The sequence below is a fragment of the Tunturiibacter psychrotolerans genome (assembly GCF_051013365.1).
Lineage (GTDB): Bacteria > Acidobacteriota > Terriglobia > Terriglobales > Acidobacteriaceae > Edaphobacter > Edaphobacter psychrotolerans_A.
Genome location: NZ_CP132941.1, coordinates 1379654 through 1494996, shown reverse-complemented (window position 1 = coordinate 1494996; position 115343 = coordinate 1379654). Strand labels below are relative to the sequence as shown.

Sequence of the window (115343 nt, the reverse complement as noted above, 5' to 3'; positions counted from 1 at the left end):
TATCCAGCAAGCGTCCACGGAGCGCCACAAAATCCGATAATTCCCAGCGTGTCCCCATCGGCACGCGGCGCGGAAAAGTGCGTGGCAACTTTTTCAATCGCTCGCGCAACGTACTCCAGCTCTTCCACGCGATCAGTCCGCAGCGCCTTTACATGCTCCAGCGTCCTCACAGGCGTGTGCACCACTGGTCCTTCACCAGCAACAAACTCGAAGTCCAGACCCATCGGCGTAAATGGCAGCAGCAAATCAGCAAAGATGATCGCAGCGTCCACATCCAACCGCTCTGCTGCCGTAATCGTCACCTCCGCCGCAATCTCAGACGTCCGGCAGATCTCCAGCAGGGAATGGTGCTTGCGCACCGCCATATACTCCGGCATATAGCGCCCCGCCTGCCGCAAAAACCACACCGGTGTTTTGTCGACTGGCTGCCGCAGGCAGGCCCGCACAAAACGGCTCGCTCCCGTCTCTCCGCCAACAGCCGTCACTGCGGCACTTTCCACGATCGCATCACTCAAAAGGCTCGTCCTCTATAACCTTTTAAGCCTAGCACTCATGCGCGCCTGCGCGAACCGGCGCCCGTCGGAACTGTTTCGTGACACGCGAAAAATTCATGCCAAATTAGCGCCCGAGTACCGCACAAGAACCTTCGCTCAGGCCTCCAGCCGAAACGTAAACTCTTCAATAACAGGGTTTGTTAGAACCTCGCGTGCAATCCGCTCCACCTCGGCCTGCGCGGCGTTCTGTTCCAGTCCATCCTCCAAAGTCAGCAGAAAATATTTCCCCTGCCGTACATCGGCAACGCCGCGATATTCCATTCGCCGCAATGCATCTGCAACTGTCTGCCCTTGGGCATCCAGCACCGTTCGTTTCAGCGTTACATAGACATGAGCCTTCATCTTGTCTGATTATAGACAAGGTGCGGCTTTCGCCCTCAATCGAGGTAGCGAACCTCCACCAGGCAGCTGGGCCACCGAACCGCGAAGTCAGCCAAGCCTACACTTTCGATTGGACAAGAGAAGAGACACCAGCCTTTATGACGAATTACCTGGAACTCCCCGTCGGGCCTAACAGTCCGGAAGTCATCAACGCAGTCATCGAGATCCCCTACGAGGGTGTCAACAAGTACGAGTACGACAAAGAGCTCCACGTCTTCCGTCTCGACCGCAACCTCTACTCCCCCGTCCACTACCCCGGCGACTACGGCTTCATCCCCAGCACCTTAGGCGACGACGGCGACCCCCTCGACTGCCTCGTACTCGTCGACACCCCCAGCTTCTCCGGCTGCGTCATGCAGGTCCGTCCCATCGGCGTTCTCGAGATGCTCGACCAGGGCCTAGGCGACGAAAAAGTCCTCTGCGTCGGCCAGGACAATCCCCGCTACAAGGACGTCTGGAACTTCTCCGAGATCTATCCCCACATGCTCCGCGAGATCACGCACTTCTTCGCCATCTACAAGGACCTCGAAGGCAAGCGCGTCGAAGTCAAAGGCTGGCGCGATGCCTCCTTCGCCCGCAACAAAGTTCTCGAAGCCCAACAGCGCTTCATCGAAAACAAGACCAACCCCATCCCCAAGCCCGTACCAAAAAAGTCCTAGCCATCATCACCGCATCACCGAAGGGGTCGCCGCAAGGCGGCCCTTTCGCATTCCCCGAGCCACAAAATAAACCACCGGCCCTGCCGCTGCCACAATCGCCGCAAACCCCAGCGAAGGCAGCCCAGCCACCCGCTCCCCTCGCGCCGCCCACAACGCAAACGCAATCAACGCCACCGGCCCAACACCCATCCCCACCGCACCCCACACACCACCCGGCACCTTGAACGGCCTAGCCAACCCCGGCTCCTTCACCCGCAACACCACCAGCGCCACAAACTCCAGCACCAGCGCCCCTCCATACAACACCAGGTCAATCGAGATCAGCCTCTCAAACGACAGCCTCAACGCCAGCGCCCACCCCACCGAACACAGCACCACGCTCACCCAGGGCACCCCCCGAGCATTCGTCTTCGCCACCACCTTTGGCAGCATCCCCTCCTCGGCCAACGCATAAGGCACCCGCGTATAGCTCATCACCAGCGCGTTGAACATCCCAAACCCATTGATCGTCCCACCCAGCACCACGCAAAGCGCCAGCCACGGCCCCACCAACTCCCTCGCCGCATCCGTCCACGCCCCCGTCGAAAACCTCTCCGCCGGAATCCCCGCCATCGCCATCGCCGCCAGCGGCAGAACATACGTCACCGCCACCAGCCCTACCGCCGCCAGCATCGCCCTCGGATAATTCTTCTGCGGCTGCTCCACCTCCTGCGCGACCGTCGAAGCGTTATCCCACCCCATGTAGTTCCACAGCGTCACCGACACCGCCCCCGCAAAGTCCGCCCCCGTCCTGGGAACTCCGAGCACCGCCATCGTACCCAAACCACGCCCCCCCACCAGCCCCTTCCAGACCCCCACCGCCGTCAGCACCACAAACGGCGACAGCAGCAGGCAGAACATCCCCACCGAACCCTCGCCCACCGCCCTCGCGCCCCACAGATTCCACACCATACAAAGCACCACCACCGCCAGCGCCCAAAGCGTCCCCCGATACCCGGCCGTCCACGCCGGCTCAATCCTCCCCAGGTACAGCACAAAGATCACCGGATAGATCGCCATATCGAACACACTCGCCGCCAGGCTCAGCCACGCCTCCTGAAACCCCCAAAATCTACCCAGCGCCCGCCGCACCCAGCAGTAGTACCCACCCTCCATCGGTATCGCCGACGCCAGCTCCCCCACCATCAAACTCGTCGGCAGACTCCACACCACCGGCACCACCACCAGCAGCACCAGCGCCCACCCATACCCCGCCATGCCGAGTATGTCTTCCAGCCCATACGGCCCACCCGAAACCATAAAGTACGTCGCCGCAATCAGAGGCAGCAGCCGTATCTTCCCCCCACCCGCCATCGTTCTTCCCAAACCCACCCGCCCCAGCGCCATTCAGTCTTTATATAGCGAGTCCCGCCCACCACGAAGCCAAAGCCATCAACACCCACGACCCTCTATTCTTTCCGTCTGCAAATCGTCGCGGGTCTTTAGATCGCTTAAGTCTTTTTGGTTGTCATCCCCGAAGGGGATCTGCGGTTGCTTTCGCCTTGCTCAGAGCGAGATTCACCGCGTCATCTTGCAGCACCTTGTCTTCCTCCCCCAGCCTCAAGCTATAATTGCCACAGCCGGGCATCGCGTACCCATGATGCTCACCGCAACACAGACGGAGAGTTGGCCGAGTGGCTGAAGGCGGCGGTTTGCTAAACCGTTATAGGGCGAAAGCTCTATCGGGGGTTCGAATCCCCCATTCTCCGCCATATCCTCCTCTAAGAAGTTTCGAGACATCCTAAGGCTAAACGAGAAGATGTTCAGGTACCAGCACTGATAAAGGTGCTACGCCGAAGTGATTCGTTACTTCCGAGAAGCCGACTTCCCAGTATTAATCCGTTGTCGGTGGGTGAATTGGCGACGATGTGCTCATTAAAGTGGCTGCCGTCGAAATCGGAGCTTCGCTGAAGCATGCCGCGTTTACCGACACTTACAATGAACCTTAAATCGTCAATTCGACTGGCAATCTCAAATGCACATTCCATCCGAAGCTTCCACATGTGTCTTACTTGTAGCAACTAAACAGAATTTGCGGAGATTGACTCGATGAAATGGCCTCTACGGGCTGTTGTCTTAGGAAGTAGGTTGGTCCGTACCTGTCTTATTGCGCTGATGATCGCATCTGCCGTCTGGTGTTCTACGCTGTTCGCCCAGAATCCGTCAGTGCAGGAACCGACGGACTTAAAAGTGGAGTTGCGCTCTTCAACCGGAACGAATCGCTTTCAGTTGGGCGAGGTGATTCCAGTGCAGGTTCTGATTTCGAGTAGCACCCCCGATCGCTACCTAGAGCCGTGCACGATGTTTTGGGAGAGCTGCTTCGGTTACCCTCGGTGCCGGTTCCAAGCCCACTGGTCCTTCGACATCAGCCCCGGCACGGGATGGACAGATATTGGTTGGCACGGCTGTAGCTCGATGAGCGGTCCTACCTTTGAGGTCAAGAGCTCCGATCTCACCATGGAGCCGAAACAGTATCCTTACACACTGACCAAGCGATTCCGTTTTAACACACCGGGCAGGTACACCGTGCGGTTGTCGCTCACAGTGGGTCTCGACGACGAAACCAACCAGCTCCGAACGCCGGAGACAACTGCGGCGAAGCACGATTCTGTGAGCAAGACGGCCGAAATGGTTCTGGAAATTGTTCCAGCTTCAGATGCATGGGAGCACACCGTACTTCAGCAAGGACTGGCCGCGTGGACCGCGACGCCTCCGAGATACACCAATCCGCCCTCGCCTGAGTATTTGAAGTACCAGCAGGAGAAGGATGCTTTTTGCAATCTGGGCACGTCGGAAGCTGCGATCGCGTTTGTGAATCTTTTGAGTAAGGGAATCGATACCAGAGACTGCCTCGAGATCAATGCGAATAAAGAGGCCGCTGAGACGGAGATGCGCCGTTTGCTGGTGGATCCGAATGTAGCGGTACGCGCGATCTACTTTGCGGAATATGCCAAGCTGCTTAGCAAACATGAAGGGAAGCCAGCTCTACCCCCAGCGGTGCTGCCCAAGGTTGTGAACGAGGTGCGCGATACGCTGTTTTCATCGCTGCCGAAGAAGGCTCCTGACGCAGAGATTGTTTCCTTTGAAACGGTACTTAGGAATCCAATGTCCGGTTACTGGGTTGTGCCGGGTTCGGCATACGACCTGCGCGAGCTTTATGCTCCCAATATCATTGCCATGGTGGCGGCAGTCTATGATCGCCTTTCACAGGAAACCCGGGAAGCACTGCTGGACAGCGAGTGGGACCATGTGCGATCACCACTGATGCTGCCTGTGGTTCGGCGCGAGGCCGAGAGGGGCGATGGCCATGCGTTATTGCGGTGGCAGGAACTTGACCATGCCGCCGCGACGGCCTTTATGCGCGTGGAGGTGCTTCGTCCGGCACCTAGGTTCTCGTCGTTGTTTATACGTCTTCCAGACGAGTCACTGCCTGGCCAGGAACACCAGATGGCCACAAACTTTGCCGCGCTCCGCGACCCGCAACAACTGATCGCGGAAGCTACGTTGCTGCATCGCTATGCAACACGTGCGACATTGCCTGCTTTGCTCCCGTTTATCGATCAGCACCTCGCCGCTTGGCCGTGCGAGGTCCAGATTCCCGTCCTGGCCTATCTTCTGAAGGTCTCGCCGAACGATGCGCGTACCAGTCTGGAGCAGGTGCTTAAAACGGTGCGGCCGCTCTACTGTCCCCGAGGAGAGTTTCTCCCGAGCCTCGGGTATATGCAGACAGGCCCGGTACTCGACATTCTGGCAGCCAAACAGGTTGAAGATGGAACGCCACTGAGTGACGATGCGGCGGAGTATTTGAGGAGGGATGGAAGCGCTTCCATGAAACCCGTGGTGTGGGAGCAGCTTTCACGCTGGCACAAGAAATATGCGGAGAGCGGAGCGGAGCTGCGTATGGGAAATGGAACAGGAACACAAGATGACCACTGGCTCTACACCCTTGATTCGAGACTGCGCGAGGCGTATGTCAATGCGCATGGCTGGACGCTTTCGCCTGAAGATGTGCGCAAACTGTCGGAGTTGCTGGGTGCTAAGAAGACGGAGGGCCTTGCATGCACCTTCAGCTGTAGCAGCCAGTTAAGCGTTGGACCCGAACCGGGGAACTACTACGTCTACGGACGTGTGAGCGATCCGATATACCCGCCCCAAAGTCGCATCGACTATCTGATGCCAACGGAGCCGTTTGTATACCAAGTCAACCAGTACGGATGCCGAGACTTGAAGAATCTCGAACAGAAACTCTTACAGTTCCCCGCAGGCTCGAAGTTCAGCTTTGCGCACACCGGGAGCGGGCGGGATGTGGGAGATTGGGCAGCGATCAGCGCATTTCTGCACAGCCATGGCTATGTGGCTGGTAACTAGCTAAGGCGGTCAAAGAACAGTCGGCCGGTGTTCAGCATTCCGCGAACTCCTGTTTCTCGATTGATGAATTCAGGGCTTAGCACTCATTGAGATCCATGCGAATTATCGGTACCGAGAAACGCAGTTACCGGAAGTTGGCCGGGTGCCCCACCCTTTATCTAAACGACGAATCTCGGGTGCTTCATCCTTCGCGCTTTTGCGAAGGGCGGAATGTAAACTGCCAATAGCGCGAACCGCTCTGCGGCCTAGCTAAAATGGTCTCCCGATATTTCGGAAATACTTTTGCGCCCCACGCAAACTGATACGTCCGGGACCCCTCAGAGATACAACGCGAAGCCGTAAAACTGCCTCTCACGCCCTGAACGAACTTCGCGGCCACCCCGCAACATCGGAGAACACATGAAAAAATCTACGCAATGGATATGTTGCGCAATGCTGGGCATTGCTGCCACTCTTCTGCCAGTCAAAGCAAAAGCAGTCACGGATGACGACAAGAAGTTTCTCGCGACGGCGGCTCAATCCGACCAGAACGAGATAGCCCTCAGCCAGCTTGCAGAACAGAAAGCCACCAATCCCGCAGTCAAGGCGTTCGCTGAAAAGATGGTCAAAGAACACACCCAGATGACCGCCAGCATGAAGCCCTTCGCCGACTCTTGGGGCCTCACTGCTCCAACCGGCCCCGACTCCGACCACCAGAAAGAACTGGATAAGCTCAACGGTCTCTCCGGAAATGACTTCGACAAGGAATACATGGACCAGATGGTGACCGATCACTCCAAAGCCCTGAGTGCCTTCACCAGCGAAGCCAAGGACACCAAAGACGTAAAGTTCCGAGCCGCAGTCCTCAAAGGCAAGACCGCCGTCGCAGCCCATAAGAACATGGCCTACGACCTCAAAAAGAAGCTCTAACAAGGAAGCAACCACCACCAGACGACCATCCTTCGCATCTTTGCGAAGGATGGGACTAAGAAATCCCGCTACCGCATACCCATCACAGTTCCCAAAACGGGAAGCCCGAATAATAAACCCCAAAACCCTGTCACATTTTTCCCACCCAAAAAAGTGACTGCTAAAACACCACACCAGCCACGCAAAACACCACGCTCACACCACCAAAACACCACGTCGAAAACACCCACTTTTCTCAAAAACCCCAACAAAACACCACAAACCCACCGCCCCAAAAAATAATATTTAATACTCCGCCTTCTCGCCTGCCGCAGGGACTGAGGTTGGAACCCCTGGGGTCCCCGCATAAGTGATGAGCAGCACGGTGGGTTCGTCCCCCGACTCCCCTCGATGCACATCGTCCACTGACTCCCCTACCGCTTGTCCCTGATGAACGACCTGAGTCTTGCCACTAGCCTTGTCATGTAGGGTAAGAGTGCCTGAAAGCACGTAGACGACATTTGGAAATGGATGCGTGTGCCATGGCAGGGCAGTGTGTGGTGCGATGGTCAGCTTAATCGTCGTGAGTTGTGGCTGACCCGTCGGGTAGTGTGTGTACGGCTTGCCGTTCCAAGATTCGGTCGTTTGCAACAGGATCTCGCGTTTACCGCTTGCGACGCTATTCGCGCCGTTCTGAGCGAACACGGTCGTCAGAGACGCTCCAGTGACGATAGCTGCGATGCCGATGCTGTGATATTTAGAAGTCATGTCAATTGTCTCCATTTGGGTTCGCGGTCTGCGCCGACCTCGACAGGATAATGCTATTTTCCGGTGTAAGAAACGCGCCAGACGCTGCGAGAGCCGTCATCTGTAACGTAGAGAGCGCCATCGTGACCCACGGCTACTCCTACCGGCCTTCCCCAGACCTGTCCATCCGCGGTGACAAACCCGGTAAGAAAATCCTCATACTCGCCGGTGGCTCTGCCGTCCTTCATAGGAATCCGGATCACCTCGTAGCCCCCGCGATTCGCACGATTCCACGACCCGTGTTCAGATGCGAATCCGTCACCGTCGTACTGGGATGGGAACATGGATTGACTGGTAGGGTAAAACGTCATTCCGAGCGATGCCATATGAGGTTGAACTAGTACGTCTGGCGTAATGACTTTGGATTTGAGTTCAGGATGAGTGCCCATAAGTCGTGGGTCCTGATGGCCCCCCATATAGAACCAGGGCCAACCATAGAAGCCGCCTTCTTTCACTGAAGTCACATAGTCCGGAACGAGATTGTTCCCCAGCGCATCACGCTCATTTGTCGAACACCAGAGTTGACCCGTAATAGAGTTGATCGCCTCGCCCACACAGTTACGAATGCCGTAGGCGTACACCTCGACAAATTTCCCCTCAGGGGTGTATTCCAGAACATCCGCTCGATGGAACTCTCCGGGATGCGTGTCAGGATCGTCTGCATTCGATCCGCTTCCCACAGAAACCAACATATGCTTGCCGCTGGCAGAGAAGACAACGTCTCGTGTCCAGTGACCACCGCCACGCAATTGAGCATAGCCGGGAAGATCGGGCACGATTGTTTCAGGCGTGGAGGCAGCCTTAAGATCACCTGACTTGTAAGCGAACCTGACGACGGTCGTGGCATTTCCAACGTAAATCCATTTAGGATTCGCACCAGCGGGATAAAACGCAATGCCAAAGGGATGATCGAGGCCCGTAGCGTAGGTGCTGATCGTAGCTGCTTTACCGGCGTTGGTAACGCCCCGCAACACAAGTATGGATCCAGCCTGTGAGTCCGCGACGAACAGATCGCCATTAGGCGCAGCATGGATGATACGAGGCATCACGAACGTACCGGAGGTAGGCGCGTGAATCTCTTTCTTGTTTTCGGATCGCTGCATAGGCGTGGCTGCATCCCCACCTGCATAGAGTTGGACCGTAAAACCAGCCGGGGCAATAGGCCACGCGCCCTCAGGCCTTGGTACGAGGGTAGGACCGTTGTCCACAGACTCAGACGGCTTCGGCTCTGGCAGGTCTGCCACGGTGATCTTTCGCCGGACGCCCGGTTTTTGCTGCGTGTAGTCGGCGAAGGCAGCCTGGCCGGTGATCGTCTGCTGGGCGTTAAGCGCAGAATTAAGAAGAGCAGTGAAGGCGAGAGGGGCTAATGCGTGAAACTTTACGAAGCGTGAACGTCTCATAATTCTCATCTCCAGGTTCGTATTATGGCTACAGTCGATCGTGCAGCGGGTTCAGCAAGTCGCCCCAAAGCCCTTGGGCCACCTTAACCACGTAGACTTGCGGGAGGATGGCTTACCGCAGCCAACTTGTCGTACGCGGCCTGAGGAAGTTCAACACCCGCAGCAGCAATATTCTCCTCCAAATGCTTGACCGAGGAGGTTCCGGGGATTGGCAGGATCACTTTCGACCGTTTGAGGAGCCAGGCCAATGCGACCTGTAAAGGAGTTGCATCAAGATCCTTTGCAACTTTCTTGATTGCATCATGTGCCTCCTTCGCTTGACCGAGTGGGGCCCACGGAAGAAAGGCAATCTTGTTCTGTTCGCAATAATCAACAATAAAGTCTGACTCCCGATCAGCGAAACTGTAACGGTTCTGCACAGAGACAATTGGTACGATTCTGCGGGCTCTCTCCACGTGTTCGCGAGTCACATTCGACAGCGCAACATGGCGGATCTTACCCTGCTCGCGCAGCCTGGCGAGCGTTTCAACCGACGCCTCGAAGGACACTGCATTATCCGGAGCGTGTAGTTGGTACACGTCGATACGATCCAGTCGCAGCCGCTTCAGACTGCCCTCAAGTGCTTCGATAAGATGTTTCGGGCTGGCATTGTGCGTCCATTGGCCGGGGCCCGGACGTTCCCATCCGCCTTTGGTCGCGATCACCAATCCAGCGGGATAAGGGTAGAGTGCTTCTGCGATCAACTCTTCGGATGTGCCAGGCCCGTAAGAGTCGGCCGTGTCGATCAGGTTCACTCCGAGTTCAATCGCGCGTCGCAAGGTCGCAAGAGCTGCTGCCTTGTCTGCGGGAGGTCCCCACACGCCTGCCCCTGTGATGCGCATCGCACCATAACCCATTCGGTTCACCGTGAGATCACCACCGATTGTGAACGTGTCTGCTGCTGCGGCTGTAAGGGTCTGCTGGTTGTTCATATGACTGCTCCTTTTTTGTGTTGAGAATTTGGAATGGATGAAATGCCCGATGCCCGCACTCAAGCGGGCACTGGCGCATCTTGCTCGATCAGATTTTGAGCCTTGAGATCAGCCCAAAACTCAGAAGGGATTTTGGTTTGCACCGAGGTGTAATCCGCAAGAATTTGTTGCTCACTGCTGGCACCTACAACCAGGGCTGCGGCTACATCAGGCGCGGCAGAGAATTGAAGCGCAGCAGTTCGAAGGTCGACCCCGTGGTCACTGGCAACCTCGCGAAGTCTCGTGCGTTTTTCAAGAAATGCCGACGGAATCAGGTATGACTCTTTCCCATAGTTGTAACGTGGACTACCTGATATAAACCCCGCATTCAGTGATGACCCAATTACGAAAGACACATTCTTGGCTCTGGCCGCCGGAAACAATTGATCCAGTGCGTTCTTGTGGTCGATCAGAGAATACTGCGAGGCAAGAAGACATACATCCGGATCCGCGACTTCAAGCAGTCGCATAATTGGTTCAGGAGTATTGACGCCGATTCCCCAGCCTTTGATCAATCCCTCTTCCCGCATACGAGTCAGTTCAGGAAATGCACCCTTTCGCGCGATTTCGAACTGCTCTTGCCACGGTGTCGGAAGATTTTTATTGTCCGATGAGATGTCATGAACGAAGGCGATGTCCAGGCCGTCTATACCTAGCCTTTGCAAACTGTCTTCAATGGAACGTCGCACGCCAGACGCTGTGTAATCGTAGACCACATCGTTAGGCGAAGGAGAAAACGGGAAAAACTCCCTGTTCTTCGCAGTCTTCGATGCCTTCAGCAGCTTACCGACCTTCGAGGAGAGGACGAATTCACTTCGATTCTTGTTGTGAAGGAAGTTGCCGTATCGACGCTCTGCCAAGCCGAGTCCGTACCACGGAGCCATGTCATAGTAGCGAACCCCAGCATTCCATGCGGCTTCGATGGTGGCATACGCATCTTCGTCGGTGACGACTGCAAATTCATTCCCAAGTGGAACCCCTCCTATTCCGAACCTGAAGGGCGGCTTGTAGTGCTCCTTATTGTCCCCGCCGATGGCCTCCTCCATGCTGTCGCTCATCTCTAATGTGATTGCGGCTGAAGCTGTCCAGGGTAGAAGTGCTGTTGCGACCGCTGCGGCCGATCCTTTGGCAGCGCTACTCAAGAAGTCTCTTCTCGTATTCATCGAAATCTCCTCGCTATCGGTTGTAGGTAGTGTGAGTCCAGAAATCGTCAGGCAGATTTACAACGATCGGCTCTGGTGTACTTCGCACCACTACCCATCGAAATGGATTCTTTCTAGAAGGGTTGAACTCCTGATGTGGCAACCAACTCGGCACATGCAGAAAGTCGCCCGCTCCAACGGTGACCGAGTGCTCCCCGAAGTTGCCCCAGCGCACATTAGCCTTTCCCTCAAGCACGTAAACGACAGTGTCCTGTTTGCCGTGGTGGTGGATGCCTGTCTTTCCGGAAGGCTCGACCACAAATATGCCTGCCCAAAGCGACGACTCAATGCCATTCATTGCCGCAATAGCCGACATCCGTAGCGATCCTGAAGTCTGCTGTGTTTCGCTGCTCAGTCCAGCGGGATGCACAACGCTGATCATCGGATCCGAATCCGATTGAGCTCCCATCCGAATAGCGACCTTTCTCTGCATTGCAAACGAGTCAGTTATCGAGCGAGTGAACGAATCATTGAGTTTGCTTCCCATGTGAGCTCCAGCTGGCATGTGACTGCCAAGACAAAATGTAATGTACTGTACAGTACATTACAAATAAGATGCACTCAGGAATGAGTTCGACGCACCATTAGTCCAAAAAAGTCGCCCATACTCGTCTCTAAAGCACGTCTTTGAGGGCACTACCACTGACTAGATTGTTGCGGTAGCTGCCGGCGGTGCAGATCCAATTAAAGAGCCTCCTGTTCAAGGGGGGGGACACTTTTTGTCGTTTACTTCAATCCCACCAAACTTGCGAGAGAGCTGGAAAGAAAACTGCGACGATCCAATGAAGTCTCCTTGGGAATTACCTAACTTTAGTCCGAACATTTTGAGTTGATCACTTACAACATTGATCTTCGGCTTAGTGCAAGGATGGTGGTCACAGAGATTCCGACGGCCACGGTAGTGCAGTATATTTATGAAACACTATGTACTGTACAGTACATTACAATTGTATTTTGCGACAAGCCTGCAAAGTATCGCAAGCCGAGTGCTATGAAGGAAAAGGTCGCATAAGATACTGCTAGTACAGGGGATTCAAGCTGAAGATTGCACTACATATTTTTTGATGCGATCAAGACTTGAGAGGGGAGAAATGAATGCCTAACAAACGGTCGCGAGGAGAGGTCCGAAACGGCAAACTTCAAAAAGTCGCAGCGGACCTGTTTCTAAAGCGCGGCTATGAGGGCGTCACTATCGACAGGATTGTCGAGGTGGCTGGTGGTTCGAAGAGTACGGTGTATAGCGAATTCGGTGGGAAATGTGGGTTATTTATCAGCAGCATCGAGAACCTGTGCCGCGAGTCGAATGAGCCGCTAGCGAAGATTGACTACACAGGGTTGGACCTTGAAGCGAGTCTGAAGAAACTCTCCTTTCACATCCTGAAACTCATCACCGCGAAACGGTCGGTAGACCTTCACCGTCTCGCTATAGGCGAAGCCGCAAATTGTCCCGAAGTAGGCGAGGCATGGTACACACACGGTCCCGCCAAAACAGCCTCATTTATACGATCTCTGTTGGAAAGTCGACACAAAGAGCTGCGAAAGACGGCCATTCCAATTGATCGGATCGCCGTGATCCTTCACGACTCGTTGACGGGAGACATCTTATACCGTCTGTTAGCGGGGGTCGGTAAGCAGGAAAATGACGCCGAGCTTAAGCGGTTGGCTGGTGCCTCCGTCGACCTCATTCTCGGGAACGTTCTTTGCGATTAGACTCAATAGCCTTCACCCCAATTTCAGCAGCAAACATTCGAAATGGACATGGTAATAGCTCGAGGTAGAAGGTTACGACCTCCGGCATGAAGTCATAAAACGCGCTACTCATCACTTCCCCTGACTCCCAGATTGCCGTGGCTCATAGCAAAGCGCCACGGTCTCTTAAATTTGATCAGATCAGATAACCCGAGACTGTCACAAACAGCGTACCCGTCGAGCCTGTCGGGCTGTACGTCGTAACGGAGACAGCGGTGCCAGGATCAACGTACAAACGCACAGCCTGCAGTGCGACATAAGTGTCGTACCCATTCGAGGGCTGTCCGTACGCAAAGGTTAGCGGGACGAACAGCTGAACGCTCTTCCCTCCGCAGGTGAAGTTGACGAACGCCTCCAGCTGACTCCCCAGCGGCGTCACATCCACTTGAACACTCACAGTTTCTACGACCAGGTGCTTCCCAGCCGGAACTGTGACAGACGGAGATCCGGTCTCGCCGAAGGGATTGGCCGGCAATCCGGGCACATCCAGAACAGAACTGATCGCTGCAGCCTTCTTCATAAGCGCCTCCCAAAACAAAACTGTATTCGGGGCCCGGACGCACCACCATACCAAACCTCCCTCTTGCTGAAAACCGCCAGATAAAATCTGGGCGGTATACTTGTGCGTCGAACTCCGCCGACGACAAAAGTGAGGCGAGCTGATGGCGCAGTCGAACTCTGATTCGCACAAAATCGAGCCAACTGCTAAGCGCTACGGCCTTGCGGTTATCTCCGTTGTCCTCGCCGTTATGCCAGCGCTTGTGCTGCAACACTTCAAATTTCGTGATGTCGAACTTCCGCTGCTGTTATTCGCAATCGCTCTAACCGCATGGCATGCCGGGGTGGGTCCGTCCGTACTGGCCATCGTGCTCGCGAGCCTTTGCTTCGATTACTTCTTCGCGCCTCCCCTTTTCTCTTTTGCCGCAACTCCGGCTGACATTCCGGCAATTGTTGTCCTAATCTCCTTCGCCGTATTAATTGCCCGCTTCAGTGCCGTACGACGCCGAATCGAACGAGATCTCCTGCAAACTCAAGACAAACTCCAGGCCGAAGTCGTCGAGCGGACCCAACAGGCCAGTCTGCTGAATCTCACCCACGACAGCATCTTCGTCCGCGACATGAGCCATGTCATCACTTACTGGAATCGAGGTGCCGAGGAACTGTATGGTTGGCCGTCCTCCGAGGCCGTTGCAAAACGCTCTCACGATCTCCTCCAGACCGCCTTCCCGCTCCCGATCGAAAACATCACCGCAGAGCTACTGCAAACCGGGCGGTGGGAAGGCGAAGTCAGGCGCGTAAAGGCCGATGGAACCGCGGTGATCGTGGCGAGCCGATGGTCGTTGCGACGTGACCAGGACAATCAACCTGTCGCCATCATGGAGACCAATAACGACATCACAGACCGCAAACGTCGTGAAGAGGAGATTCGTGGTCTCAATCAGCAGCTCGAGAAGCGGTCCGCGGATTTGCAGACCAGCAATAAAGAACTGGAAGCCTTCGCTTACTCTGTCTCCCACGATCTACGCGCCCCCCTCCGTCACATGGCCGGATATGCAGAGTTACTTCAGAAGAACGCAGCTTCCGCACTGGACGAGAAGGGGCTGCGATACCTGCGGATGATTCTGGACTCCGCAAAGAAGATGGGCAATCTGATCGACGACCTGCTGGCGTTCTCGCGAATAGGACGCACAGAAGCGCAGAAAACATCAGTCAATTTAGAGCAGCTGGTGAAGGAAGCCCTCAGTGAGGTACAGCCGGAGACGGGCGGTCGCAGCATCGTTTGGAAGATCGAAGCACTTCCCATCTGTTATGGAGACCGTTCCATGCTCAGGCTCGTTCTCGTCAACTTGCTCTCAAATGCTGTGAAGTTTACTCGCCCTCAACCGAAACCGGAGATCGAGGTAGGGTGCCTCGACGGAAATAGTGATGAAGTCGTGGTATTCGTAAGAGACAACGGCGCCGGGTTTGATATGAAATACGTAGATAAGTTGTTTGGTGTGTTTCAGCGCTTGCATCATGTGGATTCGTTTGAAGGTACTGGCATAGGTCTTGCAACGGTTCAGCGCATCATTCACCGTCACGGAGGCAAGGTGCGGGCAGAAGGTGCAATCGATCAGGGCGCGACCTTCTATTTCTCGGTACCAAAAATCTAAATCAGGAAGATGACATGCAAAAACTGGGACGTATCTTGATGGTCGAAGACGACTCCAAAGATGTCGAGCTTACCTTGACCGCTCTGGAGGAATACAACCTCGCCAATGAAGTGGTGGTCACTCGAGACGGCGAAGAGGCTCTCGATTATCTCAACTGCCGAGGCAAATTTTCAGCGCGTTCCCGTGAAAATCCCGCGGTCATTCTACTGGACCTGAAGCTGCCCAAAGTAGACGGACTCGAGGTGTTGAAGCAAGTTAAGGCCGACGAGAACTTGAGATATATTCCTGTCGTCGTGCTTACCTCTTCCCACGAGGAGAAAGATCTGGTGACCAGCTATAAACTTGGCGTCAACGCTTACGTCGTAAAGCCCGTCGACTTTCATCAGTTCGTCAACGCCATCAAAGAACTTGGGGCCTTCTGGGCGGTCATCAACGTTCCACCCCCCGAGAGCGTAAATAAGTGAGCGCTTATCCCTGCCTACGAATCCTCTCCCTGGAGGACGACCCTAACGATACAGAACTAATTCAGGCGGCACTCGAGGCAGAGGGCCTGGCCTGCAAGATGATAAGGGTCGATACTCAGGCCGCGTTCCGCGCCTACCTGGAAAAGGGAGAAATCGATCTGATCCTTGCCGACTACACGCTTCCTTCCTTCGATGGACTTTCGGCGTTGAGGCTGGCGATGAGTACCTTGCCTGAGGTGCCGTTCATCTTTGTCTCCGGGACGCTTGGTGAAGAGGTCGCCATCGAAGCGCTGCAGATCGGCGCCACGGACTATGTTCTCAAAACCAGGCTGTCGAGGCTCGCACCATCCGTGCTTCGTGCCCTGCGTGAAGCAAGCGGCAGAGCCGAACGCAGGCAGGCACTGAAAGCGTTGCGCCGGAGCGAAACTTTCTTGGCAGAGGCACAGCGTCTGAGCCGAACCGGTAGTTTTGGCGAGAATCTGTCGACCGGAGAAGTCTATTGGTCCGCAGAAACCTATCGAATCTTCGAATGCGATCCGGCGATCACTCCAACCGTCGACTTGGTGATTTCGCGAACCCATCCGGCCGATCGCGACCGGCTCCACCACGTCTTCGAACATGCCTCAGCCGACCAGGGCGACTTTGACATTGAGCATCGTCTCATTGCGGACGATGGTTCGGTCAAGTACGTCCGTGTCGTCGCACGCATCGTCAGAGGCGACGAACCGGAAGGTTTGCAAATCATCGGGGCCGTCACGGACGTCACGGACGCTAAACGAGCCGAGGACGCATTGCGACGGAGCGAAGCTTATCTTGCAGACGCGCAAAGCCTGACTCGCACCGGCAGTTGGGCCTACGACGTGGCCCTCGGAAAGGGAATTCACTGGTCACGAGAGAACTTTCGACTATTGGGCTTCGATCCTGAAGGAGGAGTGCCACCGCACGAAGACTTCTTGCAAAGAATTCATCCGGAGGATCGAGAAAATTACATCAAAATCTTTGACGGAGCCATCGCGCAGCAGCAGCCAAACCTTGACTTCGAATACCGGGTCGTTCTCCCAAGTGGAGAGACGAAACACATCCACTCCGTCGGCCATCCTGTCTTCGACGCATCCGGGAACTTCTCCGAGTACGTCGGTACGGCCGTGGACGTGACCGAACAGCATGAGGCAAGAGCCGCGCTTGAGTCAGCTTTTCAGGAGATACAAGCGCTCAAAGATCGACTCTACAAAGAGAACATCGCGCTCCGCGAAGAAATCGTCCGAACATCGATGTTCGAGGAGATCGTAGGCGAATCACCAGCTCTGCGGACCGTGCTAGCACGCGTCACCAAGGTAGCGCCGACCGACTCTACCGTGATGATTACCGGCGAGACGGGTACCGGCAAAGAGCTGATCGCCCGCGCGATTCACAAACGCTCCCGTCGTGCAGCCGGCGCCTTTGTGAGTGTCAACTGTGCTGCAATCCCCGCCTCTCTTATCTCGTCGGAGTTATTCGGCCATGAGAAGGGAGCCTTTACCGGCGCCACGCAACGCCGTCTCGGCCGCTTTGAGTTAGCCGAAGGAGGCACACTCTTTCTCGACGAAATCGGGGAGCTTCCCCCCGAGACGCAGATCGCTCTCCTGCGGGTTCTGCAGGAGCGTGAGTTTGAGCGTGTCGGGGGCACCAAGGTCATCACTGCGAACGTGCGCGTCATTGCCGCAACCAACCGCGATTTGCAAACCGCCATCGACGCCGGCACATTTCGCGAAGACCTGTACTACCGCTTCAACGTCTTTCCCATCGCCATGCCGGCCCTGCGCGAGAGAAGGGAAGACATCCCTCTCCTCGTCGAGTACTTTATCGATCGCTACTCGAGTAAGACCGGTAAAAAAATTCACAGCGTCGAGAAATCGACACTCGACCGACTAAAGCAATACGCATGGCCCGGCAATATTCGCGAGCTGCAAAACATTGTCGAACGTTCCGTGATCCTCTGTGAGTCAGAGACCTTCGTCGTTGATGAAAGCTGGCTCACCGGACGGTTTGATCCACCCGATCGAACCGGTCCAACGCTCCTCAAGATCCCGCCTTCTGAAGAGAAGAAAGCGATCGAGGCCGCGCTCGCCGACGCCCAGGGCCGCGTGTCGGGCCCGACAGGGGCTGCAGCCAGGCTCGGCATTCCAGCCTCAACCCTCGACTCCAAAATCAAAGCACTCAACATCAATAAGCACCTGTTCCGAACGAACTAAGAGCCCCAACTTCACCGCCAGCTTTCACGAATTTCGTGAATTCCCGAAGTTCGTGAGCAGCAAGAGTCTAAATTCCCCTATCCATCAGCCACTTACGAATGGCCGCGCGATTGCACAATAGTCCGCAATGTTCAAGATTCGAAGATCCCAGGACAAGGATGTCGTGACCTTCGTTTTAAGTGGCCGAATCGAGGAGGAGCAATTATCGGAGTTGCAGAAACTCCTCAAAATCGAGTCTGGTGCCGATCCAACACCCATAGCGTTTGATTTAGGAGATGTGAAGCTAGTCGACCGGGAAGCCATAAAGTTCTTTGCCGCCTGTGAAGCTCACGGAATCCTCCTAAAAAACTGCCCATCGTACGTCCGCGAGTGGATTGAAACAGGGAGGGGGAGAAGCAATGAACCTTAGCGTCGAGCAAACCATGTCTGTTCCAACCTTGGAAACCGCTTCCGCCCGCGATGTGGTCTCGTCGATCAAGCAGCTAATTCAAAGCCTATTCTGTCTTCTCGATCACAACTACCTCGCCCGCGAAAAACAACAGAGTGAGCAAGCGCACATCGCACGCAAGTCACGCGACACCTTAAACCAGAGCTTCCCCGGTGCCTCCATGCTGCTAGACGAATCTCTTGAAACAAATTCTGTAGATCCTTCCGATAAATGCTCTTTTGCGTCCACCACCATCGAGCAATCGCTCTCCGGAGTTTTGAGGCAGTTCTCGCCCGCAGGGGTACGTTGTGAAATCTCCGTGACAGGAAAGCCGAAGTCATTACAACCGGCGATCCTGGAGCAGATCACTTCGATCGGCCGGGAAGCGCTGGTCAATGCGTTGCAGCATTCCGACGCGACCCTCATCGAAGCCGAAGTGGAGTACTCACCTCGCAGATTGCGACTCATCGTCCGTGACAACGGCCGCGGAATCGACCCACACATAACGCGCTCGGGAAAGCACTCGAACTGGGGCCTTCTCGGAATGCGTGAGCAAGCCGCAAAAATCGGCGCGCAGCTCAGAATATGGACCAGGTCCGGAGCTGGCACCGAAGTGGAAGTCTCAGTTCCCAATCACATCGTAGCCAACGCCTGCGCCTGACATTCGATACCCGCCAGGCCATCAGGTCTTCGTCTTTCATTTGCTTGCCGGAAGTCCTGCCGCAATCTCAAACCGTGTGACGTTCCAGATCTCTTTGCAATAATCCCGAATCGATCGATCCGAAGAGAACTGGCCCATGCGCGCAGCGTTATAGATCGACATCTTCGACCATGCCTCCTGGTCCCGATACGTCTTGCAGACTCGATCCTGGCAGTCGACGTAGGACTGATAGTCCGCGAATAAAAGATACGGATCGCTGTTGAGCAGACCATCCACCAGCGGACGGAAGAGGCTGCCATCGCCGCGTGAGAACCTGCCGGATGCGATACCGTCAATCACCTCGCGCAGCGCCGCATTTGACTCGTAGATCTGGTGAGGGTGATAGCCGGCAGCCTTCCTAGCCGCAACCTCCGCCGCGGTCAGTCCGAAGAGGAAGAAGTTTTCGTGGCCCACGGCATCACGTATCTCAATGTTGGCGCCGTCGAGAGTCCCGATCGTAAGAGCTCCATTCATCGCGAACTTCATGTTGCCCGTGCCCGAGGCCTCTTTGCCGGCGGTCGAGATCTGCTCACTCAAATCTGCCGCAGGATAGACCAGCTGACCGAAGGTGACATTGTAATCAGGAAGAAAAACCACCTTTAGATGTTGGTTCACCTCGGGATCGCTGTTGATTACCTCAGCGACCGAGGTAATCAGCTTGATAATCAACTTCGCCATGAAGTAACCCGGCGCAGCCTTTCCGCCGAACAGGAACGTCCGAGGTGAGATCTCCAGCGTAGGATCTTTCTTCAGACGATAGTACTGCGTCAGGATATAAAGAACGTTCAGATGTTGCCGCTTGTACTCGTGAATCCGCTTCACCTGCGCATCGAACATCGAGCTGGGATCAACCGAGACCCCAGTCTTTTCCGCAATGTACTGCGCGAGTCGAACCTTCACCGCATGCTGCACTCCTTGCCACTCGGAGCGGAAGGCAGAGTCCTCTGCATAACGCTCCAGCTGCGAAAGCTGGTCCAGGTCACCGATCCAGTCGTGCCCGATCTTGCTCGTCATCAGCTCTGACTGCTCAGGATTGGCGACGGCGAGCCAGCGTCGAGGCGTCACTCCGTTGGTTACGTTGATAAACTTCTCTGGCCACAGTTCATAGAAGTCACGAAGCACGTCGCTCTTCAGCAGGTCCGTATGCAATTTCGCAACGCCGTTGATGTGCGAGCTTCCCACACACGCAAGATAGGCCATGCGAACATATCTCTCTCCATGTTCGTCGATGATCGACATCCGGGCCACTCGCGCCTCGTCGTTCGGGAACCTCGCGCGTACAAGACCGAGAAAGCGTGCATTAATCTCATAGATAATCTCGAGATGGCGAGGGAGCAGCGACTGAAACATCGGCAGCGGCCACCGTTCGAGCGCCTCCGGTAGAAGCGTGTGATTGGTGTAGTTGAAGGTGTGAGACGTGATCTCCCACGCCTTATCCCAAACGAGACCGTGGATATCTATCAGCAGCCGCATCAGTTCGGCGACTCCAATCGACGGATGGGTGTCGTTCAACTGCACCGCACACTGCTCATGAAAATTCTCAATGGACTGGCCGGCACTCTCATGCCGCCGAATCATGTCCTGCAAGGAACAGGAGGTGAAAAAGTATTGTTGCTGCAGGCGAAGTTCCTTGCCGCGGATCTCTTCGTCATTCGGATAAAGTACCTTGGAGATGTTTTCGGCAAAGACCTTAGCGCCGACCGCGCCCTCATAGTCGCCGCTGTTAAAGCGGTCGAAGTAGAACGATTCGTTAGCTTCGGACCTCCACAGTCGAAGCGTGTTCGCGACTCCCGAGCGATATCCCACAATCGGCGTGTCAAACGGAACTCCCTTGACGACCTCATCGGGCGTCCATAGCACCTTGTACTCCCCAAAGGAATCGGACCACGATTGGGTGTGGCCGCCGAAGCCCACCTCAACGCATGCCTGCGGACGCCGAATCTCCCACGGATTCCCGTACCGTAACCAATAATCGGTCAACTCCACCTGCCAGCCGTCACGAATCGCCTGGTGAAACATGCCGAACTCATAACGAATGCCATAACCCATCGCAGGCACGCCCAGCGTCGCCAACGAGTCGAGATAGCACGCTGCAAGCCGCCCGAGGCCGCCGTTTCCCAGCCCAGGCTCGCTCTCCTGACCAATTAAATGGTTAAGGTCGAGGTTGAGCTCTCCTGCAGCCTGCCGGATCACATCGTCGATTCCCAGGTTGAGGATGTTGTTTGCAAGATACGGGCCCATCAGAAACTCGGCCGAAAGATAGTAGACCGTCCGCACATTGTGCTTCGCATAGTCTTCCTTCGTCGTAAGCCATCGAGCCAGGATTCGGTCCCGCACCGTATAAGCGAGAGCCATGTAGTGATCCATGTCGGTCGCGACCTCGACCCGCTTGCCAACGACATAGAAGAGATTGTCCAGAATCCCTTGCTTTAGAGCCGCAACCGTGTTGCTGGTCCGCTCGTCATCCACTATCAGATCATGCTCTTTGGATATCTGCTTCAGCATGGCGCGCCTCGTTCCTGTTGGGTGGAGAAGTGCGAATCGTGAAATCGAGCCCCGGCAGAATACTTTAGCTGTGAAGACGATCCTAGAGAGGCTTTTTACAGACAGCAATAAAATCTCGCGAAAACTTTACCTCATTCTTAACTAAGAAGATTTTCTCAGAACCTGCCTGAAAACGCGTCTCAGTGCGACGTGCGTCCCCATGCGAATGGATCTGCATCACATATACTGAGTACTGGCATGAGCGAAGAAAATCTCAAACAACGGCTTGCTTACTTTCAGCAAAGGCTTGAAGAAGCCAAACGCAGACACTCCGCGAAAGAGCCGCACCCGCGGAGCTTCGATGCGGGCTACACCACGGAAACCTTCAAGACCTGGGGCGAATCGATCGCGCTTATAAACGAACGACTTGCAGCCATCAACGATCAGCTGAAAGCCGAAGCCCGAAAGTCCAATCCAGCTCGCGAAGACCTTTGAGCAAAGCCGCTCGCTTGGAGCAGCGACCGCAAGTCAAGACCTGCGGTAAGTTCCGGTGAGCCAAGGCAACTCTTCCTCGAAAGCAATCATCCATCAACAAAAGACACAAACCTTCCCCGAGGAGACCATCATGGCCGAGCAAGCCTCTGCACCACATCCCCATCGACCGAAGATGGATGGATCATCTGACTCAATTTGTTTGAACTGCCTGGCGACCGTCGCTGTACAGCACGATGCCGATCAGCTTGACATTTCGTTGCACCACGTCTGTCTTCCTGCCTTCTCCCCCAGACGGAATGCCCCTTTACAGCAGACCGCTTGAATCCATACATGGGAGTCTCGCTCGTACCAGGCGATTCCCGATTCCACTCTGCAAAAAATAAAGTTGAAATCCGTGGCGTATTTTTCGCACCCTAAAATGTGACGGCTAAATCACCACGTTTACCACGCGTCTCACCACAACTTCACCATCAAAACACCACAGCGTGCCCACGGTTTTCTCAGAAATACCCCCGAAAAAACGCCCATATGGTGCCCCCAAAAAATTATTTCACCGCCTCAGCAACCGAGCCGGGGACGTGCGACGGCAAACCCTCTGCATGGTCCCTCTGATGGAAGCTTCTGCCTCGCTTCTCAGGACCGAACCAGAAGATCAGCAGCAGGGAAACGATCACCAGCGTCTCGAAAGAACACAACGCCCACGGATAACCGAACCTGCTCCGCAGCAGATTCTGCAACGGCAACACCGGTGAAGCAAACAGCACGCCAAGCTGATACACAAACCCAGGAAACAGCCCACGAATCGCATCCGGCGCCAACTCGTTTAAGTGAGCCGGAATCACTCCAAACGCGCCCTGCACCCCGCTCTGCATCAGGTACGATCCAACCACAATCGCCAGCACCGACCCACCGAATGCCCACATCGGCATCGCCAGCAGACACACCCCCAGTGCAGCGATCACGGCAAATCGTCGTCCAATTCGTTCCGACATTGCCCCCACAACAACCGCTCCAATAATCGCCCCGACGTTGTAAATCACTGGAATTCCCAGCGTAGCTTTCATCCCCAGCACCGTTGCGCCATTCATCCAAGGCAACGTCTTCAGGAAGTCAGGATAAAGATCCTGAGTCCCATGAGAGAGGCATGTGATTGCAGTCATCAGCAGCAGAAGATATCCAAAGACGCCCATATGTTGAAACAGTGTGCCGAAGATCTTCCCGAGTGACGGCGTCCGATGCATTTGCCACGCAGCCGATTCAGGCGCGAATGCGGCCAGCGCCACAATAACGACAGTCACTCCAGCCCCAACAAAGAACATCATCTGCCAGCCAAACGCCGGAGCAATGGTCTGCATTCCGATCGCTGCCATCAAATATCCGAAAGGATAACCTCCTTGCATCAGCCCAGAAAGAACACCGCGCCTGTGCCGAGGTGCACTCTCCATCGCATAAGAAGCGCCAATCCCCCAATACCCGCCCATCCCCAGACCGTATAGCAATCGCATCGACAGAAAGATCCAGTACGTTGGCGCTAGACCGCTCAGCACAGTCACGGTCGAAAAATAAAGAACGCACGCAATGAGCGGTTTCTTTCGCCCAAATCTATCGGCCAGAGCCCCGAAAAATAGAGCCCCTATCGGTCGCATAGCCAGAGTAAGTGTCATGCTCCACACAATCGCTGCCTTCCCCACATGAAACTTTCCCATCAACTCCGAGATAAGAAAGACAACGACAAAAAAATCGAAGGCGTCGAGAACCCAACCGAGGATGCCGGCCGCCACGGCAAACCTCCATCCTGGAGCTCCATCTTCGGAAGTTGCGGCAGCGGCTTCGGTCTCTTCAAAGTTCATAAAAGAGGTCTCTCTTCCCAGTTCTGATTCTTGCAGAAAATACTATAGTGCGTCGGTTTGGCGCGTTTAGACCGACAAGATCGCTTTCATCGGAAAGCCACTTGCCACAGCGGTGCACGCACGTACGTCGGCACGCTGTACTTACCGTCGAAATCACTAACTCGTAACGCGTCTACATATTCCTTGACGAAGACATGGCATCGCAGGAGACAATGACGGGAATCCGAACGCTCAGCGGGATGAAGATTACTCAACGCGGTGACATTCAGAGGTCAAATTCCCCGCGATAGAGTCGGACGAAAAAGTAACTCCTCGGCCTCCCGCATCCCACCAGATATATTGCAAAGCCGCATATCGGGCACCTGAGCCCGACATTACGTTCGCAAAGATCAGCGAATGTCCACCGACGGGAACAATTGCAAGACTGTTGCCTCCCCCGTTCACGTATTCCACCGAAAAGGCGTCCCCAGGCAGGCCCATCTTGCTTCCCTGGGCGTCACACTGGTACCTCACCGTCTTCCGCGAGATCGGTTCCGAACCGTTCAAGTGAATCGTAAGATCGCTTGCCGATCCAACAACGGTCCAGGATAGAGCAGCTAAGCCGGCCGCGACCTTCAACGATGGTGCGTTCATAGATTGCCTCCTCAGTCTGGATGAACTCGAAAGTGCACCCATCATAACCTTCAAGAGCCATCAGCCTTACGAAGGCCTGTGACTTTCATGGGTTGGCCGGATTCGAAGTGACTCGCAAGACGTTTTCGCGCCGATGGAGGCTGCTCCAACAGATTGAGAAAGAGAAACCTGCGGAGGTGATGTCTCCCGTCACCTCTCGCAGGCATCACCAGCCGAAGAGCTCAACTGGCTGGAACTCAAGATCGATCTGTCTGCACTGCTCTGAAAAGAAGCAGTTCATGCCTGCAAGATTTGTCGGCTGGGAGAGTTGTTTCGTATAGCCATCGTCTCTCCCATCGCATATCCGGGCACGCACGTCACGTAGTGATGGTCGTGCCACACTCGTTTCAATCATTCCCGGAAATTGTTTGAGATTCTTTTTTAATTGATCCGGCTGTCGCCTATGCGGCTCATATAGAACGTCTTAAAAGACTGCTTCGCGCGATGTACCAACACTCTCAGATAATCACGGGTGATACCAAACTCGTTGCACACTTCATCCTTGTCGCGCTCCTCAAGAAGCACGGATTGCAGTAGCCTACGATCTCGGTCAGTCATTTCCTTCAAAATTTGGTGAACGATCCGTTGCGCATCTTTTGTCTCAAGAAGGCTGAGCGCACTCGGATCATGATTCACTAACGTCGCTTCCGCGTCGCTGTCGAGAAACGACTCGGTTTTGTTCTTGGACCGGTAATGCTCCAACAACACATGGTTGCAAACCGAATTTACAAATGCTCCCAGGCGATCGGGTTCTCTGAGACCATTCGCCGAGCGAACCAGTACCAACACTCGTACAAATGTCTCCTGCCTGACATCTTCGATCGCTTCTCTGGAGCTCAATCGAGAACGCAGCTTCAGTTGGATCAGTTCTCCGAAGTAGCGGACAAAGTGCTCCTCGGTGCGGGCGTCTCCGGATCGAAGTCTCTCAAGATACGCCGCATCGAACGCAAAAAATTGCAAGTTCTCTCTCCCCAGGCGGCTATACTGCGCCCAAGTTTACACTGTAGGAAGAGCTTGTTACGAACCCTCACCGCAATCGTGCGTTACCTCTTTCCCGAACGTTAGTACCTCACTCGAAGGCCTCTTGTCCCGAGAGATGCCGGGTCGTATAACACGGGGAGCCGCCATTTTTGTCGGCTTCCGCCCGTATTTGCGTACTCCCGCCCCTCAGACCTGTCAGGTCCGAGGGGTGGCGGCATTCAACAGCGAAACCAGTGAACCAAGACAGAGAAGCGTCGAAAAATAGGACAAAGAGATTCCAGCCAGGATGACACTCAGATTGTGATCTGAAAACGAGAGACGTTTCACAATCTCCGAAATTCCGTGGACTGGGGCGGAATGATGTCCACACCTCAAAGCCGCTCGGGCTCGCAGCCGATCAGCCGATCGCCAGACAGATTCGGCGTTCCTTCCAATCGGCTGGTACGATAGTCCTCTCAAGAGGAGGCTGCCTATGTCTGCCACATCCACTCTGCCCGCGTCCCCGTCCCTGTCCGCCGAACGCCAGCTCCGTGAGGTCCATCACTGGGTCAACGGCGAGACTATGCGTGGAACTTCGGGACAGTTCGGAGACGTGTACAACCCGGCGACCGGTCGGGTGCAGGCGAAGGTCGCTCTCGCAACCAGTGCTGAGGTAGACCTCGCTGTAGCCGCGGCGGCTCGGGCATTTCCGGCATGGTCCGCCCAGCCGGCACTCCGCAGAGCCCGCGTCCTCTTCCGGTTTCGCGAAATCTTCGAGCGGCGCCTCGACGAAGTGGCCGCGTTACTCACCAGCGAGCACGGCAAGGTCTTTTCGGATGCAAAAGGCGAGGCAACCCGAGGCCTCGAAGTGGTCGAGTTCGCGACCGGCATCCCTCAGCTGCTCAAGGGTGAATACACCGAGCAGGTAGGCTCCGATATCGACAGCTGGTCCATGCGGCAACCTCTCGGCGTCGTAGCGGGGATCACTCCCTTCAACTTCCCGGCCATGGTCCCCATGTGGATGTTCCCCATAGCCCTGGCATGCGGCAACACCTTCGTCCTCAAGCCCAGCGAGCGCGACCCGAGCGCATCGCTCCTCCTCGCGGAGATGCTCAAAGAAGCGGGGCTGCCGGACGGCGTCTTCAATGTCGTCCACGGCGACAAAACAGCGGTCGACGCTCTGCTCTCCCACCCCACCGTACAGGCGATAAGTTTCGTCGGCTCGACCCCCATCGCCGAATACGTCTACCGCGAAGGAACGAAGCACGGCAAACGCGTCCAAGCCCTCGGCGGTGCTAAAAATCACATGATCGTCATGCCCGACGCGGACCTCGACCAAGCCGCCGACGCGCTTGTCGGCGCAGCCTATGGATCGGCAGGCGAGCGATGCATGGCGATCTCGGTTGCGGTCACGGTAGGAAACGCTACTGCAGACAAGCTAATCGACAAAATCGAACATCGCATCGAAGGCCTACAGATGGGCGATGGCATGAAAGAAGGCGCAGAGCTTGGCCCACTTGTTACGAAGGCGCATCTGGATCGCGTAACCGGCTACTTGCAACACGGTCAGACCGAGGGTGCAGAACTCCGCGTCGACGGCCGTGAGAACGCCCTCGCAAAGGGCGAAGGCTTTTTCCTTGGCGCTTGTCTCTTCGATAACGTAAAGCCGGAGATGAAGATCTATCGTGAAGAGATCTTTGGGCCGGTATTAGGTATCGTACGAGCCAGCGACTTTGAAACTGCGCTGCAACTGATCAACGATCACGAGTACGGCAACGGCACTTCCATCTTCACACGCGATGGGGACACCGCACGAGACTTCGCGCACCGCGTCCAGGCCGGCATGGTCGGTATCAACGTCCCCATTCCTGTGCCGATGGCCTTCCACAGCTTCGGCGGATGGAAGCGTTCTTTGTTCGGCGATCACGCAATGTACGGACCCGAGGGCGTACGTTTCTATACCCGTCTGAAGACGATCACGGCTCGCTGGCCGACAGGAATTCGCAAGGGAGTAGACACCTCGATGCCGACTCTGGGATAAGTTCTCCTGTCCCTACTGCCCAACAGCAGCATCTGCCATCCCGAGATGCTTATCGAGCACTGAAATCCCGTGGTCAATTTGCTCCTTGGTCACAATCAGCGGCGGAGCAATCACGAAATGCGAGACCCAGGCCTGGATCGTAACTCCATCGGCCAGTGTCTTCGCGGCGATCTGATCCACCAGCAGCGGCTTTCCGGAAACCTTGTCTGAATACGTGTTGAAAGGCTCTTTCGTAGTCTGATCTTTAACCAGATCGACCGCCCAGAAAAGCCCCTTTCCACGAACGTCCCCGATGCTGGCATGTTTCGCCTTCAACTCTCTAAGCTTGCCTTCGACATAAGGCGCAAGCTCCCGCGCCCTTTCGACAAGTCCAAGACGCTGCATCTCACGAATCGTAGCGACTGCCGGCGCAAGCGTAAGCGGATGAGCCTCATACGTATGACCATGGGCGAAGTAATGATCCTGAAAGTACTCAGCGATCTTTTCACTGGTTGCGCAAAGCCCCAAAGGAACATAGGCCGAAGTAATTCCCTTTGCCGTCACCAGAATATCCGGGACAACTCCCCAGTGATTCATCGCAAACCACTCGCCAGTCCGTCCCCACCCCGTCATCACCTCATCCGCAATCAATAAAACTCCGTACTCATCGCAGATCCGGCGAAGCTTAGGCATGTACTCTTCCGGAGGAACGATCACTCCATTGGTCCCAACGATCGGTTCCACGAGAACAGCCGCCACATCCGATTCGTTGCGAATCATATGCTCGATGTAGTCAGCGCAGGCGATACCGCAGCCCGGATACGTGTGTTTGATCGGACATTTGTAACAGTGAACCTCCGGCGCGAAAAGAATCCCCGGCCCTTTGCCACCAGGTTCCATGGCCCACCGTCGCGGATCTCCCGTAGCCGCGATAGAGCCGGCAGTCGAACCATGATAGGAGCGGTACCGCGCGATGATCTTTGATTTGCCCGTGTACATGCGAGCAATCTTGAAGGCCGCCTCATTCGCTTCGGTACCAGACGTGGTAAAGAAAAACTTATTGATTCCCTTGGGAAGAACTTCCAGAAGAATCTGCGACAGCTCCGCGCGTGCCGTAGTCGCGTACCCCGGCATCGCATAGCTCAACTGCTGAGCCTGACGAGCAATCGCATCCACAACAGCCTGATTCTTGTGTCCGAGGTTCGAGCACATCAACTGCGACGAAAAATCCAGGTACCGCTTTCCCGATCCGTCGACGATATAGCATCCCTCAGCATCGACGATATGCATCGGGTTCCAGCCCTTTTGAAATCGCCACGTGCCGTAATTATGCTGGCGCGTAAGATCGACAACCTGTTGGCTGGTAAGCGGCTGTGACTTATTGGAGCTCTGAGGCTCGACTACATCGATGGGGCTCATAAGTGCAATCCTATTCTTATAGCGTTGGGTCTGTCACGGCATCGGGCGAGCGCAAAATAGCTGGCCGATATCGCAGCATGAGGACGTAGTAGCTGACCGCCGAGACAAAAAAGCCGACGAACCAAGCGTAGTCGTAAAGAGATTTCAAAGAGGGAATTGCGAGCCCGATCAACGCCACGACGACACCCGCGACCAGCGCAACGATTGCCCTGGGATTCACGCCGCGCGTGTATTCGTAGGGGCCTCCGCGTCGATACAGGGAGATCGTATCCAGCCGCGTCCCCCGAATCAAAAAATAATCCGCCACCATAATGCCTGCAACAGGCCCCAACAGTCCTGAATAGCCGATGAGCCACCCAAAGATATAGCTGCCAAAGCTGCTCATCAGCTTCCATGGCATCATCGCGAGACCCAAAAAGCCCGTAATCAATCCACCTGTACGAAAACTAATCAACCCAGGAGCAAGGTTCGAAAAGTCATTGGAAGGCGAAACCACATTCGCGCCAATATTCACATTCAACGTCGCAATTAACAAAGCAACCAGCGCGAGCAACGCAGCAAGCGGTTGATGGAAACGTCCAAGCAAAGTGATCGGCGACCAGACCGGCTCTCCAAAGATAACCTCTGACGCTGAAGTACAAGCGATCCCGATGAAAGAGTAAAGCACCATCGCGACGGGCAGACCAAATGCCTGTCCGACGATCTGAGAATCCTGCGACTTCGCATAACGCGTAAAGTCCGGAATATTCAGTGACAGCGTCGCCCAATATCCCACCATTGCCGTCAACGACGGAAAGAAGAAGTGAAGAAAACTGCCCGTCGTGTGAAACCGGCTCGGGGCCGACAGCATCGGTCCAAATCCGCCCGCTTTATGCAGCATCCAAAAGAGAAGCGTCAGCGACATCACAAGCATGAAGGGCGCAGAAAAGCTCTGCAGAAATCGGATTGATTCAACACCTCGCCAAACCACATACATATTCAAGAGCCAGAATCCAAGAAAGCTAGCCCACAGCACAGAAGGTGCATGCGCCGTTGCAGGCCACAGCACCGCAATCATCGCGGCAATCGCCTGCCCGCCAAGCCACGACTGAATCCCAAACCATCCACAAGCCACGATAGCCCGCAACATTGCAGGCAGATTCGCTCCACGCGTGCCAAAGCTCGCCCGCACAAACACAGGGAAGGGAATGCCATACTTTGCCCCTGCGTGCGCATTCAAAAGCATCGGCACCAGCACGATCAGATTCCCCAAAAGGATCGTCAGAATTGCCTGCTTCCAATTCATGCCGCCAGCAATCAACGAAGACGCGAGCATGTACGTCGTCACTTCCATCGACATGGAAAACCACAGTGCGATGTAGTTGTAAGTTCCCCAGGTACGTTGCGCAGCGACAGTGGGAGCAAGATCGTTGTTATAGAGCCGCGAGTCATGTTCCGCAGCCAGCATCGCGGAAGTCTGATCAACGACTCCAGACGTGATCGAGCTCACTGCCATGCCCCTCCCCTGGCCTCTCGTCGCAGATATTGACCACGACCAACCGCGGCAACATATCGTCCCCCATCGGCAACGAGCTCCCCACGCGAATAAACCTGCCGCGCATTGCCATTAACCTTCCACCCTTCGAACATCGAAAAATCGCATCGCATGTTGTGTGTCGCTGCGGATATAACATGCTCGGCATCAGGATCCCACAGCACAATATCCGCATCCGAACCTGCAGCAATCGTTCCTTTCTTCGGATACATTCCGAAAATCCGCGCCGGCGCAGTGGATGTAATCTCGACGAACCGCTGTAACGAAATCTTCCCCGCATTCACACCGAAGTGATACAGCAGTTGCATCCGATTCTCCACCCCCGGGCCACCATTCGGAATCTTGCTGAAGTCATCCTTCCCCAGTTGCTTCTGGTCGGCAAAGCAGAACGGACAGTGATCGGTCGAAACCACCTGCAAGTTATCTGTAACCAGTCCATCCCAAAGCTTCGGTTGATTTTTCTTTTGCCGCAGTGGTGGAGTGAAGACATACTTTGCCTCCTCAAAGCTCTTCCCGGGCATCTGGTCTTCAATCGACAGCAATAGATACTGAGGACACGTCTCTGCGAATGCCGGCACGCCACGATCCCGCGCCTCCCGAACTTGGTTCAGCGCGTCTTCGCTCGAGAGATGCACAATATAGACGGGCACGCCAGCCATCTCAGCCAGCGCAATCGACCGGTGCACCGCCTCAGCTTCTGCCTTCGTCGGCCTCGTCAGCGCATGATAGACCGGCGCCGTCTTACCCTCCGCAAGCGCCTGCTGCACAATCACATCAATCGCGCTTCCATTCTCGGCATGCATGCACACTAATGCACCGTTCTTTGCCGTCTGCTGCAATGCCTTGAAGATCGTTCCATCATCCACCATCAGTACGTTCGGATAAGCCATAAAAAGCTTGAAGCTGGCGACACCCTCCCGCACCATATCATCCATATCGTGCAGCCCCTGCTTGCCATTATCGGAGCCAAGATCGGTCACGATCATGTGCAGACCATAGTCAATGCAAGCCTTGCCGTCAGCCTTTGCCTTCCAGATATCCAGCGCATCCCGCATGCGCGTTCCCTTGGCCTGGATCGCGAAATCCACGATCGTGGTTGTCCCACCGATCGCAGCCGCACGCGTGCCGGTGAGGAAGTCGTCCGCAGAGACAGTCCCCCCAAACGGCATATCCATATGAGTGTGCGCGTCGATTCCGCCGGGCAAAACAAAAAGGCCCGCCGCATTCACAATCGTGTGCCCCGCAGGATCGATGTTGGCACGTACCTCCAACACAGTGCTGCCATCAATCAGGACATCAGCTTTTTCAACGCGGTCAGCCGTGACAACGGTGCCATCCTGAATCAGAGTTCCCATCTTTGCTCCAAACTATTTGAGCGCTACAGTTGCATGAACAAAATGACGCCCCACCCTCAAAGACAGAAGTTGCTCACGTATTGGTACTCATAACTTCGCGCGCACCCGACGGGACCAGGTCCTTTGCGACACGTTCCTCCCAGCTTTCAGCCGGCAGATCTTTATCAATGCGCTCCATCGTGATGCAGTTCTCAACCGGACAAACAAGCGAGCAAAGATTGCACCCCACGCAGTGGTCCTCATCCACACGTGGGATTCGTTCAAGCGGGGTGATCGCAGAGATCGTTCTAGCACTCCCCGTATCGAGTTTTGGAATCGGCGTGGTCGAAATCTTTCGCGCAGCTTCAACCTCAACCATCGCTGGCGTTCGCGTCGTATCGGGCACTGGAGACGTCCGGTCAAGATGGATGCACTGATGCGCCCCATCCCAGCAAGCCGTATAACAAAGCTGGCACCCAATGCATAAATCCTCGTGGATACGAGCAACGATCTGATAGTTGAGATTGAGCTGCTTCCACTCGCGAACATTCGGAAGCGACAACCCGCGGAAATCTTCGAGAGTAGCAAACCCCTTCTCTGCCATCCAATTCAGAAGTCCGTCCTGCATATCTTCGACGATTCGGTAGCCGTAGTGCATCGCAGCGGTGCAAACCTGCACCGTGCTGCAGCCCAGCAAAATAAACTCCGCTGCATCACGCCAGCCTCCAATCCCGCCAATCCCCGAAAGCGGAAGCACGCTCCCAGCATCTGCCTGAATCTGCTGAACCATGTTGAGCGCAATCGGTTTCACCGCGGGCCCGCAGTAGCCGCCATGCGAGCTTTTACCATCCACATTCGGGTTCGGCTGAAATGTATCGAGATCAATGCCCGTAATCGAGTTGATGGTATTGATGGCCGACAGCGCATCTGCCCCGCCGCGTTTGGCAGCACGTGCAGGAATCCGGATATCCGAAATATTCGGAGTCAGTTTAACGATCACCGGCGTACGTGCCTTTTCCTTAACCCATGCCGTAATCTGCTCGCAGTACTCCGGCACCTGTCCCACCGCGGAACCCATGCCACGCTCACTCATTCCATGGGGACATCCAAAGTTAAGCTCAAGGCCGTCCGCACCTACATCCTCCGCGCGCTGTACGATCTCGTGCCAACTCTCGCGCTTACTCTCAACCATTAGCGATGCAATCACCACGTGTTTCGGATACCGCCGCTTCACCTCCGCGATCTCCCGCAGATTCACTTCGATCGGACGATCCGAGATGAGCTCAATGTTATTGAAGCCCATCATGCGCCGCCCCTCCCAATCGATTGATGAGTAGCGCGAGCTCACATTCGTAATCGGCTCCCCAATCGTCTTCCAAACGGCCCCTCCCCAACCTGCATCGAAGGCCCGCATGATCTGCTCTCCGCAGTTCGTCGGCGGTGCAGACGCCAGCCAAAAAGGATTAAGGCACGGAATGCCGCAGAAGGTAGTTTCCAGTGTCGGTTTAGACGGTGACATGTTGCGCCTCCAACCATGCAGCGATGCCGACCCCTGCGCGCTTTCCATCTGCAACTGCGTCTACCACCTCGCGTCCGCCGTTCGTGCAGTCCCCACCCGCAAAATATTTCGGGTTGGAGGTCTGTCCCGTCGCTCTATCAATCACAATCCGACCACGTTCAACTTGAATCTTTTCGGACTTACTCGAAGAGTCAGAAAGAAAGCCTGAGTGCGTAGCCTGTCCAATCGATAAAACAATCAGGTCAGCTTCGAGAACGAACTCCGATCCATCACGAGGCACAATAGAACCATCCTCCGTCGACTCAAGCTTCGTCAACTCGATCCCTTCCACAGCTCTACTGCCACGAATGCCCATTGGTTGAACATGCCACAAAAACTTCACACCCTCGTTCTTCGCGTGCTCGAACTCAAACGTGAACGCGGACATCTGTTCAGGTCCTCTTCTGTAGAGGATATGCACATCAGTAGCCCCAAGCCGAACGGCTGCAATCGCTGCATCAATTGCAGTGTTGCCGGCTCCTACCACGACCACCCGATTGGGTACTGCCGTCAGCGAGCCGGACTTATATCCAGCAATCAGATCGAGTGCATTCGTCACTCCGGAGAGCCCTTCTCCAGCAACTCCCAGTTGATGAATTGCGCCCAGTCCGATGCCTAAGAAAACCGCATCGTGCTTCCTCTCAAGCTCGGCAAGTCCCGCAGCATCGATTCTAGTCTCGAAGTGAAAGTCCACCCCCAGCTGTGCAAGCATCTCAATCTCACGCAGGCTCTCCACCAATGGCAACTTGTACTCTGCAACTCCGTACGTGTTTAAACCCCCGGGTAACGGTCGCGCATCGTAGAGATCGGCACGAATGCCACGACGCCGAAGCTCAGCGGCGCAAGCCAGTGAAGCCGGTCCCGCGCCAATCAGCCCAACCGACAGCCCAGTCTCAGCTCCAGGCTCAAACGGCAGCGGAGCGCCGCTTTCGTACAGCGCATCCATCGCAAAACGCTGGAGGCGTGCGATCTGAATCGGTTGTTTGTTGTAGCGATGCATCACGCAGGCGCCCTCGCAAAGCACCTCCACCGGACACGCCCGAGAGCAGCTCGCCCCCAGAATATTCGCATCCAGAATCGTGCGCGCAGAGCCCGAAAGATTCCCGCTGGCGATCTTCTTGATAAATCGCGGCACATCAATATGTGTCGGGCATGCATTCGTGCACGGCGCATCGAAGCAATACAAGCAGCGATTGGCCTCAGGCACAGCAGCCTGCCGGTCGAGTGGCGGATGCAGATCGCCAAAGCGTTCTGCCAGCTCTGGCGCAGCCACGATCTGCCCAGGAAAAGGAACGCGTTCGCTCATCAAAGTCCGATCATCCCATCAGGCTCAACAAGATCATAGCCGCGGAAACATCCATTGAATGTGGGCAATTGCATCATGGAAGACATTATGACCCTCCTAGACCGCGCATCTTTTATCAGGAGTGACTATTATGCACTATCTCGCCAAACCCACCGCCAACCCGAGAAGTCCAAGATCACTTTGGATCAGGAAACAGGGCGAATCGATCTTCAGCTTCAATCATGATCCTTGTTCGCTTAACCATCTCAAGGTCTTTCTCGCAAGCCGATCGAATGCCTGCACAGCCAACGTCAAATCTTCGACCCTCGTATCTTCCGCCTTATTGTGGCTCAGCCCGGCAAGCGATTGAGTAAACATCATGACAGTCGGAATCCCAGCGCGCGCAACCTCCGCCGCATCGTGCAGCGGACCGGAAGGCAGTCGATGAGACACGCTAGCAGTCTCCCGGACTGCGTCCTCACAAAACTCAACAAGCTGTGGATCAAACGGGATCGGTTCAATGCTCCAAATCCTGGACCAATCGACAGTGCAGCCTTCTTCCCTCGCAAAACGCTCACTCGCATTTCGAGCGTCACGCAGCATCGAAGCCAGCACCTTCTCATCAAGGTCACGCATATCAAGCGTAGTCTCGCAACGTCCAACCACAGCCGTCACAATCCCCGGAAAAGTCTTCACGCTTCCCATCGTCGCGACCGCATCAGGATGTTTCCGCGCGATTGGACGAATCTCAAGCGCCAGCTTCGCCGCAGCCGCCAGTGCATCTCGTCGTACACCCATCGGGGTCGATCCCGAGTGAGCCTCCTGCCCATGGAACGTAATGGCATGGCGTTCCACTCCCTTGGTCCCCAGCACTACTCCTAACGGCAGACTCATTCCCTCGAGCACCGGCCCTTGCTCGATATGCAACTCCAGATACGCACCAGCGTTCCTGCGCTCTTCGGCCGCGTTCCCAATCTGCTCTACTTCAATCGCACAATTGCGAAGAGCATCTTCAAGCCGCACGCCATCGCGGTCCGTCCGGTTGCGATCGGCCTCAATCGTATGAGTCCCTGCAAATGCGGAAGACCCGAAGAGGCTACGGCCGAATCGCGCACCTTCTTCATCCGCCCAGTCGACCAGCCGAATCGTGATCGGCGGCCGTCCGCTAAAGTCTTCTGCCAGGCCACGCACTACCTCTAGTGCAGCAAGCACGCCAAGGCATCCATCCAACCAACCCCCATTTGGCACAGAGTCAAGATGACTCCCAAGAATAAGAGCTCGATCCGAATCGCCCCGAAGTGTAGTCCAGGAATTTCCCGCAGCGTCATAATGATGTTCCACCGGAAGCCCCTTCAGCTTCTCCTGAAACCACTCGCGTGCCTTGAGCCAGACCGGAGTCCACGCCACTCGCTGAGCGCCATCAGCGTTACCCGTCAACGCACGAAGTTCCTTAAGATCAGAGATGACTCGAAGCGGATCAACAGGCACTCATCTTCTCCTGAAAAAATAAGGTTATACCTGTCGCAGGTTTGTTGTGAATTTGAATGCCCATCAACTTCGAGTCCAAAGCACAATTACAACTTTCATTCCTCTTTATCCGGAAGCCGTTAAAATAGTTTAGAACTGTTGGCCTTTCTTCCATCCAATAACCCCGCTCATTCGGTGAGCAAATTCGGGAGCAGCATTTGTCCGTTCGCCTATCCATTCTCAAAACCTGCGTCTTTGCCGTTCTCCTCGCTCTCTTGGTCCAGAGCGTTCAAGCCGAATCTCCCCAAAGCTCAGAAGGCGACAAAGTCGTAAAAATCGCCGCTCCCCCGAACTCACCCAAGCAACAGAAAAAACACTACGTCGTTCTGGTCTCGCTCGACGGTTTCCGCTACGACTATCCACAAAAGTTCGGCGCCCCACATATCGCCGAACTGGCGCGCACCGGGGCAACCGCACCAGAGGGCATGCTACCGTCCTACCCCTCCATCACCTTTCCGAACCACTTCACCCTCGTCACCGGTCTCTACCCCGAGCACCACGGAATCGTAGGCAATGTGTTTTACGATCCCGTTCGTGGCGAGACATATTCCTACCGAGACCCGAAGAACACCACCGACGGAAGCTGGTACAACGGCACTCCTCTATGGTCACTCGCCGAACAGCAGGGAATGCGCGCCGCATCCTTCTTCTGGCCGGGCTCCGAAGCAAAAATCGCCGGCGAACGGCCCGACGAATATCTTCACTTCGACGACGCCTTCGACGACCAGAAGCGTATCGATCAGGTAATCGCCTGGCTCAAACTCCCCCCATCGGAACGTCCGCACTTCATCACCCTCTACTACAGCAACACCGACCACGCTGGGCACCTATATGGCCCCGACTCCCCTCAAGAGCAGGAGCAGGTCCATCATGTCGATCAACTCATGGGCGACCTAAAAGCCAAACTCGACGCCACGCATCTCCCTATCGATCTCATCATCCTCGCCGACCACGGCATGATAAAGACAGATGGCGACTGGATCACTCTTGACCAATACGCCGATCTATCCCACTTCAAATCCGAAGGCACTCTCCTCTATCCGGAGACCGAAGCGGATGCACAGAAAGCATACGAGAGCTTCCGCGCACATCCAGACCCGCGTTTCACAGCCTATCGCCGAGCCGAAGTCCCAGCCTATCTCCACTTCAACGAAAACCCACGCGAAGGTGATCCAGTCATTGTGCCCAACGGCCCCTACAACATTCGCATCCACGACAGTGCCCGCAAGCCACCGACAGGCGAACACGGCTACGACGTAACCCGCATGCCCGAGATGAAGGCGATCTTCGTCGCAAATGGCCCCGACATCCGCTCAGGAGCGAAACTCGCAAGTTTCCAAAACGTCGATGTCTACGATTTCATCGCAAAGCTGCTCGGACTCAAGCCCGCGGCAAACGACGGGGAGTGGAAGCCGTTGCGCCGCGCCCTAAAATAACCTTCAAGATTTTCGTCGCCGAATGGAACGTTCCGCCAAAACAAATGCACCTCCTCCTCCGACACCGCGGCATGTGCTAATTTGGAAATGAAACATCCTGGGTGCCCGCGAGGGCATAAAAGGGAAGCCGGTGTAAGTCCGGCATGGTCCCGCCACTGTAATCAGGAAAAGACTCTTCACTAGCCACTCGATTTTTATCGGGGAAGGCGAAGAGTCAGGAGCCGCTCAACAGCAGCTTCGCCTGTAAATCAGGAGACCTACCCAGGAGAAGTCGTGATTTTACCCCGCGTGGAAACGGGGGCGATCGCTCACTCATCCTGAGCTTAGCCTGATTACCACGCCATCTGTTGAGGCGTAAATGCTGCAATTGAAATCAAGCTCTCCCGTCCTCAAAACGTTTCAGTATCTCTTGGCGTTCGCATTCCTCTTCACGATCACATCTCTCCTGCATGCAGCAACCGGCGGCAGCATCTCCGGCGCAATCACAGACCGAAGCGGCGCTATTGTCATCGGAGCAACCCTCAAGCTGGTCAACACCGCCCAGCATACGACCTACAGCGCAGTCTCCGACAAACAAGGCTTCTACACCTTCCCCAATCTTCCCGTAGGCCACTACGACCTGGACATCACCGCGGCAGGCTTTAACACGCAGCGAAAGATCGACCTGGCCATAGACGCCGACTCCGCTCTGCGCATCAACGCCTCCCTCGAAATCGGTACCCGCTCCGACGTCGTAACCGTCACCAGCGAGGCCGCCGTTCAAGTCGAAACCACCGCAACTCACCTCGGCGAAGTAGTCTCCTACGACCAGATGACCGCGATCCCCCTGAACGGTCGCAGCTACACCGATCTGCTCGCCATCCAACCCGGCGTTGCTCCCGTCTCCACCCTCCTGCCCAACTCCGTCATCATGGCCGGAGTCACCGGCAGCATCGATCCCTCAGGCGACGAAAATCCCGGCAACCTCTCCATCAACGGCCAACGCGAATCCTCCAACGGATTCATGGTCAACGGAATCAATGTGGTGGAGCCCATGAACGGGGGCACCGCCGTCATCCCCAACCTCGACTCCATCGAAGAGTTCCGCGTCCTCACCACCAACTTCGATCCCGAATACGGCAACTACAACGGCGGCATCATCACCGTCGTCAGCAAATCCGGAACCAACCACCTTCACGGCAAAGCCTTCGAGTTCTTCCGCAACACCAACCTCGACGCGAAGGGATTCTTCGATCAAACCCGCGCCGCCTACAAACAAAATCAATTCGGCGGAGCCATCGGCGGCCCCATCAAGCACGACAAGATCTTCTTCTTCACCGACTATCAGGGCACCCGGACCACACAAGGCGTCTCCACCGGAAACATCTCCGTCCCTTCGCTCGCCCAACGCACCGGCAGCTTCGACGACCTCACCGGCTTCGTCAGTGGCCCCTATCTCGCATCCCTGCTGAGCCAGCAACTAGGCCGCCCTGTTACCGCGGGCGAACCCTACACCAGCGTCTTTCCTGACGGCAACATCCCTCAGACCGCATGGTCCGCTCCCGCAAAAAGTCTCCTCCAGTACATCCCTTCGCCGAATGTAGGAAACAATCAGTTCTCCTCCTCCGCCTTCTCGCAAACAGTTAGAGACGACAAGGGCTCAGTACGCATCGACGGCAACAGCCGCTTCGGCCAGCTCTCCGCCTACTACTTTATCGACGACTACAACCTCGATAACCCCTACCCCGGCTCAGTCGCCGGCGCAAGCATCCCCGGCTTCGACGCCCTCTTCATCGGCAGAGCGCAACTCTTCTCCGTTAGCGATACAAAAGTCATCGGCGCAAACACAGTCAACGAACTCCACATCGGCTACCTCCGCAACGCCAACGTCATCGGCCAGCCAAAAGGCGGCCTCGGCGTCAGCCTCGCATCTCAGGGGTTCACAGACCCCGCCAACGGAGGCATCTTCGTTCAGGCCCCGCAGTTTGAAGGTGTCGAGAACATCACCTTCCCAACCTTCGTCATGGGCGTCCCCATCACCAACGAAACCCAGGTCAATAACACCTACTATCTCAGCGACGGCCTCTCGCGCTCCGTCGGCGCGCACACTCTCAAACTCGGCGTTCAATTTCACATCGATCAGGTCAACGAGCATCCCAACGCAACCTTCAACGGTACCTTCAACAACAACGGCACCGAAACCGGAGACCCCTACGCCGACTTCCTCCTTGGTACGCCCAGCAACTTCACTCAATCCTCCGGCCAACCCTTCTACCTGCGCAACCACTATCTAGGCCTCTACGTGCAAGACAGCTGGCGCGTCCGCCCCGATCTCACTATCAACGCAGGCTTCCGCTGGGACGTCATCGCCCCCTGGTCGGAAAAATACAATCAACTCCAAACCTACATTCCCGGAGCACAATCAACCCTCTACCCCGGAGCTCCCGAAGGCTTCGTCGTAGCCGGGGACCCCGGAATCCCAAGCACCATCGCCCCCACCAGCTACAAAAACTTCGCCCCGCGCATCGGCTTCGCCTACTCTCCAAAGATCGACCATGGCTTTTGGAGCAAAGTCTTCGGCGCAAACGGCCAATCAAGCATCCGCGCCAGCTACGGCCTCTTCTACACCGCCTTCCCCGGCCTCACCGCGGGAATCATGTACGCCGTACCGCCCTTCGGCTTCAACTACCTCAGCCCCGGCCCACCATTACTCGCAACTCCCTTCGTCACCGCCGCCACCGGAGTCAATAACGGCCAGCGCTTTCCCTTCCCATTCCCCTCGCACTCAGTCTCCCGCACCAACCCCGACACCTCAGTCAACTGGGCCAACTTCACTCCCATCGCCGCCGATCCATTCTTCTACTACCGCAACCGCGCTCCCTATACCAGCAACTACATGTTCTCCCTCCAGCGCCAGCTCACCGGGCACACCTTGCTCACCGTAAGCTACGTCGGCAATCAGGGCCACCGCATCCTCACCCTCATCTCCGCCAACCCCGGAGACCCCGCACTCTGCCTCAGCCTCCCCGGCTGCGGCCCCTTCGGCGAAGACTCCACCTACACCAACAGCGCTGGTGAAACAGTGCAGGGAACTCGCGTAGGTCAGGGCCCCAACTACGGCGAAAACACCGCTGACAAATCCGCCGCCAGCTCCAACTACAACGCCCTTGAAACCACCCTCCGCTACCAGCACCACGGCTCGCAGTTCCTCTTCAGCTACACCTACGCCAAATCCATCGACCAGGGTTCAAGCCTCGGCGAACAACTCAACCCCATCGACCCCCGCCAAAGCCGCACCATCTCCGCCTGGGACCTCAAGCACAACTTCGTAGCCAGCTACTCCTGGGCACTCCCTGTCGCCACTCTCTTCCACAAGAGCAACCGCCTCACCGAAGAGTGGAGCCTCTCCGGCACCACCCGCTTCGCCTCTGGCTTCCCCGTCACGCTATTCGACAACTCCGACAACTCCCTCCTCGGTACTCTAGGCAACGGCGCCAACAACTATCTCCTCGACACCCCGCAATACCTCCCCGGCAATCTAAAGATCAACACCAACGGCCGCAACGGAAGACCAGCCTTCAACACCGCTCTCTTCCCTGAAGAAAACCTAGGCCAGCTGGGCGATGCAAAACGCCGCATCTTCTACGGCCCCGGCATCAACAACTTCGACATGGCCGTCCAGAAAGGTCTCCGCTTCGCAGAATCAAAATCCCTCGACTTCCGCCTCGAGTCCTTCAACACCTTCAACCACACTCAGTTCTACGGTCCCGCCGCCGTCGACGGGCAAGTCGAAGACACGGAGAACTTCGGAAAGATCGTCAGCGCCGCAGCCCCACGTCTCGTCCAGCTAGCAGCCAAGTTCTCCTTCTAGCGCAGAGCCGCTCGTCTCCAGCAGGTAAACTGTTCGCACTGCCGCACCAGTCGAACACCCTGCACCAGGAGACAAGCAGTTCATGCAGAACAGAAAGTGTCTCAAGCCCCTAGCCACACTCTTCGCAGTCCTGCTATCAACCGCCCTCCTTCACGCAGCAGAAACCGCCGAATCCGCCCGCTGGAAACAGGAAGCTGCAAACGTCACCATCACCCGCGACGACTGGGGCATCGCCCACATTCACGGCAAGACCGACGCCGATGCCGTCTTCGGCATGGAGTACGCCCAGGCCGAAGACGACTTCAATCGCATCGAGACCAACTACATCAACGCCACGGGCCGACTCGCCGAAGCCGAAGGTGAATCCCGCATCTATCAAGATCTGCGCATGAAGCTCTTCATCAACCCCATCGAGCTGAAGAAACAGTACGCGGCCAGCCCCGCCTGGCTAAAAACTCTCATGAGCGCCTTCGCCGACGGCCTCAACTTTTACCTTTACAAACACCCCGACGTAAAGCCTCGAGTCATCCAGCACTTCGAGCCGTGGATGGCTCTCTCCTTCACCGAAGGCAGCATCGGCGGCGACATCGAACGAATAGACCTCCTCCAGCTCCAATCCTTTTATTCGCATCCCGCTGCCATCCACGCCTCCACCCGCACAACCACTCACGAAGAGCTAGCTTACATCCACGACAGCGATCCCCCCGAGCCCACCGGCTCCAACGGCATGGCCATATCGCCCTCCAACACACGCGACCACCACGCCCTCCTCCTCATCAATCCCCACACCTCCTTCTTCTTCCGCTCCGAACTCCAGATGTCCAGCGACCAGGGCCTCGATGCCTACGGAGCCGTCACCTGGGGCCAGTTCTTCATCTATCAAGGCTTCAACGAGCGAGCAGGCTGGATGCACACCTCCAGCGGAGTCGACGCCGTCGACGAGTATCTTGAAACCGTCCAGAAGAAAGACAATCGCCTCTTCTACAAATACGGCAACGACCTCCGTCCCCTCACCACAGAGCAGATCACCATCCCCTACAAAACCGACCACGGCATAGCCGAAAAGAAGTTCACCATCTACCGCACCCATCACGGCCCCATCATCCGTGAAGCCGATGGCAAATGGATCAGCATCCGCCTCATGCAGGAACCCATCAAGGCGCTCACACAGTCCTACATCCGCACCAAGGCAAAAGACTACAAATCCTTCCGCCAAACTCTCGAGCTCAAAGCAAACTCCTCCAACAACACCATCTTCGCCGACGCCGACGGCGACATCGCCTACTTTCACGGCAACTTCATCCCCCGCCGCGACACCGCCTTCGACTTCACCAAACCCGTAGACGGCAGCAACCCCGCCACCGACTGGAAGGGCCTCCTCGCCGTCGACGAACTACCCCAACTCCTCAACCCAAAGAGCGGCTGGCTCTACAACAGCAACAACTGGCCCTGGTCCGGCGCCGGCATCAGCAGCCTCCGCCAAGTCGACTATCCCGTCTACGTCGAAACCGGCACCGAAACCGCCCGCGGCCAGCACGCCATCCGCGTGCTGCAAGATAAAAAAGACTTCACCCTCGACTCCCTCATCGCCGCCGCCTACGACAGCTATCTCCCCTGGTTCGACCAAACCCTCCCCGTACTCCTCAGGGCCTACGACGTGCTCCCATCCTCCGACCCCCTCAAAACCAAACTCGCCGATCCCATCCAACAGCTCCGCACGTGGAACCATCGCTGGGCCATCGACTCCGTCCCAACCTCCCTCGCCATATTCTGGGGCGAAGACATTCGCCGCAGCACCACATTAGAAGCCAAAAAGGAAGGCCTCCGCGCCGAGGACTACATCGCCACGAAAGCCTCCTCCACACAGCTTCTGCAATCCCTCTCCGCCGCCGCCGACAAACTGGCCAACGACTTCGGCACTTGGAACACTCCATGGGGCAACGTCAACCGCTTCCAGCGCCTCACGGGCGATATCGTCCAACCCTTTAACGACGCCGCCCCCAGCATCCCAGTAGGCTTTACGTCCTCCTTCTGGGGCTCACTCGCCTCCTTCGGAGCCCACCCCTACCCCGGAACGAAGAAGTGGTACGGCACCAGCGGCAACAGCTTCGTTGCCGTCGTCGAGTTCGGCGACAAAGTTCACGCCAAGGCTGTCACCGCAGGCGGTGAAAGCGGCAATCCCTCCTCTCCTCACTTCAATGACCAGGCGAAACGCTACAGCACAGGCGACCTCCGCGATGTCTACTTCTATCCCTCCGATCTCAAAGGACACATCGAGCGCCAGTACCATCCCGGAGATCAAAGCTCCCATTGATCTCCGAGCTGTGCCCGTAAGCCCCAACCATACGGCCTCGGGTTCTGAGTCGTGTAGAATCCTCGAGACCACCACCATCATGATTAAGCTGGCTAAAATCCCAAATCTTACTGAGCTTACCTACCGGAGCATTAAGCAGAGTGTGCTGAATGGGACGTTAGGGGAACTATCCCGGCTCACCGAAGAATCCCTCGCCACCCAACTCGGAATCAGCAAATCTCCCGTACGCGAAGCACTCAATCGATTAGAAGCGGAAGGCCTCGTCCGGATCGAAGCGCGGCGCGGTGCCTACGTTCGTCAGTTCTCCGCGAAAGAGATCAAAGACCTCTACGAGCTCCGCGAAGTTCTCGAGACGCACGCCATCGACGCTGCCCACATCACGCCGAAGTTGCTCAGCGATCTGTCAGCCAGCATCAACCGCACCAAAAAGTTTCTCAAGAATGGCAACAAGCTCGAGCACATCGAAGAGGACATGCGGTTTCACAACCTGATCACCGCGGCCACCGGCAACCAGGAACTCTGCCGCGTCCTCGACAACGTCCAGCAAAAAGCCCTTCTCTGCCGTTCCAAGTCCTACGAGCTTTCGGCCTCAACGGCTCCCGTCGCTCACACGAAGATCTATCAGGCTCTCAAAAAGGACTCCAAGCGCGAGGCACGCCTAGCGATGCGCGACCACATCGTCTTCGTTCGCGAACGCTTACTGGCTACCTTTAAAACATCGAGTTGAGTTTCTAACAAGACCCACAGCACACCACACGACCACTTCGAGGAGGCGCACTCCTCTGAAGATCGATGTGGTGTCCCGCTGTAGCAGAAACCCGCGATGTCGTCGGAACAGAACGGCCTGAAGAATTCAGGCAATCTGTTGCGTCGTGCTTTCTAAGTGGTTGATTCGAAAACCACGCCGCGTGAATCCTCACCATCCATCAGCGTTTTTAGGAAACGCCACGAAGCCGAGCATGCGGTCAGTACCTCCTCAATCCCAACTTTTTGCTTGCATGTTAGTACAGTTGTCTATACCATTTTGCCTTCAAGCGAAATCATCATTTTCCGAACGTCTAAATCGGTATCGAAAGTTTTCTGCTCGCGGTTTTTCGCAGGATTTCGCGACAACCGCAATGTCCGAGGGAATGGTCATCAAATAAGACGCAAAGGATTGAAGTCACTGCGCAACGACACACTGCAGTGCTACTCAACCTCAGGCGCAAACACCCACATAAATCTGAGCGACAGTCGAGGTCGCTTGAAAGAAAAATGAAATTGGAGGCCACCAATGAAAACACGCATCGCTTTATGCAGTTTCTTCATGTTCCTGATCTGTACCTTTGCCCATGGGCAGGACATCAGCGCTAAGATCACAGGAACCGTTACCGACGCCTCAGGCGCTGTCGTCGCAGGCGCGCAGGTCACAGCCCGCGAGATATCCAGAGGCACCACCTATGACACCCGAACCAGTGCCTCCGGCTCCTACTATCTTTCGCCCCTCCCTGTAGGTCAGTACACGCTCAAGATCACAGCTCAGGGATTCTCTTCGGCAGAGCGTCCAGCGATCACGCTCGACCAGGCGCAGACCGCCCGTATCGACATCGCCTTGACCGTTGGACAAGCCTCGCAGACCATCGAAGTCACAGGCGCGCCGCCTCTCCTGCAAACCGATGACAGCTATCTCGGCACCGTTCTCGATGCTCGCGCCAACGTCACCCTCCCGCTCGCGACACGCAACTACAACCAGCTCACCCTGCTCTCGCCCGGCGCCGTTACCTTGAACCCCAGCTCCTTTACCGGTCCGCAGGCCAGCTTCCAGGTCGGTCGCCCCTACATCAACGGCAACCGCGAGCAGACCAACAACTACATCCTCGATGGCATGGATAACAACCAGATCGACAACAACGACGTAGCCTTCGCCCCCAGCGTCGACGCCATCCAGGAGTTCAACCTCATCTCCCAGAACGCACCATCCTCCTACGGCAACTACCTCGGCGGCATCGTCAGCGTTACCATCAAATCCGGAACCAACCAGTTCCATGGCGACGCCTTCGAATTCATCCGCAACGACGTATTCAACGCCAACACCTGGGCCAACGGCCTCCTCAAGACCGCCACCACCAGCGCAGCTCCCACACCGAAGCTTCGCTGGAACGAGTTCGGCGGCTCCATCGGTGGTCCCATTGTTAAGGACAAGCTCTTTTTCTTTGCCGACTACCAAGGCTCCCGCTTCGACCAGCCCGCAACTTCGGCACTATTTACCGTTCTCACAACGGCCGAGCGGAAGGGCGACTTCTCCGCTCTCTGCACAGCTGGCTTCAATGCTCAGGGAGTCTGCAACAACCTCGCGCAGCAGCTCTACGATCCCCACTCCGCGACAACAGATCCCACCAAGCGCTTGCCCTTCCTGAACAACCAGATCACAAGCAACATCAGCGCCGCTGCTTCTAATATCCTCAACTCGCCGCTCTATCCCCAACCCATCAACTCCCTCCTCACGAACAATCAGATCAACCTCACCCACAGCTCGACCAATTCGGACCAGGGCGACCTCAAGATCGACTGGGTAGCCACCCAGAAAGATCACATCTACGGCCGCTACTCCCAGCAGAACATCACCAATCCCACCACCAACAGCCTCCCGCTGCAGGGCAACTCGCTCAGCACCTATCCGCTCTATAACGGTGTCATCGACTACTCCCACACCTTCAACGCAACGCTCCTTAATAACCTGCGCTTCGGCGGAAGCTACTTCCCCGTCACCTTCAGCAACACCAACCCCACAGGTCAGAATCTTCCTGCAACCTTCGGCATCGCCGGAGCTGCACCAGGACAGACCTTCCTGCCCCAGATGCTCTTCGCCGGAGCCTTCAACGCCTCCGACTTCGGCAACGATAACCTCGTCCAGCAGTTCCACGACACCGTCGTCCAGGTCGAAGACACCGTTACCGTCATCCACGGCAAGCACACCTTCAACCTCGGCTTCGAGTTCTTCCGCTACATCACCAACATCCTCTACGTCGGCAACTCCGGTCTCGCCGGCCAGATCACCTTCAACGGTTCTTTCACCGGCAACCCCGGCGTCGTGGTCCAGGGCGCAAATGGTACCACCACCCCCAGCGGCTTCGCCGAAGCTGACTTCCTCCTCGGCCTGCCCCAAAACGTGGCCGTCGGAACAGGCACCGGTCACAGCCTGCGTAACAACCTCTACTCCGGATTCGCTCAAGACGACTGGCATGCTCTCCCCAACCTCACCCTCAACCTCGGTCTCCGCTACGAGGTCATCAATCCTCGCGCCGACGCCCACGACGAGGCAGTCAACTACGGCCTCTTCACTGGCGACGTACAAATCGCCGGCATGAACGGCAACTCCTCCGCGCTCTATAACCAGTACAACGGCCCCACCAACTTCCAGCCTCGCGTCGGCTTCTCCTGGCAGCCCAATGGCGACAAAGCCATGGTCGTCCGCGGAGCCTACGGCATCTCGAACTTCAGCGAAACCACCGGCACCGGCAACCTGCTCTTCCAGAACCCGCCCTTCGCCGTCCAGCCCAACGTAACCTACGCCGGCGGCACCTTACCGCTCCCGGGTTCCACACTCGATAACGGCTTCTCCACCCTGTCCGCCCCCGGCTGTACCGCGGCCTTGGCCATCGCACAGTCACCCCTCTGCTTCGCCAACGCTGGCATCCACGCCTTCGACCCCAACAACACCCGCCCTGCCGTCTCCCAGCAGTACAACCTCACCATTCAGCGGCAGATCGGCAACTCCTCTACCTTCTCCATCGGCTACGTTGGCCAGAAGACCGATCACCTTATGGCCATCTCGCTCATCAACCAGAAGGTCCTCGAGGCCAACGGCAACATCGCACCGAGCCCTTACCTCAATCCCACCCTCCAGTCCCTCGTCGGTCAGGCGCGTCTCACCTCGTCCGTCGGTTACTCCAACTACAACGCTCTCCAGACCAGCTTCCAGCAGCGCCTCAGCCACGGTCTCGAGTTCCAGGCCAACTACACCTTCGCCAAGTGTCTCGGCAACACCTCCGGCTTCTTCGCCCAGTACGGAGACTCCAACGCCTCCTTTACCCAGGCCGGCAACAACCACTTCTTCTTCCAGAACACCTACAACCCCGCAGCCGACTACGGACGTTGCGACCAGAACGTCACCAACTCCTTCAACGGCTTCGTCACCTATGACCTGCCCTTCGGCCGCGGACGGCAGTTCGGCTCCAACATCCCCCGTGCTGCGGATCTCGTCATCGGCGGCTGGCAGGCGAACACCATCCTCCAGTTCCACGATGGCTTCCCCTTCACCGCACAGGCGACCGACAACTCCGGCACCACCTCCGGCTTCGCTCGTGCCGACTGCAACGGTCAACCCAGGAACACGCCATACCAGCGGTCTACTCTCGCTGGCAACCCCGGCTACACCTGGTTCGATCCCAGCTCCGTCTCCCAACCCACCAGCGGCTTCGGCAACTGTTCGGTTGGCAGCTTCACCGGACCCGGTCTCCAGGCCGTCGACTTCAGCGTCTCCAAGAGCTTCCACATCGTTGAAAGCCAGAGCCTGCAGTTCCGCGCCGAAGCCATCAACGCTCTCAACCACCCCATCCTGAACGCTCCTAACTCCTCCATCGGGCCCACCTTTGGTCTCGTCAACGCTTCACAGGGAGAACGTAATCTTCAATTCGCATTGAAGTACATGTTCTAACCCTCACCGAAACGTTTCCCTTGGGGGAGAGCGCATCAACACCTTGCGCTCTCCTCTCCTTTATTTAAAGGAGTAACCAGTCTGAGTCCCAAAAAGGGTCTCTTTCAATCGTCTGACCAATCCCCAAACCCGCCTTTGGCTTTCCTCAATACTCCCCGAATTGAGCCCCAAACGGCACAATCCACTCCTCGCTCCCATTGAGAGTCCCCTGGAAAATATCAAACTGGTACGACCAACACTGCAGGACTGTCTCCACAGAGTCTTCGGAGTCACCCCCGCGCCAAAAACTTTCTTGACAAGCAATAGTTCAATCCAGCAGAATCCTCAGCCGGGGAAGACTAGCATCATTTCCTCTACTCAAACGTTTGAAGTAAATGCACCACGAGCTTCACTTGCATCAAAATAGGACGATTTTTCCATAAAACAGCAAAATGCATTTCCTAGTTTGTTGAGCAGAATTCAACGAAACTCTGCCAGCCAAGCACTGCAACGAGAAATCGACTTAAACGATTTACAAACCAAGCACCGAAGGGCAGGACACTATGATCTACGATTCGAAATCCCAGATGAACCGCATAGGCCAGTGCGGACGCAGAAGATCTCGGGGATGGAGTAAGCCGGCTTATCTCTTGGCACTCCTTGTCCTCTTTACCTCAGCAGCCATCGCGCAGCTGACCACCGCCGACATCCTCGGCACTGTTACCGACGCCACCGGCGCCGTCGTTCCCAACGCCACCGTCGTCCTCACCAACAACGGCACAAACGAGAAGCGCACTACGGTCTCCAACGCATCCGGCGACTACAGCTTCAACCTCCTGCCCGTCGGACACTACTCCGTCTCGGTCAAAGCCGCCGGATTCCAGGCTTCTATCACCAGAGACCTCGACGTACTCGCTGGTGACCGCGCCCGCAACGACGTTCACCTGCTCACAGGTTCACAGGACACCGTTGTCGAAGTCACCGCCAGCACCCCACTCCTTCAGGCTGATAACGCCACGGTGAGCTCGACTGTGACGGCAAAGGCTGTGCAGGATCTGCCCCTCAATGGTCGTAACTTTGTCCAGCTCGTGGCACTGACTCCGGGTGCGAACCCTGGTGCAGGTAACTCACTCTCGAGCGGCGGCCGACCAGATGATCGCCGTACTAACGCCGCTGGCCTCTCGGTCAACGGACAAGACGAAGTCCTCAACAACTGGATCGTAGATGGCGTTGACGACAACGAACGCATCATCGGCACCATCGGCGTGAAACCAAACGTCGAAGGCATTCAGGAAATCACCGTCGAAACCAACAGCTACGCCCCCGAAGCTGGACGCACCGCAGGCGGCGTCATCAACATCGTCACCAAGTCCGGTACGAACAGATTCCACGGGTCGGCTTACGAGTACTTCCGCAACGACATCTTCGACGGTCGTAACTTCTTCCAGACCACCGGTCCCAAACCCGAACTCCGCCAGAACCAGTACGGCGCCAGCATCAACGGTCCTATCATCAAGGACCGCACCTTCTTCACCTTCGACTACGAAGGCTTTAGGCAGGTTCGCGGCACCACCGATACTGGCACCGTTCCTACCCAGCAGGAATACAACGATGTCAACGGTGTCAACGGAGGTTCGCTCGCTGACCTCTTCTCGAGAACAAACAACGGAACGGTGGCAGCTGGTGGCGTGTCCGCCGTCAATCCCATCCTGCTCAACTATCTAAGGCTCTATCCTGCGCCCACCAATCCTGGTGCGGCACCCGGCGCGGCAAACTTTACCATCAGCCCGAACATCACCCAGACCTCCAACACCTACGATGCCCGCGTAGATCACAAGCTCAACGACAAGAATCAGATCTTCGGCCGTTTTACCTACAACAGTGTCGACACCTTCAACCCGCCCGCATTCGGAACAGTAAACGGAGTACAGATCAGCGGTGGCCGGTACAACTTCGACGGTCCCGCAACTAACATCGCTCAGCAGTACCTGATCGGCTATACCCACATCTTCACCCCTGCGCTCCTCATGGACCTCCGCGCTGGGTTTACCCGCATCAACAACCTGTCTCTCCCGCTCAACTATGGCATCGGAATCGACCAGAAGATTGGCTTTCCTGCCAGCATGACCAGCTTCAGCCCGTTCGCAGACTCCCTCACACCGGTCTCCATCGGACCCTTTGGCGACATCGGCGACGGTGCGTACGTTCCACTGCAGGACATCGACAACACCTTCCAGTACAGCGGCAACGTCAGCTGGACAAAGGGCGGACACAACTTCAAGTTCGGTGCCGTCTTGATTCGCCGTCAGGCGCGCAACGTTCAGAGCGCCTCAGCAGTCGGAGCCTACAGCTTCAATCTGCCGAGCGACACCATCAACAGCAGCGGTCAGGGGCAGACTCAGGACAACCAGATTGCCTCTGCTCTCCTCGGAGCCTTCAACAACCAGCAGCGCAACTTCAACCTCTCTCCTCCTGACTACCGCAGCTGGGAGCCAGGCTTCTTTGCGCAGGATAGCTGGAAGCTGAACCCGAGAGTAACGGTCATCTACGGGGTACGTTACGACGTCTACACTCCGTTCACTGAAGCACATGACCACATCTCCAACTATGACTTCCTCGAAGCGATCTCCAATCCGGCTGCAGCCACCTCCAGCGCATTGAAGATTGCAGGCGTCAACGGTGTCAGCTCTACCGCAGGCATCCCAACTCAATACAACAACGTTGCCCCTCGTGTCGGTTTCTCCTACTCACCACAGCCAGGAACCGTCCTCCGTGGCGGCTACGGGCTTAGCTACTTCCCCGGCAACTACACCTCGAACGGCGATCTTAAGAACGCTCCGTTTACCTCGGTGTATAACCCCGCCTGCCAGGCCGATATCGCTGTTCAACTCGAAGCCTCTCAGGGTGCGACTGCCGGTCAGAATCCATCCTGCTCCAGCGTCGGACAGCCTGGGTCGATCTCGGGCTCGGTAGCTATCCCCCCACCTGCGCCTCCTACTGCAGGCCAACTTGCTAACCTCGCGACACTTCCCGGACTTGGGTTCGTTGCCGAAGCTCCTCACTTCAAGAACGCTCTCATCCAGCAGTTCAATCTGCAGATCGAGCAGCAAATTGGAGCCAACGTCTTCACCATCGGCTACGTCGGCAACCTCGGACAGCATCTGCCAGAGTCCATCAACAACATCAACCAGCCTCATCCATTCAACCCGTTGCAGCCCCTCGGAAGCCCCACCAACCCCACTGGTGCAGCACGTCCGCTCGATGCAGCCTTTATCAACGCTTACAATGCGGTCAATCCGTTGAACCCGACGACAAGCTCGAATCTGGGCGGTATCAGCTACCTGGATAGCGGCGGCATCTCCAACTACAACGGTCTGCAGACCTCCTTCCAGCGCCGCTTTACCAAGGGCCTAGCTTTTGATGCGAACTACACCTGGGCAAAGGCGTTGACCGACATCAGCAGCTACTCTCAGCAGGGCGACCAAGGCTGGAGCAACGCGGATCCGTTCAATATCCGGGCAACCGAATATGGCAAAGCCGATACGAATATCCAGAACCGCTTCGCTCTATCCCTCAACTACGAACTGCAGTACGGAAAGAACTTCACCGGTGCTAAGAAAGTGTTGCTCTCTGGCTGGCAGGGAAACATCATCTCTGTCTGGCAGAGCGGTAAGGTCTTCTCGATCGTCGAAAGCGGCTCCAACGCCGACAACCCGATCGACTGCGACTATACGGGAGTTTGCAAAGCGCGCGGATTCAGCAACCGTGCCGTGCCGCAAAACTCCGGTGGCTCAGACCGTCCTGACACCATCTCAGATCCGCGCTCAATTGGTAACAAGAACAACGCGCATTACTTCAATACGGCGGCCTTTGCTCCTCAAGCACTGGGGACCATCGGCAACACCCAACGCAACTCCTTGTTCGGACCTCACTTCCGTGATGTGGATCTCTCTGTCTTCAAGAACTTCCCCATCGCTGAAAAAGCTACCATTCAATTCCGTGTGGAGTCGTTCAACATCTCTAACACCCCTAACTTCTTCATCGCCAACAACAACAGCAGCAATCAGCAGTTCGGAAACTCGAACTTCGGCACAATCACACAAACCGACCCGGGTTACAACCCTCGCGAATACCAGTTTGTTCTCAAGGTGCTGTTCTAACTAACACGCCTCTCAACCCTACCCGTCGGCGAAGAGAAACCCTCTTCGCCGACGGGTAACTTTTGCCCCCACTCTCAATCTGCAAAAGAAATTACTTAAACCGATCTAAAAATAAACCTCAAAAACGTGTCACATTTTTCGAACCCAAAAAACTCGTATCCAAAACACCACGTTCACCACGCATCCCACCACAACTTCACCACCAAAACACCACATCTCTGACCAGGTTTTCCCCGAAACCCCCTTCAAATTCCGAGTCTTCTCCATCCCTTATTTTTTTAAGCCACAGCGACCTCAAAACAATCCACCCGGAGACTACCTGACATGAATCGCCGAAGTTTTCTCACCCAAACCTCTGCGTGGGCCGCTGCAGCCGCGCTTCCCAAGTTTTCGGAAGCCTCCATCCTCCCCACTCTCAACGCCGTCGCAGAGCAGACTCCCGCCGCAGGCGAAGTCAAGTTCCCCAAGGACTTCCTCTGGGGCACCGCCACCGCCGCCTATCAGGTCGAAGGTGCCTGGAATGTTGACGGTAGAGGAGAAACAGTCTGGGATCGCTTCAGCCACTCTCTCGGCAACGTGAAAGGCGCATACACCGGCGACGTAGCCTGCGACGACTACCATCGCTACCCCGAAGACATCGCCTTCATGAAACAGATGAACATGCGCAGCTATCGTTACTCCATCGCGTGGTCACGCATTCAACCCACCGGCGAAGGCGCCATCAACCAGAAGGGAATCGACTACTACAAGCGCCTCACCGACACAGTTCTCAAGGCCGGCCTGCGCCCACTCGTCACCCTCTACCACTGGGATCTCCCCCAGCCCCTCGAAGACAAAGGTGGCTGGCCCAACCGCGACACCGCCGCCCGTTTCGCCGACTACGCCGAGATAGCAGTCAAGGCGCTAGGCGATCGCATCAACACATGGGCCATCTTCAACGAGCCCTGGGTCTTCACCTACCTCGGCTACGGAAGCGGCGTTCACGCTCCTGGAAAACAGGATTTCGACCTCTTCCTCAAAGCGTCACACACCGTCAACCTCGCTCAGGGCGACGCCTTCCGCGCCATCAAAGCCATCGCTCCGAAGTCAAAAGTCGGCACGGCCTTCAGCATGTCTTCCACTACGCCTGCGACTTCCTCACCCGAAGACGCAGCCGCAGCCAAACGCTTCGACGCATTCAATAACGTCTGGTTCCTCGAGACCGCCTTACGCGGCCACTATCCCGAAGCCTTCGTCCACGGCGTTCCGCTCGAGACCATGGGCTTCCAGAGCGGCGACGACAAGCGCATGACCGCGCCACTCGACTACATCGGAGTCAACTACTACTTCCGCCAAATCGTCGCTAACCTCCCCACCCCTGCTCCCACGAAACCCTCCTACGACGCGATGGGCTTCAACCACTACAACGGAAAAGAAGGTTCCCTTACCGACTTTGGCTGGGAGGTCTATCCACGCGGCATGTACGAGATCGTTCAGCGCGTCTCCAAGGACTACGAACTCCCCATCGAGATCACTGAAAACGGCTGTTCCTACGGAGACTATCCCGACGCCAGCGGTCGCGTCGCCGACGTTCGCCGCATTCACTACTACCGCGAACACCTTCGCGAACTCGCCCGCGCCATTCAGGACGGCGCCGATGTTCGTGGCTATCACTCCTGGTCCATCCTCGACAACTTCGAGTGGTCCGAAGGCTACACGCAACGCTTCGGCATGGTCTTCGTGGACTTCCCCACGCAGCGCCGCTTCATGAAGGACTCAGCCAAGTGGTACGCTCGCGTTGCCTCCACGAACACCGTTGAAGCCACCGCTGCAACAACGTAGCCAGCCTCCGGCGAGGCACAGAGGGTAAGCGATAATACCTCTGTGCCCCCGTCCGATCGATCTCCCTCCGAAGAGTACAAACAACGCCAGCAAGCCCGCGAGCAGCGCGTCGCGCACTTCGAAAAACTCCATCGTCGCTTTGGAAACCTCCGACTCCTCATAGTCACTGCAACTCTGATTGCTGCCTGGTTCTCTCTCCACAATGACACCTTTTCACCCTGGTGGCTGCTAACCGGCCCCGCGCTATTCCTTGCGATAGCCATCCTTCACGCAAGCGTCCTTCGCAGGCGTGACTGCGCCGAGCGCGCCGTCGACTTCTATCGCAAGGGTCTCGCCCGCATCGAAGACCGCTGGGCCGGCACTGGCCCGACCGGCGACCGCATCGACACGCGCACCAGCCTCTACGCCACAGACCTCGACATCTTCGGCCCCGGCAGTCTCTTCGAACTCCTCTCCTTAGCCCGCACCCGCATGGGCGAAGATACCCTCGCCAACTGGCTCCTCGCCCCATCCCCGGTCGCCGACATCAAGCAGCGCCACACCGCCCTCTCCGAGCTCCGCACGCGCCTCGATCTTCGCGAAGACGTCGCCGTCCTCGGAGAAGATCTCAAAGTCGGCATCCACACAGAAGCCCTCACGCACTGGGCCGAAGCACCGAATGAACTCAAGCACCACGCTCTCCGCTGGTTTTCTCTCGCTCTCTCCCTCGCATCGATAGCATCAGCCATCTACTGGGCCGAGCGTGGAGAAAAAACTCCCTTCTTCCTCATCCTCGCTCTCGCATGCATCATCACCGCCTCGCTTCGCAAGCAAACCGCCGAAGTCCTTCAATCCACCGAGCACGCCCTCAAAGACCTCCAACTTCTCTCATCCCTCCTGGCCCGCCTCGAACGCGAAACCTTCGAATCCCCCCGCCTGCAAACCCTCAAAAGCGATCTCTCCTCTCATCACCTTGCTGGCTCTCAAGCCATCGCAGGCCTACGCACCATCGTGGAGTACATCAACGCGCTCGAAAACCCCATCATGCGCGCCCTCAACGTGCCTCTGCTCTACGCCGTTCAGGTCGCCTACGCCGCCGAGGCCTGGCGAAGCTCCCACGGATCTGCCGTCCGCACCTGGCTCACCGCCATCGGCGAAGCAGAAGCCCTCCTCTCCCTCTCCGCCTACACCTACGAGCATCCCGCCGATCCCTTCCCTGAGTTTGTCAAAGGCCCGCCCTGTTTCACAGCCGAACAACTCGGCCACCCCCTCATCCCCGCCGCAAAGTGTGTCCGCAACGACGTCAGTATCTGTGGCGAAACTCGCGTCCTCCTCATCAGCGGCTCCAACATGTCCGGCAAAAGCACTCTCATGCGCGCCGTAGGCATCAACACCGTCCTCGCCATGGCCGGTGCCCCCGTCCGCGCCAAAAGATTGCAACTTACGCCGCTACAAATAGGCGCGAGCATCCTCATCAATGACTCTCTTCAAGAGGGCAGCTCCCGTTTCTATGCCGAGATCACGCGTCTCCGCCAGATCTGCGACCTCGCCGAAAATCATCCTCCCGTCCTCTTCTTACTCGACGAACTCCTCCAGGGCACAAACTCAAAGGACCGCCTCATCGGAGCCCAGGGAGTAGTTCACGCCTTACTCGACGCTGGCGCCATCGGCCTCATCAGCACCCACGACCTCGCCCTCACCAACATCAGCGAGCACCGCGACGCCCGCCTCCACAACGTCCATCTCCAGGACGAGATTGAAGACGGCAAGATGAAATTCGACTTCAAGCTGCAGGAAGGCGTCGTCACCAAAAGCAACGGCATCGAACTCATGCGCCTCATAGGCCTCAAAGTTTGATTCTCGTAAGACCGGTACACAAGTCACGAAGTGACCGCCTCCCGCGCAGGGAGCCCGTCCGGCAGGACAGCGCCTTTAAATCGTGCAAACCCACGCGTTGACGAACTGAACACCCATTCAGTATCCTTCTCGCGTCGGAGCAAAGCTCTTTTCATCGCACGATCTAGTGAAGTCCGCATCGTTCTCTCGATCAAAGGCAAACGCGGCAGCGACTCACAACGCCAGGCCGCTTCGAAGAGTCAAATCCCACGACGCACAAGGATAAGGTAGAGAACACATGCGCATACTGACCTACATTCGGCAGGTACTCGACGCCGAAGAGAGCGTGCACATCGAGAACAACGCCGTCGCGCTCGAAAACAGCAAGCTCGTCATGGACACCATGGACGAGTATGGCGTCGAAGAAGCTCTGCACCTACGCGAGAGCGGCATCGAAGCCGAGATCGTCGCCGTCGCCGTCGGCCCTGCCCGCGTTCAGGACGCCCTCCGCACCGCCCTCGCCATGGGAGCCGACCGCGCCATCCACGTCGAAACCGACACCCGGCTCGACGCCATCGCCCTCAGCAAAGTCCTCGCCCAGCTCGCCACGCAGGAGCAGGCAACCCTCATTCTCTCCGGCGGCCAACAAGCCGACTGGGACTCGCACGCCCTCGCCGCCGCCACCGCCGAACGCCTCAACTGGCCCCAAGTCACCTGGACCAGCGCCCTCGAACTCAAAGGCGCCACCCTCACCGGCAAGCACGACGCCGACGAAGGCAGCGAATCCTTCACTCTCGAACTCCCCGCCGTCGTCACCACCCAGCAGGGTCTCAACGAGCCGCGCTATCCCACACTTCCCAACATTATGAAGTCCAAGAAAAAAGAGCTACGCAAAGAGTCTCTCGACCAGTTCGCAGTCACACCAAAGCTCAACTTCGTCAGCGCCGAAATCCAGGTCAAAAATCGCCTCAATAAAATCCTCGACGGCAAAGACGCACCCGCCGCCGCCGCGCAACTCGTAGATCTTCTCCGCAACGAAGCAAGGGTGATCGCATGATTCTCATCGTCGTGGAGTACGCCAACGGCAAAGTAAGCAAGAGCACCTGGGAGATGATCACCGCCGCCCGCGAATCCGGCCGCGAAGCCCCCCTCACCGCACTCGTCCTCGGCAGCAACATCGCCGCCATCGCCGCCGAAGTCGCCCGCGCCGTCGATCAGGTCCTCGTCGCAGACCTCCCCGCGCTCGCCCAATACGACCCCGAGCTTTGGTCCGCCGCCGTAGCGCAGATCGCGACCGAAGGCGAAGCAAACCTCGTCCTCATCGGCGGCAGCCGCAGCGGCCGCGAGTACAGCCCCCGCGTCGCCATCAAACTCGACGCCCCTTTGCTCGAAGACGTCATCACCCTCAAAGCCGCCGGCGAATCCATCACCGCCCAGCGCTACACCTTCCTCGCACGCGTCACCGAAACCATAGAATCCAACGCGCCCATCGCCGTAGTCACCATCAAACCCGGAGTCTTCAACCCCGCAACGCCGAAGACCGAGGCAGCAGAGCAGTTTGACGTCGATCTCAACTTACCCACGCCCCGCCTCAAAGTCACTGGCAAGACCGCCGAACGCAGCTCACGCATCTCGCTGTCCGAAGCCGAAATCGTCGTCTCCGGCGGCCGCGGCGTCGGCAGCGCCGAAGGCTTCACCCAATACGTCGAAGCCCTCGCCGACCAACTGGGAGCCGCCGTCGGCGCAACTCGCGCCATCGTCGACGCAGGCTGGCGCCCCTACTCCGAACAAGTCGGCCAGACCGGCAAAACCGTCCAGCCCAAGACCTACATCGCCATCGGAATCTCCGGTGCAGTCCAGCACCTCTCCGGCATGAACAAAAGCAAAACCATCGTCGCCATCAACCGCGACGCCGAAGCTCCCATCTTCAAAATCGCCGACTACGGCATCATCGGCGACGTCACCCAACTAGTCCCCGCCATCCTCACCGAACTGAAAAAATAGCACGTAGCATCTATTCAACCGACTGCAAATGAGTCGTCAACCGGCCGCAAAGAATCGTCATCTCGACCGAAGCGACAGACAGCATCACCCTCTGTCGCGCAGCGAAAAGACCCCCGCATTTGCTCTTGTCTGTTCCAGCTCCGTCGAATAGCGTTAGCTGAAGCAGAATTACGGAAACCTGAACAACGAACGCGAGCGGTGCCGGCCCCATGCTTCCATTCCCTCAGAAGATCGCCTTCCTTCTCTTCGCCGCCGTCACTCTCACGCTGGGTTTCTGGGGATTCTATCGCCTCTATCTCCGCATCCGCCGCGGCACCTCAGACCCCGAAGCCCGCTTCAACCATCTCCCCCGCCGCTTCTTCTACGCCCTCATCACCACGCTCACCCAGCAGCGCACCTTCAAAAAGCGCCCCACAATCGGGCTCTTCCACTCCTTCATCTTCTACGGCTTCGTCTTCTACGGCTTGGTCAACCTGGTCGACGCCGCCGAAGGCTTCCTCCCTATATCTTCCGGCCAGATAAGTTTCTCCTTCAGCCCTCCTGCCCTCAATCAAGCGTTCCTCTACACCCTCATCACCGTCCTCACAACCTACAGCTTCCTCGCCGACGTACTAAGCTTCCTCGTCCTCCTCGGCGTCGTCGCACTCGTCATCCGCCGCTTCGCCTTACCCAGCCGCGCCGATTTCCGCTTCAACCTCCGAACCCTCCTCCACAAAGACGTCCAACAGGAAAAGATCACCCGCGACTCCCTCATCGTCTCCGCCTTCATCCTCTTCCACGTAGGCAGCCGCGCAATCGGAGCCGGAGCCCGCATCGCAGCCGAAGGCCCCTCGTACCACGAGCCCTTCGCGACACTACTCTCCCACCTCTTCACTCCCGCCAACGCCGAAGCCTTCCGCATCTTCGGCTACTGGGGAGCACTCGGCTCCGTCCTGGCCTTCCTCGCCTACTTCCCCTACACCAAACACATCCACATCTTCATGGCTCCGGCAAAGTACTTCGTCGAGCGCGAACTCACCTCCGGTGTTCTCCCTCCCGTAGCCCTCAACCTCGAAGCTGACAACGAAAGCGAAGACGAAGCCAACGCCAAAACCATCGGAGCTGCAAGACTCGAAGATCTCGCCTGGCCGCGCCTCCTCGACGCCTACGCCTGCATCCAGTGCAACCGCTGTCAGGACGTCTGCCCCGCGACAGCCACCGGCAAATCCTTAAGCCCCGCTGCGCTCGAGATCAACAAGCGCATGGAGCTTAACGACCTCGCCGCTGCACAAAGTCCATTCTCGTTCACCGCCGCCCCCTTTGAAAAAGACGCTCCAAGCCCTCACCCGCTCCTCAAATTCGCACTCACTCCCGAAGCCGCCTGGGCCTGTACCACCTGCGGAGCCTGCATGGAGGTCTGCCCCACGCAAAACGAGCAGATGCTCGACATCATAGACATCCGTCGCAACCAGGTCATGATCGAAGGAGAGTTCCCCAGCCAGCTCCAATCCGCCTTCCGCGGCATGGAGCGCGCCCAGAACCCTTGGGGCATCAACCACGAGCAGCGTCTCGCCTGGGCCGATGGCCTCAACGTCAAAACCACCGACGAAAATCCCAACCCCGACGTCCTCTACTGGGTAGGCTGCGCCGCCAGCTACGACCCCCAGGCCCAGAAAACCGCCCGCGCCTTTGTCGAACTCCTCACCCACGCTGAGGTCAACTTCGCCGTCCTCGGAAAAAAAGAGTGTTGCACCGGCGACAGTGCCCGTCGCGCCGGTAACGAGTACCTCTACCGCCAACTAGCCGACAAAAACGTCTCCACGCTTAACACCGTCCAGCCCAAACTCATCGTCGCCAGCTGCCCTCACTGCATGAACTCCATCGGCCACGAGTACAAACAGATCGGCGGCGACTACAAAGTCCTCCACCACACCGAGTACCTCGAAACCCTAGTCGCCAACAAGCAGCTCACCCCCACGCCGAGCGAAGCGACAATCACCTACCACGACCCCTGCTACCTAGGCCGCCACAACGGCGTCTACGAAGCCCCCCGCAATCTCCTGAACATCCTCTCGAACAACACCCCCGAACTCCCCCGCAACAAGGAAAATTCCTTCTGCTGCGGAGCCGGCGGCGCCCAGTTCTGGAAAGAGGAGGAGGAAGGGAACGAGCGCATCTCCGACAACCGCTTCCGCGAGGCCCAGCAAACCCTCGCCCCTGCCGTAGGAGAAAAAGTCCTCGCCGTAGGCTGTCCCTTCTGCAAGAGCATGCTGGGCAGCACTCCCACCAAAGCCGACTCCGAAGACATCATCATCAAAGACGTAGCCGAGCTCCTCCTCGAAGGCGTCCGCCGCAGCAAAGGCCTCACTGCCACCCCGCAAAAGAGCGAACCCAGCACATCACCCATCTCGCAATCAGTGCCCGAAACCACAGCCGCCGCCCTTACCGCAGCACCGTCTCCCACAAAAGAGATTCTCCCCGTCGAACTCCCCCAAGCCGCCGCACCCACTGCAACCCCCGAACGAAAGAAGTGGCAACCCAAAGCCGCCACCGCTGGCCAGCCCGCCGAAAATCCTCCCGCAACGATTCTGCCCACCGGCCAACCCCCAGCGACTCAGACCACCGCAGCCCCTCCAACTACCGAACGCAAGAAGTGGCAACCCAAAACATCGACGCCCCCACCTGAACAAACGACCACCCCAACCCCGGTCTCCGAAATCCCCCCAATCGAACAGTCAGCCGTCACGCCTGACCTCGCCCCCGCGCCGAACCTCAGCCCGTCCCCCGCAGCGCCTACCTCCGAACGCAAAAAGTGGCAACCAAAATCAACGCCCCCGGTAGCCGCTCCACAAACCCCATCCCCCTCACCCGAGGAATCCACCGCTCCCACGGACCCATCCCCCGCACGAAAAAAGTGGACCCCAAAGAAACCCAGCTAGCCTACCGACCCGCCTTCACCCACTCCGCCACCCTCCGCAGCATCTCCTTCGCCTGCGGCAAAAACGGAAACTCATTCGCCGAAGCCGCGAACCCATGGTTCATCCCCTCGGCAAACACCTCCGTCACCTCCACCCCAGCCTCCGCCATCCTCTTCGCATAGGCCTGGCCTTCATCCCGAAGCACGTCATACTCTGCGGTCACCACAAAGGCCCTGGGCAATCCAGCGAGCGACTCCGCCAGCAGCGGAGACGCGCAAAAGTCCTTCCCCTCACTCTTATCATTCAGATAGTGATCCCAAAACCAGATCATCGCCAACCGGGTAAGTCCATTCCCCTCCGCATTTTCCAGATAAGAAGCCGTAGGCGGATCATAGTAAGCCGCAGCCGGATAGAGCAGAATCTGCCCCGCCAGCCCGGTCACGCCCTTATCCCGCAGCAACAAAGCCACCACCGTCGCCAGCGTCCCCCCAGCACTATCGCCCCCTACCATCACCCGCGACGCATCCCCACCCATCTCCCCTGCATGCTCGAGCACCCACTCGGTCGCCGCCAGGCAATCCTCGAGTCCCGCCGGAAATTTATGCTCCGGCGCCAACCGATAGTCCACCGAAACCACCAGCACACCTGCCTCTTTCGCAAGCGCCCTGCAGTAAGGATCATGCGTCTCCAGATTCCCAGCCACCCACCCGCCACCATGAAAGAACACCACCACCGGAGCCGGCCCATCCCCGCCGGCAGAATAAGCCCTCACCCGGATCTTCCGCCCCTCCGCGGCGATCATTCCCTCTTCCACCCACACGTCGGCATACTCCGGCATCGGCACAAACCGCGCCATCATCTCCACCCGATGCACTCTGGCCTCCTCCGGCGTCAGTTCGTGCGCTGGCGGATGGCCCAACGCCTTCGCCTCATCCAAAAGCATCTGCAATCGGGGATCGAGCGGCATAGAAGCAATATACCCGGAGCCTGCCAACAGACGCACTTACCCGCCCAAGGAAGAAATCCTCAGAAGCAGGAAAGCGCAGCTAAAGCGAAGTCAAACTCAGCCGATAAGGTCGGAAAGCTTAGTTCTGGTAGCTGAGCAGTTCCAGTCTCACCGGATCGACGCCCGTATTCACCATCCGCAGCTGTCTCGCCGCGGCAAGCGACAGATCAATCACCCTGCCCGGGAAGAACGCCCCCCGGTCGGTGATCGTCACAATCACGGAGCGCTGGTTCCGCAGATCGGTCACCTTCACCTTGCTGCCGAACGGAAGCGTCTTATGCGCCGCCGTCATCTCGTTCATATCGAAGATTCGGCCGCTGGCTGTCCGGCGCCCCTGCCACATGTCGCCATACCAACTCGCCAGTCCGCTCTTGATCCTCGTCAATACCGTAGCCTTTGGCATCCGCACCGTCGTCACGATCTCAGAGGTCGTGACCTCATGCATCACCGGCACCGCTTCCGCCGCTCGCGCGGTTGCCGGAATGGCACTGTCCGTCGCAAAGGCTGACAGAACGACCATCGCCGCCAAAGTAAAAGCGGTTCTGGCCCTTCCCGTCATGGTTGCTATACGTTCATTTCCAAATCTCGGTTCCATCCCTTAAGTATAAGAAATTCAAGGCTTAAAGGGTATTTTTAATACACAAAAATGGCCCTCGGTTCATCACACCGAAGCCGCCTTGTCAACCATTTTTCGGGTTGCCTCAAGCCCCAAAAAAAGTGCAAAATAATTCCCATTTTGGCAACTCTAGGTTACCAAAGGAGTTACCAAGGGGCCATGTGCCGTCCGCATCCAGAAGCTCCCGTTGGCGCAGACCGATTTCGCTTGTCGAGTTGGACTTGCTTTCAAAGAAGTCCGGGCACATACTTTCGGCGGGATGGAATTGCCTCCGGCGACGGTCGCATTTTTCCTGAAGTTGCAGCGGGCCGATGTGCTTCTGTTCTACGTAGCTTCATTTGGGATCAGGGAACACTACGAGAAACAAATCCAGCGGGAAAAGGAAATCCTATGAGATGTGGTTTGCAAATCGTACTTGCCGGTGCACTTTTGTTGGCGTCCCCAATCATCGCTCTTGGCGATAACGTGAGGACAGACTACAACCATCAAATTGACTTCAGCCAGTACCACACGTATTCCTGGGGAAAAGTCACGACCAAGATCCCTTTCTATACCGACCGTATTAAGCAGGAGGTCAACCTACAGCTCCAGGCCAAGGGCTGGCGACTCATGGAGTCGGGCGGTGCAGTCACCGTCTTTGCGTCCGATAGCCTGCATAACCAGCAGGAGACACAGACCATGTACGACGGCTTTGGCGGCGGTTGGGGTGGTGGCTGGGGCTGGGGCGGCTGGGGTTGGGGCGGAGGATGGGCCGATCCTGGGCTCGGCCAAACCACCACGACCACGACCAACCAACAGACAACCAACCTCGTCATCGACATCTTCGAGAGCAACTCGAAGAACCTCCTGTGGAGGGGACTCGCCACAGCGGATCTTTCGAGCAACGCGTCCAGGAACGCAAAGTCCATGGACAACGATATCTCTAAGATGTTCAAAGGCTTTCCGCCGAAGCCGACCAAGTAAACCAGCCGCCCTATTCAACGCTCCCATAGCATTTATGGGAGCGTTGATGTTTCGCGTCACCCGAAGAGCATCAGACGCGGCGCTATTTTGCAGAAAAATTCCAGCCACCACTAGCCCCTATTGCCCGCCCGGCCGGTGACAGGCAGCGCAGTTCACGGATTGCTGATAAGCTTCTCGCTCCCCCCGGAATCCACCGAATCACGAAAGGAAGTTTATGAAGATGAGATATCTGGCAGTGCTGCCAATTCTTGCCGTACTTCTGGCGCCCCTAAGTTCGGCACAAGTTCCGGTCTTCAAATTCGACAAGGCCAAAAGCGAGATCGGCTTCAACGTGAAGGCCTCGGTCCCCATATCCGGTAAATTCGACAAGTGGGACGCCACGATGATCTTCACCTCCCCCGACGTCAAAACCGGCGTCCTGGACATCAAGGCCCAGGCAGCCAGCGTCGACACCGGAAGCGGCATGAAGGACGGCAAGTTGAAGAGCAAAGACTTCTTCGACGCCGAGAATAACCCCTACATCACCTTCCATTCAGACAAAATCGTTCAGACCAGTCCGAACACCTTCGACATCCCCGGCACCTTCACCATCCGCGGAGTCACCAAACCTCAAACCCTGTCTCTGACCGTCTCAGGGATAGGGACAGGCGAAGGCGATATCAAGGGAATACTGGCCTTTGACCGCAAAGACTACGGGATGAACAGCGGAATCCCCTTCATCAAAATCGCCGACCGAGTCGAGGTGGAGGTCAACCTCCATGGCAAGCGCATCAGCGGCCCGCCGATGAACGTCAAGCCATAACGTAAACGGTCGTTTCACTTTGGCCGCGAGGACTGAGTCGGAAACTCAGCCCTCGTGGTCGCCGTCACTTCCTGGCTTCAACTCTGGTCAATTGTGTAGCAACCGAGACCCAGCGCCCATCTTGCTTCTCCCAGACATCCAGCCAGTTGTAGGTCCCGCTATTGTCTTTCCCCTTGTAAGAGCTCACCTCATCATCGAAGCCCTGCACAAAGGCCACATCGCCGACCACGCGAACATGAACGTCGTGGAGCTTGAAGCTTTTCACGACCAGCGCCCCCGACCTCACATCGTCGAGGAAACCCGACTTCGTGCCCATGGTCCCGCTGTCACTTTGTATGGTCCAGTCCGCCCCAACCAACCTATCGAGCGTCCTGAGATCCCTGTGAATCATCGCCTCGCCCAGGGCGGCTTCAGCGTCGTTAATTGTGGTTTCGGCGGTGGGCACCTCCATCGCGGCGGCCGCGATACCTGCCAGCAGAATGCTCATTGCAAATAAGCTAATCGTTCGCTTCATAGGTATTCCTCCTTTGGACATCTCGTTTCGTACTCCACAAACCAAGCCCGAATCGGCCCCCGTCCCTTTGAAGGCGTCTCCTATTTGTTCTTCTGCTGTTGCCGGTAGTACCGGCGCGCCTTCTCCCTGTTCCCACAGTCCTTCATGTCGCACCAGCGCCTGCGCTTCCCTCGGCTTTCGTCGAGAAAGAGCCATCCGCAAAGCCCGCCTCCACACATGCCGATCCGAGCCGACCTCCGAGAGCAAAACAAAGACAACGCCTCGCCCGCCAGAACCGCCCGCAACTGCTGCGAAGCGAACTGCGAATCAGGCCGCCAATGCACTCTGCCGCCTCCACTCACCACCATCGGCTTAGGTGCGTTCGCCTCTTCGCGAATCGCCACTAGATCGTGCTCCGCAACCGTCTCCCCCAGGGCAAGGGTCAGTCCGACATGGTAGATCTCCTCCCGAAGCTCCCAAACCTCATCGATAGGCGACGGAGAATCCACCAGTTCGCCGTACAGCTCAGGCTCGATCAATCCAACCTGAACCGTCCATCGGACAAACGACTCCCAATCCTTAAGTAGTTCGTCAGGCCGTTCGGCGAGGTGCTCCCCCGCCGTATTGCAAAAGTCGAGTGCAAGGTGGCCCCCAACCTGAGAAGCGACAAGCTTCGCAGGTGCAGCTTTGACACCAACATCGCTCTGGCGATCCTTCATCAGAAAACCCGCTCCCTATTGACCGTCCACCTCGAGGCGATGTCTTTATACTATCTAACCGGTTAGATAGTCAAGCCACTCGATAACAAATATTTACGCGCTCAGAGTCGCGAACCATCTTTCATCGCGACCTGCGGGAGCGCCAACCAAAGGGGTATACAAGTCACGAAGTGACCGCCGCCCGCGCAGGGCGCACTTTACATTAAAAAAGCGAGAGTCAAACCTCGAACCCCAAAGACTCTGTCAAGCCCCAAAATCGTATAACCAACTTCCATTCAAATACATACGCTTGGCGCATGAGTTACAGACGAGTCACTAGAATGGATACATAGACAAATAAGCCCCGGCTCCAAGCGCCGGGGCTTATTTCTATTGGCAACGTACTACTCTGCGGCTAACTAATTGATAATAAGTATTTTAGGCGCAAGTCATCTGTTTTCTATATTTTGCAGGCAATACCCCTCTGCAAGTTACTGAATAGAAGTAGTTTACCTCCAAAATACCACCCAGGGGGGGAGGGGGGTACCCAAGGGGATAGAACCCGGAGATTCAAAAAAGGAGCTAAGCAAACACCAGGCACTGTGGCCGCGACAACGGAAAACTCTTACCCGAGTCCGTCAGCTTACCCGTCTTCGGGTCACGAGCGAGCACCGAAATATTGTCCGACTCCTGATTGGCTATCAGAAGCCAATGCCCACTCGGGTCGAGCGTAAGATGGCGGGGAACCTTCCCCCCGCACGGCATCCGGTTCAATAGAGTCAGCTTTCCATCGGAGGGTGAGATGGCAAACGTGACCACGATATCGTCGAAGCGGTCCGTCGCATAGGCAAACTTGCCCTCGCGGTCGATCACAATATCGTCCCCGTTCGTCTCGCCCTGGAAGTCGGCAGGCTTCATCACGATCTCCTGCACAGTCTCGAGCGCTCCCCGCTCCGAGTCCCACCGCAGCACCACCACCGAGGACGCCATCTCGGTGACGCAGTACGCAACCTTGCCGTTCGGATGAAACCGCAGCGCCCGCGGCCCGGCTCCCGGAGCCGATCGCCACGCCGCAGGCTCGTTCGGAACAAGCTTCGCCGTTGAAGCATCCAGCCGATAGATGTGAATCGTATCGAGCCCCAGGTCGTTGACCAGCAGGAACCGGTTATCCGGCGACACCGTCACCCGATGGGCATGTGGAGCCTCCTGCCGCGCCTTGTTTGGACCCTGTCCGGTGTACTGAAAGAACGAAACCGCGGGACTCAGCGCCCCGCCCGACCCAACCGCAAACGAAGCGGCGCTGCCCCCACCGTAGTTTGCCGCAAACGCATCCCGCCCGGTGTGGTCGAACGCAACATGGCAGGTCCCTCCACCAAGGGAAGCAACCTGATTGACCTTGGTCAACCGCGTCTTGGTTCGGTCCAGCGTAAAAGTCGACACTGCACCACCATCTTTGCCCTCGAACTTATCCAGTTCGTTCGCAACAAGGAGGACCTTGCCATCAGGAGCCAAAGCCAGAAAGGTAGGGTTCGCAGTCTCTGCAGCAAGACCAAACGCCGTCAAATCCCCGGTCTTCTCCGAGAACGAGTACGCATAGATCCCCTTGCTCGTACCCGAAGTCTGAGTCCCAATCAGCAACGGCACTCCCTCCTTCTCAGCCGCAAACCCCGCCCTGCCCACGACCGACAACGCTGCCGAACCGAAAACAAATCCACGCCGAGTAATCTGTCTCAATCTACGCTCCTTTTTTCCCTCATCCACAATAACCCGATTTGCAGATAGTCTGTCTTCTACAGCCGCATGAGCATTTCCTTAACAGCTGCGTCCAAGGAAACAAGCAAAGTGTCTCAAGCCTCAAACGCCTCCTTCAACTCGCTATTCCAACAGCTTCACGGCAGCATCGTCGTCTCCTGTCAGGCAGACGAAGGCGATCCGCTGGACGACCTCAACACGCTCACCCGAATCGCAACCTCGGTTCTGCGCGGCGGAGCTGGTGGTCTCCGCGCTGAGGGCGCAACCCGCATCGCAGCCTTCCGCTCTCTGACGCAACTGCCCATCATAGGTATCATCAAGACCTTCGACACCAACGGAGACGTCTACATAACTCCCGACTTCCGTTCCGCGAAGGCCATCCGTGACGCCGGAGCTGACATCATCGCCCTCGACTGCACAGCGCGCCGTCTCACCGCTCCCGAACCCTGGACTGAACTCATCCCCCGAATCCACGCCGAGCTCAACCGTCCTGTCCTCGCCGACATCGCCTCCCTCGAAGACGCCCTCGCCGCCCAGCGTGCCGGAGTAGACGCCGTCGCAACCACCCTCTACGGCTACACCGCAGAGACTGCCGGCATTCGCACCCCTTCCTGGCCCCTCCTCCAATCCCTCGTGGCGCACTTGACAGTACCCATCCTCCAGGAAGGCCACATCACCCATCCCCCAGAGGCCCTGCGTGCCCTAGCCCTGGGTGCCACCGCCGTCGTCGTCGGCTCCGCCATTACCCGCCCCGAGAGCATCACTACCCGATTTGTAGAGGTAACGCGGCCGAAAGATCTTCAATTTTCGAGTAATCGAGCAGCTCGAAGCAGTATAGTCATCTAGACATATCAAAATGCGGTTGATCGCAACAGGGGAAAGAAATGGCAATTGGAGTCGCGGGAGAACCTATAACAACAACCGTCAGCAATGTAAGTAAGAATTACACCGTTCCTCTGATGTTGATGGTTTCTCTCTATTTCGGCATTGGTTTTATTACCGCGCTCAACGACATCCTGGTTCCTCACTTCAAAGATCTCTTTCATCTCACTAACGTCACTGCGCTGTTGGTCCAGTTTTGCTTCTTCGGGGCGTATTTCGTGATGTCGGTGCCTTCCGGCTGGATCGTTGGCAAGATCGGCTACAAATCAGGGATCGTCGTGGCACTATCAGTGATGGGTCTTGGCCTGCTTCTCTTCCTACCCGCTTCGGCCGTCATCTTCTATCCCCTCTTTCTCTTCGCTCTATTTGTAGTTGGTAGTGGCCTAGCGCTTCTCCAGGTAGCGATCAATCCCTACATCGGAGCGCTAGGATCTCCAGAGACTGCCTCCTCCCGGCTCAATCTGGCAGGGGGGTTCAACTCGATTGCAACGACCATCGCACCCAGGGTAGGCGCGGCCTTCATCTTCATCGCAGCCGGTGCTTCGGTAGCGCAGTTGGCTCATTCTGTCCGGATGCCCTACGCAATTCTGGCCATCTGTGCCTTTGCCATGGCGATCATCACGGCCTTTGTACAACTACCGGACGTCATCGAGAAAGGCGGAGCTAAGTCCCAAGCGGGTGGAAGCGCATGGAGCTTCTCACACCTTCGCCTCGGCGCACTCGCCATCTTCTTCTATGTCGGCGCCGAGGTCGCCATCGGAAGCATCATGATTACCTACCTCAGCCAACCATCGATGGGAAGTTTGAGCCACGAGGCAGCCGCCCGATACGTCTCCCTCTATTGGGGAGGTGCCATGGTTGGCCGCTTCATCGGCTTTGTTGTGCTACGCAAAATTAGAGCTCAGCGAGCACTCGCATTCGTCTCGTTGATCGCAGCTCTTCTGATTGGAGTCGCAATTGCGACTCACGGACACATCGCGATGTGGGCTGTTGTTTCGTGCGGGCTGTTCAACTCAGTTATGTGGCCGTGTATCTTCCCGCTATCGGTGCGTGGGTTGGGACGCTTCACGAGTCAGGGCTCCGGGATCCTGATTACCATGGTCGTCGGCGGCGCAATAATTCCGGAAATTCAGGGTTTTCTGTCTGATACCGTGGGCTATCAGCGCAGTTTTGCCATCGTCTTGCTTTGCTACGTGTATATATTCTTCTTTGCCGTCAAAGGGCATCGAAATTTGAGTATCACGAGCAATACGTCCGCGGTCAGCTCAGGGCTTACTCAATAGACGTGGTTGGCACGCGGATCGACGCCCGGTAACGATCGCCACGATAACGGGAACAGGCGACTTCGATTGGGGTCTCTTCCGTGGTCATAATGGTCCGTGAGATTGAAAGGATGCTCGCTTTTTTTGGAATCGTAAGCAAATCGGATTCTTCGCGAGTTGCCGGTAATGCCTCGATTACCTCGTCTGCCCACGCTACCCGAACACCGAATGTTTCGCGAAGCACAAAGTAGAGAGATTGTTTAGCGAAGTTGATCTTCTCCAGACCTGGAAACTGCTTCAGAGGAATGTGTGATTCTTCGAGCGCCATCGGAATTCCGTCGGCCAGCCGCAGCCGCCGTAGCCGCATAACGATTTCTCCTGCATTCAGCTTTAATTTTTCCGCGAGTTCCGCAGACGCTTTCACCCCCGTCTGCTCGATTAGTTTTGAGCTCGGTACCATGCCGAGATGCTTCATATCTTCGGTAAAGCCGCGCAGATGCATGATGTTCTTCTCAAGCTTAGGCCGAGTGACAAAGGTGCCCCGCCCCTTCTGACTAACAGCGAAGCCGCTGGTCTTCAACCCGTGAAGCGCCTGTCGTGCAGTCATTCGGCTTACGCGATATAGGCGCGCCAGTTCCTCTTCGGAAGCCAGGGGGTCTCCTGTCGCTAGCTCTCCAGAGTGAATCATTTCCATAAGAGCCCGTTGAATCTGGTAATACAACGGTATGAAACCGCTTTTATCCAGAGGACGCACTGTTGAAGCAGGTTGAGGTTCAGGCTTCGGCACTCTAGCTCCCGAGACGTTTCGAAAATCACTTGTGTCTTGATGGTTCACAGCTGTATGGGCAGCAGTTTTCTAGTCAGCATTTTGAGATACAACTTGTCGGTTATTTGCGTACCTTGTCTTTTTAGTCTTATCCCAGTTCAGTTGTCTATACATACTTGTTAGGAGCGCGGGCAGTTAAGGGGGCAGATTCGGCCAGGTAATTTGATCCCAGGCAAGAGTATAAGAGCCTACACCTTATGCGATCGTCGATCTTCCCGCCAAAAAGGTTTGCATAACCTGCGCTGATGGCGACAATACCGTAATATTGGCGGCGCGACCCACTTCGAGACTGCCCCAGCTCTCATCAATCCCCATTAGCCGTGAAGGATTGTGCGATGCTGCAGCCACTGCCATACTCAGGCTCGCGTCTGTAAAGTCGATGAGATTCTGTACTCCGCGGTCAAGGGTCAGGACACTGCCCGCAAGTGTGCCATCGGAGGTGCAACGCCCGTTATGCACCTCCACCTTCATATCACCCAACATGTAAGTTCCGTCGGGCATTCCGGTAGCACTCATGCCGTCGGTCACGAGAATGACACGATCTTTGTCCTTAGCTTTTAAAAAAAGCCTGACCATAAGCGGATCGACATGAATGCCATCACAAATGATCTCTGCAAACAACGACTGCTTATCCAGCACGTAGGCGGCAAGTCCGGGCTCGCGATGATCGATCGCACGCATTGCATTGAACGTGTGCGTTGCGGAACGCGCTCCAGCCAAAAAGCCGGCCTCTGCTTCACATACTCTCGCATCGCTGTGTCCCATGCTGCAACGAACGCCTAGTGAGGTTGCATGAGCGATCAATTCGATCGCTCCGGGCAGTTCCGGAGCAATCGTCATAAGGCGAATTTGCCCTTCTGCTACCTGCCAAAAACGATCGAAAAGAGAGACGGCAGGAGCTTCCAAAAGAGCCTCGGTATGTACGCCACGTTTCAGATGCGAGAGAAAGGGGCCCTCAAGATGTATTCCGAGCGGAGTAGCACGATAGTCGATCGTCTCGGCCCTCCGTTTGATTTCAGTCGCGAGGCCAGCCAAGGCGCGCAGAGTCTCATCTTTGGGAGACGTGACAGTTGTGGGAAAGTATGCTCCGACACCACGGCTGGAGAGATATGAACCAATGGCGTTCAGAGCCTGCGGGTCGGCTTCCATTACGTCGTGTCCAGCGCAGCCATGAATATGAATGTCGACGTAGGCCGGAACGAGGGTGGCCTCACGAAAGTTATATGTTGCCTGCACTCGTTCGTGGTCCGCGGCGTTGAGGCTTTCTATTTGGTTGATGCGACCATCTTCTATCCTGACGAGCGGATACTCCACCATTGAGTCTGACCTTATGAGTCTCCGCGCCGCTATAGTACTGATCATTGCTACCCTTTCCTGATTTCACCTGAACGCAAGCTCTAGTTAACCATGTTTCTAAATCTTCGGCGCCGACATGGTGAAGACGGTGAGTCGAGGGCGTCTGGCCAAGCGAATAAACTCTATCTTTGATATCGCGAATCCAGTATAGTCGTACATACAAGTTTGAAGGTGTAAAGATTTATCCGTGTGTTCAGAGTGGCGTCATCAAAATAGACTTGATTGGATCTGCCCATCGTCCAGTTTGGCTGATAGCGCTCATATCGACTTCAATAGGTCAGCTGGCCGTTACACAATTAGAGAAAGCAGTTTGATGCCAAAGCAAATGACAGACCCGACGCCCATATCGCAGGATCTCGTGACATTTCCTCATGCTATGCTGCGTGAGATCTATGAGCAGCCTCAGGCTCTAGCCGCGACCATCGAACAATACGTCCCGGGCGGTCTTTCAACAGCAGAGACATTTCAACCGGTTGTCGATGCTCTTGGAGGTCGAGAGCGGCTCGTTATTGCCGCCAGTGGTTCCAGCCGACACGCTGGTCTGGCCGGCGAAATCATGCTTGAAGATCTGACGGGGATCTCCGTCGACGTCGAATACGCAAGTGAGTATACCTACCGCTCTACGCATACTCTTCATAATCCCGGCGTTGTGGTCATCTCGCAGTCCGGGGAGACTGCCGACACGCTCGCCGCTCTCCGAGAAGCGCACGCTCGGGGACTCACCACCGTCGCAATCACCAATAACGCCGATTCCAGCATGGCAACCGAGGCGAGTGCCTCACTACCCACCTTTGCTGGTGTTGAGAAGGCCATACCGGCAACAAAGAGTTTTACCACCCAACTCGCTGTACTTTACTCTCTCGCGCTTCACCTGGCGCGAGTCCGGGGACGCATGACGCTGCAGACCGCTGAAGCTCACGGCCGCCAGTTGCGAGAAATTCCCGATCTCCTCCAGGGCGCACTGCCGGGCTGGCAGAAGCAGATCGAAGCCTTGACGCCTCAGTTGGCAAGCTCTAGCACTTTGCTCTACCTCGGTCGTGGTGCTCACTATGCGATAGCTAGGGAGGGTGCGCTTAAGCTTAAGGAATCCGCATACCTGAACGCCGAAGGATATCCCTCGGGTGAACTGAAACATGGCCCTAACGCTCTGGTCAGCAAGGATTCTCCGCTGATTATGATTGCCACCGCCGACGCGGGTGATCCCGATTCGCTCCTGCGATACTCAAAAGTCCTGCAACTAATGAAGGATATGAGAGCGCAAGGCGCAAGAATTATCGCCCTTGCAACAGAAGGCGATCAGGATGTTCCTCAGTGTAGTGATTCCTGTCTCTTTATTCCCCCAAGCAATGACCTTCTATCAACTATTTTGGAGGTCGTGCCATTTCAGCTGCTCGCTTACACTCTGGCGATTAGTCGTGGCATTGATGTTGATCGGCCGAGGAATCTGGTCAAGGCCGTCATTGAAGAGTAGTTCTCACACGAGCCTCCCGTATCAATCGACTTAGAAGTCTTGTGCGCGTCGAATAGCTTCTGACTCTGACCGTAATGGCGGCCTTATTCGCCCAGGTTGAGACGAACTATTCCGCTTTTCCCCCCAATCCTCGCAAATACAGGTCGCGACAGGTGTCAGGCGCTCGTGCAGGCAAGCCTCCTTCCATTCCATTTCACCTAGTTAAATTGCTCGTTCCCAACGCGGCTAGCGCGATCGGGGCCAATCGACTCATCCTCACGGTGCAACTTTCGTGTAATAGGTGAGTGCTTACTTGGGAGGTTACGTTGAGTACTAAAGTTTGGTCGAAGTAACGAGCCAAGGGGAATCCTATGACACGCTTGTCTTACCGTTCGCCTTGTTTTTCTGTCTCGACTTTTATGAGTCTTTGCCGCATGCGAGTGTTTTTTTTCTTCATCTTCTTATCCGTCATCTCGCCCGCGGCCTTTGGAACAACCCCCACCCCAATAGCAACCGTCACGACGTTGGCAATCTCTGCGACTTCAGTTGCCTATCAGACTCCAATCATTCTGACTGCAACCGTGACGGCAGGAAATTCGCCAATCACGGCCGGATTAGTGCTTTTCTGTGAAGCGACGGCAAAGTATTGCGAAAATAACTCTGCCCTGGGAATCGCTCAATTGACTTTTCCTGCAGCTACCGCCTCTGTCAAAATCGGCAGTGGACCGATCGGAAATCACAGCTACAAAGCGGTGTTCAGGGCGAACAATCTTTACGCAAGCAGCGAATCAAACACTGTCACATATTCAGTGACTGGTACTTATGCATCGTCCTTGACTTTGACCTCAGCGGGATCTATCGGCAACTACAGTCTTACTGGAACTGTGGCAGGTTTTGGCTCGCTTAACACTGGCCCCAGCGGCACTATCTCGTTTCTGGACACGAGCACAAGCAATAGCCTGCTTGGCACCGAAAATCTTGTAGTGTCGACGCTCTCAACGACATTTGTCCAAAACCAGCCATTCGCGATAGGTGGTAATGGCACAACCCTTCGGTCAGTCGCCATCGCATCGGCCTATCTTAATACCGACAACAATCTCGATGTGGTCACTGGCGATGCCGCACAGACGATCTCCGTGCTCCTCGGCAATGGAGATGGGACCTTTCAGCCGAAGGTAAACTACGCCGGTTGTAACGTTGGAAAAGCGCTCCAGATTGTCCTTGCCGATTTCAACCGTGACGGGGTGACCGATATTGCGCTTGGCTGTTCCGACGGCACTAATGGCGGCCTGGTTATTATTCTCGGTAGCGGTGATGGAACCTTCAAGACTCCTGTCTACTATCCTACCGGCGATGTCGCGAGCATTGCCATCGGCGACTTCAACAACGACGGTCTTTTGGATATCGCGCTCTCCAACAAGTCACAAGAGAATGTCACATTTTTCCTTGGCGACGGCACTGGCAAATTCCTCCAGGAGAAGGTATCTATTTCAACTCCTGCCCTTGCCCATGGCGTAGTAGTTGCGGACTTTAACATGGATGGCAAGGATGATGTTGCTTACGCTGTCGATACAGCGACGCCAAACAGTTCGTTGTCAGACCTCTACCTTGCCTTCGGTAATGGTGATGGAACATTTCAAATTCCGACCTCTCCCGTAGCTACCCAGATAGGGGAGTTCCTTACCGCCGGCGACACAAACGCCGACGACTTTCCAGACGTTGTATCGAGTTCCATTACACGACCGGGTAGTGGCAACAGTAATATCGGAAACAGCCTGTTTGTCCTTCTTGGAAATGGGCAGGGAGCTTTCCAGACATCCACCTACGTTTCGGATATTCCATCAGATCCTCATCTTGCCGACGTAAATGGAGACGGAATTCCTGACATTATTGCAGGAGGTAGTACCGGCGCTCTCGTCTACCAGGGTAATGGCGACGGAACCTTCCAAAATTACCAGGAGCCAGGCATTGGCGGCTTCGCCCTCACGTATGCTGTCAATGCCGGAGACTATAACAACGACGGCAATGCAGACCTCATTGGAACAGACGCAGATACCCCCCGCGCTGCTGTTTCTTTGAGCCAGGTTCAACAAACGTCTGTCGCCTCTGCCCTTACTCATGTGGCCGTCTTCCCGCTTGGAAGTGGTATTCACAATGTGGATGCGAGTTACTCTGGCGACTCTGTTTATATAGGCAGCACCTCTGCCACAGTGCCACTCACTGCGGCACCCGTCAATACAACGCTCACCTTGACGTCGTCGGCACTCTCATCAATTTTTCCGGGTCAATCCGTAGTGTTGACAGCTATGCTGGCCCCCTACACCGTGGGACCACCAACCACGACCACCAACAATGAGCTTGTCACATTTTTCACGGGAACGACTTCCCTGGGCTCTGCCAAACTAGTGAACGGAGTCGCTACGCTTACGACAACTGCCCTGCCAGTAGGTGCCGACGCACTCACCGCCGTTTTCGCTGGAGATTCTAACTACAATCCTAGCAACTCAAATACGGTTACAGCCACAGTTTCTAATGTCCTGCTAAGCTCTTCCCTCAATCCTTCAACTTATTTGCAATCCGTCACCTTCACTGGAACCGTACCTGCGGGGAAGACCGGGACAATAGTCTTCTTCGACGGTTCAACTAACATTGGAAGCGGAGTCATATCCGGAACCACCGCAACATTCACGACGTCTAGTCTTTCGGTCGGCTCGCACAATATCACCGCGCAATATAACTCGACCAGCTCAGCTGTTCTCGTCCAGGTAGTGAATAAGGCGACTCCAGCCGTAAGTGTTACCACCTCCGGCCCAAGCATCTACGGTGGTTCGGTCGCAATTACTGCAACGGTTCCCTCGGGCACAACTGGCACCATTACGATCACCAGCGGGGGATTGACTCTTGGCTCCGGCGCCGTGAATCCGGCCGGAACAGTAACCATCACTACGACAGTCCTTCCAGTTGGGAATGATCCAATCACCGCTTCCTATGGCGGTGACACGAATAACAATCCGGCAACGGGTTCGACGACGCAGACGGTGCGGACAGCCTCTCCTGCCGAGACGCTGTCGTCATCGATCAATCCGTCGGTCACAAATCAGTCAGTCGTTTTCACCGCATCTCTTCCATCGAACACAACCGGAACCGTGACCTTTACCAACGGTTCAACCATCCTAGGCACGTCAACTTTGGCAAATGGTGTGGCAACCGTAAGTACTTCCACCTTGCCTATTGGTGCTGACTCGATCACTGCAACCTACAACGGCGATGCAAATAACAACACGGCTACAGCCACTTTAATCCAGACCGTGAATAAGACGACCCCGACGGTTGTCGTCACGACCTCTGGTTCGAGCACCTACGGAAACCCCGTCACGATTACAACGACGGTCCCGCCCGGCACCACCGGCACAATAACAATTACCAGCGGCGGAACGACTCTCGGCTCCGGCACAGTGAACCCGACGACTGGCACTGTGACTATCACCACGACGACTCTGCCCGTCGGCAACGACCCAATTACAGCGTCCTACGGAGGTGATGCCAACGACAACCCAGCCACTGGCACCACCACTCAAACCGTGACAAAGGCCACCCCGACTGTAACTCTAACTTCGTCCACCAATCCGTCGACGGCAAATCAGTCTGTGACCTTTACTGCCTCCCTTCCCTCCGGTGTAACCGGCACTGTGACTTTCACCAATGGTGCGACTGTCCTCGGGACAGCCACACTTGCCAGCGGCTCAGCAACCGTAACCACTTCTACTCTGCCATCAGGAAACGATCCCATCACAGCCACCTACAACGGAGATACCAATAACAACTCCGCATCCGCTAGTCTCACCCAGGTGGTTGGCAAGGCAAAGACAACTCCAACTGTGACTGTCACGACCTCCGGCCCGAGCATTTACGGGGGTTCGGTCACAATTACGGCGACGGTTCCTTCGGACACAACCGGCACGATCACAATCACCAGCGGCGGCGCGACTTTGGGTTCTGGTACAGTGAACACCACAAGTGAAACAGTAACTGTCTCTACAACCATTCTTCCAGTGGGCAGCGACCTGATTACTGCCTCCTATGGAGGCGACACAAATAATAATCCCGCCACTGGCACAACCACACAGACCGTGGCCAAGGCCTCTCCAAAAGAGACTTTGTCATCGTCTCTTAATCCTTCCTCCGCCAACCAACCAGTCGTCTTCACCGCGTCTCTTCCGTCGAACACAACCGGCACCGTGACCTTCACTAGCGGTTCAACAACTCTGGGCACGTCAACTTTGGCCAATGGTGTAGCGACCGTAAGCACTTCCAGCCTGCCTATAGGTGCTGACCCGATCGCCGCGACCTACAATGGCGATGCAAATAACAATACGGCAACAGCAACTCTGACCCAGACAGTTAACAAAGCTACCCCACCGGTTACTGTCACTACGTCCGGTTCAAGCAGCTTCGGCAACCCCGTTACCATTACGACGACTGTACCCCCCGGCACAACAGGCACGATCACGGTCACCAGCGGTGGAACGACGCTTGGCTCCGGAACGATAAACCCGACGACTGGCACCGTAACGATCACAACTACGACACTCCCGGTGGGCAGTGATCCAATCACTGCTTCCTACGGTGGCGATACAAACGACAATCCAGCTACTGGCACAACCACCCAGATTGTGACAAAAGCAACTCCCACGGTAAACCTGACGTCTTCTGTCAATCCGTCTGCATTGAATCAATCTGTAACCTTTACAGCTACGCTTCCGTCCGGTGCCACTGGAACTGTAACCTTTACCAACGGTTCGACAGTTCTGGGCACCTCGACGCTGGTCGGCGGAGTTGCAACTGTGACCAGTTCTACACTCCCAACAGGAAGCGACACCATCGCCGCTACCTACAATGGCGATGGAAACTACAACAGCGCGGCGGCGACTCTCGTCCAATCTGTCGGTAAGACGACTCCGACCGTCATCGTCACCACCTCCGGTTCGAGCACATTCGGCAACCCCGTCACGATTACGACGACGGTTCCCCCTGGCACCACTGGCACCATAACAATTACCAGTGGCGGAACGACTCTAGGTTCCGGCACAGTGAACCCGACGACCGGGACCGTGACCATCACCACGACGACTCTGCCCGTCGGCAGCGACCCGATTACTGCCTCCTACGGAGGTGATACCAACAACAATCCGGCCACGGGCACTACCACCCAGATCGTGACTAAGGCCGCCCCGACTGTAACTCTAACCTCTTCAGCCAATCCGTCAGTGGCGAACCAGTCCGTGACCTTTACCGCCTCGCTTCTCTCTGGCGTAACCGGCACTGTGACTTTTACCAACGGTGCGACTGTCCTTGGAACCTCGACGCTGAACAGCGGAGCAGCAACTATCTCCACCTCCACCCTGCCAGCAGGAAACGACCCCATCACGGCCACCTACAACGGAGATACCAATAACAACTCCGCTTCCGCTAATCTCACCCAGATCGTAGGTAAGATGACTCCGATCCTGCCTCCCCCGATCGTCTCGTCTGCTAACCTTCCCATCGATACGCCGGAGACCATCACCGAAAAAGTCCCAGCAGGTGTTACTGGCACAGTGACCTTCTCCGATGGCACGACACCGCTAGGAACTGCGTCTATTGTGGCTGGGGTCGCAACTCTTACTGTTCCGTCGCTACCGCTTGGAGTTCATTCCATTACAGCGGCCACTTCGGGAGACGCGAACGACAATCCAGCTACATCGCCGCCTACTCTTGTTACAGTCGGCAAAACGGCCTCCGTGGTGACTCTAACCTCGTCGACCAATCCCGCGGCGTTCAATCAGCTTATAACTTTCTCTGCCTCCGTACACTCCGGAGCAACAGGCGCGGTGACTTTCCTTGATGGTTCAACAATTCTGGGAACGGGAGCGCTAAATGCGTCGGGAGTTGCAACATTTTCTATATCGACGCTGACGATCGGATCTCATCCAATCACAGCTTCTTTTGGTGGCGATTCTAACTATAGTTCCTCGACATCTTCGGTGTTGACACAGGTCATCAATAAGATCCCAACCACTATCACTATTACCGAAAGCACGCCTGCTCAACTGATCAAGACCGGAATTACGTTCACGGCAAACGTCACAGCTTCAAGTCCTAACGCAACGGGCACGGTAACGTTCTTGGACGGTACGACCGTATTGGGAACGGCTTCGCTCACGTCAAACGGGGGCGTCGCAGTGTCACTCAGCACGAATGCAAATGCAGCTTTGCTCACTTCAAATTTGGCAATGGGGGCACATCAGATCGTAGCTGTCTATTCTGGGGATGGCACTTTTGCTCCCAGCACGTCAGCTCCCGCGAACGACACCGTGGAAGACTTCACGAACACTAATAGTGGCCCTGCTAGCCAGAACATTTTTCCGGGCGCGACGACGAGCTTCAACTTTAGCCTCGCTCCCATAAGTGCGACAACCTTCCTCAATGAGGTAACAGTAACGGTCACTGGATTGCCAGCTGGCTCAACTTACACTTTTACTCCATCGACGGTTGCCGCAGGTAGTGGTACCACGGGAGTGGTTCTCAGCGTACAAACCAGCAGTTCTCTTAGCGCGCGAAACTCCCCATCACAAGGAACTACTTCAAAGAACGAACTGTCGATCGCTCTGGGAATGCTTAGCCTTCTGGGGCTCGGGACAATGAGGAAGCTGCGAAAGAAGATACCTCGTACCTTGATGCTAGCTCTCTTGGCTCTCGGTTCTCTTCTGCCAATCGCTGCACTGAGTGGCTGCGCAGGCGGGTATTTCACTCTTACCCCCACGACTTACACCGTCACTGTAACCGGCGTCGAAGGTACAGTCCAACACGCGGCAACCGCGACCTTGATTGTTCAGTAGGAGAAGGATGATGCATCTTCGAAGCGTCCTGCTAATGGCACTTCTATCCGTTCTATCCGGCGTTCTCCATGCCCAGGCGATATCCATGGGCGGGTTCCACGACGACATACCTCGATTCGAAATCGGCGCCAACTATAACTACTTCCACGCGAACGCACCTCCGGGCCAATGCGGCTGCTTCTCGCTCAATGGAGGAAGTGGAACAGTACTTATGAACGTGACCGCGAGATGGGCTGCCTTAGCGGATATCGCCGTGGCCCACGCTAATCAGGTAAACAACACGTCGCAGGACATCACCATTGTCAACTATCTGTTCGGTGCGCGGTACACTCGGCGCAATTCCAGCCGTTTCGTTCCGTATGGTGAAGCATTATTTGGAGGAGCGGCGGAGGACGTGAACTTTCAGTTCACAATAAACCGTAACTCATTCGGCTTGGCGGCAGGAGGAGGCGTAAGTACACAACTAAAGCGAAGGTGGGGCGTGACCCTTGGTCAATTTGACTATGTCTACACCCAGATTCCCAACGCTAAGAACGACCGCCAAAACAACATACGAGTAAGCACTGGTGTTATCTATAACTTTGGCTTCAAGTAGTCTGATCGAATATCAGCTCTAATTCATTCTAGCAATTCTGTTATGCGTCTGCTCTTTCCTCATCCTTCTCTGGTTGCCCACTATCGAACCGTTGGTTTGTAGACTTTGATCAATCACGTTTGTCGTCGATGTCAACTCGTTTCGGAAGCGCTCCGGATCCTTTTGTGGCGCAACGCATACACAACGGAGCCTGCTGCCAGGATCAGCCCGGCAGTACGTATATCTCGCAGGAAGTTAGGTCGCGAAAAAAGAATGAAGACGAATCCGCTCAGCGCTAGCAGTATAGGCAGCGGATAAAGCGGCATCCGAAATCCTCGTGTCTTGCGCTCGCTGCGATGCCGGGGTAGCAGTGCGGCTAGTCCCTGCAGGAGAAATTGGAACAAAATGCGGACCACTACGAGGGTTGTAATGACCTCCTGCAGCCTAAAAATGCAGCAGACCAGTGTTATGCCGCCGAGCGTCAACAGGGAATGCAGTGGAGCTCGATGTTTCGGGTGAAGAACTCCAAACCACGGGGGGAAATTGCTGTCCCGTGCGGCTGCAAAGGGAATTCGCGAATATCCGAGTAATAACGCAAATACGGAGGCAAGGGCTGCGAGGGCGATGAGTACGACAATCACTCCCGCAGCGGCATGTCCATATAGTTTTTCCATGAAGACGGCCATGGTGAACATGCGGGCATGGCTGTCGCTGCTCTGTGCCATCTCTCGCCATGGGAGCACGCCAAGAACGCTTATGTTCATCAGCACATAGAGCGTTGCGACCACGCCGATTGAGCCCAGGACCGCGCGCGGAATCGTCCGTTGGGGATCGCGGACCTCGGCTCCCACGAAGCAAACACCGTAATAGCCCCAATAGTCGTAGGCAGAGATCAGCATTCCAGCGCCAAGTCCGGCGAAGAATGCCGCGTTGAGATGAAAGGCGCCGGCCGGGAAGTCGAAAGCCAGATGAGCGTTGAAGTGCGTGAATCCCGCGACGATAACCAATACCAGCGTGAGACCGACAGCCATCCCAAGCCAGCGTGCGATTCGACCGATTGCGATGATACTTCGGTGGAGAACCAGCATCGCGATTGCGCACGCCGCCATCGCGATGAGCGTCTGTCCGCTCAGTACGATGGGCACTCCTAGAAACGACGAGGATGCGAATGGACGGCTGGCGTTTGGAAGAAAGAACGAGATGTATTGCGCGAATCCGATGCATCCTGAAGCGATCGAGAGCGGTGCACTGAACAGGACCTGCCAGGCGTAAAGGAACGAAAATGCCCGCCCCCAGGTCTTTTCGCCGTACAGATGTTTCAGGTAGGCATAGGAACCTCCGGCCTCTGGATAGGCGGTGCCTAGTTCGCTCCAGATCAGGCCGTCGCAGAGGGACAAGGCGGCACCCATGATCCATCCGAGGATTGCCTGAGGGCCGCCCATCACTCCGACGATCAGGGGCAGGGTGACGAACGGACCTACTCCGACCATGTCGATGACGTTGAGGCTGAGTGCAGCACCGGTCGACAGGCCGCGATGGAGCTCAGGTGGCTGGGGCTCGGAGTTCATCCGGCGCTTGCCATGATCCGCTTGCCGAAGATGGAGGTTCCGATGCGGACGCAGGTGCTGCCCTCTTCGATCGCTATCCGGAAGTCATTCGACATTCCCATCGATAACTGCGTCAGCTTTGGGAAGTTGGCGAGCGACTGGTCCCTCAATTTGCGAAGGTCGCGAAAGTAAGGCCGGGCAAGTTCCGCGTCCTCGGACCAGGGGGGAACCGTCATCAGGCCTACGGCCTGGATCGACTCGAGCGGTTCCAGTGCGGCGAGTAGATCGGGTAGTTCTGCTGGGTCGAGGCCGTGTTTGGACTCTTCGTGGCTTAGCTTTACCTCGACTAAGACGGGCAGCTTCTTTCCTAGTGCTTTGGCGGCTGCGTCGAGCCGCTGGGCGATCTTCAGCGAGTCTACCGCGTCGATTGCGTGGAACAACTCTGCGGCGCGGGCTGTTTTGTTTGACTGCAGCGGACCGATGAGGTGGAACTTTGCGTCGTTCAGGGCGGTGAGATGCTGGGATTTTTCCTGAAACTCCTGTACCCGGTTCTCGCCGAAGAGGCGGTGGCCGGCTGCGTAGGCTTCCAGGATCACCTCGACTGGATGGACCTTGGTGACGGCCATCAGGGCTACTTCGCTGTCGGAGCGGTTGGCTCGGCGACAGGCTTCGTGGATCTGTTGTTGGAGTTGAGCTAGGTTACCGGCGATGGTCATGCTCTTTGCATCTTATCGTTCAGCTTCCCATTTGATTGCATGGAGATTGAAACGAACTATGTGGACTATTTTTTTGCTGATCGGCTCGAACATCTTTATGACCTTTGCCTGGTATGGGCACCTGAAGTTCAAGGAGGTGCCGCTTTGGAAGGTCATTGTGGTCAGTTGGGGCATTGCGTTCTTTGAATACTGTCTGCAGGTGCCGGCCAATCGGATCGGGTCGAAGACCTTCAGTCCGGACCAGCTCAAGGTGATTCAGGAGGTGATTACGCTGACTGTGTTCGGTGTCTTTTCGACCTTTTACTTTGGGGACAAGCTTCACTGGAACCACTTTGCTGCGTTCGGCTGTCTGGTGGCTGGTGCCTTCTTTATGTTTCACAAGTTTTAGGTGGGGTACCCCCCCTCCCTGTTGCCTGCGCGTAAGCCCTTTCTATGCAATAGTTTAAGGGGGATGACTGCCTGTAAATTCGTCACAATAAAGGGGTTACGTCCAAATTCGTCTCCTGAAAGGACTTAGCCCCGGCGAATGCTCGGGGCTAAGTCCTTTCAAGAGATATATCCAGTATATCGGGTTAGATATAACTGATGTGCCAACGGCATGTTGTTGTTTTGAAAGGGGTAATGGGAATTCGGGGCTTGACAGACAAATACGCAGTTAATTGTGGCCGTATTTAAACAGGGACGGAGCGCCGAATGAGGGTGACTCGTCGTATAGCTCCTGAATGAAGCTATCGCGATCGTTCACAAAGCGGCGGACGATCTGGAGGGCATGGAGGAACGGAACTCGGTTCCTTCAGCATAACCTGCGGATTTTATATTTGTGGGTGCCTCAATCTTTCGGCAGGGTGGCGATGAATGCGTTCATCTCACGGAGGGTGTCGGCTTCGTTCGAGCGGAAGACGTAGTGGTCGGCGTTTCGCAGGCGAACAACATGGGCGGATGGTATTCCAGACTGGAATGCGTCCGCCTGAGCCGTGCAGCGAGCCTCGTCTTCTTTTACGATCGCTGCTTTGCCTTCGGGAGTGGCGTGGACGTCATCGCCGAAGTCATGCGGGCACGCCACGATGGAGAGGATGGGAGCGTGGATCTGCGTGTATTTTTGCTGACCGAACATGATTGCCAAGCCAATTGGCGGAGGCGGCGGTGGATAAGGAGGCTTCATCATCGCCAACTCCTTTTTCGTATCCTGCATATCTTTTTCGAGTTGGGCGAGGCTGATCAACATATTGTCCACAACTTTAGGCTCAAGGACCGCGCCTGCCTCCATCGCGTTAATCTGATTCCGAACATCAACCATGTCCAAGATCCAATCGGTGATGGCGTGGTTGTAGAAGGCGTATGGGAAGGCTGCATCGAGGTAGATGAGTCCGGCGACTTTTTCCGGGTGGCGGCTTCCGATGGAGCTCAACTCTTCGCCGGCGATGGAGTGGCCCGCGACGACGGGGTGGTTTAGGTTGAGAGCAGAGATGACGGCGAGGACGTCGTCGCCGAGGCGGTCAGCGTTGTAGTTGGCTACGGTGGGTGACGGCGCGCTTGAGGCACCGAAGCCGCGGCGGGTGATTCCGTAGACGTGATAGTTCGGAGTTAGCTTGAGCGCGAAGTTGTCGTAGACGTGGGCGTCGTTGCCCAGACCGCTAAGCAGGACGAGTGGGCGGCCGGTGCCTCCCCAGTCGAGTACTTCGAGCTTGACGTTTTCCTGAACGGGAACGAACTGGACCTTGTGCGGCGTGGAGTCGGTCGGCCATGCGGTGGCTTCGGTGGCACGGTCGAAGGTGAGGGGTACGGATTTGCCCTGCGTAAAGGTTCCAGTGATGGAGTTCCCGTCTGGAGAGATCGTTCCTTCATACGACGCGTGGAAGTCGTCGATGGTGAATTTGATGAGAGCGCCTGTGATGTTGAGGCTGGTAGCGGGGTAGCCTTTGTGCGACTGGTCGATGCTGTAAAGCGTCCCCTTCCAGGTATCGGAGGTGCCGTTCGTCTCGCTCTTGTCGATCTTCAATATGATGCGGAGCTTGTGCGAGTCGGCAGGCAGTGTGGCTTGCCAGGATCCGACAGGGCTCTGAGCATGAAGGTGGGTTGCAGCAGAGAGAGCGATGGTGAAGAGGGCGAGGAGTTTCAGGGCCAGTTGCTTCATCTGGGGTCTTCTCATACGGGGTCTTCTCATCTGGGTTCTCCGGATTGTGGGTTGCGGGCTGAGAGAGATCTTTCCGACGAGGAGTTGGTGATGTTGAGGGCAATAGCGGGGTAGCCTTCGATTCGATAGAGATGCCAGTAGGTGAAGCTGTGATGAATTCTGGAGGAGGAGACCAAGGGGGAGTCGGAGAGTCTTGGTTGCGGACCTTGCGAGCCGGACAGATGGGTGAGGGTTAATACGGTGACGATGGAGAGGATCGCTGCATGGACGATTCGACGCAGGGGTGGTGTCGAAGAGATTTCGGAGTAGAAGCCGGAAGGCTGTGGCTGGGGGTGAAGTTGAGTGTCGATCTGTTGAACGAGGAGCGAACGCAGGATGTCGATGAGGAGTTGGAGGGAACGACCTTCGCGGGTCTGCTGGTCAAAGATCCAAAGCATCTCTTCGCCGAAGCGATCTCGAAAGGCAGGCGGGTGGAGATGAAGGATGGAGCGATAGAGGGCACGGAGGGGAGGGTTCATACTCGGCGTGGCCTCTTTTCGTTGAGCCTCAGCCGGGCCTCTTGTACGACACTGTGCAGGCGGTCGATCTCTGCGGAGAGCACGGTACGGCCTTGAGCGGTGAGGCGGTAGAGACGGCGGGTTTCGTCATTGCAGAGAGAGGATTTGGGCGCGTCGATGACGAGCTTCTGGTCCATGAGTCTTTTGAGATTGTCGTAGAGGGTGCCGGGGCCAAGTTTGTAATGTCCGTGGGATTGGCGCGAGATCTCCTGGATGATGCCGTAGCCGTGGAGGTCCTCGGCGGCAAGTGCCAGAAGGATGTGCAGCATGGCGGGGGCGAGAGGCGGGCTGGAATCGGCTTTCATAGTCGGAATCCGACTATATCAGATTCCGACTATGCCGCAAGTTTTTTTGGGCCCAAGGTTCGCCAGGAGACGAGCGAAGGCGATTAGACTTGGCTGGCCCACATTCAAGGTGACTGGTTGCATTCAAGGAGAACCAGCCGAAGGAGGTGTAAACCGTGCCGACGAATCAGTCCATTTCATCGATAAAAGTTGGTCCACTGAAGGAGAGTGAGCTAGGAGAGGCTGACCGTATTGTCAGGCTGGCATTCGGAACGTTTTTTGGACTGCCGAATCCGTCGGATTTTATGGGGGACCGTCACTACATGACGCCACGCTGGCGCTCGAGCAACGTCAAAGTGGTTGCGGCGCGGGACGGTGATCGGCTGGTGGGGTCGAATGTCATTACGCGTTGGGGATCGTTTGGGTTCTTCGGGCCTTTGACGGTGCAGCCGGAGTACTGGGATCGCGGCGTGGGGCAGCGTCTGATGGAAGCCACGATGACGACGTTCGATCGATGGGGTGTGCGGCATACCGGGCTGTATACCTTTGCGCAGAGCGCGAAGCATGTCGGACTGTATCAAAAGTTCGGCTATTGGCCGCGCTATCTTACCGGGGTGATGACGCTCGCTCCGGATGAGGCTCGATCGGTGTACGCGAAGGCGCCGATGCTGCTGTCGGCGCTGAAAAAGAGCGAGCGGGAGAGTGCTATCGAGGCGTGCGGGAAGCTTACACACAAGATTGATAAGGGGCTTGACCTTGGTGGTGAGATTCGCTCTGTGCTTGCGCAGCGTACGGGCGATGTCGTGTTGACGTATACACGCAATGCGTTGGATGGTTTTGCAGTGTGTCTGCATGGAGCGGGATCGGAGGGTGGCGAGAAGACATGCTATGTCAAGTTCGGGGCGGCGCGAGGAGGTGTCGGCGCGGCGGAACGATTCGACAGATTGCTGGAGGCTTGTGAGGCATTCGCATCTTCGCGTGGAGCGACCGTAGAGGCTGGTGTGAACATGGCTCGCGAAGACGCGTATCGGTGTCTGCGTGCTCGCGGATATAGAGTGGCGATGCAGGGTGTCGCGATGCAACGCCCGCATCTGGAGGGATTCAATCGGGCTGATGCTTTTGTGATCGACGATTGGCGTTAGGGGCTTGCGAGCACAATTACTGAGCTGGTTTGTCGGATTTGGGCAGGAGGAGAGCTAGCGGACTGAGTGGGCCGAGAGGGATAAGTTGGAAGGTCATCAGCTTTGCCTGGCCGAGGGGGAGAGCTTCGAGCATGGTGTGGGCCTCTTCGACGGTGGATGCGTTGAGGATGAAGACGACGCCGTTGTCATTTTGAATGGAGTACCACTGGTCGATTTTGCCTGCGAGGAAGAGGCGCAGGGTGTCGGGTACCTCTTGCGAGGAGAGGAGTTTGAACTGGTCGGGTGTGGGAGGTGCGTTGAACCTGCCGATGGCGAGGATTCTGTTGGTGGGGGTGAGTGGGAGAGGCGAGGGTTTCGGGGTCTGTGCCTGCGAGGAAACTGGAATGAGTAGGAGAGAGAGGGCAAACATGCGGGCTAGTGTGTTCATGGGCTGCTCCGTGAAACGGATGGATGCGTGAATGGAAGGAGTGGAGCTGATCGCGGTTAGGCGATCAACTCCGCGCGGTGCTTTGCGATGAAGGCGGGGAGGCTGATGGGTGGTTGACCGCCGATTTTTTCGACGAGGTCGTTGGTGCCGGCAAAGATTCCGTTCTGGAAGTCGATGGCGATCTCGTTGAGGTGCTGCCAGAAGAAGTCACCGAGGTTTGTGCCGTTTTCCTTTGCGAGTTTTGCGAGCGTGGGGGCGTCGGTGAGTTGATAGCGAACCGGCTTGCCGATGACGTGGCCGATCTCTTCGGCTATCTCAGGGAAGGTGTATTCTTTGGCGCCGACGAGGGGATAGATTTTGCCGACGTGGTCTGCGGGCGCGATGAGGATGTTGGCGATGACGCGCGCCTGATCTTCGGCAGCGACGAGGGCGACGCGGCCTTTAGTGAAGGGCAGCGGAAGGATGCCTGCCGCTTTGATGAAGCCGCGCCAGTAGAGGACCCACTCAGCGAAGAGGGTGGAGCGAAGGTGGACGGTGGGGACGCCGGACCAATCGAAGACTCTTTCGGAGAGCCAGTGATTTTGAGCGGCGTGACTGGTTGCTTCGCGGCGGGCAGATGCCTGCGACATGTTTACGATGGCCTGGACGCCAGCTTCTTTGGCTGCCTGGGCGAAGTATGCAGTTCCTTCGAGGATGCCGGGCTCGATGGGGAAGACGAAGTAGGCACTGCGAGTGCCTTCGAGAGCAGCACGGACAGATTCGAAGTTTCGGAGGTCTCCAAGGACGATCTCGGCGCCCTGCTTGCGAAGCGCTTCGGAACGATCGTCGTTGGTTCGCACCATGGCGCGTACGGCTTGGCCACGCTCGAGGAGGAATTTGACGGTATCTTTGCCGGTTTTTCCGGTCGCTCCGGTTACTAGTATCTTTGATTCGCTCATTACATCTCCTTTGCAGCGGTTAGGCTGCTTGATGGGAGGATTTCGTCCCATCTGAACCTTTAGATAACAGTTGTCATCTAAATGATGCATGTTTTTTTATGAGGTAAGAACGATGCGCAAGTCTCGAAGTGAAGCGGCGGAGACGAGAGAACGAATCGTCTCGACAGCTTCGAAGATGTTTTTGGAGAAGGGGCTGGAGTCGGTGGGGATGCGCGACATTATGGCTGCCGCGGGCCTGACGCCGGGTGGTTTTTATCGCCACTTTGAGTCGAAGGAACAGCTTATTTGTGAGGCGAACTCTGCGGCGTTTGATCACCTGATGGAGATGTTCGCGGCTAAGACGGCAGGGAAGTCGGCGGACGAAGCGCTGGAGATTGTTGTGACGCTTTATTTGAACCAGTCGCGGCAAGAGGGGGACACGTTTCTTTGTCCGTTGTCGATGAATGGTGGGGAGCTAAGCCACTGTGTGCCGGAGGTGCGGGCGGTTGCGTTCAGTGGTTATCAGCGGATGGTGGAATTTATTGCGGATCGAGTGACACATGTGAGCACGGTGGAGGCGCTTGCGGTTGCTGGTGGTGTTGTGAGCACGATGGTTGGAGCAGTGACGATGGCTAATCTTGCACCGACCAAGGCGGCGGCGAGCGCCATTCTGAGCAATGCACATGGGGTGATCAGAGCTCTTCTGTCTGTGCCGGTTGCGAAGACAGAGGCAGTCGCGAAGGCACGGGTGGGTGGCGCGAAGAAGCTCTCTGTTCGTTAATGCGCTTGTTGGTGGTGAACTTCAGTCGGCGACCATGAGTTCGCCGGGGATGATGGGGCGGGTGCGGGGGAGAGTGCCGCGATAGGCGGCTAGTCCCATGAGCAGAAGGGAAGCGGCGAAGATGATGAGCTTTGTCAGGCTTGCGGTGCGGGTCGCGGGGAGAGTCTTCCAAAATGCCAGGAGGAGCGCCTGCGAGATGGTGACGGCCCAGACAGAGCCGTAGAAGTAGCGGCGCTCTGTGCCTTCTCCTTTGGTGGAGGGCCTGACGCGCGGGAGTACGCCGAGCACGCCCAGGAGCAGGATCGTCGCGCAGAGAGGGAAGTAGGCGTAGGTGTAGATCTGCTTCATGTACCAGGTGCCGGTTGCCGCTGCGATGAGGAGGCCGGTGAGGTTCAGGAGTGCGAAGCTGAGGACGGCGTTCCAGGCGAACGTGTAGCAGACTCGTCGGTAGAGGGGATTCGGCTTGTCCTCGTCGAAGCGGAGGATGTAGGGGCGGGGTTCGGAGCCGGGGAGGCTGCCGCGTAGGGCTGCGATGCCTGTGCCGCAGAGGACCGCGATCAACCAGGTGAGGTTGCCGCGTCCGAAGCCGCGGGCGAACAGCGAGAAGGTGAGAGGGCCGGGGGCGAGAAAGAAGACCCAGATCCAGATCGGCCAGTGTGCGAGACGGTAGAGAGCAGTGTTGCGTTCGCGGATCTTCCGCTGCTGAGCGTATTCAACCTTGCCGCTGTATTGCATATGGGTGAGTCTCGCAGGGGTGGCGAGGGTGCGTCAATTTCCCACTGCCTCCCACTGCGCGTGGGGCGGTCACTTCGTGACGGGTATACCGCCTTCGGCCGGCGCTTCCGTTGGTCGCGGTCAAAGTCATCGGCAGCTCGTCCCAAGTGTTGAGCTTAGCGACCGTGTTCTTCGAGGTACTTTTCGACCTCGAGAGCGGCCATGCAGCCAGAGCCGGCGGCGGTGATGGCCTGGCGGTAGCGGCGGTCCTGGATGTCTCCGCAGGCGAAGACGCCGGGGAGGATTTCGCCGTTGAGGGTGGTGAAGACGTTGTTGCGGGTGAGGATGTAGCCCTCGGAGTCGAGGTCGAGCATGCCCCTGAAGGCTTCGGCGTTGGGGATGTGGCCGATGGCGAGGAACATGAAGGAGACGGGGAGGACGTATGCTTCGTTGGAGACTTTGTTTTTGACGCGGAGGCCCTTGACGTCCTTGTCCTCTACGCCTAGCACCTCTTCGACGACGGTGTTGGAGAGGAACTGCACCTTGGGATGAGCCATGGCGCGCTCAAGCATGATCTTGGAGGCGCGGAACTTTTCGCTTCGGTTGATGATGGTGACCTTGGTAGCGAAGCGGGTGAGGAAGAGAGCCTCTTCCATCGCGGTGTCGCCGCCGCCGATGACGGCGATCTCTTTGCCCGAGGCGAAGAAGCCGTCGCAGGTGGCGCAGGAGGTGACGCCGTGGCCTATGAGAGCCTGCTCGGAGGGAAGGTTCAACCAGCGTGCGCTGGCGCCCGAGGCGATGATGAGAGTGCGGGCGTGGATGGTCTCCTTGCCGAGGTTGAGGGCGAAGGGACGTTTGGAGAGATCGATGGAGTTGAGGTGGGCGAGGCGCAGCTCTGCTCCGAAGCGGACAGCCTGCTTCTTCATGTTCTCGATGAGGTCGGGGCCTTGAACACCCTCGGGCCATCCGGGGAAGTTTTCGACGAGCGTGGTGATGGAGAGCTGGCCTCCGGGCTCGTGGCCTTCGAGGACGAGGGGTTTGAGGTTGGCGCGGCCAGTGTAGATGGCGGCGGTGAGTCCGGCGCACCCGGAACCGAGGATGACAGTGTCGTGCGTGATGTTTTCGGGCATATAAGCTCTCTTAGTGTAAATGCGCCAGCGAGCGAAAAGATGCAAACCGGCCTTTTGGGCGCGTTTGGTGAAAGAATTGAGGCTATGGCAAATCTGACCTTAGTGTATGGAATGAGACTGTTACCTGCGGATGAAATCGCATCGGTGGGCGAAGCGCCCGTAACCCTGAAGAACGGCAAGGAGGCACATGTGACGCTGCATGTGCTGGAAGGCAGCCGGGAGGAGATTGAGGCGCAGCTGCGAATGAGTATCGACGCGTTCTTTGATTTTTATCCGGAGATCTAGCCGCAGTAGTGTCCGAAAATAGGACAACCGTTCGTAACGTGACTCTCCTGACGAAGAACAGGGAGAGGGCGGAGGGACGGGATGGCGGGGATGCTGCGAGTTTTTGTTCGGCTGAACGCTGCTGTCGTGCTTCTGATGGCTCCGATGGGCTGGGGGCAGGCCTCGACTTCCGCCGGATCGCAGACCGTGACAGATGTTCTGCACCAGATGTCAGATCGTGCCGACGTCATCTTCATGGGGCAGGTGCTGACGGTGCATCTTCCGGAGGGTGGCAGTCCGGCTTCTGGCATTGTAGAGATCCAGTTTCGCGTCGATGAGGCGATTCGCGGGTGCCAAACGGGGCCGTATGTTTTGCACGAATGGGGAGGGCTGTGGGCAGGAGGCAACGGGAGATACCGTGTCGGTCAGCGATTGCTGATGCTTTTGCATGCGCCTGGTGCGGGAGGACTGAGTTCGCCGGTTGGCGGGCTCGATGGGGCAATTCCCATTCGGCAGAGCGGGATTGTGGCTTCGCCGGCGGAGAGCACAACGCCGCCGCCTTCTCTTCCGTTTGTCGATCTTCGCTGGCTGGGAACGAGAGTGCCACGTGCGGTCTCTTATCGCGACAAGGCGGTGCGCCCGGCGAATGCGTTTCCGCAGTTGAGTCCGGGACAACAGCGGGTCGAAACGGTGGTCGCATCGGGTGCTCGAGCCGGAGATGTGCCAGTGATTCTGCCGCTCGGTTATACGAGTGTTGCCGACGCGTCGGTTCCGGCGCAACAGGCTTCAGTGGCGGCAGTGCTGGGGTTGTTGACCACATGGCAGAAGGCGGAGCATGGCGCGCCCTGACACCATCTTACGAATTCAATGCAACGTGTGGTTGCAGACTTTCCTGTTTGTGCTGTTTTGCTGGTTTGCGACCGCGGCGACTGCGTGGGCTGGCGGTCCACGCTGGGTGACGGGACCGCCGTACTTTACGACCTCGGGCGTTCCGGTGGTTTGGTATACGAACCAGCCACTTTATTTCACCGATCCTGGGAATCTAAGCTCGACGGTAAATCACGCGGCGGCGGACGCTCTTGTTGCTGCTGCGGCGGCGGTCTGGAATGTTCCGACTGCGACACTAGTGCTGTCGCAGGGCGGAGCGCTCGATGAGCATGTCAGCGGAGCCAATGCATTTCTAGGATCGAATGGACCCATCTTTCCTGCCGATGTGCAGAGCAGCAACTATCTCGCTAAACAGATCGCGGTGATTTATGACAGCGATGGCTCAATTACAGATCTTCTACTGGGCAATGGGGCGAGCGATCCTTCGGGATGCCTGCAAAATGGCGTGACGGAGAGCGTTGATTCGATCGTACCGGCTGGTTTCATTCAGCATGCGATTCTGATTCTCAACGGCCGGTGCACTGGCCATGCGCCACAGCAGCAGATGCAGCTGCAATATCAACTGATGCGGGCGTTCGGCCGGTTGCTTGGGTTGGGTTGGTCGCAGACCAATGACAACGTCTTCACGGACAGCCCGCAACCTACGTTTGACCAGGCGATGTTCTGGCCGGTGATGCATCCGATCGATATCATCTGTGGCCCGTATACGTACCAGTGCTTGCCGCAGCCGTTCACTCTTCGTCCGGATGATCTGTCGGCGCTGGCGCAACTCTACTTTATCGATCAAGGACAGGCGGGCCCGGGCAAGACGGACAGCCTGCTGAACGCGAACCTGTTTTCCGGGCATGTCAACTTTCCTACGGGAGAGGGGATGCAAGGGGTCAACGTCGTCGTGCGCCGATGGGCACAGTTTACCCTGCCGTCGGCGATCGAAGACAGGTATACGGTTTCCAGTGTGTCGGGTGCTCTGTTTCGCCAGTCGAACGGTAATCCTGTGAGTGGTCCAGACACGTCGTTTGCCGGAAGCCAAGGGAGCCAGAATTCATCGGACGAAGGCTATTATCTGCTGGACCGAATACCGATGCTTCCTGGCACCTGGCAGGTGCTGATCTTAGAGACAGAGCCTGTCAATCCGCTCTACACGGGACAATATGCCGTGGGTCCGTACGTCGCCAATACCGTAACGCCATCTGGATCGGATCCGGTGTCGACTTATGGAATCTTCGGCAGCTACGCCCAGCCATTCGTAGATTTTGTGACGAACGATGCAGCGGCTGACTGCAATACTGGCACGGATGGAACCGAAGCGGCTCCTGCTGCTGTGACGCCGTCGGGGTGGTGGTCCGGGTTGCTCTGCGGGTATGGGCACTCCGCGTGGTCTTCGCTGTCGGTCAAAGCGAACCGCTCGGCGACGTTCGAGGTGACGGCGGAGGATGAACAGGGATTCGCGACCAGCGCCAAGGCGATGCCGGTGATTGGTGTTTGGAATGCGACCGACGCGCTGGGCTCGTTGCCTGGCGTTGCGGGTGCTGGAGAGGCCTTCGACGGAGACGCCAACGGCATGACTACGCTGACCACTGCCTTTACGCAACCAAATCAGTTACGAATTGGGATCGCCGACCAGCGTGGAGATGGACGCCCGGACTTCAACTACGAGGCACGCGTACATTTATGCGGATTCGCTGAGCCCCGCAACGGTGAGCGCTGCGGGCGGCACGATTAGGATCAGCGGGATGGGCTTTCGTACGGGCAATACGGTGACCGTCAACGGGGTTGCTGCTACGGTTTCGAGCTGGACCGCAAATACGATTGTCGCTACGGTGCCTTCGATTCGCGCACTCGGCTCGACCACGGCGCTGGTTGCCGATGTCGCAGTTACGGATTTGTCTACCGGTGGGACAACGGTGATGACGCAATCGCTGAGCTACGCTGCGCCGGTGCCTGTGCTTAGCCTAGTGAGTGCGCCTTCGGGTCAGGTGCAGCTCTCGCAACCTGCAGCGACGCCGTTTGCCGTGAAGGTGCTGAATGGTGATGGGGTGACTCCGGTCGTGGGCGAGGCTGTGACCTTTACCGCGACGAATGGCTCGGTGCAATTCTCTGCTTGTGGAGCGGCCAGTTGCACCGTGAGTACAGGTGCCAATGGTATCGCCTCGACACTTATTACACCGATGAGCGCGGGCGGGATCACGTTGCAGGCGACCGGGGTGGATGGTACTGCGGTTGCATCTTTCACGGCGGCTACGCGCGTCCAGGCCGCGACGGCGATACAGGCGTCCGAATACATCGTGGAGGGCGCGACTGTGGAATGGGGTCCGCAGCTTAGCGTTACCGATAATTTTGCTTCGACTGCTGGATTGCCGGTTGGCTGGCAGGCGATTTCAGGGGCGGTTTCGGTGTCGCCGGCCAGCTCCCAAGTCAACTCGCAGGAGATTGCGCAGACTGTTGCGACGGCTGGTCCGTTGATGGCTGGCGGACAAGCGATTTTGTCTGGCTGCGCGTGGACGAACACTTGTGCTTCGTTTACGACGGTGGGCGTCGATGTTGCAGACCTGCGTCTGATTGCGGTGAGCGGAGCCGGTCAAATAGTTTCTGCGAACGGCACGCTCACGCCGGTGGTGTTGCAGGTGACGGACACGGCATCCCATCCGGTTGCTGGGGCGGTCGTTCAGATCTACCAGACGGTCGATGCCTGGGAGGCGGCGTGCCCGGACCGAGGCCGTTGCCCTATCCCTCCCGTGCTTGGCTCGTTGCAGTCTTCGGGTGTCTCCGATGCGAATGGTCTTTTGACGAGTGTCCCGCAGCAGATTCCGGGAATTGCCGAGACGACGAATCTGGCCGCGGCGACCGGTACGCAGGGGTTTATTTCGCTTGCTCTGCAAAAGCAGCCCTGATGCCTTTTTCCTACAAGGAGCGTTTTCTTGTAACTCCTTCAGGTGCAGACCGTCGAATCTGGAAAAAGCCGTACGGCTCCATTCGGCATCAGATAAGAGACAAGTACAGTGAGGAGCCTGAACGATGGCGGTAGCGACGACAGTGGGAAGCGGACCTGTACGGAAGCGGGTCGTCATTCTGGGTGGAGGTTTTGGCGGCATCAATGCCGTGACGGCTCTGGGAAAACTTCCAGTTGACGTTACGCTGGTGGATCGCAGAAACCATTACTTATTTCAGCCTTTGCTCTACCAAGTGGCTCTTGCGGTTCTATCTCCGGCCGATATTGCGCAGCCGATCCGTGCGCTTGTCCGCAATCATCCGAATGTCGACGTGTTGATGGATGAGGCGGTGGGATTCGATGTGGCACAGCGGCGGGTCCATCTGAAGACGGGTGTGGAGCTTGAGTACGACTACCTGATTGTCGCGACGGGTTCGACACACTCTTATTTTGGCAAGGACGAGTGGGCTAAGCTTGCGCCCGGCCTAAAAACTATCGAAGATGCAACCGAGATTCGCCGGCGGGTTTTGCTTGCTTTCGAACTCGCAGAGCGGCAGATGATGGAGACCGGAACTCATCCTGCGCTGAACTTTGTGATTATCGGTGGGGGGCCGACGGGGGTTGAGCTTGCTGGAGCAATCAGCGACATTGCGCGACTGTACATGGTCCGCGACTTTCGCCATATTGATCCTTCGATGGCGAAGGTTCTAATTCTGGAGGGTGGTCCGAATATTTTGGCGGCTTATCCGCTGGATCTGCAACAGAAGGCGATTGAGCAGCTTGCCGAGCTTGGTGTGATGGTACGGACGGGCGCCCACGTGAGTGATGTGCAGCCGGGTTATGTGATGGTAGGGGAGGAACGCATCGATACGGTGGTTACGCTGTGGGCGGCTGGCGTGCAGGCATCGCCGCTCGGGAAGATGCTTGGCGCGGAGACAGATAAACGTGGTGCGGTGATTGTCGATGGGCATCTGAATCCGCCGGGGCATCCGGAGATCTTTATCTGCGGGGATCTTGCGCACTTCGAGCAGGATGGCAAGCAGGTGCCGGGTGTGGCCCAGCCTGCGATGCAGATGGGAACCTATGCTGCGAAACGCATCGGCCGGTTGGTCGCTGCCGCCTCAGGGAGTGATGGGAGCGGCAAGAACGAAGAGTTTCGCTACTTCGATAAAGGCGATATGGCAACAATCGGGCGCAAGGCAGCGGTGGCTAAGATCGAGTGGCCGTTCAAGGCACATTGGAGCGGTTTTCCTGCGTGGATGACGTGGCTGGTGGTGCACATCTTTTTTCTTATTGGTTTCCGGAATCGGCTTGCTGTGTTCCGCCAGTGGGCGTGGACTTATCTGACGTTCAAAGATGGGGCGCGGTTGATTACGGGCTCGCAGGAACTCCCTGGCTGGAATGCGCAGGAGGAACACACGGGAGTTGTTACGACCAAACCGTTGGATATGAGTTCGCCCAAGACTTAATCCGGACAGGTCTAACAAGAAAGAGCCGCAAGATCGCGGCTCTTCCTGTTGGTAATGGTTTTTTGATGGTTATTTTGCGGAGTCTTCGATCTCTTTCCATTCGGCTGCTGATAGTTTAACGTCGGCTGCGGCTACGTTCTCTTCGAGGTGCTGCACCGAGGTCGTTCCCGGGATGGGGAGCATTACGGGGGAGCGATGGAGCAGCCAGGCGAGTGAGAGCTGCGAGACGGTGGCCTGGTGTTTCTTCGCAGCGGAGTCGAGCTTGCCGCCGGGCTGAGCGAGCTTTCCTGCTGCGACAGGAAACCAAGGGATGAAGGCGATTTTGTGTTTGGCGCAGTACTCGACGACATCCTCGTGCTGGCGGTCGCCGATGTTGTACTGATTCTGTACGCTCACGATTTCGACCACTTTGCGAGCCTGGTCGATTTCGTGAGGCTTGACCTCGCTTAGTCCGATGTGTCGGATCTTGCCCTGTTCCTGTAGTTTTTTGATTGCGCCGAGGGACGCTTCGACGGGCACTTTCGGGTCGATGCGATGCAACTGCCAGAGGTCGATCCGTTCTATTTTCAGCCTGCGCAGGCTCATCTCAACTTGTTGGGTCAGGTACTCGGGGCGTCCGACGGGCAGCCACTGATTTGGGCCCTGGCGCGTAAGGCCGCCTTTGGTTGCGATGACGACGCCTTTTGCGTAGGGGGCCAATGCCTCGCCGATGAGTTGTTCGCTTACGTCAGGACCATAGGCGTCGGCAGTGTCGATGAAGTTGATGCCGAGTTCGACGACGTGTCGCAGAACTTTTTTGGCGCCTTCGATATCTTTGGGCTCGCCCCAGATCCCGTCGCCGGTGATCCGCATTGCCCCATATCCCATGCGATTGACGGTGAGATCCCCGCCAATTGAAAACGTGCCGCTTGCTTTCGCGTTTACGGTTGAAGTTGTCATACCCTATCGGATGCTGGCCGCCGCGTGAAGGTGCATCGTCTCGCCTTCGCCGAGAATTTTTATTTTTTGGTTAATTCCGAGTCGTTGTGCCTCCGCTTCGAGGCGCTGTACGGGCTCTTCCATCGGCTCGCGGCCCAGGCGGAAGGTTCCATAGTGCATTGGTACCATTTGATTGGCTCCGAGTTCGACGAACGCGCGCACGGCTTCTTCCGGGCTGGTGTGCACGGAGCGGTAGGTGTCTGGAAAATAGGCGCCTATGGGCAGTAGGGCAACTTCTGGGTTGAGTTTTGCGCCGATCTCGCGGAAGCCATCGAAGTACGCGGTGTCTCCAGAGTGATAGACCGACTGGCCTCCGCCCTGGACGACATATCCGCCGTAGCCACGATGGGTATCGCGAAACATTCTTGCTCCCCAATGCTTGCAGGGAGTCATCGTGATAGTGAGGCTTTGTATTTCAATCTGTTCCCACCATGCCAGGCCGTGAATCCGCGAGAAGCCAAGGCGTTCCACGAGATCCTCGACGCCGCGAGGCACTACAACTTCGGGAGTCTGGCCGGTTAGCTTTCGAGTTGCACGGATGACGCGGCGCAGAGACGCCATATCGAGGTGGTCCATGTGGGCGTGGGTGAGAAGAACCACGTCGATGGCTGGCAACGCTTCGACTGTGACGCCAGGACGCCGTTGGCGTCGCAGGACAACGAGGCGTTTTGAGAAGACTGGATCGACGAGCAGCTTTCGCCCGTGAACCTGCAGGAGAAACGAGGAGTGACCAATGAAGGTGATTCCAAGTTCGTTGGGGTCTACCAGTTCGACGGGCCGGGAGATTCCGGTCATTGGTTGCTCGTGACTCTCGCGCACCAACCGCCAGAGCTGTTCCATCTTTCTAACTGCGAATGGTCTGCCTCGCCACGTTCTCTGCATTCATGTCACCAATAAATGAGATGCTCCATCGCGATGTTATGCATCACAACCCGGTGGAAATCGGGTTTGTTATGGGTTTCTATTTGGGCTGGAGTGGCATCTACCTTGCCAGAAGGCCTGCTGGAACTCCTCGTGAGAGTGAATTAGCGCGGGAACCAGCGAGCAGAGGGAGCGCCGCCATCTCTTCCGTCGATCCCATCCTCGATCCCGTTCATGGCGTGCGAGTTCAGCGGCGTATATGGGATCTTGTGTCGCGTTCGCCGCTTCAATCTCTCTGGAATTTTGAAGGCATACCGGTTCGGGCCGTGGCGAAGCACACCTGGAGATCTCTTCTGGATGACAATCTGGTGGGGCGTGCCGCCGAACTTGGTTTCTACTTTATCTTCGCGTTGTTTCCCAGCTTGTTTACAGCGACGTCGCTGCTTGGATTGGCCGCTCGCTCGGCATCGCATATCTATTACTCTCTGCTGGGCTATCTCTCAATTGTTATTCCGCATGATGCTATGGGGACGGTGCTGGAGACCTTTAACCAGACAACTGCCGCGGCTACGGGCGGCAAGCTTACCTTCGGTTTTGCCGCGGCGGTGTGGAGTGCTTCGGTGGGGTTTTCTGCGATCCAGGACTCGCTGAATGTGGTTTATAAGGTCAAGGAGACTCGCTCTTACTTTGCAGCTCGATTTTCCGCGATTGGCGTGACCATACTTTTGATGGGGCTGGTAACGCTGATGCTGGCCTCACTGTTGGGGGGTGACTTTTTTGCCCGCCTAGCTCACGTGCATATCTACGACCACTTTTTGGCTGCGCTCGTGGCACTTGTGGTTCGCGTGTTGGGATGGCTGTTTGCCGTAATTCTTCTGTCGCTGTTTTTCGCTGTTATCTATTACTTCGCGCCGGATGTAAAGCGGAGTCAGTGGCATTGGCTTACGCCAGGCGCGGCTGTTGGCATCGTGGGATGGCTCATCACTTCGCTCGGACTGCGACTCTATGTTCACTACTTCGACAATTATGCGGTGACGTATGGGTCTTTAGGCGCTGTCATCATTCTGTTGACGTGGTTCTATTTGACGGGTCTTATGCTGCTGCTGGGGGCTGAGATTAATAGCGAAATAGAAGCCGCCGCTGCAGCGAAGCGTCTGCTCGTTCTCGAGCAAAACAGCCTTGCTGCAGCGGCGGCTTCGGTTCATCCAACGCTGGTTTCTGCTGCAGATTCGTCAAGCGCTGAATCTGCTCCTAAGCCTGCGGCCTAAATTTACTTCGCTGCGGGCTTCAGAATGTCATCCAAGCGATCAGGCACGGAGGAGACGCGCTCGAGAAGTGGGTAGCGTTCGCCATCGTGATAGTCCAGTTTCACTACTTTGTAGTAGCCGGTGTTCAGGATGATGAGCTCGACGGCCGGACCGGAGTCTTTGGCGTCGTGAATGGCGGCCTTGAGCACATCGGGGGTGTAGGCGCGGCCGTTCACTGCCAGGATCTTCATCCCAGGACCGATACCGGCTTTATCGGAGACGCCGCCTTTGAGGACGTCTGAGATATTGCCCATCTTGTTTGCGTGGAAGCCGACGGAGTACCAGAAGTCGAAGCTTTCGGACTGCTGGTCTTCGAGCGTGCTCCACGGGTTTGGCTTGTCTGTGTAAGTGAGCTTGTAGCCGCCGTTTTCGATACCCCCCATGGGTGGCTGCGAGGAGTGTGAATCGAGGCGCGAGCGGAGGAAGGTGGCCCAGTCGTTGGGCGCCACTTCGTTGAGTACAGCGACCACGTCGTCGAAGGTGTAGGGAGCAACTTTTGGTCCTGTGTCTCCGCCGAGGCCGTGAAACTTCGCGACGAAATCGTCGATCGATTTTTTGCCGTTGGTCATCTTGCGAATCGTGGTGTCGACGTCGAGCCAGATGAGTTCCCCCTCGTCGTAGTAGTCCACGTTGAGGCGCCAGTTGTCCCAACCCACGCCAGTGGAGTAGAAAGTCTGGGCTGCGGTCGCGGTGTCCTGAATATCACGCCAGGTGCGGCCTGGCCGGTTGTTGTACTCTGCCGCGATGGTCGAGAGCCGCTGTTTGTACTGTTCGGCTGTCCAGATGCCGCAACGGGCGGCGAGCACATCGCCCAGGTACTCGGTTAAACCTTCGTACACCCAGAGGAGGTCGCCCTCCATCGGCTTCTGATAGTTGCTGGTGGCGAGGCCGGCGGGGCGACGGTATTTACCGTTCCAGCTATGAGTGAACTCATGCGGAAGCAGTAGGCCATCGAGCACAAACTCGCGATCGTCGGTGAAGGTGGTTGCCATCACGCGATCGTCGCTGGACTGATGATGTTCGAGGCCGAAGTGCGCGACCTCGTCGCTGAGGGTGACGAGGAAGTGGTAGGAGCCGTAGTGGCGCGACTTATAGAGAGCGCCGGTCTCGCGTACCAGTTTGTCGAAGTCGGCGATGTGTTCTTGGGTTAGGTTGAGTTGTTCGGGGCCGTCGGCGGCCATGTCGAGGTAGTGCTTCGGCGAAATCTCGGGAGCGAGAGGAATCTCACGGAAGTATCGACCGGCGAGGACGGGGGAGTCGACCAGCTGCTCGAGGCTCAGGGTTTTGAAGGTTGATGTTTGGCCGGAGCCGCCATCTTTGTCCAATGCTGTTCCGAGGTTCCATCCGACTGGCAGTTTCACAGAGGGAGTGAACATCACCTTGGTTGCGTCCGTATCGGCGGGGTAGACCAGAAGCGTGTTCCAGCTGAGAAGAGCGAGGTTTTCGCTGGTCGATCCACCTGCAGAGTATCCAGAGGCGCCGGCGGTTGCGAGGAAGTCGATTTTCATCTCTAACTGCGTGACGCCCTGCGGAACGGTGATGTGGTAGGCGAACATATCCACCTTGTCGCGCTCCCATTTGACCGGCTGACCGTTTGCTGTGATGAAGAAGCCGGCCATGTTGTCGATAGGACCGGTTGGGCCGTGCTCTCCGGGAATCCACTTGGGGTAGACCAGGGTCAGGGGGCCGGCTGACACCGGCATGATCTCGGTTGCGTGGAGGATCTTGCGGGGAGCATCGGTGAGATCGACACTGAGTGTGATTGGCGCGGTCTGCGCCCCTGCCACTAAACTGCTTACGGTTGTGGCCAGAGCTACTCCAGCACACTTCTTCCAAAAACCTGCCATCATTCCGCCTTCCGCTTTCTAGGGTGTAACCGCAATCAGTCTATCCTTGGCCGACCACGCTTTGGAATGGATTGGCGTGCTTTACGGGCGTTTTTACAGATAGGATGGTGCACACAGGAGAACTTATGCTCTCGAAGCTTCCGGTCGCCCTGGCGGCCACTGCACTCTGCCTTGCCACGACGCGCCTTCCCGCACAAGAAGCGGCTCAGCCGTTTCAATCGATGCCTTATTCGCCGTCGCTCGATCTTTCGAGCCTGGACCGCTCCGTGGACCCATGTGTCGATTTTTATAAGTTCACGTGTGGTGGTTGGCAGAAGAAGAATCCGATCCCCGCAGACCGTGCCAGTTGGAGCGTCTACGCCAAGCTTGGTAATGATAATGAGCAATTTTTGTGGGGGATTCTGGAGGCTGATGCGAAGGCGACCGATCGTACGGCGGTTCAGCAGAAGGTGGGCGATTACTTTGCGGCCTGTATGAACACGACGGCGATTGATGCGCTCGGTGTAAAGCCGGTGCAGCCTGGACTTGCGCGGATCGACGCATTGAAGACGCGGCCGGAACTTCTTGCGGCGATAGGCTCGCTGCATCACGAGTATGAGGGCAGCTTTTTCTTCGGGTCGAGCACCGACCAGGATGCGCTCGACTCGTCTCTGGTGATTGTGGCTCTTGATGCGGGTGGACTGGGTCTTCCTGACCGCGACTATTACCTGAAGACGGATGATAAAAGTGTTAAGCTGCGCGAGCAATACGTCGCCTATATTCAGAAGCTGATGATGCTTGGCGGCGAATCGGTGGCCCAGGCGAAGTCCGATGCTGATGCGACTCTACGCATCGAGACGGCTCTCGCGAAAGCATCTCTCACACGGGTCGAACGGCGGGATCCGCATAATACGTACCACATGATGACGATCGAAGAACTCGGCAAGATTGCCCCATCCTTCGATTGGCCACGCTACTTTGCAACGCAAGGTGCGCCGGGCGTTGCGAAGGTGAATGTTGCGCAGCCGGAGTTTATGAAAGCAGTTCAGGCGGAGCTTACAACCGAGTCGCTTGACGCACTCCGCGGCTATCTGCGGTTCCACTTGCTTACGTCTGCGGCACCGTATCTGGCACACCCGTTGGAGCAAGCCGACTTCGATTTTTATTCGACGACGCTGCGCGGTGTTCCTGCAATGCCTCCGCGCTGGAAGAAGTGCACTCGGGGCGTTGATGGCGACCTGGGAGAAGCGCTGGGGCAGGAGTTTGTGAAACGCACTTTTTCTGCCGACACGAAGGCCAAGACGCAGCAGATGACCGAGCAGGTGGAAGCTGCCATGCAGCATGAGATTGAGAATCTCGATTGGATGAGCCCTGCGACGAAGCAGGAGGCACTGCGAAAGCTGAAGGTGATTCGCAATAAGATCGGCTACCCGGATCAGTGGCGCGACTATACGGCACTTGAGATCAAGCCAGATGACTACATCGGCAATGTGACGCGCTCTTACCGCTTCGAGGACGCGCGCCAGTGGCACAAGCTGGGGAAGCCAGTCGACCGGAACGAATGGGGCATGACGCCGCCGACGGTGAACGCTTACTTCAACTCGCAGATGAACGACATCAATTTTCCTGCGGGCGTTTTGCAGCCGCCGCTCTACGATACGAAGCTGGATGATGCACCGAACTATGGCAACACGGGAGCGACGATTGGCCACGAGCTGACGCACGCCTTCGATGATGAAGGACGGCAGTTTGATGACAAGGGGAATCTTCGCGATTGGTGGACGGCCGCCGATGCAAAGGGTTTCGAGGATCGTATCAACTGTGTTCGGGATCAGTATGCGCAGTACGTTGTTGTCGACGATATTCATATCAACTCGAAGCTGACCAGCGGCGAAGACGTGGCCGACCTGGGTGGAACGCTGCTCGCTTATATTGCTTGGAAGAAGCAGACTGCGGGGCAGCAGCTGGAGAGTGTGGATGGGTTTACGCCGGACCAGCGATTTTTTGTCGGGATGGCGCAATGGGCTTGCGAAAACCAGCGTCCGGAGGTGCTGCGGGTTCGGGCGATAACGGATCCTCACTCGCCGGGATATGCTCGCATCAATGGAGTGGTTTCGAATCTGCCTGAGTTTCAAAAGGCGTTTAGCTGCAAGGCAGGCCAGCCGATGGTGCATGCTCCGACGTGCAAAGTCTGGTAGGGAGTGCTCCCATTTTGAGTATCGGCCGTCTGTGTTTTCTTGATGCGGTGCGGGCGGTGTTGTAATCAGCCTTTAGACAGTACACTTGACCCTACCAAATGAATCTTTACGCGATTGTTCTTTCGGCTATTGTTGTCACCCTGCTTACGGTATCGCTCACTCGACTTGGCAAGGTGAAGACCAAGGCCGACTACCTTGTGGCAGGCCGCTCGCTGCCCGCCTTTGTCCTGGTCTTTACGTTGTTGTCGAGTTGGATTGGCTCGGGGTCGCTGCTCGGCGGCGCAGAGAATGCGTACAGGCACGGCTTTGCGGCGCTATGGCAGGGCGGCGGCGGCTGGGCTGGATTGCTGCTGATCTATTTCATTGCGCCACGTGCGAGAAAGTTCGCGCAATTCACTATTCCGGATCTCCTGGAGGTTCGTTATAACCAGGCTGCGCGGATTCTTGGCGTCATTGCGATTCTGTTCTGCTATACGGCTGTGACTAGCTATCAGTTCGTAGGTGGGGGGGATATTCTTCACCTGATCTTTCCGGATCTCATTACTCCTGACTTCGGCAAATATATTATTGCTGCGTTCGTCATTGTTTTTACGGCCATTGCTGGGATGGCCTCTGTCGCCTATATGGATGTGGCGATTGGACTGCTTGCTACCTTCACGATGATCATCGCTTTGCCCATTCTTGCTCATCATGCGGGAGGGTGGACTGCGATTCATGCGAGTCTTCCAGCCACACACTTCCAGGTCTTTGGCGATCTCTCGTTCATTCGATGTCTGGAGCTCTTTCTTCCGACCTGCCTGTTGCTGCTTGGGAATCAGTCGATGTATCAGAAGTTTTTCTCGGCCAAATCCGAGAAGGACGCCACGCGGGCGGTGGTCGGGTGGATCATCGGCACGGTTATTCTCGAGACCGTTATCGTGGCGCTCGCGGTAACGGGGTCGAGTCTGTTTCCTAGTGGAGAGGTCCAGGCGCGTCCTCGGGAGATTCTTGCTTACCTTGGGCTGCACGGTTTTTCTGGTTCGGGCCCGCTTCGCCTGTTGGGTGCGTTGTTGATGGGAGCTATCTTCGCAAAGATTATTTCAACGGCGAACAACTGGCTGTTCTCTCCGTCGACCAATCTGGTCAACGACATCTACCTCCGCTATATCAATCCGGAGGCGTCCAATAAGAAGACCCTTGCCGTCTCTCGTCTTATGGTCGTTCTGCTCGGGCTGTGGGCGCTCTATCAGTCGCTCCATATCGAGTCAGTGCTGAAGAAGTCGCTTTACGCTTACACGATTTACGGTGCTGCCCTGACGCCAGTTATCCTTGCCACTTTTTACTGGAGACGCGCGACGTCCGCAGGGGCTGTGGCCAGCATTGCGGTCGGCACCTTCGTTACCGTCTTCTGGGATACGGGATTGGTCCACTCCCACCTTCCGGCGATCATCAACGAACGCGACGCCATTCTTCCGGCGCTGCTTGCCTCGCTTCTGTGTCTGGTTATTGTGAGCTTATTGACCAGCCCGCCTACGGAGAAGCAGCTCAAGCCATTTTCGGAAGCCTGACGGGCTATCCCTTTGCAGCCGATTAACGGTAATGTTCGATACTGGACTACTCTCTCCCAGCTGATACGTGATTCTTTGGACCGAATGCAGCGACAAAGTCGCATGAAAGACAGATGAACTACCGACTGACTCCTGACCTGGCCGCAATGGCGACGCTTCTCACGATCCTTTACTTTCTGCGCAAACGCCATCCGCAGGAGCGGGTCGATCTTTGGATCAGTGGCCTGCTGTTTATCTTTCTTGAGGCCATTGCTCACGCTTTTTATTCGCCCAAGGGCCCATTGCATCTTGGTTCGCACGTTGTTGCGCTGGATGCGTACCTTGCAGCCGGAGGCATTTTTCTGTGGGCTGCCGCGAAGACTCTCTTTCCGCGCAGACAAACGCTTTACTATCTTTTTCTGAATGCTCCCCCGCTCTTTGCGGTTCTTACGACGTATGGCCTTGATGTCCGGACGCCGGGGATCTACCGCGTTTTCATTGTCTGCGGTTTTTTGGTCGGAGCAGTCAGCCCGTTTTTGCTTGCCCGTACCTGGAAACTGGGGGGCGCCTGGTGGATTGTTGCGGCACAGATCAGTGTCTGGGGCTCGGCCTGGTTTTTTGCCTCTAACGGGATGTATCGCGACACAGCCTATGTTCCGCTCTTCGCCATCTACCTTGGGACGGCCATCGTCTTTCAGCTCAGCCTGCCCAGCCGGAGCCTCGGCAAGGTTGCGGTTGTTCTCGGTTTTACCCTGTGGGCTTTGGTCTTTCTGCTGCATTCATGGGTTACCAACCGCCCGCAGTACATCGATATTGCGTCGCAGATATGGGACATGCAGAAGTTTCTGGTTACGATCGGCATGCTGCTGGTGATGTTGGAACACCAGGTTTCGAGCAACGAATGGTATGCGTTCCATGACCATTTGACGGGCCTGCCGAATCGGCGGCGCTTTGAGGACCTCCTGGTGGAGGCGCTGAGGCGGTCGGAGCGTAACGGTACCCGTACCGCGTTGCTTATGCTCGATCTCAACGGATTCAAGCAGATTAACGATTCCTACGGACATGATGCGGGCGACGAGTTGCTGCAACGGGTTGCGCATAACCTTCGGGCTGCCATCCGAGCTCCGGACACCATTGCGCGACTCGGGGGGGACGAATTTATTGTGATTGTTACGGATCTGCCTGTCGATGGACCAGTTGACCATATCGCGGACAACTGCGTCGGGCGACTCTCCGGGGCGCTTAGCAAGCCTGTGGAGATCAACGGGAACGCGGTTACCGTGAGCGGAAGCATCGGCGTCGCCGTCTACCCTGACGACACGACCGATGAGGTATTTCTGCGTCGTCTTGCGGACCAACGCATGTATCAGGAAAAGCGTCAGATTCCGCTAATCGTTCAATTCGGGGAAAAGTGAATTTTCACACTCACTTTTTTCAATCTGCTGCATCCTATCCCAGTACACATTTTCAACAGGAGATTTTTATGGCACTTGAGACCCTAACCTTCGACTTTCACGCAACGTTTTTCCCTCTGGGTCCGGATTTCATTGCCGCCTTTGAATACAGCTCGCTTGACTCCCCTGCAGGCTATACCACGTCTGAATCCCTCAGCGTCGCGAAGAAAGCAGTCGAAGACGACGATGATGAGTTCGAAGATGATGATGACGAAGAAGAGGATGACGACGACGACGAGGATGAGTTTGAGGATGACGACGACGAAGTAGATGAAGACGACGACGACGATGATGAGTACGAGGATGACGAAGACGAAGATGAGGATGACGACGATGAAGACGAAGACGATGATGACGTCGACGAGCTTCAAGTTGGACGGCGATTTTAGCCTAGCGGTGGGAATCCCCGTGGCCGGGTTGCCAGCTTCTATCCTTTAGTGCTGTCGCAATGCCGCGCCTGAACGGGTGAGGGGCTGGCAATTCACTGCGAGGAGCGGGGAGGGCCAACGCGGGGAAGTTTATCTGCCCTGGTGGGTTACGACACTTTGCAAGTTCACTCCTTGATCGTGGGAGCCAGGGATCGGCTCAGCGCGCTGTTATCCTATGGTCATTCGGGCTTTAACCGACCACACGGCGACTCAGCTCTTTGGTGGAATCGTCACTTTTAACTCTGCACTATCGAAGTATTTGAGGAGGTCCATGGCTGCACTGATCGATGCCATCGACGTAAAGCGCAAGATGTCTTTTGAGTATGAAAACGTTCCGTTCTGCTGCCTGGAAGCGGAGATCTCGACCCCTACTGCCAGAGGCGGACAGACGCTGGTGCGTTTGCGGATGCGGAATATGCTTACGCGCGCTGTCTTCGATAAGACATTCAAGGCCAGCGACAAGTTCAAGGAGCCGGATCTTCAGACGGTTGAAGCGTCTTACCTCTACAGCGACGGTGAGGGCTCCTATTTTATGGATCAGGAGAGTTTTGAGACTCTCGTTCTTAGCGATGAGATGGTTGGGGACGCTTCGGACTTTCTAGTTGAAGGAATTCTGATTCAAATTGATAAATACAATGGCAATCCCATTGGACTGCAGCTGCCAATCCACGTGGAACTCTCTGTCGCACAAACAGAACCGGCAGTTCGTGGCGATACTGCAAGCGGAGGCGTGACCAAGCCAGCCAAGTTGGAGACAGGTGTTGAGATCCGGGTGCCCTCATTTATTAAAGAGGGCGAAAAAATTAAGGTGAACACAGAGACCCGTGAGTTTGCCGGGCGAGCCTGACTGCTTGAGGACACCCTGGTGGATTGCGGCCGGGACGAGCCAACACCGTCCCCGACGGAAGACCTGCTTGCGTAACTGCATTTTCAGGCACAAGATGTCCATGTACTGAAAGTGTTGCCGGAAGCAGTCCGAGGGGGAACCCGTGGATGGTTGGGACCGACATGCGCCGCCGATTACGGAGATCGATGTTCTTTGGATTGCGGCTGGGCTAAGTTGCGATGGAGACACGATCGCGATGACAGCCGCAACACAGCCGAGTATTGAGGACATCGTCCTCGGTGGAATTCCCTGGACTCCCAAGGTGAACTTTCATAACCCTTTTCTCTCTTCCGAGGTTGGTGACGACTTCCTTCGTCCTTTCCATCTGGCTGCGGAGGGCAAGTTGGCGCCTTTCATCCTCGTGGTTGAGGGCTCTATCCCGAATGAAAAAAATAAATCGGAGGGGTACTGGGCGTCGTTGGGAACAGATTCGGCGACTGCGCAGCCAATTACGACATGCGAGTGGATCGACCGGCTGGCTCCACATGCATGGGCGGTGATCGCGGCGGGTACCTGCGCGACTTATGGCGGAATTCACGCAATGGCTGGCAATCCAACCGGTTGCATGGGCCTTCCGGATTATCTGGGATGGCAGTGGAAGTCCAAGGCTGCGATTCCTATCGTTTGTGTTCCAGGTTGTCCTGTTCAGCCGGACAATTTTATGGAGACTCTGCTGTATCTGCTTTACATGGCTACGGGACGTGCACCTATAATTCCCCTCGACGAGGCGTTGCGCCCCACGTGGCTCTTTGGAAACACCGTTCACGAAGGCTGCGATCGTGGCGGTTACTATGAGCAGGCGCAATTTGCGGAACAATATGGATCTCCGCTGTGCATCGTGAAGCTTGGATGTTGGGGCCCAGTGGTGCAGTGCAACGTTGGCAAGCGTGGCTGGATGGGCGGGATCGGCGGTTGTCCTAATGTAGGCGGCATCTGCATCGGATGCACGATGCCGGGATTCCCGGATAAATTTATGCCGTTTATGGACCAGCCACCCGGATCGCTCTTGTCTTCTGCTGCTGTTCAGACGTACGGGCGAGCAATTCATGCGCTGCGCAAATTTACGCAGGCGTCGCTCAACAAAGTGCCAAGCTGGCGGCATCAAACTATTTCGCCGAGCCAACAAGGCTGACCGCGAAAGGCGTCGGCCGAAGGGAGCGAGGAATGGCTTCACTTGCACAAGCCGACCGAGAAGATCGCAATCCCGAGACAGAAGAGATCGCGCAGCTTCCGGACGTCGCTGAGGCAGAAGCTGTCCTGATCGAGTTGGCAAGCATGTTCAGCGGCATGATCTCGCCATCATCTCGGGAAACTGACGAGCCAGCAAGCGGCCAATCAGCGCAGACTTCTGAAGCTCAGACGTCAAGTCTCGAAGCGAAATACCGTGCGTTGCTGGAGCAGATTCCTGCTGTGGTCTTCATGGTGTATCTGGATCGCGGCATCAGCGAGGCCTATGTGAGTCCACAGATCGAAGCGGCGCTTGGATTCTCGCGTGAGGAATGGCTGGAAGATCCTATTCGCTGGTATGAACACATTCATCCGGATGATAAGCAGCGGTGGAGCCTGGAGGCCGCGGGGATGTTTCTGTCGGGCACGCCGCTGCGATCGTCTTACCGTGTCATCGCGCGTGATGGGCACGTGATCTGGTTCCACTGCGATGCGAAGATGATGCGGCGGCCGGATGGCCAGCCGTGGTTCATTCACGGCGTCGCCTTTGATATCTCGGATCTGAAGCATACGGAGGAAGCTCTGCATCAAGAGCGCAACGTGGTCTCCGCCATTCTCGATACGGTGGGAGCGTTGGTTGTCGTTCTCGATCCCGAGGGTCGCATCACGCGATTCAATCGAGCCTGCGAACTGACCACCGGATATTCGCTCGAGGAGGTTCGCGGCAAACGTATCTGGGATTTTTTTCTTGTGCCTGAAGAGGTGGAACGATTTAAGTCGATCTTTATGCAGCTGAGTGCAGATTTGCTGCCTGAAGATTACCAAAGCTATTGGATGACACGACATGGGACCAAGCGACTCATTGCATGGTCAAGCACCATGCTGCCGGGTAGTAACGGGACGCCGACTTATATTATTGCAACCGGCATCGACATCACGGAACGAGAGCAGTTGGAGAAAGCGCTCCTGAACATTAGTTCCAGGGAGCAGCGACGTATTGGGCAAGACCTACACGATGGTCTTGGGCAACAACTTACGGGCATCGCTTTCATGGCCAAAGTGCATGAGGCGAAGTTGACTGAGAAGCGTCTGGCGGAGGCCAACGATGCAGCGAAGATTGTGCGGCTGGTGAACGAAGCGATTTACAAGACGCGAGAGTTGGCGAGAGGTTTGTTGCCAGTCGTCTCCGACGCGCAGGGATTGATGTCTGCACTGCAACTCTGGGCTGCAGAGGTGGAAGATATCTTTGGGATATCGTGCCATTTCGATTGTGAACCGGCTGTTTTGATCTACGACGACACGATGGCGACGCATCTTTACCATATCGCACAGGAGTCAGTGAACAACGCGCTGAAGCATGGCCATGCGCGCAACATCCAGATCAAATTGACCACTGAGAATGGCCGCGGTTTGTTGGCGATCAGCGATGACGGCGCTGGCATGGCCGAAAACCACGGAAATAGTCATGGTATGGGACTCCACATTATGAACTATCGAGCGGGCATGATCGGCGGAACGCTTGAGGTTGCACCGGACCCGATACAGGGAACGATTGTTACGTGTGTCTTTCCGCTTAAACCTGGCAGGTAGACTATGGCTGCGACAAACGCTCAGGAGCAATTTCGTCACGCAGGCAAAAGAGCCGTCTTCGTCGTCGACGACCATCCGCTCCTGCGTCAGGGGCTGGCTTTGTTGATCAACCAGCAGAAAGATCTGGAAGTTTGCGGCGAGGCCGAAGAGGCGCAGGCTGCTATGCGAGCCATCGCACGAAAGAGACCTGACATTTTGATTGTAGATATCTCGCTGAACGGCCCCGACGGATTGGACCTGCTCAAGGCCATTCGAGGATCGTATCCCGACCTGCCAGTCCTCATTCTCTCAATGCATGATGAGGCCATCTATGCGGAACGCGCTCTGCGTGCCCGCGCTAATGGCTACATCATGAAGCAGGAGGCGACAGAGAAGGTGCTGGTTGCAGTGCGCCGCATTCTTGGTGGCGAGGTGTATCTAAGCGATCGCATGGCCAACAAGATGCTTCAACAGTACATTGGCGGCTCTCCGGCTGCGCTGCAATCCCGCATCTCAGCACTCTCCGACCGTGAGTTAGAGGTCTTTTGTCTGATCGGCGAGGGTCGAGGCACACGTGAGATTGCCGAGGAACTGCACCTCAGCATTAAGACTGTCGAAACTTATCAGGCCCACATCAAGGAAAAGCTCTTCCTGCACAGTGGGCGTGAGCTGATTCAACATGCGATTCAGTGGAAAATCGACGAGAAGATGGGATGATAGGTGGAGGGATCGGTAACTGAAGCTCCGGTTGATGTTCCGTCGCCCGCCTAAACGTTTTTGGGTCAAAGCGTTTTTCGACGACACCTGGACTGAGCCGGTGTGCTTAAGAGTCGCGCCTCAATCGGTTAGACCCAAAACTTAGCAAACGACAATCTAGTTTCGCTCAATGCGAGACCGGGGAATCCCCTAGGTCGTCAGAGTATTAAGTAGGAGAAAAGAATAGGGTGCGTCCCGCTTGCGGGTTGAGTACACCAACCCCTCTACTGGCTACGCTTCGCAGATCGTCGAGGAGTGTCGATTCGACGATTGCATGTCAGGTTGCGTCCCCGGGCGCTCCCTGCAATCTCCAGGAAAGACCAGCCAGTATTCCGAAGAGGAGAGCACAGGTTATGGCTCACGAAACTGTTCCCTACGGTCGTGTCACTCAGAAGAAACCCGCTGTGGCCGAACTGCATATTCTGTGGATCACTGCCGGTCTGGGGTGTGACGGAGATTCAGTGTCCATCACCGCGGCCACCCAGCCAAGCATCGAGGACGTACTTCTGGGAGCTATTCCCGGGCTACCGAAAGTTCATCTGCACAATCCCGTGCTTGCGTACGAAGTGGGCGATGATTTTATGAAGCACTTTTACATGGCGGAGAAGGGAGAACTTGAGCCCTTTGTGCTTGTGGTGGAAGGCTCTATCCCGAACGAGAAGATTAAGAAGGAAGGTTATTGGGCCGGCCTCGGAACTGATCCGCACACGGGGCAGCCGATTACTACAAATGAGTGGATTGATCGCTTGACGCCCCGCGCGCTTGCAGTCGTGGCGTGTGGCACTTGCGCTACTTATGGTGGTATTCACGCGATGGAAGGTAACCCGACAGGTGCGATGGGGCTCGCGGATTACCTGGGCTGGGATTGGAAGTCCAAAGCCGGCCTTCCTATTGTGAATGTTCCTGGATGTCCTGTGCAGCCGGACAATTTTATGGAGACCGTTCTCTATCTTCTCTATCAAGTTGCTGGATTGGCGCCGATGATTCCTCTCGACGATCAACTCCGGCCAACGTGGCTTTTCGGCAAGACGGTACATGAAGGCTGCGACCGGGCCGGGTATTACGAGCAGGGTGACTTCGCCACCTCCTATGGCTCGCCGAAGTGCATCGTCAAACTGGGATGCTGGGGGCCGGTGGTAAATTGCAACGTTCCCAAGCGCGGCTGGATGGCCGGGATTGGCGGCTGCCCTAACGTGGGCGGCATCTGTATTGGATGCACGATGCCGGGATTCCCCGACAAGTTCATGCCGTTCATGGATGAGCCTCCGGGCGGCAAGCTGTCGAGTACTGCGGTCGGAGTCTACGGCAAAGCGATACGGGCTTTGCGCAAACTGACCAATGACACAGTCAATAAAGAGCCTAAGTGGCGACACCCTCGCGCCGAGCTGACGACCGGCTACCGTCCCAATTCCTACTAACGAGCTAAAGGAGACACCACGATGGGCACGATTACCGCTGTACGTACAGAGGATGCCGCCGAAAAAAGCCAGTTAGTAGAGATGAACTGGGATCCGATCACACGAATCGTCGGCAGTCTCGGCATCTTCACAAAGATCGACTTCGGCAAGCGCAAAGTTGCAGAGTGTCATAGCACCTCTTCCATCTTTCGCGGCTACAGCATCTTTATGAAGGGTAAGGATCCGCGGGATGCACACTTTATCACCAGCCGCATATGCGGCATCTGCGGCGATAATCATGCGACTTGTGCGACGTATGCGCAGAATATGGCATTCGGTGTGCGTCCACCGGCTATTGCTGAGTGGATCGTAAACCTCGGTGAAGCTGCGGAGTACATGTTCGATCACAATATCTTTCAGGACAACCTGGTGGGCGTGGACTTCTGCGAAAAGATGGTGAAGGAGACCAATCCGGGCGTTTGGGAAAAGGCAACGAAGACCGCTGCGCCACACGCGGAGTTGCATGGCTTCCGCACTATCGGCGACATCATGACGGCACTCAATCCTTTTACGGGGTCGTTCTATCTTGAGACTCTGCAAGTGAGTCGCTACACGCGTGAGATGTTCTGTCTGATGGAAGGTCGTCATGTTCATCCGTCCACTTTGTATCCCGGCGGCGTAGGTACAGTACCCACTGTGCAGCTTTTTACCGACTATATCGTCCGGCTGATGAAGTATGTGGAGTTCATGAAGAAAGTCGTACCGCTTCATGACGATCTATTTGATTTCTTCTATGAAGCGCTCCCCGGTTACGAAGAAGTAGGCCGCAGGCGGATTCTTCTTGGGTGTTGGGGGTCGTTTAACAATCCTGATGTCTGCGACTATACCTACGAGAAGATGACAGATTGGGGCCGCGGAATGTTTGTGACGCCGGGCGTTGTTGTCGACGGCAAACTGGTGACGACGGATCTCGTGGACATCAATCTGAACATCCGTATTCTGCTGGGTAGTTCTTACTATGATGACTGGCAGAACTCAGAGACCTTCGTTCGGAAGGATCCGCTGGGGAACCCAGTCGATCAACGTCACCCGTGGAACCAGAGTACGTTCCCTAAGCCACAAAAGCGCGATTTCAAGGATAAATACACCTGGGTGATGTCTCCGCGCTGGTATGACGCACGGACAAAGGACTATCTTGCACTCGATACCGGGGGCGGTCCGATCGCGCGCTTCTGGGCTACTGCACTCGCTGGCTTGGTGGACATTGGTTACGTGAAGGCTACGGGACACAGCGTCAAGATTTATTTGCCTAAGACGGTATCGCTTCCAGAAGTGGAGCTTGAATGGAAGATTCCAAAGTGGAGCAATGCGATTGAACGGGATCGGGCACGCACTTACTTCCAGGCTTATGCCGCTGCTGCTGCGCTTCACTTCGCAGAGCAGGCGTTGGCGGAGTTGCACGCTGGGCGCACAAGGACGTGGAACGATTTCAAAGTTCCAGAAGAAGCAATTGGTTGCGGTTTCCACGAAGCGGTCCGAGGGGTTTTGTCGCACCACGTTGTGATCCGTAATCACAAGATCGCCAACTATCATCCTTATCCGCCGACTCCGTGGAATGCAAACCCGCGAGATATGTACGGGACGCCGGGGCCCTATGAAGATGCGGTGCAAAATACGCCGATCTTCGAGGAGAATGGCCCCGATAACTTCAAGGGCATTGATATCATGCGCGCTGTACGCAGCTTCGATCCGTGTCTGCCATGCGGCGTGCACATGTACCTTGGGAACGGAAAGGTGCTTGAGACGTCCCACTCGCCGATGTTCGGTGTTCAGCTTTAGCTTGTTGACTGATCGACGGTTGAAGGAGGCGTGTGGCTAACGACGAAGAATTTCAGGAACAGATCCGGCAACTCGGCAAGTTAGTCGCACAACTCGACGACCTGCCGGATAGTGCTGCGAAGTCTGCGAGCGGGGAGTTAGTGCAGCTTTTGATGGATGTCCATGGAAGAGGCCTGGAACGGGCGATGGAGATCGTCTTTGATGCTGGGGATTCTGCTCCCGTCATCATCGATAAGCTGGGTCAGGACCCAATCGTCGGGAACTTGTTGCTGCTCTATTCCCTTCATCCAGACGAGTTGGAAACCCGCGTGAACAAAGCCATTGAGCGTATGCGTCCTCGTCTGCGCAAACTCTCCTGCACTATCGAGCTTGAGCACCTGCACGAGAGCAGTGTGCGTGTACGACTGACAACCTCGGGCCATAGCTGCGGATCTTCTGCTGGAGATATTCGGTCGATCGTGGAAGACGGGATGTATGAGTTCGCGCCGGATGTGACATCACTCGAGCTTGCCGGGTTGGAGGAGACAGCACCTGCGGGCTTTGTCCCACTGG

At 56.4% G+C, this 115343-nt stretch carries 88 protein-coding genes, 1 tRNA gene and 1 riboswitch (2 of these 90 running past the window's edge); of the genes, 50 read left to right on the top strand and 39 right to left on the bottom strand.

Annotated elements, in window-relative coordinates; genetic code table 11:
- A protein-coding gene (gene hemE, locus RBB76_RS06080) for a uroporphyrinogen decarboxylase (RefSeq protein ID WP_429628295.1) crosses the window boundary here: on the bottom strand, nucleotides 1-515 show its 5' portion. 595 nt of this gene lie to the left of the window's left edge; 515 of the gene's 1110 nt are visible here — the first part of the coding sequence; the start codon lies at nucleotides 513-515; its stop codon lies beyond the left edge, outside the window.
- A 135-nt stretch (nucleotides 516-650) separates the two neighbouring features.
- Complete coding sequence (gene purS / locus RBB76_RS06075; protein WP_020716583.1) at nucleotides 651-896, bottom strand: phosphoribosylformylglycinamidine synthase subunit PurS; 246 nt, start codon at nucleotides 894-896, stop codon at nucleotides 651-653.
- Between the two features lie 137 nt (nucleotides 897-1033).
- Between purS and RBB76_RS06070 the strand changes: the two genes are divergently transcribed.
- Nucleotides 1034-1594, top strand: a complete 561-nt coding sequence (locus RBB76_RS06070; protein ID WP_429628297.1) for an inorganic diphosphatase — start codon at nucleotides 1034-1036, stop codon at nucleotides 1592-1594.
- Between the two features lie 6 nt (nucleotides 1595-1600).
- Here the strand turns inward: RBB76_RS06070 and RBB76_RS06065 are convergent, their stop codons facing one another.
- Nucleotides 1601-2980 (bottom strand): APC family permease, encoded by a 1380-nt coding sequence (locus RBB76_RS06065; protein WP_429628298.1) that lies wholly within the window; start codon nucleotides 2978-2980, stop codon nucleotides 1601-1603.
- A gap of 273 nt (nucleotides 2981-3253) precedes the next feature.
- Between RBB76_RS06065 and RBB76_RS06060 the strand changes: the two genes are divergently transcribed.
- The 3 genes from RBB76_RS06060 to RBB76_RS06050 all read left to right on the top strand — a co-directional run bounded on the left by RBB76_RS06060 (nucleotide 3254) and on the right by RBB76_RS06050 (nucleotide 6910).
- Nucleotides 3254-3345: transfer RNA gene (locus RBB76_RS06060), tRNA-Ser, on the top strand.
- 337 nt (nucleotides 3346-3682) lie between these two features.
- On the top strand, nucleotides 3683-6001 hold the full coding sequence (locus RBB76_RS06055) for a hypothetical protein (RefSeq protein WP_429628299.1): 2319 nt from the start codon (nucleotides 3683-3685) through the stop codon (nucleotides 5999-6001).
- Nucleotides 6002-6400: 399 nt separating this feature from the next.
- Nucleotides 6401-6910 carry a DUF4142 domain-containing protein gene (locus tag RBB76_RS06050; protein WP_429628300.1) on the top strand — a complete coding sequence of 170 codons (510 nt, stop codon included), beginning with the start codon at nucleotides 6401-6403 and terminating at the stop codon, nucleotides 6908-6910.
- Between the two features lie 285 nt (nucleotides 6911-7195).
- Here the strand turns inward: RBB76_RS06050 and RBB76_RS06045 are convergent, their stop codons facing one another.
- From RBB76_RS06045 to RBB76_RS06025, 5 genes are all read right to left on the bottom strand, one after another.
- Nucleotides 7196-7657 carry a cupin domain-containing protein gene (locus RBB76_RS06045; protein ID WP_429628301.1) on the bottom strand — a complete coding sequence of 154 codons (462 nt, stop codon included), beginning with the start codon at nucleotides 7655-7657 and terminating at the stop codon, nucleotides 7196-7198.
- 53 nt (nucleotides 7658-7710) lie between these two features.
- Entirely contained in the window at nucleotides 7711-9096 is a 1386-nt protein-coding gene (locus tag RBB76_RS06040) for a PQQ-dependent sugar dehydrogenase (RefSeq protein WP_429628302.1), read from the bottom strand.
- An 83-nt stretch (nucleotides 9097-9179) separates the two neighbouring features.
- Complete coding sequence (locus RBB76_RS06035; protein ID WP_429628303.1) at nucleotides 9180-10067, bottom strand: aldo/keto reductase; 888 nt, start codon at nucleotides 10065-10067, stop codon at nucleotides 9180-9182.
- 59 nt (nucleotides 10068-10126) lie between these two features.
- Nucleotides 10127-11269 (bottom strand): aldo/keto reductase, encoded by a 1143-nt coding sequence (locus tag RBB76_RS06030; RefSeq protein WP_429628304.1) that lies wholly within the window; start codon nucleotides 11267-11269, stop codon nucleotides 10127-10129.
- Between the two features lie 13 nt (nucleotides 11270-11282).
- The gene (locus RBB76_RS06025) at nucleotides 11283-11795 is read right to left on the bottom strand and encodes a cupin domain-containing protein (RefSeq protein ID WP_429628306.1); all 513 of its coding nucleotides are present in this window, start codon (nucleotides 11793-11795) and stop codon (nucleotides 11283-11285) included.
- Nucleotides 11796-12403: 608 nt separating this feature from the next.
- Here RBB76_RS06025 and RBB76_RS06020 point away from each other — a divergent pair.
- On the top strand, nucleotides 12404-13018 hold the full coding sequence (locus RBB76_RS06020; protein ID WP_429628308.1) for a TetR/AcrR family transcriptional regulator: 615 nt from the start codon (nucleotides 12404-12406) through the stop codon (nucleotides 13016-13018).
- Between the two features lie 175 nt (nucleotides 13019-13193).
- Here RBB76_RS06020 and RBB76_RS06015 read toward each other — a convergent pair whose 3' ends face one another.
- A complete protein-coding gene (locus RBB76_RS06015) occupies nucleotides 13194-13577 on the bottom strand; it encodes a hypothetical protein (RefSeq protein ID WP_429628309.1) in 384 nt (127 codons plus the stop codon).
- A gap of 142 nt (nucleotides 13578-13719) precedes the next feature.
- Here RBB76_RS06015 and RBB76_RS06010 point away from each other — a divergent pair, with 142 nt between their 5' ends.
- From RBB76_RS06010 to RBB76_RS05990, 5 genes are all read left to right on the top strand, one after another.
- Complete coding sequence (locus tag RBB76_RS06010; RefSeq protein ID WP_429628310.1) at nucleotides 13720-15210, top strand: ATP-binding protein; 1491 nt, start codon at nucleotides 13720-13722, stop codon at nucleotides 15208-15210.
- Between the two features lie 14 nt (nucleotides 15211-15224).
- Nucleotides 15225-15674, top strand: a complete 450-nt coding sequence (locus tag RBB76_RS06005; protein ID WP_429628311.1) for a response regulator — start codon at nucleotides 15225-15227, stop codon at nucleotides 15672-15674.
- Entirely contained in the window at nucleotides 15671-17905 is a 2235-nt protein-coding gene (locus RBB76_RS06000) for a sigma 54-interacting transcriptional regulator (RefSeq protein ID WP_429628312.1), read from the top strand. Before RBB76_RS06005 ends, RBB76_RS06000 begins: the two co-directional genes overlap by 4 nt.
- Before the next feature lie 127 nt (nucleotides 17906-18032).
- Nucleotides 18033-18314 (top strand): hypothetical protein, encoded by a 282-nt coding sequence (locus RBB76_RS05995; protein ID WP_429628313.1) that lies wholly within the window; start codon nucleotides 18033-18035, stop codon nucleotides 18312-18314.
- Nucleotides 18304-18993, top strand: a complete 690-nt coding sequence (locus RBB76_RS05990; RefSeq protein ID WP_429628314.1) for a sensor histidine kinase — start codon at nucleotides 18304-18306, stop codon at nucleotides 18991-18993. The genes RBB76_RS05995 and RBB76_RS05990 overlap by 11 nt, the downstream gene beginning before the upstream one ends.
- 36 nt (nucleotides 18994-19029) lie before the next feature.
- Here RBB76_RS05990 and RBB76_RS05985 read toward each other — a convergent pair whose 3' ends face one another.
- A complete protein-coding gene (locus tag RBB76_RS05985; protein WP_429628315.1) occupies nucleotides 19030-21537 on the bottom strand; it encodes a glycogen/starch/alpha-glucan phosphorylase in 2508 nt (835 codons plus the stop codon).
- 237 nt (nucleotides 21538-21774) lie between these two features.
- Between RBB76_RS05985 and RBB76_RS05980 the strand changes: the two genes are divergently transcribed.
- On the top strand, nucleotides 21775-22011 hold the full coding sequence (locus RBB76_RS05980; RefSeq protein WP_429628316.1) for a hypothetical protein: 237 nt from the start codon (nucleotides 21775-21777) through the stop codon (nucleotides 22009-22011).
- Nucleotides 22012-22556: 545 nt separating this feature from the next.
- Here the strand turns inward: RBB76_RS05980 and RBB76_RS05975 are convergent.
- From RBB76_RS05975 to RBB76_RS05965, 3 genes are all read right to left on the bottom strand, one after another.
- On the bottom strand, nucleotides 22557-23861 hold the full coding sequence (locus RBB76_RS05975) for an MFS transporter (RefSeq protein WP_429628317.1): 1305 nt from the start codon (nucleotides 23859-23861) through the stop codon (nucleotides 22557-22559).
- 246 nt (nucleotides 23862-24107) lie between these two features.
- Nucleotides 24108-24494, bottom strand: a complete 387-nt coding sequence (locus RBB76_RS05970) for an MliC family protein (RefSeq protein ID WP_429628318.1) — start codon at nucleotides 24492-24494, stop codon at nucleotides 24108-24110.
- 420 nt (nucleotides 24495-24914) lie between these two features.
- Nucleotides 24915-25493, bottom strand: a complete 579-nt coding sequence (locus tag RBB76_RS05965) for an RNA polymerase sigma factor (protein WP_429628319.1) — start codon at nucleotides 25491-25493, stop codon at nucleotides 24915-24917.
- A gap of 493 nt (nucleotides 25494-25986) precedes the next feature.
- Here RBB76_RS05965 and RBB76_RS05960 point away from each other — a divergent pair, with 493 nt between their 5' ends.
- The gene (locus RBB76_RS05960; RefSeq protein ID WP_429628320.1) at nucleotides 25987-27534 is read left to right on the top strand and encodes a CoA-acylating methylmalonate-semialdehyde dehydrogenase; all 1548 of its coding nucleotides are present in this window, start codon (nucleotides 25987-25989) and stop codon (nucleotides 27532-27534) included.
- A 12-nt stretch (nucleotides 27535-27546) separates the two neighbouring features.
- On the opposite strand, the gene RBB76_RS05955 is transcribed toward RBB76_RS05960, so the two are convergent.
- The 6 genes from RBB76_RS05955 to RBB76_RS05930 all read right to left on the bottom strand — a co-directional run bounded on the left by RBB76_RS05955 (nucleotide 27547) and on the right by RBB76_RS05930 (nucleotide 36131).
- Nucleotides 27547-28932: an aspartate aminotransferase family protein gene (locus tag RBB76_RS05955; RefSeq protein ID WP_429628321.1), complete on the bottom strand. Its 1386-nt coding sequence runs from the start codon at nucleotides 28930-28932 to the stop codon at nucleotides 27547-27549.
- A 16-nt stretch (nucleotides 28933-28948) separates the two neighbouring features.
- Nucleotides 28949-30427, bottom strand: a complete 1479-nt coding sequence (locus tag RBB76_RS05950) for an NCS1 family nucleobase:cation symporter-1 (protein WP_429628322.1) — start codon at nucleotides 30425-30427, stop codon at nucleotides 28949-28951.
- Nucleotides 30418-31821 (bottom strand): dihydropyrimidinase, encoded by a 1404-nt coding sequence (gene hydA / locus RBB76_RS05945; RefSeq protein WP_429628323.1) that lies wholly within the window; start codon nucleotides 31819-31821, stop codon nucleotides 30418-30420. Before hydA ends, RBB76_RS05950 begins: the two co-directional genes overlap by 10 nt.
- A gap of 73 nt (nucleotides 31822-31894) precedes the next feature.
- A complete protein-coding gene (gene preA / locus RBB76_RS05940) occupies nucleotides 31895-33319 on the bottom strand; it encodes an NAD-dependent dihydropyrimidine dehydrogenase subunit PreA (RefSeq protein WP_429628324.1) in 1425 nt (474 codons plus the stop codon).
- Nucleotides 33306-34664 carry an NAD(P)-dependent oxidoreductase gene (locus tag RBB76_RS05935; RefSeq protein WP_429628325.1) on the bottom strand — a complete coding sequence of 453 codons (1359 nt, stop codon included), beginning with the start codon at nucleotides 34662-34664 and terminating at the stop codon, nucleotides 33306-33308. The genes preA and RBB76_RS05935 overlap by 14 nt, the downstream gene beginning before the upstream one ends.
- Before the next feature lie 219 nt (nucleotides 34665-34883).
- The gene (locus tag RBB76_RS05930) at nucleotides 34884-36131 is read right to left on the bottom strand and encodes a Zn-dependent hydrolase (protein WP_429628326.1); all 1248 of its coding nucleotides are present in this window, start codon (nucleotides 36129-36131) and stop codon (nucleotides 34884-34886) included.
- Between the two features lie 197 nt (nucleotides 36132-36328).
- On the opposite strand from RBB76_RS05930, the gene RBB76_RS05925 reads away from it, so the two are divergent.
- From RBB76_RS05925 to RBB76_RS05875, 11 genes are all read left to right on the top strand, one after another.
- Nucleotides 36329-37606 (top strand): ectonucleotide pyrophosphatase/phosphodiesterase, encoded by a 1278-nt coding sequence (locus RBB76_RS05925; RefSeq protein ID WP_429628327.1) that lies wholly within the window; start codon nucleotides 36329-36331, stop codon nucleotides 37604-37606.
- Nucleotides 37607-37688: 82 nt separating this feature from the next.
- Nucleotides 37689-37885: riboswitch (cobalamin riboswitch) on the top strand.
- Nucleotides 37886-37964: 79 nt separating this feature from the next.
- On the top strand, nucleotides 37965-41456 hold the full coding sequence (locus RBB76_RS05920; RefSeq protein WP_429628329.1) for a carboxypeptidase regulatory-like domain-containing protein: 3492 nt from the start codon (nucleotides 37965-37967) through the stop codon (nucleotides 41454-41456).
- Between the two features lie 82 nt (nucleotides 41457-41538).
- Nucleotides 41539-43770 carry an acylase gene (locus tag RBB76_RS05915; protein WP_429628330.1) on the top strand — a complete coding sequence of 744 codons (2232 nt, stop codon included), beginning with the start codon at nucleotides 41539-41541 and terminating at the stop codon, nucleotides 43768-43770.
- 79 nt (nucleotides 43771-43849) lie between these two features.
- Nucleotides 43850-44497, top strand: a complete 648-nt coding sequence (locus tag RBB76_RS05910; protein ID WP_429628331.1) for a GntR family transcriptional regulator — start codon at nucleotides 43850-43852, stop codon at nucleotides 44495-44497.
- 546 nt (nucleotides 44498-45043) lie between these two features.
- The gene (locus tag RBB76_RS05905) at nucleotides 45044-48466 is read left to right on the top strand and encodes a carboxypeptidase regulatory-like domain-containing protein (protein ID WP_429628332.1); all 3423 of its coding nucleotides are present in this window, start codon (nucleotides 45044-45046) and stop codon (nucleotides 48464-48466) included.
- Between the two features lie 629 nt (nucleotides 48467-49095).
- Nucleotides 49096-52605, top strand: coding sequence for a TonB-dependent receptor domain-containing protein (locus tag RBB76_RS05900; protein WP_429628333.1), 3510 nt, complete (start codon nucleotides 49096-49098; stop codon nucleotides 52603-52605).
- 324 nt (nucleotides 52606-52929) lie between these two features.
- Nucleotides 52930-54426: a GH1 family beta-glucosidase gene (locus RBB76_RS05895; protein ID WP_429628334.1), complete on the top strand. Its 1497-nt coding sequence runs from the start codon at nucleotides 52930-52932 to the stop codon at nucleotides 54424-54426.
- Nucleotides 54427-54468: 42 nt separating this feature from the next.
- Nucleotides 54469-56262 carry a MutS-related protein gene (locus RBB76_RS05890; protein ID WP_429628335.1) on the top strand — a complete coding sequence of 598 codons (1794 nt, stop codon included), beginning with the start codon at nucleotides 54469-54471 and terminating at the stop codon, nucleotides 56260-56262.
- Nucleotides 56263-56539: 277 nt separating this feature from the next.
- Nucleotides 56540-57298 carry an electron transfer flavoprotein subunit beta/FixA family protein gene (locus RBB76_RS05885; protein ID WP_429628336.1) on the top strand — a complete coding sequence of 253 codons (759 nt, stop codon included), beginning with the start codon at nucleotides 56540-56542 and terminating at the stop codon, nucleotides 57296-57298.
- Nucleotides 57295-58245, top strand: a complete 951-nt coding sequence (locus RBB76_RS05880; RefSeq protein ID WP_429628337.1) for an electron transfer flavoprotein subunit alpha/FixB family protein — start codon at nucleotides 57295-57297, stop codon at nucleotides 58243-58245. Before RBB76_RS05885 ends, RBB76_RS05880 begins: the two co-directional genes overlap by 4 nt.
- 209 nt (nucleotides 58246-58454) lie before the next feature.
- Complete coding sequence (locus RBB76_RS05875) at nucleotides 58455-61163, top strand: heterodisulfide reductase-related iron-sulfur binding cluster (RefSeq protein ID WP_429628338.1); 2709 nt, start codon at nucleotides 58455-58457, stop codon at nucleotides 61161-61163.
- Nucleotide 61164: 1 nt separating this feature from the next.
- On the opposite strand, the gene RBB76_RS05870 is transcribed toward RBB76_RS05875, so the two are convergent.
- Entirely contained in the window at nucleotides 61165-62109 is a 945-nt protein-coding gene (locus tag RBB76_RS05870) for an alpha/beta hydrolase (RefSeq protein WP_429628339.1), read from the bottom strand.
- A 118-nt stretch (nucleotides 62110-62227) separates the two neighbouring features.
- Nucleotides 62228-62707 (bottom strand): septal ring lytic transglycosylase RlpA family protein, encoded by a 480-nt coding sequence (locus RBB76_RS05865; protein ID WP_429628340.1) that lies wholly within the window; start codon nucleotides 62705-62707, stop codon nucleotides 62228-62230.
- Between the two features lie 244 nt (nucleotides 62708-62951).
- On the opposite strand from RBB76_RS05865, the gene RBB76_RS05860 reads away from it, so the two are divergent.
- The 3 genes from RBB76_RS05860 to RBB76_RS05850 all read left to right on the top strand — a co-directional run bounded on the left by RBB76_RS05860 (nucleotide 62952) and on the right by RBB76_RS05850 (nucleotide 64529).
- The gene (locus RBB76_RS05860; protein ID WP_429628341.1) at nucleotides 62952-63158 is read left to right on the top strand and encodes a hypothetical protein; all 207 of its coding nucleotides are present in this window, start codon (nucleotides 62952-62954) and stop codon (nucleotides 63156-63158) included.
- Nucleotides 63155-63727, top strand: coding sequence for a DUF4136 domain-containing protein (locus RBB76_RS05855; RefSeq protein ID WP_429628342.1), 573 nt, complete (start codon nucleotides 63155-63157; stop codon nucleotides 63725-63727). The genes RBB76_RS05860 and RBB76_RS05855 overlap by 4 nt, the downstream gene beginning before the upstream one ends.
- Nucleotides 63728-63947: 220 nt before the next feature.
- The gene (locus RBB76_RS05850; protein WP_433963521.1) at nucleotides 63948-64529 is read left to right on the top strand and encodes a YceI family protein; all 582 of its coding nucleotides are present in this window, start codon (nucleotides 63948-63950) and stop codon (nucleotides 64527-64529) included.
- A gap of 64 nt (nucleotides 64530-64593) precedes the next feature.
- On the opposite strand, the gene RBB76_RS05845 is transcribed toward RBB76_RS05850, so the two are convergent.
- The 3 genes from RBB76_RS05845 to RBB76_RS05835 all read right to left on the bottom strand — a co-directional run bounded on the left by RBB76_RS05845 (nucleotide 64594) and on the right by RBB76_RS05835 (nucleotide 67454).
- Entirely contained in the window at nucleotides 64594-65043 is a 450-nt protein-coding gene (locus RBB76_RS05845) for a nuclear transport factor 2 family protein (protein WP_429628344.1), read from the bottom strand.
- 80 nt (nucleotides 65044-65123) lie between these two features.
- The gene (locus RBB76_RS05840; protein WP_429628345.1) at nucleotides 65124-65741 is read right to left on the bottom strand and encodes a CGNR zinc finger domain-containing protein; all 618 of its coding nucleotides are present in this window, start codon (nucleotides 65739-65741) and stop codon (nucleotides 65124-65126) included.
- A 561-nt stretch (nucleotides 65742-66302) separates the two neighbouring features.
- Entirely contained in the window at nucleotides 66303-67454 is a 1152-nt protein-coding gene (locus RBB76_RS05835; protein ID WP_429628347.1) for a lactonase family protein, read from the bottom strand.
- 108 nt (nucleotides 67455-67562) lie between these two features.
- Here RBB76_RS05835 and RBB76_RS05830 point away from each other — a divergent pair, with 108 nt between their 5' ends.
- Both RBB76_RS05830 and RBB76_RS05825 read left to right on the top strand, forming a co-directional pair.
- Complete coding sequence (locus RBB76_RS05830) at nucleotides 67563-68318, top strand: N-acetylmannosamine-6-phosphate 2-epimerase (protein WP_429628348.1); 756 nt, start codon at nucleotides 67563-67565, stop codon at nucleotides 68316-68318.
- A gap of 38 nt (nucleotides 68319-68356) precedes the next feature.
- On the top strand, nucleotides 68357-69637 hold the full coding sequence (locus RBB76_RS05825; protein ID WP_429628349.1) for a sugar MFS transporter: 1281 nt from the start codon (nucleotides 68357-68359) through the stop codon (nucleotides 69635-69637).
- Here the strand turns inward: RBB76_RS05825 and RBB76_RS05820 are convergent.
- Together RBB76_RS05820 and nagA are read right to left on the bottom strand one after the other, a co-directional pair.
- Nucleotides 69627-70403: a GntR family transcriptional regulator gene (locus RBB76_RS05820; RefSeq protein WP_429628350.1), complete on the bottom strand. Its 777-nt coding sequence runs from the start codon at nucleotides 70401-70403 to the stop codon at nucleotides 69627-69629. The two genes, RBB76_RS05825 and RBB76_RS05820, sit on opposite strands and share 11 nt — an antisense overlap.
- A 234-nt stretch (nucleotides 70404-70637) precedes the next feature.
- Nucleotides 70638-71804 carry an N-acetylglucosamine-6-phosphate deacetylase gene (nagA, locus tag RBB76_RS05815; RefSeq protein WP_429628351.1) on the bottom strand — a complete coding sequence of 389 codons (1167 nt, stop codon included), beginning with the start codon at nucleotides 71802-71804 and terminating at the stop codon, nucleotides 70638-70640.
- A 307-nt stretch (nucleotides 71805-72111) separates the two neighbouring features.
- Between nagA and RBB76_RS05810 the strand changes: the two genes are divergently transcribed.
- From RBB76_RS05810 to RBB76_RS05800, 3 genes are all read left to right on the top strand, one after another.
- A complete protein-coding gene (locus RBB76_RS05810; RefSeq protein ID WP_429628352.1) occupies nucleotides 72112-73269 on the top strand; it encodes an SIS domain-containing protein in 1158 nt (385 codons plus the stop codon).
- A 413-nt stretch (nucleotides 73270-73682) separates the two neighbouring features.
- Nucleotides 73683-80126, top strand: coding sequence for an Ig-like domain repeat protein (locus RBB76_RS05805; protein ID WP_429628353.1), 6444 nt, complete (start codon nucleotides 73683-73685; stop codon nucleotides 80124-80126).
- Nucleotides 80127-80133: 7 nt separating this feature from the next.
- Nucleotides 80134-80721 carry an outer membrane beta-barrel protein gene (locus RBB76_RS05800; protein WP_429628354.1) on the top strand — a complete coding sequence of 196 codons (588 nt, stop codon included), beginning with the start codon at nucleotides 80134-80136 and terminating at the stop codon, nucleotides 80719-80721.
- Nucleotides 80722-80852: 131 nt separating this feature from the next.
- Here the strand turns inward: RBB76_RS05800 and RBB76_RS05795 are convergent, their stop codons facing one another.
- Together RBB76_RS05795 and RBB76_RS05790 are read right to left on the bottom strand one after the other, a co-directional pair.
- A complete protein-coding gene (locus RBB76_RS05795; RefSeq protein ID WP_429628355.1) occupies nucleotides 80853-82268 on the bottom strand; it encodes an APC family permease in 1416 nt (471 codons plus the stop codon).
- Nucleotides 82265-82963, bottom strand: a complete 699-nt coding sequence (locus RBB76_RS05790; RefSeq protein ID WP_429628356.1) for a YggS family pyridoxal phosphate-dependent enzyme — start codon at nucleotides 82961-82963, stop codon at nucleotides 82265-82267. The genes RBB76_RS05795 and RBB76_RS05790 overlap by 4 nt, the downstream gene beginning before the upstream one ends.
- Before the next feature lie 58 nt (nucleotides 82964-83021).
- On the opposite strand from RBB76_RS05790, the gene RBB76_RS05785 reads away from it, so the two are divergent.
- The gene (locus tag RBB76_RS05785; RefSeq protein WP_183972649.1) at nucleotides 83022-83351 is read left to right on the top strand and encodes a DMT family protein; all 330 of its coding nucleotides are present in this window, start codon (nucleotides 83022-83024) and stop codon (nucleotides 83349-83351) included.
- A 441-nt stretch (nucleotides 83352-83792) separates the two neighbouring features.
- Here RBB76_RS05785 and RBB76_RS05780 read toward each other — a convergent pair whose 3' ends face one another.
- Genes RBB76_RS05780 through RBB76_RS05770 form a run of 3 tightly spaced genes read right to left on the bottom strand, consistent with a single transcriptional unit; the run spans nucleotide 83793 to nucleotide 85959 of the window.
- Nucleotides 83793-85097, bottom strand: coding sequence for an alpha/beta fold hydrolase (locus RBB76_RS05780; protein WP_429628357.1), 1305 nt, complete (start codon nucleotides 85095-85097; stop codon nucleotides 83793-83795).
- Nucleotides 85098-85123: 26 nt separating this feature from the next.
- Entirely contained in the window at nucleotides 85124-85615 is a 492-nt protein-coding gene (locus RBB76_RS05775; RefSeq protein WP_429628358.1) for a hypothetical protein, read from the bottom strand.
- A complete protein-coding gene (locus tag RBB76_RS05770) occupies nucleotides 85612-85959 on the bottom strand; it encodes a PadR family transcriptional regulator (RefSeq protein ID WP_429628359.1) in 348 nt (115 codons plus the stop codon). Before RBB76_RS05770 ends, RBB76_RS05775 begins: the two co-directional genes overlap by 4 nt.
- Nucleotides 85960-86114: 155 nt before the next feature.
- Between RBB76_RS05770 and RBB76_RS05765 the strand changes: the two genes are divergently transcribed.
- On the top strand, nucleotides 86115-87080 hold the full coding sequence (locus RBB76_RS05765; protein ID WP_429628360.1) for a GNAT family N-acetyltransferase: 966 nt from the start codon (nucleotides 86115-86117) through the stop codon (nucleotides 87078-87080).
- A 16-nt stretch (nucleotides 87081-87096) separates the two neighbouring features.
- Here RBB76_RS05765 and RBB76_RS05760 read toward each other — a convergent pair whose 3' ends face one another.
- Nucleotides 87097-87507: a hypothetical protein gene (locus RBB76_RS05760; RefSeq protein ID WP_429628361.1), complete on the bottom strand. Its 411-nt coding sequence runs from the start codon at nucleotides 87505-87507 to the stop codon at nucleotides 87097-87099.
- A gap of 56 nt (nucleotides 87508-87563) precedes the next feature.
- Entirely contained in the window at nucleotides 87564-88445 is an 882-nt protein-coding gene (locus RBB76_RS05755) for an NmrA family NAD(P)-binding protein (RefSeq protein WP_429628362.1), read from the bottom strand.
- Nucleotides 88446-88557: 112 nt separating this feature from the next.
- Here RBB76_RS05755 and RBB76_RS05750 point away from each other — a divergent pair, with 112 nt between their 5' ends.
- The gene (locus RBB76_RS05750; protein WP_429628363.1) at nucleotides 88558-89205 is read left to right on the top strand and encodes a TetR/AcrR family transcriptional regulator; all 648 of its coding nucleotides are present in this window, start codon (nucleotides 88558-88560) and stop codon (nucleotides 89203-89205) included.
- Nucleotides 89206-89226: 21 nt separating this feature from the next.
- On the opposite strand, the gene RBB76_RS05745 is transcribed toward RBB76_RS05750, so the two are convergent.
- Together RBB76_RS05745 and trxB are read right to left on the bottom strand one after the other, a co-directional pair.
- Nucleotides 89227-89940 (bottom strand): hypothetical protein, encoded by a 714-nt coding sequence (locus RBB76_RS05745; RefSeq protein WP_429628364.1) that lies wholly within the window; start codon nucleotides 89938-89940, stop codon nucleotides 89227-89229.
- A gap of 155 nt (nucleotides 89941-90095) precedes the next feature.
- Complete coding sequence (gene trxB, locus RBB76_RS05740; protein ID WP_429628365.1) at nucleotides 90096-91049, bottom strand: thioredoxin-disulfide reductase; 954 nt, start codon at nucleotides 91047-91049, stop codon at nucleotides 90096-90098.
- A gap of 39 nt (nucleotides 91050-91088) precedes the next feature.
- Between trxB and RBB76_RS05735 the strand changes: the two genes are divergently transcribed.
- From RBB76_RS05735 to RBB76_RS05715, 5 genes are all read left to right on the top strand, one after another.
- Entirely contained in the window at nucleotides 91089-91334 is a 246-nt protein-coding gene (locus tag RBB76_RS05735) for an allantoinase (RefSeq protein WP_429628366.1), read from the top strand.
- A 90-nt stretch (nucleotides 91335-91424) separates the two neighbouring features.
- Nucleotides 91425-92162 carry a hypothetical protein gene (locus tag RBB76_RS05730; RefSeq protein ID WP_429628367.1) on the top strand — a complete coding sequence of 246 codons (738 nt, stop codon included), beginning with the start codon at nucleotides 91425-91427 and terminating at the stop codon, nucleotides 92160-92162.
- The gene (locus RBB76_RS05725; protein ID WP_429628368.1) at nucleotides 92149-93924 is read left to right on the top strand and encodes a hypothetical protein; all 1776 of its coding nucleotides are present in this window, start codon (nucleotides 92149-92151) and stop codon (nucleotides 93922-93924) included. Before RBB76_RS05730 ends, RBB76_RS05725 begins: the two co-directional genes overlap by 14 nt.
- Before the next feature lie 10 nt (nucleotides 93925-93934).
- Nucleotides 93935-95092 (top strand): hypothetical protein, encoded by a 1158-nt coding sequence (locus tag RBB76_RS05720; protein WP_429628369.1) that lies wholly within the window; start codon nucleotides 93935-93937, stop codon nucleotides 95090-95092.
- A 124-nt stretch (nucleotides 95093-95216) separates the two neighbouring features.
- Entirely contained in the window at nucleotides 95217-96599 is a 1383-nt protein-coding gene (locus RBB76_RS05715; RefSeq protein ID WP_429628370.1) for an NAD(P)/FAD-dependent oxidoreductase, read from the top strand.
- A 69-nt stretch (nucleotides 96600-96668) separates the two neighbouring features.
- Here RBB76_RS05715 and RBB76_RS05710 read toward each other — a convergent pair whose 3' ends face one another.
- Complete coding sequence (locus RBB76_RS05710; RefSeq protein ID WP_429628371.1) at nucleotides 96669-97538, bottom strand: aldo/keto reductase; 870 nt, start codon at nucleotides 97536-97538, stop codon at nucleotides 96669-96671.
- A gap of 3 nt (nucleotides 97539-97541) precedes the next feature.
- Nucleotides 97542-98372: an MBL fold metallo-hydrolase gene (locus tag RBB76_RS05705; RefSeq protein WP_429628372.1), complete on the bottom strand. Its 831-nt coding sequence runs from the start codon at nucleotides 98370-98372 to the stop codon at nucleotides 97542-97544.
- A gap of 158 nt (nucleotides 98373-98530) precedes the next feature.
- Here RBB76_RS05705 and RBB76_RS05700 point away from each other — a divergent pair, with 158 nt between their 5' ends.
- Nucleotides 98531-99706: a YhjD/YihY/BrkB family envelope integrity protein gene (locus tag RBB76_RS05700; protein ID WP_429628373.1), complete on the top strand. Its 1176-nt coding sequence runs from the start codon at nucleotides 98531-98533 to the stop codon at nucleotides 99704-99706.
- 2 nt (nucleotides 99707-99708) lie between these two features.
- Here RBB76_RS05700 and RBB76_RS05695 read toward each other — a convergent pair whose 3' ends face one another.
- A complete protein-coding gene (locus tag RBB76_RS05695) occupies nucleotides 99709-101595 on the bottom strand; it encodes a M61 family metallopeptidase (RefSeq protein ID WP_429628374.1) in 1887 nt (628 codons plus the stop codon).
- A gap of 122 nt (nucleotides 101596-101717) precedes the next feature.
- Between RBB76_RS05695 and RBB76_RS05690 the strand changes: the two genes are divergently transcribed.
- From RBB76_RS05690 to RBB76_RS05680, 3 genes are all read left to right on the top strand, one after another.
- Complete coding sequence (locus RBB76_RS05690; RefSeq protein WP_429628375.1) at nucleotides 101718-103769, top strand: M13 family metallopeptidase; 2052 nt, start codon at nucleotides 101718-101720, stop codon at nucleotides 103767-103769.
- 98 nt (nucleotides 103770-103867) lie between these two features.
- Complete coding sequence (locus RBB76_RS05685; protein WP_429628376.1) at nucleotides 103868-105316, top strand: sodium:solute symporter family protein; 1449 nt, start codon at nucleotides 103868-103870, stop codon at nucleotides 105314-105316.
- A gap of 113 nt (nucleotides 105317-105429) precedes the next feature.
- Complete coding sequence (locus RBB76_RS05680) at nucleotides 105430-106710, top strand: diguanylate cyclase domain-containing protein (protein WP_429628377.1); 1281 nt, start codon at nucleotides 105430-105432, stop codon at nucleotides 106708-106710.
- A gap of 83 nt (nucleotides 106711-106793) precedes the next feature.
- Here the strand turns inward: RBB76_RS05680 and RBB76_RS05675 are convergent, their stop codons facing one another.
- Nucleotides 106794-107120 (bottom strand): hypothetical protein, encoded by a 327-nt coding sequence (locus RBB76_RS05675; protein ID WP_429628378.1) that lies wholly within the window; start codon nucleotides 107118-107120, stop codon nucleotides 106794-106796.
- Nucleotides 107121-107448: 328 nt separating this feature from the next.
- On the opposite strand from RBB76_RS05675, the gene efp reads away from it, so the two are divergent.
- The 7 genes from efp to RBB76_RS05640 form a co-directional block, all read left to right on the top strand.
- Complete coding sequence (gene efp, locus RBB76_RS05670; RefSeq protein ID WP_429628379.1) at nucleotides 107449-108024, top strand: elongation factor P; 576 nt, start codon at nucleotides 107449-107451, stop codon at nucleotides 108022-108024.
- Between the two features lie 142 nt (nucleotides 108025-108166).
- The gene (locus RBB76_RS05665) at nucleotides 108167-109195 is read left to right on the top strand and encodes a hydrogenase expression protein HypE (RefSeq protein WP_429628380.1); all 1029 of its coding nucleotides are present in this window, start codon (nucleotides 108167-108169) and stop codon (nucleotides 109193-109195) included.
- A 32-nt stretch (nucleotides 109196-109227) separates the two neighbouring features.
- A complete protein-coding gene (locus RBB76_RS05660; protein WP_429628381.1) occupies nucleotides 109228-110820 on the top strand; it encodes a PAS domain-containing sensor histidine kinase in 1593 nt (530 codons plus the stop codon).
- Nucleotides 110821-110823: 3 nt separating this feature from the next.
- Nucleotides 110824-111516 carry a response regulator transcription factor gene (locus tag RBB76_RS05655; protein ID WP_429628382.1) on the top strand — a complete coding sequence of 231 codons (693 nt, stop codon included), beginning with the start codon at nucleotides 110824-110826 and terminating at the stop codon, nucleotides 111514-111516.
- A 392-nt stretch (nucleotides 111517-111908) separates the two neighbouring features.
- Nucleotides 111909-112973 carry a hydrogenase expression protein HypE gene (locus RBB76_RS05650; RefSeq protein WP_429628383.1) on the top strand — a complete coding sequence of 355 codons (1065 nt, stop codon included), beginning with the start codon at nucleotides 111909-111911 and terminating at the stop codon, nucleotides 112971-112973.
- 21 nt (nucleotides 112974-112994) lie between these two features.
- Nucleotides 112995-114791 (top strand): nickel-dependent hydrogenase large subunit, encoded by a 1797-nt coding sequence (locus tag RBB76_RS05645; protein ID WP_353065766.1) that lies wholly within the window; start codon nucleotides 112995-112997, stop codon nucleotides 114789-114791.
- A 32-nt stretch (nucleotides 114792-114823) separates the two neighbouring features.
- Nucleotides 114824-115343: the 5' portion of a NifU family protein gene (locus RBB76_RS05640; RefSeq protein ID WP_429628384.1), read on the top strand. It continues 71 nt past the right edge of the window; the window shows 520 of its 591 coding nt (coding positions 1-520); it begins with the start codon at nucleotides 114824-114826; its stop codon lies beyond the right edge, outside the window.

What these genes read in the sequence shown, in the direction of transcription:
- RBB76_RS05750 (WP_429628363.1), top strand. Translation starts at nt 88,558, where the DNA reads ATGCGCAAGTCTCGAAGTGAAGCGGCGGAGACGAGAGAACGAATCGTC.
- nagA (WP_429628351.1), bottom strand. Translation starts at nt 71,804, where the DNA reads ATGATCAGTACTATAGCGGCGCGGAGACTCATAAGGTCAGACTCAATG.
- RBB76_RS05655 (WP_429628382.1), top strand. Translation starts at nt 110,824, where the DNA reads ATGGCTGCGACAAACGCTCAGGAGCAATTTCGTCACGCAGGCAAAAGA.
- RBB76_RS05660 (WP_429628381.1), top strand. Translation starts at nt 109,228, where the DNA reads ATGGCTTCACTTGCACAAGCCGACCGAGAAGATCGCAATCCCGAGACA.
- preA (WP_429628324.1), bottom strand. Translation starts at nt 33,319, where the DNA reads ATGTCACCGTCTAAACCGACACTGGAAACTACCTTCTGCGGCATTCCG.
- RBB76_RS05770 (WP_429628359.1), bottom strand. Translation starts at nt 85,959, where the DNA reads ATGAAAGCCGATTCCAGCCCGCCTCTCGCCCCCGCCATGCTGCACATC.
- RBB76_RS05775 (WP_429628358.1), bottom strand. Translation starts at nt 85,615, where the DNA reads ATGAACCCTCCCCTCCGTGCCCTCTATCGCTCCATCCTTCATCTCCAC.
- trxB (WP_429628365.1), bottom strand. Translation starts at nt 91,049, where the DNA reads ATGCCCGAAAACATCACGCACGACACTGTCATCCTCGGTTCCGGGTGC.
- RBB76_RS05690 (WP_429628375.1), top strand. Translation starts at nt 101,718, where the DNA reads ATGCTCTCGAAGCTTCCGGTCGCCCTGGCGGCCACTGCACTCTGCCTT.
- RBB76_RS05850 (WP_433963521.1), top strand. Translation starts at nt 63,948, where the DNA reads ATGAGATATCTGGCAGTGCTGCCAATTCTTGCCGTACTTCTGGCGCCC.
- RBB76_RS05650 (WP_429628383.1), top strand. Translation starts at nt 111,909, where the DNA reads ATGGCTCACGAAACTGTTCCCTACGGTCGTGTCACTCAGAAGAAACCC.
- RBB76_RS05875 (WP_429628338.1), top strand. Translation starts at nt 58,455, where the DNA reads ATGCTTCCATTCCCTCAGAAGATCGCCTTCCTTCTCTTCGCCGCCGTC.
- RBB76_RS05790 (WP_429628356.1), bottom strand. Translation starts at nt 82,963, where the DNA reads ATGACCATCGCCGGTAACCTAGCTCAACTCCAACAACAGATCCACGAA.
- RBB76_RS05980 (WP_429628316.1), top strand. Translation starts at nt 21,775, where the DNA reads ATGAGCGAAGAAAATCTCAAACAACGGCTTGCTTACTTTCAGCAAAGG.
- RBB76_RS05870 (WP_429628339.1), bottom strand. Translation starts at nt 62,109, where the DNA reads ATGCCGCTCGATCCCCGATTGCAGATGCTTTTGGATGAGGCGAAGGCG.
- RBB76_RS05955 (WP_429628321.1), bottom strand. Translation starts at nt 28,932, where the DNA reads ATGAGCCCCATCGATGTAGTCGAGCCTCAGAGCTCCAATAAGTCACAG.
- RBB76_RS05800 (WP_429628354.1), top strand. Translation starts at nt 80,134, where the DNA reads ATGATGCATCTTCGAAGCGTCCTGCTAATGGCACTTCTATCCGTTCTA.
- RBB76_RS06040 (WP_429628302.1), bottom strand. Translation starts at nt 9,096, where the DNA reads ATGAGACGTTCACGCTTCGTAAAGTTTCACGCATTAGCCCCTCTCGCC.
- RBB76_RS05760 (WP_429628361.1), bottom strand. Translation starts at nt 87,507, where the DNA reads ATGAACACACTAGCCCGCATGTTTGCCCTCTCTCTCCTACTCATTCCA.
- RBB76_RS05705 (WP_429628372.1), bottom strand. Translation starts at nt 98,372, where the DNA reads ATGACCGGAATCTCCCGGCCCGTCGAACTGGTAGACCCCAACGAACTT.
- RBB76_RS05910 (WP_429628331.1), top strand. Translation starts at nt 43,850, where the DNA reads ATGATTAAGCTGGCTAAAATCCCAAATCTTACTGAGCTTACCTACCGG.
- RBB76_RS05695 (WP_429628374.1), bottom strand. Translation starts at nt 101,595, where the DNA reads ATGATGGCAGGTTTTTGGAAGAAGTGTGCTGGAGTAGCTCTGGCCACA.
- RBB76_RS05905 (WP_429628332.1), top strand. Translation starts at nt 45,044, where the DNA reads ATGAAAACACGCATCGCTTTATGCAGTTTCTTCATGTTCCTGATCTGT.
- RBB76_RS06045 (WP_429628301.1), bottom strand. Translation starts at nt 7,657, where the DNA reads ATGACTTCTAAATATCACAGCATCGGCATCGCAGCTATCGTCACTGGA.
- RBB76_RS06050 (WP_429628300.1), top strand. Translation starts at nt 6,401, where the DNA reads ATGAAAAAATCTACGCAATGGATATGTTGCGCAATGCTGGGCATTGCT.
- RBB76_RS06015 (WP_429628309.1), bottom strand. Translation starts at nt 13,577, where the DNA reads ATGAAGAAGGCTGCAGCGATCAGTTCTGTTCTGGATGTGCCCGGATTG.
- RBB76_RS06065 (WP_429628298.1), bottom strand. Translation starts at nt 2,980, where the DNA reads ATGGCGCTGGGGCGGGTGGGTTTGGGAAGAACGATGGCGGGTGGGGGG.
- RBB76_RS05970 (WP_429628318.1), bottom strand. Translation starts at nt 24,494, where the DNA reads ATGAACGCACCATCGTTGAAGGTCGCGGCCGGCTTAGCTGCTCTATCC.
- RBB76_RS06030 (WP_429628304.1), bottom strand. Translation starts at nt 11,269, where the DNA reads ATGAATACGAGAAGAGACTTCTTGAGTAGCGCTGCCAAAGGATCGGCC.
- RBB76_RS05720 (WP_429628369.1), top strand. Translation starts at nt 93,935, where the DNA reads ATGGGCTTTCGTACGGGCAATACGGTGACCGTCAACGGGGTTGCTGCT.
- RBB76_RS06055 (WP_429628299.1), top strand. Translation starts at nt 3,683, where the DNA reads ATGAAATGGCCTCTACGGGCTGTTGTCTTAGGAAGTAGGTTGGTCCGT.
- RBB76_RS05745 (WP_429628364.1), bottom strand. Translation starts at nt 89,940, where the DNA reads ATGCAATACAGCGGCAAGGTTGAATACGCTCAGCAGCGGAAGATCCGC.
- RBB76_RS05845 (WP_429628344.1), bottom strand. Translation starts at nt 65,043, where the DNA reads ATGAAGCGAACGATTAGCTTATTTGCAATGAGCATTCTGCTGGCAGGT.
- RBB76_RS05880 (WP_429628337.1), top strand. Translation starts at nt 57,295, where the DNA reads ATGATTCTCATCGTCGTGGAGTACGCCAACGGCAAAGTAAGCAAGAGC.
- RBB76_RS06070 (WP_429628297.1), top strand. Translation starts at nt 1,034, where the DNA reads ATGACGAATTACCTGGAACTCCCCGTCGGGCCTAACAGTCCGGAAGTC.
- RBB76_RS05685 (WP_429628376.1), top strand. Translation starts at nt 103,868, where the DNA reads ATGAATCTTTACGCGATTGTTCTTTCGGCTATTGTTGTCACCCTGCTT.
- RBB76_RS06035 (WP_429628303.1), bottom strand. Translation starts at nt 10,067, where the DNA reads ATGAACAACCAGCAGACCCTTACAGCCGCAGCAGCAGACACGTTCACA.
- RBB76_RS05960 (WP_429628320.1), top strand. Translation starts at nt 25,987, where the DNA reads ATGTCTGCCACATCCACTCTGCCCGCGTCCCCGTCCCTGTCCGCCGAA.
- RBB76_RS05735 (WP_429628366.1), top strand. Translation starts at nt 91,089, where the DNA reads ATGCAAACCGGCCTTTTGGGCGCGTTTGGTGAAAGAATTGAGGCTATG.
- RBB76_RS05840 (WP_429628345.1), bottom strand. Translation starts at nt 65,741, where the DNA reads ATGAAGGATCGCCAGAGCGATGTTGGTGTCAAAGCTGCACCTGCGAAG.
- RBB76_RS05805 (WP_429628353.1), top strand. Translation starts at nt 73,683, where the DNA reads ATGCGAGTGTTTTTTTTCTTCATCTTCTTATCCGTCATCTCGCCCGCG.
- RBB76_RS05700 (WP_429628373.1), top strand. Translation starts at nt 98,531, where the DNA reads ATGGGTTTCTATTTGGGCTGGAGTGGCATCTACCTTGCCAGAAGGCCT.
- RBB76_RS05995 (WP_429628313.1), top strand. Translation starts at nt 18,033, where the DNA reads ATGTTCAAGATTCGAAGATCCCAGGACAAGGATGTCGTGACCTTCGTT.
- RBB76_RS05855 (WP_429628342.1), top strand. Translation starts at nt 63,155, where the DNA reads ATGAGATGTGGTTTGCAAATCGTACTTGCCGGTGCACTTTTGTTGGCG.
- RBB76_RS05950 (WP_429628322.1), bottom strand. Translation starts at nt 30,427, where the DNA reads ATGGCAGTGAGCTCGATCACGTCTGGAGTCGTTGATCAGACTTCCGCG.
- RBB76_RS06025 (WP_429628306.1), bottom strand. Translation starts at nt 11,795, where the DNA reads ATGGGAAGCAAACTCAATGATTCGTTCACTCGCTCGATAACTGACTCG.
- RBB76_RS06005 (WP_429628311.1), top strand. Translation starts at nt 15,225, where the DNA reads ATGCAAAAACTGGGACGTATCTTGATGGTCGAAGACGACTCCAAAGAT.
- RBB76_RS05990 (WP_429628314.1), top strand. Translation starts at nt 18,304, where the DNA reads ATGAACCTTAGCGTCGAGCAAACCATGTCTGTTCCAACCTTGGAAACC.
- RBB76_RS05985 (WP_429628315.1), bottom strand. Translation starts at nt 21,537, where the DNA reads ATGCTGAAGCAGATATCCAAAGAGCATGATCTGATAGTGGATGACGAG.
- RBB76_RS05825 (WP_429628349.1), top strand. Translation starts at nt 68,357, where the DNA reads ATGGCAATTGGAGTCGCGGGAGAACCTATAACAACAACCGTCAGCAAT.
- RBB76_RS05715 (WP_429628370.1), top strand. Translation starts at nt 95,217, where the DNA reads ATGGCGGTAGCGACGACAGTGGGAAGCGGACCTGTACGGAAGCGGGTC.
- RBB76_RS05885 (WP_429628336.1), top strand. Translation starts at nt 56,540, where the DNA reads ATGCGCATACTGACCTACATTCGGCAGGTACTCGACGCCGAAGAGAGC.
- RBB76_RS05755 (WP_429628362.1), bottom strand. Translation starts at nt 88,445, where the DNA reads ATGAGCGAATCAAAGATACTAGTAACCGGAGCGACCGGAAAAACCGGC.
- efp (WP_429628379.1), top strand. Translation starts at nt 107,449, where the DNA reads ATGGCTGCACTGATCGATGCCATCGACGTAAAGCGCAAGATGTCTTTT.
- hydA (WP_429628323.1), bottom strand. Translation starts at nt 31,821, where the DNA reads ATGGGAACTCTGATTCAGGATGGCACCGTTGTCACGGCTGACCGCGTT.
- RBB76_RS05810 (WP_429628352.1), top strand. Translation starts at nt 72,112, where the DNA reads ATGCCAAAGCAAATGACAGACCCGACGCCCATATCGCAGGATCTCGTG.
- RBB76_RS05865 (WP_429628340.1), bottom strand. Translation starts at nt 62,707, where the DNA reads ATGACGGGAAGGGCCAGAACCGCTTTTACTTTGGCGGCGATGGTCGTT.
- RBB76_RS05785 (WP_183972649.1), top strand. Translation starts at nt 83,022, where the DNA reads ATGTGGACTATTTTTTTGCTGATCGGCTCGAACATCTTTATGACCTTT.
- RBB76_RS05920 (WP_429628329.1), top strand. Translation starts at nt 37,965, where the DNA reads ATGCTGCAATTGAAATCAAGCTCTCCCGTCCTCAAAACGTTTCAGTAT.
- RBB76_RS06010 (WP_429628310.1), top strand. Translation starts at nt 13,720, where the DNA reads ATGGCGCAGTCGAACTCTGATTCGCACAAAATCGAGCCAACTGCTAAG.
- RBB76_RS05975 (WP_429628317.1), bottom strand. Translation starts at nt 23,861, where the DNA reads ATGAACTTTGAAGAGACCGAAGCCGCTGCCGCAACTTCCGAAGATGGA.
- RBB76_RS05895 (WP_429628334.1), top strand. Translation starts at nt 52,930, where the DNA reads ATGAATCGCCGAAGTTTTCTCACCCAAACCTCTGCGTGGGCCGCTGCA.
- RBB76_RS05645 (WP_353065766.1), top strand. Translation starts at nt 112,995, where the DNA reads ATGGGCACGATTACCGCTGTACGTACAGAGGATGCCGCCGAAAAAAGC.
- RBB76_RS05915 (WP_429628330.1), top strand. Translation starts at nt 41,539, where the DNA reads ATGCAGAACAGAAAGTGTCTCAAGCCCCTAGCCACACTCTTCGCAGTC.
- RBB76_RS05935 (WP_429628325.1), bottom strand. Translation starts at nt 34,664, where the DNA reads ATGAGCGAACGCGTTCCTTTTCCTGGGCAGATCGTGGCTGCGCCAGAG.
- RBB76_RS05725 (WP_429628368.1), top strand. Translation starts at nt 92,149, where the DNA reads ATGGCGCGCCCTGACACCATCTTACGAATTCAATGCAACGTGTGGTTG.
- purS (WP_020716583.1), bottom strand. Translation starts at nt 896, where the DNA reads ATGAAGGCTCATGTCTATGTAACGCTGAAACGAACGGTGCTGGATGCC.
- RBB76_RS05680 (WP_429628377.1), top strand. Translation starts at nt 105,430, where the DNA reads ATGAACTACCGACTGACTCCTGACCTGGCCGCAATGGCGACGCTTCTC.
- RBB76_RS05730 (WP_429628367.1), top strand. Translation starts at nt 91,425, where the DNA reads ATGCTGCGAGTTTTTGTTCGGCTGAACGCTGCTGTCGTGCTTCTGATG.
- RBB76_RS05780 (WP_429628357.1), bottom strand. Translation starts at nt 85,097, where the DNA reads ATGAAGCAACTGGCCCTGAAACTCCTCGCCCTCTTCACCATCGCTCTC.
- RBB76_RS05710 (WP_429628371.1), bottom strand. Translation starts at nt 97,538, where the DNA reads ATGACAACTTCAACCGTAAACGCGAAAGCAAGCGGCACGTTTTCAATT.
- RBB76_RS06020 (WP_429628308.1), top strand. Translation starts at nt 12,404, where the DNA reads ATGCCTAACAAACGGTCGCGAGGAGAGGTCCGAAACGGCAAACTTCAA.
- RBB76_RS05795 (WP_429628355.1), bottom strand. Translation starts at nt 82,268, where the DNA reads ATGAACTCCGAGCCCCAGCCACCTGAGCTCCATCGCGGCCTGTCGACC.